Raw genomic sequence first — 112,983 nt, 5'->3', positions numbered from 1 at the left:
CGCCAAAGGCCACGGTGGGGCAGGGATGAGCGGAGCGCTGCGCCGCCTGTCCATTGCATTGATTGTGCGCCGATTTCCTTTGTTCAGGGCATGGGTTGGTGCAGTTGGCGAGATGATTTCGGCCGCGGGGGGTATGAACGATAGCTCCCGGGAGTGCGGAGAAAGCCGCGCGGCGGCTATCCTGGCATATGGTTTGCATGTTCTGGAGCATGCTTTCAGTGTTTGGGCGGGTGAGGTGCGCGGGGTTGCGCCATCCACCTGCCATCTTTCCGTTTGAAGAAAGGGTTGCCTTCATGAAGAAGAACCGTCTGCCTGTCGGAGTGTGCCTGGGTGCGCTGCTGATCCTTTTTATCCTGACGCTGACCTACATCACGTCATCGGCAGGAATGCACCGGCTGTCCGATCTTGGGGCCTTGAACGTCCAAGGCCCCGCCCCTTTGCGGCTGAAGGTCGCGGGTGCTGGAACGCTCGCTTTTTATGTCTTTTCGGCCTTGTCTCTCTTTTGGTCCGCCTTCCTTGTATGCCGCGTGTGGGCGTCTGGAAAAAGGTATTCCGATCTTCTGCGGGAACGGGATGAACTGCAGCGGATCAAGAACGGACTCGAGGCCGAACTGCTGAGCGGGGTGGAAAAGGGCCTCTCCAGTCACGGTAAACTGGAGGGCCTTTTGCCTATCTGTTCAGTGTGCAAGCGCATCCGCGACGAGAAGGGCGAATGGAACCGGGTGGAATCCTATATCGCGGACCGCGCACCGGTGCAATTCACCCACAGCATCTGTCTCGAGTGCGCAAGGAAGCTTTACCCGGAATGTTACCGGGAGGTGTAAACAGGGGGGGTGTAAATCTTCCCCCCGGTTGAAGAACACCCAGGGGGATTCCGTTGCCAGGGTTTTTTGAGTCGAAGCCAAGAGGGCTCTCGATGTTTTAAAGGCTCAGGAGTCCGCTCCGACGGCCTTCCGGCAGGAACAGGTTGCCATGCCGGCTTGAACTCTTTCCCGATCCTGTGGGGGAGGCAGCAAGATCCGGGGGGCTCTCTGCTGTCAAGTGTGTTCAAGCAGGCCGGCAGCCTTCTTCCTGGGTGCCGGGATCTTCGTGATCCCGGCACCCATTTTTCGTTATCACCTGTCCTCCATTCATTTTTGACCTCGGTCCTTTCGTTTTCTTCCCGATCCTTTCCGTTTCCACCGCATCCCCAGACCGCGTGAATGCAAAACAAAGCCTCTCAGAAACCTTGCTGTAGAAGTCCTTGCTTCGGGGCAGCCAAGTGTGCCAACCTGTAGCTTGTTTCCATCCGGAAATGGTCTTTTTGACCAATCTCGGCGTCAATCTGCACGTTTGCTTGTGCGGCGACCTGCAGGTCGCCTCCGCACAAACGCTTGATTTCCTTGATATTGGCCAAACCGGGACCCGCCGCGAAGCGGTGGGACTGAGCGGCGAAGCGGTGAAGAAAAATCCTCATTTCCGGATTGGAAACTGGGTTGTACCGGGAAATCATTTCCGGATGGAAACTAGCATGCCCGGCGGCTGGCGGCCTCGGGTTTTCAGGGCTCTGTCGATCTCCGGTTCCCGAAGGGGCCTGGACTCCCCTGGGATGTCTACAGCGCTGAGGCCCGGGTGCGCCGGCGCGTCGGCTGTTTCGAGGGTTCATGCGGCGGAGTGTGCAGGGTGGAAAATGTGTCTCGACCGGTGAGAGGAGGACATGGGTGGCATGAGAATCAGGGGTGGAGCGGGACGGGTTTTACGAGGGGTGCGGAGTGCTGTGCGGGTGGGCATGGGTGTGCTGTGCGTTCTGGTGATCGCCGGTCCGGCACGCGCCCAGGAGGGGCCGGCGTCGGAGCCGGGTGGGATATGGCCTGACATGGCTGCGCTCGTAAGGGTCGGCGGGCCGCTCTCCTTTTGCGGGGAGCCGGTGCCTCTCGACAATCGGGAGGTGCGGGAGCGGCTCGAGAAAGAACTGCTCCTGACGATCTGGGATCGGCCGCAGGTCATGCTCTGGTTGAAGCGGTCGACACGCTATTTCCCCGCTATCGAGCAGATGCTGAAGGATGCGGGTCTGCCCGAAGACATCAAGTATGTTGCGATTGCCGAGAGTGCCCTGCGCCCGCATGTCGGGTCACCCAAGGGGGCGGTCGGTTTCTGGCAGTTCATGCCGGCTACGGGGCGCCGGATGGGGCTCGAGATCGACTCGCATGTGGATGAGCGCCGGAGCCTGCGCGCCTCCACCGATGCGGCGATCCGCTACCTGACGGCGCTCTACGGGCAGTTTCAATCCTGGACCATGGCCGCGGCGGCCTATAACATGGGCGAAGCCGGCCTTCAGACGGAGGTCCTGGAGCAGGAAACCGACGATTATTATTCTCTTTACCTGCCGCTCGAAACCCAGCGTTTCCTGTTCCGCATCCTGTCGGCCAAGATGATCTTCTCCGATCCCCTGAAGTACGGGTTCCGCCTGCAGCCGGAGGATCACTATCCCCCGGTGTCGTCGGACCGGGTGCAGGTGACCTGCACACAGGCCGTTCCGATCCGGATCGTGGCCCAGGCCGCGGAGGCGTCCTTCAAGATGATCAAAGATCTCAACCCGGAATGCAGGGGCTATTATCTGACACCCGGCGTGCACGAAATCGCGGTTCCCGAAGGGGCCGCGAAGGATTTCCAGCGCCGTTTAGACGAGCGCCTCGCCGCCTGGACCAAGGGGCGCGCCGAACAGAGCTACATCGTCAGGAGCGGCGACAATCTCTCGATCATCGCCGAACGGTTCAACGTGCCCTTGAAGGCGCTGCTCATCTGGAACCACCTCGACATGAATCACCCGATCCAGCCCGGGCAGCGCCTGGTGATCTATCAGCCAGGCCGGCAGGACTCGAATGACGCCTCCGAAAGCGAGAAGGACTGAGGCCATCGAAGGGGGGAGACAGAAACGACCCTTGACTCTCAACGTTTTTTGTGTCTCCTAATCCCGCTGCAGTTCCTCCAGGCCGGCGAAAAAATCGAGCGATTCGGGGTTCCTGAGTGCGTCTTTGTTGAGGACGGGCTGGCCCTGGATGGTCTTTTTGACCGCCAGTTCCACCTTCTTCATGTTGAGGGTGTACGGGATGTCGGGGACCGCGAGGATCTTGGCCGGCACATGGCGCGGGGAGGCGTTGGTGCGGATGGTGCTCCGCAGGCGCGTCTTCAGGTCTTCATCCAGGGTGCAGCCGGGCGCCGTCTTCACGAAGAGGATCACCCGCACGTCGTTCTTCCAGTCCTGCCCCACCACGAGGCTGTCCTCCACCTCTTTGAACTGCTCGACCTGCCGGTAGATCTCGGCCGTGCCGATGCGCACGCCGCCCGGGTTCAGGGTGGCGTCCGAGCGTCCATAGATGACGACCCCGCCGCGATCGTTGATCTCGATGAAGTCTCCATGGCGCCAGACGTTCGGGTAGACGTCGAAGTAGGCCGCATGATACTTGGAGCCGTCCGGGTCGTCCCAGAAGTGGATCGGCATGGACGGCCAGGGGGCGGTGCAGACGAGTTCGCCCTTTTGGTTGATGACGCTCCGGCCGTTGTCATCGAAGGCCTCCACCTTCATGGCGAGGCCGCGGCACTGGAGTTCTCCGGCGTAGACCGGCCCCATCGGGTTCCCGAGGGCGAAGCAGCCGTTCAGGTCGGTGCCCCCGGCGATGGAGGCGAGTTGGAGGTCCTGCTCGATGTCGCGGTAGACGAACTCGAAGCCCTCGACCGGCAGCGGAGAGCCGGTGGAAAGGAGGGCCCGGAGGGGGCCGAGGTCGAAGGCGCGCCCGGGCTTGACCCCGGCGTTTTCGAGGGCTGCGAGGTACCCGGCGCTGGTCCCGAAGACGGTGATCTTCTCGTCCTGGGCAAGCTCCCACAAGGCGTCCGCGGCAGGGTGGAACGGGTTGCCGTCGAAGAGCACCAGCGTGGCCCCCAGGGCGAGCGAACTCGTCAGCCAGTTCCACATCATCCAGCCGCAGGTGGTGAAATAAAAGATGGTGTCCTCGCGCTTCAGGTCCGTGTGGAGCATCAGTTCCTTCAGGTGGTGCACCAGGATGCCGCCGGCGCTCTGCACCATGCACTTGGGGAGCCCGGTGGTCCCCGAGGAGTACATGATGTAGAGCGGGTGATCGAACGGCAGCTGGGCGAACTCCATCTCCGGGGGCGGGGAGGCGCCCTTGAAATCGTCGTAGAGGACGGCCCTGGGGACGGCGCCGATGTCCGGTCGGTCCTGCGTGTAGGGGACTACCACGACCTGTTTGGTCGAGGGGAGGTCTTTGAGGATCTCCGCCACGCGGCCGAGCGAATCGAAGGCCTTCCCCTTGAAGGGGTAGCCGTCGGCGGTGAACAGTACGGTGGGCTTGATCTGGCCGAAGCGGTCGAGGACGCCCTTGATCCCGAAGTCGGGGGAGCAGGAGGACCAGACGGCGCCGAGGCTGACGGCCGCCAACATGGCGGCGGTCGTCTGGGGCATATTGGGCATGAACCCCACCACCCGGTCGCCGGGCGCGACGCCCACCCGCTTCAGCGCGGCGGCGAGGGAGGCGGCCTCTTCGTAAAGCTTCCGGTAGGTCCAGCGGATGGTCTCGCGGCCTTCGCTCTTGAAGATCAGTGCCGTGTGGTCGTCCCGGTAGCGCAGCAGGTTTTCGGCGAAGTTCAGACGGGCTCCTGAAAACCATCGGGCCCCGGGCATTCTGTACCGATCGTCGATCACCTCCTGGTAAGGCTCGGAGGCGATCACGCCGCTGAATTTCCAGAAGGCGGCCCAAAAATCGGGGATGTTCTGAATGGACCACTCGTACAGGCCGGAGTAATCGTCGAAGTTCTTCCCGAAGCGGCGGTTGACGTGCTGCATGAAACGGTACATATTGCTGGACTGGATGCGCTGCTCAGACGGTTCCCACAGAAGCTTCGCCATGATATGATCCTTTCTGCTCAAATGGTTGAAGGATAGAGACAAACGCGGCATCGCCGCAGTGCGATCACCATCTGGGAAAGAAACCTTGCAGACCTCGAACCAAACACGCCCCAGGCTTTTTGTCGGGAATCACCTCGAGGCGCTCGTGGAGCAGCTCGGCGCTGTCCTCGAGGCCCCGCTGTCATCGCCCATGGCCGCGGAGACGATCATCGTCCAGAGCCAGGGCATGGCGCACTGGCTGTCCATGCAGCTTGCCCGGCGGCTCGGGGTCTGCGCCAACGTGCGCTTCCCGTTCCCGAACGCCTTCGTGGAGGAGCTTTTCCGGAAGGTGATGCCCGGAGTCCCGGAAACCTCGCCCTTCGAGCCGGGTGTCATGACCTGGAGGATTATGAAGGTTTTGGGCGGATTCGTCAACGCCCCCGGTGTGGATTCGCTGAAGGATTACCTCGGACGCGGGGACGATCCGCTCAAGGCGCTGCAGCTGGCGGACCGGATTGCGGACACCTTCGATCAGTATCTGCTCTTCCGCCCGGAGAGGATGCTTGCGTGGCAGGCGGGAGAGGACGCGCACTGGCAGGCGGAGCTCTGGCGCCGGATCAGTGCGGATGCGCCGGCCGCGCATCGGGCCGCCCTCGCAAAGCGGTTTTTCGAGCTTATCGAGAAGCTCCCCGGGCCTCCGCCGGGCTTCCCCGAGCGCGTCGCGGTCTTCGGGATTTCGGCTCTGCCCCCCTTCCACCTGCATGTCCTGAGGGCGGCCGCGCGCTGGACCGAACTGAACGTCTTCCTCCTCAACCCGTGCCGCGAGTACTGGGGGGATGTCGTGAGCGAGCGCGAGGCCGGGCGGCTTTCGCGGCGCTCGAACCGGCCGGTGGAAGACCTTCACTTGGAAGGCGGCAACAGCCTCCTCGCGTCCATGGGCACCCTCGGACGGGACTTTCTGGACCTCCTCCAGGAGGAGGACATGGAAGAAACGCCCTGCTTCGAGCCGGAAGACCCATCGACGCTTCTCGGCATGGTTCAGGGCGATATCCTCGCCCTCCAGGAGGGATCCGGAAAGCGGGATGGCGCAGGCAAGCCCGTCAAGCGGCTGGTCGCCGCAGAGGATGATTCCATCCGGATCCATGTCTGCCATGGACCGCTCCGCGAGATGGAGGTGCTCTACGATCTCCTGCTGGATCTCTTCGAGCGCGACCCGGGGCTCGAACCATCCGACGTCCTCGTCATGGCGCCGGATATCGAGTCCTACGCTCCTTACATCCGTGCCGTCTTCGGGCAGCCGGGCGAGGGGGCGTCGCCGAAGATCCCCTTCAGCATCGCGGATCAGGGCCTTCGGCGGGAGGGAAGGCTGGTGGAGCCCTTCCTCGCGATCCTGGCGCTTGCGGGCGGGCGATTCCTGGCCAGCGAGGTCCTGGAGGTCATCGAGTGCCCCGCGGTCCTGGCGGCCTTCGATCTCGAAGAAGGCGACCTCGGTCCGATCCGCCGCTGGGTCCGGGAGAGCGGCATCCGCTGGGGGATCGACGGGGAGAACCGCCGCGAAAAGGGGTTGCCGCCCTTCCCGGAAAACACCTGGCAATCCGGGCTGGACAGGCTCCTCCTGGGATACGCCATGCCGGGGCACGGCGAGTTCCTCTTCGAGGGGATTCTCCCCTACGATGAACTGGAGGGGGCCGAGGCGGCGGTCCTCGGCAGCCTGGCCGAGTTTGTCGACCGCCTTTTCCGGCACGTGAGGGAACTCGTCCGCCCCCGCTCGCTCGAAGACTGGTCGCGGGACCTCGGGCTGCTCCTGGACGGCCTCTTCAGTCCGGGCCCGGACGACGAGGCGGAGATGCTCGTTATCCGGGGGGCGCTCCAGCGCTTCTTGGCGGAGGCGGAGTGTGCCGGTTACGGGGATGCGGTCGATGTCCGCACCATCCGCTGGGTTCTGGCGCGCAGCTTCGGCCGGCAGGGCTTCGGCTACGGGTTCATGAACGGCGGGGTGACCTTCTGCGCCATGCTCCCGATGCGGAGCGTTCCCTTCAAGGTGATCTGCATGGCGGGCCTGAACCACGACGCCTTTCCCAGGTCGGTGCGTCCGCCCGGCTTCGACCTCATGGCCGCCCGGCCGTGGCGCGGGGATCGCTCCCGCCGCAACGACGACCGCTACCTTTTCCTCGAAACCCTGCTCTCCGCCCGGCGGAACCTGATCCTGACCTACGTGGGGCGGAGCGCGCAGGACAACAGCGCCATCCCGCCGTCGGTGCTGGTCATGGAACTGCTGGACTACCTGGAGACGCATTTCGAAGCGTCGCCGGCCGAACCGCCCTGTAACCCCAAGGCGGCCTCACCCGCGAGGACGGAAAGGGCGGGGCCTGCCGGCATGACTGAAACCTGTCTCACGGTCCACCATCTGCAGGCCTTTCACCCCGAGTATTTCACGGGCGGCGGCAGGCTTTTCAGCTACGGAGCGGTTCAGGCCGCGGCCGCCCGGATGCTTCAGGGCGGGCGTCGCCCGCCTGGCACCTTCATCGCCGAACCGCTCCCCGAGGAGGCCGGCGAGCAGGCACGGGAGCTGACCATCGAGGACCTGAAATCCTTCGTCGTGAATCCGGCCCGGTTCCTCCTGCGGAGCAGGCTCCAGTTGGTGTTGGATGAGGCGGAGGGCCGACTGGAGGACCGGGAGCTTTTCGAACTGGCAGGGCTCGAGCGCTACAATCTGCGGGTGGAGCTGCTTTCGGCCCGTGAGGCCGGCAGGGATGCCGGACGCGTCTATGCGGCTGCCCGCGCGGCCGGCCGGCTGCCGCACGGGCCGATGGGAAGGGCCTTCTTCGACGCGGTCGACATGGAGGTGGATGCCTTCCGGGAAAAGACGGCCCCCTATCTGGCCGGCGGCCCTTCCTCCCCATTGGAAGTGGATCTTTTACTCGAGGGCCTCAGGCTCACGGGGCGGCTTACAGCCGTTTACCCTGGGGGGCTCGTTCATTACCGGCCCGCCCGCCTGAAGGTCCGCGACCGTCTCCGTCTGTGGATCGAGCACTTGGCGGCGTTCAGCCTCGGTGAAGCCGGCCTGCCGGGGCGGAGCGTCCTGGCCGCGCTCGAAAAGAACGGCCGGGCCCTGGCATGGGCCGGCCGGGTCTACACCCCACCCAAGGATGCGGCGGGTCTGCTGACGAGGCTTCTGGCCTGGCACCGGCGCGGTCTGGAGCGCCCTCTGCCGTTTTTCCCGGAATCGTCCATGGCCTTTGCCGAGGGGGTCTTCAAAAAGGGCGAGCGGCGTGAGGCGGCCCTCAAACGCGCCCGGCGGCAGTGGGAGGAGGACGCCTTTTCGAAGGGGGAGTGCACCGACCCCTATTTTGACCTGTGCTTCGGCGGAGGCGACCCCCTGGACGAGGCGTTTCAGGATCTGGCCCTGGACCTCTGCGGGCCGCTCCTCGAGCATGAGGAGAAGCTTTCATGAGCGCTGCACCCCTGTTCGATCTTGCGCACAGCCCCCTCGACGGCGTCAACCTGATCGAGGCGAGCGCCGGCACGGGGAAGACCTACGCGATCACGGGGCTCTTTCTCCGCCTGCTGCTCGAAAAGGGGCTCCCGGTGAGCGATATCCTGGTCGTGACCTTTACCGAGGCGGCCACGGCCGAGCTCAAAGATCGCATCCGGCGGCGGCTCCGCGAGGCCGAGGCGTGGCTTGCCGGGGAGGGGGGAGACGACCCGTTCCTCGAGGCGCTCTTTGCAGACGCCGCTCGCCCCGAGGATCTGCGCCGGCGCCTGCGCCTTGCGGTGACAGGCTTCGACGAGGCGGCGATCTTTACGATCCACGGGTTCTGCCAGCGGATGCTGTATGAAAAGGCCTTCGAAAGCGGCGTCCTTTTCGACACGGAATTGAGGCCCGACCTGACGACCCTCAATCGCGAGGGGGTCGAGGATTTCTGGCGGCGCCATTTCTATGTGGCCCACCCCTTCTTCGTGCAGTACCTCATGGAGGAGGGAGTGGAGGTAAAGACCTTCCTGGAACTGCTTCAAAAGCGCATGGTGCACCCCGGCCTCCGCATTCTTCCCGACGCCCCGGAGGCGGAGGCCCGCTTCGCGGAGGCGCTGGGGCGCGCCGAAGCGTTGACGGCGCAGCTCCGGGATTTCTGGCGGCGGGCCGAAGGGGATATCCGCGAGATCCTCCAGACGGGCGACTGCCTGAAGCGCAACCCGTACAAACCGGAGAAGATCCCCGACTGGTGCGCGGCGTTCGGCCGAAGCCTGGCCAAAGGCGTGAACGGCTTGCTGCGCTCGGAGGAGCTCCGGCGCTTTAGCGCCGAGACCATCCGGTCGGCCCTCAAAAAGGGGAAGACCGCGCCCGATCACCCCTTCTTCGATCTGTGCGCGGAGGCGGAGACGGCACGCCTAGAGCTGAAGGAGGCCTGCGAACAGATGCTGCTCGGCTTCAAGCGGCGCCTGTTCGACGAGGTCCCGCAGACGCTCGCGGTGTTCAAACGGGAGCTGAACATCCAGTCGTTCGACGATCTTCTCCTCAGGGTCTACCACGCACTCCATTCGAGTGCCGGCCCGGCGCTTGCCGCTGGTGTGCGGGCCCGGTTCAAGGCTGCCCTGATCGACGAGTTCCAGGACACCGACCCGATCCAGTACGGGATCTTCGACACCGTCTTCGGGGGAGGGAACGCCGTCCTCTTCCTCATCGGGGACCCGAAGCAGGCCATTTACGGCTTCCGGGGTGCGGATGTCTTTGCCTACATGCAGGCCGCCAGGGAGGCCGGCAGGCGCTACACCCTCGGCGAGAACTGGCGGAGCGAGCCCGATCTCGTCAGGGCCGTGAACACCTTCTTCGAGGCCTCCCCGGAGCCCTTTCTCTTTGAGGAGATTGCGTTTCAGCCGGTCGCCCCGGCGGCGGCGAAGGTGCACGAAGGCCTCAGGCTGGAGGCCCCGGAAGGGGAGCGGGCGCCTTTTCAGCTCTGGTTCATGGAGCCTCCCGGCGGCGAGTTGCAGTGGCCCAAGGGGGAGGGGAGGGAGGCCGTCCAGGAGGCGGTGACGGCCGGGATCGTCCGGCTCCTGCGGCTTGGACGGGAAGGCCGGGCCGCGATCGGCAGCCGGTCGCTGCAGGAAAAGGACATCGCCGTGCTGGTGCGCCGCAATATCGAGGCGAGGCGGCTGCAGGAGCGGCTCCGCGAGGCCGGGGTCCAGAGCGTACTCTACAGCACCGGCAACCTCTTCGACGCCCCGGAGGCCCTCGAGATGGAGCGGATCCTCGCCGCCTGCCTCGAGCCTGAAAACGAACGGCTGCTGAAGGCGGCCCTCGTCACCCGGGCGCTGGGAGTGCGCGGCGACGAACTCTATGCCCGCCGCGAGGACGAGGTCTGGTGGGAGTCCGTGCTCGGGCGCTTCCGGACCTTGCACGAGATCTGGCGTCGCCGCGGTCTTATGACCATGTTCCGGCATCTCCTTTTGGAGGGCCGGGGGCTGGAGCGGCTTGCGGCGTTGCCGGACGGCGAGCGGCGTTGCACCAACTTTCTGCACCTGGCCGAGGTGCTGCAGAGAGCGGCCGCCGAAAGGCGGCGCAGCATGGAGGGGACCCTCAAGTGGCTCCGCGATCAGCGCGACTCCTCGACCCCCCGGCTGGACGAGCACCAGCTGCGCCTCGAAAGCGACCGGGATGCGGTCACCCTGATTACGGTGCACCGCGCAAAGGGGCTCGAATGGCCTGTGGTCTTCTGCCCGTTCCTGTGGGACGGCACCCGTGCCCCGAAGGAGAAGGAGCCGATCCTCTTTCATGACCCGGGGCGCGGCGGGGGCCTGACCCTGGACCTCGGCAGCGATGCCTGGAAGGAGAACCGCCTGCTGGCCGAACGGGAGGATCTCGCCGAGGGATGCCGGCTGCTCTACGTGGCGCTCACGCGCGCGCGGAACCGCTGCACCTTTGTCTGGGGGCGGTTCAAAGACGGGGACAGATCGGCGCCGGCCTACATTCTGCACAACACGGGCCTGCCCGGTGAGGACCGAAAGGACGGGAAGGCGGAGGCGGACCCGCCGCCCGAAGACGGCGAGGTCGACACCTTCCGGGAGACGCTCGAGGCGCTCACGGTCAGGGCCGGCGGCGCGATCCATCTGGATGACCATCCACCCGTGCAGGCGGGCGAGGTGCCGCCGCCGGCCGGGGCCGCCCGCGCGGAGCCTGCCGCACGCCCGGTCAACAGACGGGTGGAGCGCGCGTGGGCGCTCACGAGCTTTTCCTCCCTCACGGCGATGTTCGATGAAGGGGAAGAGGGTGCTCGCGACGTCGATTCGTCCGCGGAGGACGGGCCCGATGATATTCCTGCAGGGCCCGAAGAGGCGGCCCCGCCCGAGGGCGGCTTCGCCTTCCCGCGGGGGGCGAGGGCCGGCACCTGTCTGCACGCCGTGATGGAGCACCTGGATTTTTCGCCGGCGGCGCGGGATACGCTCGGTCCGCTCGTCCGGGAACAGCTCGCCCTCCATGGCTTCGAACCCGCGTGGGAGGAGCCGGTTGCGGCGATGATCCGGCGTGTCCTCGAGGTCCCGCTGGAAGACGGGGAAGCGCCCTTTACCCTTTCCGAGGTCGGGCAGGCGGAGCGGCTGAACGAACTGGGCTTCTATTTTCCGCTCAAACCGGTGAGCCCCCAGCTCCTCCGCGCCATCTTCGCCCGCCACGCGACGCGGGCGCCTTCGAGCCTCTTTCCCGAGTTCATCGGCCGCCTGACCTTCGCCCCGGTGCAGGGCTTCATGCGCGGGTTCATCGACCTGGTTTTCCATCGCGCGGGCCGGTACTACCTCGTCGACTGGAAATCCAACTTTTTGGGCGCGCGGGTGGAGGATTACGCTCCCGATCGGCTCCTGCGGGAGATGGAGTCGTCCTTTTACATCCTTCAATACCACCTCTACGCGGTGGCGCTGAACCGCTACCTCGCCCTGCGTCTGCCCGGCTACCGCTACGAGGCCCATTTCGGCGGGGTCTATTACGTCTTCATGCGCGGCGTGGATCCTTCGCGCGGCGGCCGCTACGGGGTCTTTCGGGACAAACTGTCTTCCGAACTGATCGAAGACCTGACCGTGAACCTGTTGGCAGGTGAACCATGACCGCGCGAGAAAACCCTTTCTCGATTTCGGACCGGATCGACGACCGCGGCCTGAGCCGCCTCGACCGCCACTTCGCTCGGTTGATGGAGCGGCTGGCGGGTGCGCCCAACCCCGTACTCGCTGCGGCCGCGGCGCTGGCAAGCCGCGCCACGCGCGAAGGGCATGTCTGCCTGGACCTGCGGCGGCTGCGGGCGGCGGGGTCGGACTCCTTCTCCGAAGCGGCACAGACCCCCGGCTTCGGTGCCCTGGCGGAGTTGGGGGAGCGGCCGGAGCGTCTGCTCGCCGCTGCGGTTGTCGGGCGGGCGGGCGACCGGCGCCCCATGATCCTGGACGAGGCCGGCCGGCTTTACCTGTACCGCTACTGGGCCTATGAGAACGATCTCGTTCAGTGGATCCGCAGACGCTCGGAGCGGCTGATAGAGCCCATCGATACGGGTGCGGTTCGCATGAGCCTGAAGCGGCTTTTCCCGGGTGAGGGCTGCGCCCCCGACTGGCAGCAGGCCGCTGCCCTGACCGCCCTCCTGAAGCCGTTCTGCATCATCTCCGGGGGGCCCGGGACCGGGAAGACCACGACCGTCGCCCGCATCCTGGCCCTCCTCCTCGAACTCGGGCCCAAGGAGGGGCTGCGGATCCGCCTGGCTGCTCCGACGGGGAAGGCCGCCGCGCGTCTCCAGGAATCGATCGGTGCGGTCTGCGCCGGGCTCGCGCTCGACCCTGCCGTCCGGGAGCGGATCCCTCGGGAGGTCTCCACGGTGCACCGCCTCTTGGGAAGCGTCGCCGGCTCACCCTTCTTCAGGCACAACGCGGCCAACCCCCTTGCCGTGGACGTGGTGGTGGTCGACGAGGCCTCCATGCTCGACCTGGCGCTCATGAGCAAGCTGGCGGCGGCCCTGCCCGAAGAGGCCCGTTTGATCCTGTTGGGAGACAAGGACCAGCTCGCCTCGGTGGAGGCCGGTGCGGTCCTCGGCGATCTGTGCGATCGGGGCCGCGGGAAGGCGTTTTCGCCCGCCTTCGGGGCGCTGTTCGAAAAGACGCTGGACTTTCCACCGGCCGCGGGTGAAAATAACGGGCCGCTTTGCGATTGCATCATCGAACTCCAGAAGAACTACCGCTTCGAGGAGCGCAGCGGGATCGGGGCCGTAAGTACGGCGGTGAAGGAGGGTGCGGGTGGACGGGCCCTGGCCTGCTTCAACCGTTCTCCGGAGCTTGTCCGGCGGCCGGCGCCCCCTGCCGCCCGGCTGATGGAGGCCTTGAAAGAGGCGGTGCTGAGCGGCTACCGGCCCTGCCTCGAAGACCTCTCCGCGGACGGCCTCTTCGAGCGCTTCGACCGATTCCGCATCCTGAGCCCGGTGCGCGAAGGCCCCTATGGGGTCATCCATCTGAACCGGCTCGTTCGCTCGATATTGGCCCGCGCCGGTTGGGCGGCGCCCGGCGGGGCCTGGTATCCGGGGCGGCCGGTGATGGTGACCCTCAACGACTACCGGCTGAGACTGTTCAACGGTGACGTGGGGATCACGCTTCCGGACGGGGAGGCGGAAGGCGGACTGCGCGTCGTCTTCCCGGGGCCGCAGGGTGTGCTCAGGCGCTTTCACCCGCTGCGCCTTCCGGCGCACGAGACCGTTTACGCCATGACGGTCCACAAGGCCCAGGGCTCCGAATTCGACGAGGTGCTGTTCGTCCTGCCCGACCGGGACAATCCCCTGATGACGCGTGAGCTCATCTACACCGCCCTCACCCGGGCGAGGCGCAGGGTAACGGTCCTTGGGGACGAGGCATTGTTTGCGGCCGCCGTCGGCCGCCGTATCGAGCGCTCGAGCGGGCTCAGGGACGCCCTCTGGCGTGAAGGGTCTGCCGGTGCCGGGTCTGAGCGTCGATGAATCGGACCCTCTCCCCTGTGTCATTCCCCGAAATTTTGCGGACTGCTGTGCGGGTGTTTCCTCTCGGCCTTGGGAATGTGGAATTTGCGGTGGCGTGTCGGCCGCGCGGCGGGGGATGGCAGGGGCCGCTGAGCACGAGGGCAGTGACCGAAGACAGGTGAAACGGCGGCGCGGACCCGAGACAGCTACGCTGCAAGGCAGGGTGGCGGCCCTTGTTTCCGGGCTGCTCCGTTATAGGGAGTAGCAAAGGGCAAACCATTCTTTTTGGGAGGAGAAACAGGATGAACGTTCCGCAATACGTGACGGTTGACGAGGTCCAGAAGGTCTGCAGGGAATTGAAGTTGAGCGACTGGACGGCGAAGAAGGTGCCGGAGGTGACCCTGGAAGAGGCGAAAGTGATCCTCGGCGAGGTCAATGTGGAAAAGATGCCGATCGAACTCGGGGAGTTCCGGGATGGGTTGCAGGTGGAGTTGGAGCACGGCATGCAGTTCGTCGATGCGAACGTCACCAACAATCACCCCGTGCTGACCGGTTTGATCGTCCTCGCACACCTGAAGGAGTCGCTCGACTATTACAAGCTGCTCGAGGTGGCCGAACTGGAGGGCGACCTGGTGAAGGCCGTGGCGTCCGGCAATCTCGAAAAGGTCCAGAAGTACTACAGGAAGCTTGCCGAGGCCCGCATCGCCCTCAGCGAAGCGGAACTCAAGCGCCTGGGCTGAGATCCGCCCAAGACGCCCGTACACGAACCGCCGCGGGGTTGAGGGGCCTGGCGATCTGCCTCGATCCGCTGGGGTTCTCAGCCCGCCGCGGGACGGGGGATCATCCACCGCCGCTTCGAACTCGAGGACGGTGGGGTTCTGCGCCAGCGGGGGCCGGGTCTTCCATGCCTGTCAAGTCCTGCCGACAGAGCCGCGGTTCAGCGCCCGGGCCAGACAGGGTTTTGACACCCGGTTTGAAGCACAGCCTGCGAGGCCGGGCTTTGTCGGCAATGCCTGTTCCTCAGGGCTCCGGGGCGCTTTCGCCGGCGCTGCGCAGCCGGATGGCGCTTACGGGGCAGGCCGCGGCGCAGAGCGGCTCCGCCCCGCATGCAAATGAGTCTCTCTCCTTTTCCCCGAAAAAGCTGATGACGGTCTCGAACCCCCGCCTGGCGAAGGTCAGAAGCGGCTGGCCGAGCCTCTGCCTGCAGGCATCCAGGCATTTTCCGCAGAGGATGCACCGGTTGGGGTAGTAGTCGAGCAAGGGGTGCTCGCGGATGACCGGCGGGGTGCTGAGGATCTTGTCGAGCCGCTTGGATTTGAGACCTACCTCGAGAACGCGGGCGATGTCCTGAAGCGGGCAGTGCTTGTTGGAGGGGCAGTGGCCGCAGTCCACGTCATGGACCGAAAGCAGGAACTGAAGCCCCGCGCGCTGCAGGCGCCTGACGCGTTCGGTGTCGGTCCGGACGCGCATGCCCTCCTGCACCCTTTCGGTGCAGGAGGTTACCGGGCGGTCCACGCCTTCGATTTCCACAAAGCACATCCGACACGATGCGCGGGGGCGGCTCCGCCCCGGAATATGGCAGAGGTTCGGGATGAAGATCCCGTTTTCGAGGCAGGCATCGAGAAGGTTGGCGTCTTCCTCGGCCTGGATCTCCCGATCGTCTACAGTGAAAGTCACCATGGTTGCAGCCTGCTCCATTCTTCTCGGCGACCGCATGAAAAGGTGCGGTGCGCTCCCTTTCGGAAGCGTGCCGGATTGGTTTTCGAACCCGCTGAAATCACGCCATGCATGGTTTCCCGCACTTCAGAGCGGCGCGGCGGCAGCAGACGGTCGATGAGGATCCACCAGGGGACGCTGCCGGGCCTATATCCCGGGGATGAGCGGCCATGGATCGCCCTTTGATCCGGCCAATACACGGATGCGGCCGGTTCGCTGGGCTGGCCGAATGCCCGGGAACAAGGTGGGCAGAGCCTCGACTCCGCCCGTGCATCAACCCTCCGCCGCCTTCGGCGGCCGCTCGATGATGGGGGCCTTTTCGGGCGGCGACACCTTGCAGACGGCGCTGTATTCGGGCGGGCAGGCCGCCATGCATTCGCCGCATTTGACGCAAAGGCTCTGATCGATCCCTTTCTTGCGGCTGAGCGTCGTGAAGATCGCCTCCACGGGGCAGCACCCCACACAGGCATCGCAACCGCGCGCGCATTTGTCCAGGTCGATGTAGAACGCGGTCAGGGCGCGGCAGACCATGGCCGGACAGCGCTTTTCATAGACGTGTGCCTCGTATTCCTCCCTGAAATAGCGGAGGGAAGTGAGGACCGGGTTCGGGGCTGTCCGGCCGAGGGCGCAAAGCGATCCGGACTGGATATCGCGGCTGAACTCCTCGAGGAGTTCCAGATCCCTTTCACGGGCTTCCCCCTTGGTGATCCGCTCCAGGATGTCCAGCAGGTGTCGGGTTCCGATCCGGCAGAAGGTGCACTTGCCGCAGGATTCCTTCTGGGTGAAGTCCAGGAAGTAGCGGGCGACGTCGACCATGCAGGTGTCTTCGTCCATGACCACCATGCCGCCCGAGCCCATCATGGCCCCGGCCTTCGAAAGCGAATCGAAGTCGATGGGCGTGTCCAGAAACTCAGCCGGGAGGCAGCCGCCCGAAGGGCCGCCGATCTGCACGGCCTTGAAGCGCTTCTTCTTCGGAATGCCCCCGCAGACCTCGAAGATGAGCGAGCGGAGCGTGACCCCCATCGGGATCTCGACGAGCCCCGGGTGGGTGACGTCCCCCACGACGGAGAAGATGGCCGTTCCGGGGCTTTTTTCGGTGCCGATGGTGCGGTACCACTCCGCGCCGCCCTGCAGGACCCGCGGAATGGAGGCGAGGGTCTTCACGTTGTTGATGACGGTCGGCAGGCCCCAGAGGCCCTTTTCGACCGGGTAGGGTGGACGGTGCTGCGGCATCCCGCGCTTTCCCTCGATCGATTGGATCAGGGCGGTCTCCTCGCCGCAGACGAAGGCCCCCGATCCCTGAAAGACCGAGACCTCGAGATCGAAACCCGAGCCCAGGATGTCCTTCCCGAGGAGGCGCCATGCGATCGCCTGCTCGATCGCCCCCGTGACCGTCTTGACCGCGAGCGGGTATTCGGCCCGCACGTAGACGACGGCCTCCTTCGCCCCCACCGCATAGGCGCACAGGGCGAGGCCTTCGAGCACCTGATGGGGATTGCTCTCGAGGATGGTCCGGTCCATATAGGCGCCGGGGTCCCCCTCGTCGGCGTTGCAGATGACCGTCTTGCCGGGGCCTTCGGCCGAGGCCGCCAACCCCCATTTCTGCCCCGTGGGAAAGCCGGCGCCCCCGCGGCCCCGCAGACCGGAGGCGCTCACCGCGGCGACGACCTCCTGCGGCGCCTCCTGCAGCGCTCCGGCAAGCGCCGCATACCCGCCGCGGGCGATGTAGGCCTCGATGCGCTCCGGGTCGATGTCGCCGCAAAGATCCAGCACTACGCGCTTCTCGCGGTTGAAACGCGGGAAGTCGCTGACCGCCGGGATCATGTCGTTTGCTTCCATGGCCCCGAGCATGTATTCGAAAAGCGGGTCCCCATCCTCCAGAAAGGATTTCACCAGCATCCGGGCCTTGCCGGGCGTGACCTGGTGGTAGAGGATCGGGGGAAACCCCGGGTTGTGCACGATGACGACCGGTTCGGCATAGCAGTGGCCGATGCAGCCGACGGTCCTGATTCGGGCCTCGATGCCCCTTTCCTGAAGGGCCTCCTCGAACCCTTTTCGGGTTTCGAGCGCGCCGGCGGCCAACCCGCAGGTCGCCATGCCGATCACGATCTCGGGGAGGGCGGTTTCGACCTCCGCCGCGATCTGCGCCTCGGCTTTTTCCCGAATGGCCTTGAAAAGCGAATCAATCCGTTCCCTGTTGCTCACCCGATGCGTCCTTTCGTCGTTCTCGTTCTTCCTTTTCTTTGGCCAGCTGGAATCCCAGAACCAGCCCCTCCACCTTGCTCGGGGCCACGTGGCCGTAGACGGTCTCGTTGACGAGCGCGACGGGGGCGAGTGCACAGCATCCGACGCAGGCGACCCTCTCGATGCTGAACTCCCGGTCAGGCGTGGTTTCGCCGTCCTCGATGCCGAGTTTACGCTCGAAGTTTTCGAGAATGATGTCCCCGCCCTTTACGTGGCATGCGGTTCCCAGACAAACCCTGATCTGGTTGCGGCCGGGCGGGGTGAATCGGAACTGGTTGTAGAAGGTCGCCACCCCGTAGACTTCGCAGGGCGAAAGCTCCAGATGTGCGGCTACGAGGTGGATGGCGTCCTGCGAGAGATATTTGTGGCGCTGCTGGATGGTTTGAAGAAGTGGAATGAGATGCCGGCGTTCTCGGGGATAACCTGCGAGGAAGGAGGTGATGTCCTCGATCATCGCCTTTTCCTCGGCCTCGATAGTGTCTGCCATGGATCAGCCTCATGTGTGCGCCGAAGGGCGTCTGGGATTGCGTCGATCCTCTGCCGTATCTTGTGGACGTTGCAGGGCGGACAACCGGTCGAGAGATGCCCGTCGAAATGATGATGGTTCCTGGAGCGTTTCCGGATCGGGAACGGCAAAGCCGTTTCGCCGGGCTCTGCAGCTTCATCCCGCGGGGCGGGGACAACCGCGGACGGCAGGAACGGGCCGAGGGGGGTCTGGGAAAAGCAGGCATTTCGCCGTATAGACATGCCTGCCGTGCTGTGTGGCTGGCATGCGCAAGACCCGTTTCCAAACACAACCTCATTTATAGCATGACCGGATGAAATGTGAAGGGAAAAGGCGGTTGGTATCGCCGAATCACTCGGGTTTGCCGGCTGTTTTTATTTTTTCCGGGTGATAGCGCTTTTCAGGATCTTGTGCTATAAAGCGGGTCAAATACGTCGCCGCCGGACGGATGCGAGGGCGCGGCGGCGATGAGGGAGGATTTCCTGAGGCCTGTTCCTTCCGGCGGGAGGGGTCATCACGGCGGGCCTTTGCGCCTGCGCGGTTTTGCAGCAGGAGGTTTTTGCGGGCTTGGATCCATACGGCAACAAAGGAACGCCCCCCCGGGGCGCATCGAGCATGCAGGAGGGCTTCGAGCCTCTGCTGCTCGCAGGGATCACTCTTGCGGCGTTGGTCGTTTCGGGAATGGATCCCTATGACCGGGCCACCTGGGTGCTCGAAGTTCTCCCGGTCTTTCTCGGTGGGGCGATCCTGATCGCCACCTATCGTTCGTTCAGATTGAGTTCGTTTCTCTACCGGTTGTTGACGCTGCATGCCCTGATCCTGATCCTTGGCGCTCACTACACCTATGCGCGCGTTCCATTGGGGTTCTGGGTCCAGGACCTGTTCGACATGAGCCGCAATCATTACGATCGGCTGGGGCATCTTGCGCAGGGCTTCATCCCGGCGATCCTGGCGCGGGAAGTCCTGCTTCGCCTCTCGCCGCTGAAACCCGGAAAATGGCTGTTTTTCCTGGTGACGTGTGTCTGCCTCGCCTTCAGCGCCTTTTACGAGCTTCTGGAGTGGTGGACCGCAGCAGCCATCGGCCAGGCGGCCGATGCCTTTCTGGGGACGCAGGGAGATGTATGGGACACCCAGTGGGATATGTTCCTGGCCTTGCTGGGTGCGCTGGCGGCCTTGGCGGGGCTTTCGCGCAGCCACGACCGCGCCCTCCGGAAGACGACGGGGGTCTTGCCCGGGGTGGTTGGAGCGCCAGGCGGCTCTGTCGGCGCCGCGAGGCGGTCGGGCCGGCGGAGCCTGAAGTGAATATTTCTTAGAGGGTATCCATCCGGAAATGATTTCCCGGTACAACCCAGTTTCCAATCCGGAAATGAGGATTTTTCTTCACACCCTTCGGGTGCTCAGTCCCACCGCTCCGCGGCGGGTCCCGGTTTGGCCAATATCAAGGAAATCAAGCGTTTGCGCGGAGGCGGCCTGGTGGTCGCCGCACAAGCAAACGTGCAGATTGACGCCGAGATTGGCCAAAAAGACCATTTCCGGATGGAAACCAGATGGCGGGCCGGAGAACCGGGTCGTGCTGCGTGATGATCAAGGGATGTGAAGACGGTGGCTGAGAAGGTGGAAGCCAGGATCGGGATGGTCAACTTCATCAATACGGCGCCCATCTACGATGTCTGGCAGCGGACCGTGAACCGGCCCGAATGGCAGATCACGGATGCGGCGCCGGCGACGCTCAACCGTCTGCTGAGCCGGGGGCAATTGGACATCGCCTTCGTCTCCTCCCATGAGTATGCCGTGCGTCCGGAGCTTTACCGGGTTCTGCCCGGACTCTCCATCAGTTCGACGGGCCCCGTCGGAAGCGTGTTTCTCTTTGCGGATGTCCTGCCCGAGGAGCTGGACGGCCGGCTGGTGTACCTGAGTTCCAAATCACAGACCTCGGCGGCGCTTGTCAAATTGATCCTGGAAGAGTTTTATGGGGTTCGCCCGCGCTACCGGACCGGTGACATCCTGGATCTCAGGGGCGAGCGGGAGCCCGTTGCAGGCGTCATGGCGATCGGCGACGAGGCCCTGCAGTTGTCGCAGACCGGCGAGCCTGGGGTGCGGATCGATCTGGGTGAGGAATGGCATCGGAGGACCGGTCTGCCTTTCGTTTTCGCCCTGTGGGTTGCCCGCGCGTCCTTCTGTGAGGCAAATCCGGAGTGTGTGTCGGAGATCCGCTCGGAGCTGCTTCGTTGTGCGAGCCGAGGCAGGGCGGAACTGCAGGACATCAGCAGGCGGGTCGCCCCGCGCATCCCCATGTCTTCGGGGGCCTGCCGGCGGTACCTGGAGAAGATCGAATACGATCTCGGAGAGGCGAAGCGCCGGGCCTTGGATCTGTTCTTCCATTACCTGACTGCACGCGGCGAGGGGCGGCCCGAAGCCCTTCCCGTGAGATATTTCGAGTCCGATTGACCGCGTTGCCACGTTGACCGAAGCAGCCGTACGTTCGAGGACGATCGAGGAGGGAAGAAAAGGTCGTGACACTCACCAAATCCGATTTGACAGGCAGATTGGCGGAGAAGGGATTCGCCAGGAAAAAGGCGGCCGTTCTCGTGGAACGTGTCCTCGAGATCCTCAAGTCCACCCTGGCGAAAGGCGAGGACGTCCTGATCTCCGGTTTCGGCAAGTTCGATGTGAGAGACAAGGGCCCGCGCAAAGGGCGCAATCCCGCGACCGGAAACGGGATCGAACTGGAGGCCCGGCGGGTCGTGGTCTTCAGGCCTTCGCCCCGCCTGAGGGAAAAGGTCAACGGCGACGGGAAAGGGGCGGGAGGACGGCAGGCCCCGGATCGAATCGTCCCACAGGTCGTCTATGTCTGCGATGTCTGCGGCGAGCGGCACTGCATCTGCCGCAAGGAGCGCTAGCCACGGCGGGTGAAGGCGGCATGCCCGCACGGCGGGAGATCGATCGCGGCGGGCGTCTGCCCGGAGCCGGACAGGCCCTCGAAACCCGGTTTTTCGGGAATCCGATCATTTTCATTCGACGCGGAGGTGGATAGCATGGCGGAAAGCCCGGCTTCGATCAAGCCCCTTAAGGCTGAGGTCCTTTCGGTCAAGGGACATTGCAGCGCAGGACACAGACAGGGGGACCGTTTCTCGATCGGCTGCTATGACAGCGGCGGCCTGTGTGGTTTCTTTTACCACGATATCTTTCCGACCTTGAGTGTCCTGCAGTTCGGGGGCCGTTATCCCTGGGCATCGGGTGAAGAGATGGTCGTGGAGTGCCCCGACAGGGAGAATGCCGTGACCCTGAAGATCCTGCGAGGATGACGGCACGCTCTTCGGTCGACGGCTTTCCGGTGAAGCGGCGGCGCGGCTGCACCGGCCGGTTTCGTGCGGTGCTCCAGGGGTTCTCGGATGCTGCGCCTCGCCCTTTTGCAGATCGAGAGCTGCCCACGGCATCGGTCGGAAACGGATGGGTACGACCGGGATAGTGAGCGGGAGGCGCCCGCGTCTCCGGGATCGGTCCCTGCTGAAGGGGAGATCGGGCCACGCGGTTTGATAGGGTATCTGGGTTTTTCGTTGAATGACTGTACGGATTGAAAGGAGCGACAAGATGAGGGGATTCAGATTTGCGGTGGCGTTGTCGTGCATGATTCTGTTGGGTGCTTGCGCGCAGTTCAACCAGGGTGCCGCGCCTGTCCTTGGGCCGTCATCCCATCTGGACCGGATCGCTGCACGGGGGGAATTGGTGGTGGGGATGTCCGGGGGCCAGCCGCCGCTGAACTTCATTAGCAAGGGCGGCGAATTGATGGGTCTCGAGGTGGACCTCGCGAAACAGATGGCCGATGCCATGGGTGTCAATCTGCGTCTGCAGAGCATGGCGTTTGCGGACCTGCTCCCGGCGCTCGAGTCCGGCAGGATCGACCTGGTGCTCTCCGGGATGACCATCACACCCGCCCGCAACATGAAGAGCATGTTCGTCGGGCCCTATTTTCTCTCCGGCAAGGCGATTCTCACGCGGGAGCAGACCCTGGCCGATATCAGGAACCCGTCGGAGATGAATCGTCCCGAGCTGAAGCTTACCGCCTTGAGAGGTTCTACGAGCCAGGCGCTTGTCGAGAGCGAGATTCCCGAAGCGAAGCTCACCCTCGCCCAGGACTACGACGAGGCGGTTCAACTCCTCATCAAGGGCGAGGTCGACGCCTTCATCGCCGATTATCCGATCTGCATCATCTCGGTCTTTCGCTACCAGGACGAGGGGCTCATCTCGCTGATTGCACCGATGACCTTCGAACCCCTGGGGATTGGTCTCCCGGCCGGCGATCCGCTTTATGCGAACTGGGTGGAAAATTTTCTGATGCTGCTCGATGGGAGCGGAGAACTGGAGGAACTGACGAATCGCTGGTTCGGAGAGTCTTCCTGGCTGCAGGACCTTCCCTGACGGGATATAGGGATGCATCGGCCGCACAAGCGAACGTGCAGATTGACGCCGAGAAAAAAGACCATCCCCGGATGGAAAGCGGGTCGTTCCGGGTCGTCCTTTCCGGATGACCGTTCCCTTGGATCGGGGTTGCGGGGAATCCGGGCGGCAGATGCCTGAATGACCTGAAAAGCAGGTGTTTCAATGGGGGGCCGGCGCACCGCCGATCCCCCTCGTTTTGTCTATCGCCCTCCTACTACATAGTTTCCATCCGGAAATGATTTCCCGGTACAACCCAGTTTCCAATCCGGAAATGAGGATTTTTCTTCACCGCTTCGCCGCTCAGTCCCACCGCTGCGCGGCGGGTCCCGGTTTGGCCAATATCAAGGAAATCAAGCGTTTGTGCGGAGGCGACCTCTAGGTCGCCGCACAAGCAAACGTGCAGATTGACGCCGAGATTGGCCAAAAAGACCATTTCCGGATGGAAACTACATATGTTTGCATCTTTGCCTCCGCCCGGTGTGAAGTTCCTGCCTCCACCGTTCTCACGCCCCTTACTGTCATCGCTTTTTTTTACACCCTGAAAAAATGTTCGACAGAACGATCCCGCTGTCCGGGTCGAGGCGGTGCATCCGGGACGGAGAGCGGCGTCCGGATTGCCTCCGCTGAACCGCTGGGCAGGGGGTTTCCACCTGCTTTCCCTGGCACGCTAATTGAATCCATCGGGTAGGGCCTTCGATGTCATGGTTGCACGGCCTGAAGACCCTTGTATCCAAAGCGGTGCGCTTTCTGGAAAAAATGCCCCGCCGGCCGGATCTGTCGCTCTCATGCGCAGCCCGTTTCTCCGAGGGTTCGCGGGTGAAAGGAGCAGCAGGCCGGTGGCCCCTTACGCCCTAGTTTCCATCCGGAAATGGTTTTTTTTGCCAATCTCGGCGTCAATCTGCACGTTTGCTTGTGCGGCGACCTAGAGGTCGCCTCCGCACAAACGCTTGATTTCCTTGATATTGGCAAAAAATCCTCATTTCCGGATTGGAAACGGGGTTGCACTTGGAAATCATTTCCGGATGGATAGGCCATAAGGGGTTTCGGAGGAGGTGCGGTATTTTTCTTCAGGCGGGAGAACCCGTGCGCCGGTTGTTTCAATGCCGATACAGGAGGGATGCGGAGAATATCACCATCGAAAAAACGGGAATACACGGATCGTACGGAACTTTTCGCAGTCTCTAGTCCTTGTTGGGTCGTTTCCGGGGTCGTGCCGCGGGCGGTTTTCGGCTCCTCCGCGTTGGAGGGCGGAAGCCCCTGCGGACAAGAGGAGGAATCTATGACGGAAGAGAAAAAGAAGCCTTCGGGCTACGATAAATTCATCAACTGGAAGCTGTTCAGTCTACCTTTGGGGCTGCTCCTGATCATGCTGATCATTCCGACCCCGAAGAGCATGCTGGACGTGGGTGTGGAGTACGCGTTCGGGCCCAAATATGTGGAGGGCCTCTTTGCAAAGGAGCTCTTCAACCAGAATCCGGCGGAACTCGAGCAGTGGCAGATCCAGATGGTCCGGATGATGGAGGCGAATCTGCAGAAGTCCTCCTTCAGCCAGAAATCCTTTCTGAGCCGGACGGAAAAGTGGTGCAGGGAAAACGGGATTCCCACCACGAAAAGGCATTTTGACGAGGTCGTGCAGTTCGCCTCCCAGATGAGCCCGGAGGCCTTTCGGGCCCTCATGGACCGCGGCTACAAGCTAAGGACGGAGGAGTTGACCTTCGACCGGCTCGATGAAAAGGACCGGGCGAAGGCCCTGAAGGCCGGTTTTCACGTGAAGGCCGCAGTGGGGATTGTCCTGTTCGTGGTCCTGTGCTTCGTGACCGAGGCCATGCCGCTGCCCATGGTGTCGCTTTCGATCGGGCTGATCGCCCTCATGACGGGCATCGTGAGCCGCAAGAACGTCGCCTCGCTCTACTGGTCGGACGCGACCTGGTTCATCATGGGGAGCCTCATGTTCGCGGCCGCGTTCGTCAAGACCGGTGTGGACAAACGGATCGCCATGATGATGTTCGGCAAGCTCAAGAACCCGGATATCAAGTGGGTGACGCTCATCATCGTAGTCATCATCGCGCCGCTCACCATGTTCATGTCCGACCACGCCCTGGCCGCGATGTTTCTCCCGATCGGCATCATGCTCTACACGACCTCGACGGCCGCAACCGGGAAGGACGATCCGGAGCTTGCCAAGATGCTGATGATCACGATCGCCATGGCCTGCAATCTCGGAGGCTCCCTCGCTCCCTCGGGCGCCGCGCGAAACATCATCATGATGAACTACGCCGAAGACATGTTCGGCCTTTCGATCGGCTTCGGGCAGTGGTGCGTCTACTGCGTTCCGTTCCTGATCTTCCTTATCCCCATCTGCTGGGTGGTGCTGAACTGGCGGTTCAAGCCCGCCGTGAGGAACCTGGGGGCGGCCTTCGCCATCGTCAAGGAGGAGACGGCGAGGGCGGGCGGCGGTAAATGGACGCGGCAGCAGATCACCGCCCTCCTGATCTTCCTCGTCATGCTCTTTTGCTGGATCACCGAAAAGAACCTCCTGCTCCAGTGGACGGGCATCGACTTCGGAATCGGCGTCCTTGCCGTCATGGGCGCAATAGCCTATATCCTGTCAGGGGTGGTAAACTGGCGTGACTTTCAGACCAAGGTCGACTGGGGGGTCGTCTGGCTCTATGCCGGCGCCATCATCTTCGGGCGGGTCCTCGTGGAGACCGGAGGCGCCTACTGGATCGCCCGCACGCTGCTACAGGTGACCGAACCCCTTGGGGTCACCCACGGGATCGGTCTGCTTTTGACCGGGAATGTCATCACCGCGCTGATCACCCAGATCATGGCCGACGGTCCGGCATGCGCCGCAGTCGGGCCCGTGACCCTGGCCATGGCCGGCATCGTGCACCCGGGCTCCGCTATGATCCCCTTCATGGCGATGGGGACCGCCATCGCCTCGTCCTTCGCCTACTGCCTGGTGATCGGGACGCCGCCGAACGCGATCGTATACGCCAGCGGCTACCTGGAGGCCAAGGATTTCCTGAGGGTCGGCATGATCCTGTGGGTTACCAACATGGTCGGTCTGGCCCTGATGGGGATTACCTACTGGTCCTGGATGGGGTGGCCGGGGTTGAAACCGTTCTGAGAAGGAGGCGTAACCGATGAATCGCGTAATTAAAGTCCTGATGGTGGACGACGAGGAGCAGTTCCGCGCCACCACGAAAAAACTGCTTGCCCGCAAGGGCTTCGAAACGATCCTGGCCGGCTCCGGTGAGGAGGCGATCGAACAGCTGCGGCAGAACCCGGACGTGGTCGTCCTGGATATCAAGATGCCCGGCATGGACGGCCATGCCGCACTGAAGGAGATCAGGAGGCACGCCCCCGACCTGCCGGTCATCATGCTGACCGGGCACGGGGCCCTCCCCTCTGCCAAGGAGGCCCGGAGGGAGGGTGCGTTCGATTACCTGACCAAGCCCTGCGACATCGACATCCTGGCGGCCAAGATATCCGACGCCGTCCGGTCTATCGAGAAAGGCGGCCCGCCGGCGGAGAGGACCATGAAAGACGTCATGGTGCCTTTCGAGGCCTACACGACGGTGACGATGGAACAGACCGTCGGCGAGGCCATGGACGCCCTCCGGCGCAGCTATGGCGCGAGCGTGTCCACCAGCCGGATCCTGGAGACGGGGCACCGCTCCATTCTGGTCCTGGACCGCGGGGGCGAGGTGCAGGGGGTCCTCACGATCAAGGATCTCCTGGAGGCGATCATGCCGGTCTACCTGAGCGCGCCGAAGCCTTCGACGGCGGATAGCATCCAGTACTCGCCCATGTTCTGGAAGGGGATGTTCACGTTTGAGGTAAAGAAGCTCGTCAAAAAGCGGGTCCACGAGGTGATGTCGCACAGGCCCTCGACCATCGACGCGGAGGCGAACCTGATGGAGGCGGCCTACGCCATGGTGGGCACGGGCGAGCGGCGCCTCCTGGTGATGGAGGGAAAGAAGGCGGTGGGCGTCGTTCGGGAACAGGACCTGTTCTTCGAAATGGAGCGGATTCAAGGCGCCTGAAAGAGGGTCGGGAGGGCTGCGCCCCGTCCGCGGGGTGCTGCCAGGGGAAAGGCCCTGCCGGCACAGGCAACGGTGTCAGACGGGCCTTTTTTCTTGCGCTCCGCCCCGTGGCAGGGGTGAAGCCCACCAGACCGACCAGGCCCCCGAGTAGGTGATTTCCTGCCAGCGGCGCTCCTCTTCGCCGGCCTCGCTTTCCAGGCACAACTCGGCCTTGATCCAGAGAAGCCTGGCGCCTTCGGGCCGCGCGAGGAGGGTGGCGATCCGCTGCGGAAACTCCGTTCCTTCGAGTGACTGACCGGACCCGACTCGGGTCCGCGCTTTATGGATTTGAACGCCCCGGTCGTAGTCGATCCCGAATGCCCCCAGAAAGGTGCCGACGTCCTCGTCGTCGATGAGGTAGGTCTCGCCGTGCAGATCGAACTCCCTCCAGCCGAGGCGCGGGTCGGAGCCGTCGCGTTGCAGGACGATGCCTGCATCGTGCAGTTCGATCAGGTCGGCTTCTCTGTAGCTCTGCGTGTTCAAGAAGGTCCCTCCCCGATAGGATTTGAGCCGTCGCAGTGGCTGGGGCGAATCATATAACGGATTCCGCCCCGGCTGCAAAATAAATCGCTGTCTCGGACCGGAGGCCGGAAAGAATGCAGCGCCGCTGTAGGTGATTTGCTTTGCTTTGCGGTGCAGGTAGGGGTAGACTGAATTTGATATTCGGAAGGGGTTCGACCCTGGGCGAGCGCGTCAGCGGCTGGCAATGCCCAGTTAGTTTCCATCCGGAAATGGTCTTTTTTGCCAATCTCGGCGTCAATCTGCACGTTTGCTTGTGCGGCGACCTACAGGTCGCCTCCGCGCAAACGCTTGATTTCCTTGATATTGACAAAAAATCCTCATTTCCGGATTGGAAACTGGGTTGTACCGGGAAATCATTTCCGGATGAAAACCAGTTAGTTTCCATCCGGAAATGGTCTTTTTTGCCAATCTCGGCGTCAATCTGCATGTTTGCTTGTGCGGCGACCTACAGGTCGCCTCCGCGCAACCGCTTGATTTCCTTGATATTGGCCAAAAATCCTCATTTCCGGATTGGAAACTGGGTAGTGCCGGGAAATCCTTTCCGGATGGACACCAGTTAGGTGGGGCGGGCGGGTGTGCCGGCTTCGAATCGGTCTTGGCGGCTGCCGACTGGACCCCTTAGCGGGACCGTTGTAGGATGCCGCGGACAATGGGGAGTTCCGCGCATAGCGACGGCGACCGCTCCTCGGTCGTTTGATGTGGTGAAGGCTTTGTGAAATTTTGATCAAGACCCGCGTGCCCCAGGTACGCCGCAAGGAGCGAGCGGAATGGATGGCACCGATGCCGGTCTGGAGACCGAAAGGCTCCTCTCCGTTTGTTGAAAGGAGTTCCGCGGTATGAATATCCTGCTCGTCTACCCCCGCTTTCCGGACACCTTCTGGTCCCTGCGTTACGCCCTGCGTTTCATCCGCAGGGACGCATCGCACCCGCCGCTCGGGCTGCTCACCATCGCAGCCCTCCTTCCCGGGGAGTTCGACAAGCGCCTCGTGGACATGAACGTCGAGACGTTGACCGAGGGAGACCTCGCCTGGGCCGACATGGTCCTCATCAGCGCCATGGTCGTCCAGCGGGAGAGCGTGAAAAACGTGATCGCGCGCTGCAGAGAGAAGGGGTTGCCGGTGGTTGCGGGCGGACCGCTCTTCACGGCCGAGGTCGAGGAGTTCAGCGCCGTCGACCATCTGGTGTTGGACGAGGCTGAACTCACGCTGCCGGTTTTCCTGGCGGATCTGAAGGCCGGGCGCCCGAAAAGGGTCTACCGGGCCGACGGCTTCTGCGACATCGGGCAAAGCCCGACGCCGGCCTGGAGCCTCCTCAAGATGAAGAAATACGCCTCCATGAGCGTCCAGTTTTCGCGCGGCTGCCCCTTCAACTGCGATTTTTGCAACGTGACGGTCCTCTTCGGCCACAAGCCGCGCATGAAGCGGCCCGAACAGGTGATCGCCGAGTTGGACAGCCTTTATGCGCTCGGCTGGCGCAGCAGCGTCTTCTTTGTGGACGACAACTTCATCGGAAACAAGCAGTACCTGAAGACGCGCCTGTTGCCGGCCTTGATCGCCTGGCGGAAAGGCAAGAAGGGCTTCGTCTTCTATACCGAGGCGTCCATCAATCTGGCCGACGACCCGGAACTCATGCGGTTGATGGTCCAGGCGGGTTTCGACTCCGTTTTTATCGGGATCGAGTCACCTGACGAGGCCTGCCTGGCAGAGTGCCGCAAGAAGCAGAACACGAACCGGGATCTCCTTCAGAGCGTCAAGATCATCCAGCGGGCGGGGCTTCAGGTGACGGGCGGTTTCATCGTGGGCTTCGACAACGACACCCGTTCGACCTTTCAGCGCCAGATCGAATTCATTCAGAAAAGCGGCATCGTGACCGCCATGGTGGGCATCCTGAACGCGCCTCCGGGCACGCGGCTCTTTGCGCGGCTGCAGGGGGAGAACCGTCTGATCTCGAAGATCACGGGGGACAACGTCGACGGCACCACCAACATCATCCCCAAAATGGGGATCGAAAGCCTGCTCGAGGGGTATCGCACCCTGATGGGGCATATCTATTCCCCCAAGCACTACTATCGGCGCGTGAAGGTTTTCCTCAAGGAATTCGGTGTGCCCCGGGTGAAGGCGCCGTTGACCCTCCAGAGCTTCCTCGCCTTTTTCAGGTCCTGCTTTTTGCTCGGGGTGCGGGGTCAGGAGCGGTTCCAGTACTGGAAACTGCTTGTCTGGACGCTTTTGCGCAAGCCGCGGGTGGTGTCGCTGGCCGTGACGCTAGCCATCTACGGGCATCACTACCGCCGGATATGTGAGATGTACATTCTGCCGAAGCGCAAAGCCCTCCCTGCCGGGAAGGCATGACAGGACTCCTGGGGCGTTTTTCAGAGCCGCGCCATTTACCAGGGGAGAAGGGTGTCTACTGCCGACCGGGCGTTTCCTCGGCGGCATCGGCGCTCTTCTTGAGTTCATCGAGAAATTCTTTGAGAAAGGTGTCTTTTTCCCGCCAATCGGGTCCGAAATGCTTGTTGAAGGATTCGCCGAGGCGGCTGAAAAGCCTCTTCCAGACCGGTTTTCCTCCGCCCAGGACCACGTCTTCGAGATAGCTGCCGATCTCCGAAATCTTTTCCTTCGGAAGAAAAGAGAGCGCACCGAGCTTGATGGCGGTCTTGAGGGCGTCGGGCGTAAGGGCGTGCGCCGTGAGCATCACGGTGGGAAATCCCCTCGAGACGGTGTGGCGCAGGAGTTCGAAGCCGTTGACCCCCATGATGTCCAGTATGACGATGTCGTAGGTGTAGCTGAGGAGATACTGCAGGGCGGTGTCATAGTCGCCGGCCTTGTGAACGAGGCACATATCCAGTTCCTCTTCGATCGTTTCCAGGATATCCGGCTCGTCGTCCACCACCAGAACAACTTTATCCTTGAGGGGGCTTGCGGCTTTCATGACGGTCTCAGGCTCCTTTCGATCGGGTTGGCCAAATATCCTCCTTTCCGGATGGAAGCCGGCTCGCGCTGGATATAGCCTTCCCGGATGAATACTCAATAGTGGCTTGTATCTCCCGCAGCGGCGCAGTGGATTTCGGGGGATGCGGCACCTGCCGGTGATTTTAGCCTCCCTCTCTATAGCAGAGTTCCTTCCGCCAGTCAAAATCAATCACCGGGGCTCACCCGCAGGGGAATGGCAAAAGGCAAGGGGGCTTTGGAAAAGGTTTCCTGCGCCCTCATCCGGCGTGCCGGGCGCCATGCGCCGATCGGGGGTCGAAGGGCTTTGCCGCTGCGGCCGTTCAGGGTGGCGATTTTCGTGGAGTGTGCGCGCATCGTGCTACCCACGCCTTGATGTAATGTGCTAGACTGGGTTATTCAGAAGTGTTTTTCAATCATGGACAAGTTTTCAATCCGGAAATGAGGTTTTTTCTTCACCGGCTTTGCCTGCTCGGTCCGACCCCTTCGGGGCGGGTCCCGGAGCGCCTTTGCCGCCAAAGATCCGGCAAGGGCTGTCCAACCCCGGGAGGATGGGTTCGGGTTGAGAAAAGGCCCACTCCGGACGGAAACTGTGCCCCATCCTGAAATCGTTGTTTTTTTCTGATCGGAAAGGAGGATGATTTACATGACAGTCAAGATTGTCGGTGTCTGTTGCAGCCCGCGAAAGGGTAAGACCACCCGCTATGCGCTGGATGTCTGTCTGAAGGCGGCCGAAGAGGCCTTCCCGGATGTCAAAGGTGCGGTCATCGAACTGGCCGGGATGGATGTCCGCGGATGTATCGCCTGCGGGACGTGTATGAAGAAGCTCGAATGCAGCCAGAAGGATGATTTCCCGTCGCTTATCCCGATCTTGTCCGATCCCGACCTGGGTGGCCTTATCGTGGCCACCCCGATCTACCTCGGTATGATGACCAGCCAGTGCAAGGCATTTCTCGATCGGACGGTCATGTTCAGACGCAACGGCTTCAGATTCCGCAATGTCGCAGGCGGCGCGCTGACAGTCGGCGGCTTCCGCAATGGCGGGCAGGAGGCGGCGATCCAGGCGGTTCACGCCGCGATGCTCGTGCACGATATGGTCATTGTGGGTGACGGGAGCCCGGGGGCCCATCTCGGCGGGACCCTTTGGAGCAACCATCAGGGAGGGATCGAGGCCGACGACCTCGGGCTGACCACCGCACGGAGTCTGGGTGCGCGGGTGGCGGAAGTGGCGCTGAAGCTGCACGGGAAATGATGCGGCCGGGCGCGGGCGCTGCAAGAGGTGCCGGCGCCCCCAAAAGGCGTGAAAGATGATCGGCGATCAACGATCCGGCATGATTCTCGCCGGCGACATCGGTGGCACCAAGACCATCCTGGGTCTTTTCAGGAGGGGCGGGGCGAGGCCTGCGCTTCAGGTGTCGGAGACCTGGCCGAGCAGCGCCGCGGACGGTGTCCCGGCGCACGTAGAGCGTTTCCTCGATCGGCATCCCGCTGCGGTCGAAGGGGCCGTTTTCGCCATCGCCGGGCCGGTGATCGACGGGGTCTGCAAAACCACCCATCTTCCCTGGCTGGTCTCCGAGAAGGAGCTTCAGGCGCGTTTCGGCTGGCGCGTCCGCCTCGTAAATGACTTGGCCGCGGCGGGGTATGTCGTGCCGCTCCTCGAAGCCGGGGAGGTGCATGCCTTGAACGACGCCAAGCCGCGTTCCGGCGACACCATCGCCCTGATCGCACCGGGAACGGGCCTCGGGAATGCCGTTCTGTCTTTTCTGGACGGCCGGTATCGGCCCGTCGCCTCCGAAGGTGGACATGTGGACTTCGCGCCCGTCAACGAGGAGCAGATCGAGGTGTGGCGCTGTCTGGCGCGGCGATTCGGGCATGTGAGCGTCGAACGCGCCGCCTCGGGGCTCGGTCTGGTGAACCTGTTCGCATGCCTGAAAGAGATCGGCGGGTACTTCGTTCCCGATTGGCTTGCGGCCGATATGGCTCGGATAGACCCGGCGGGGGCGATCACGCAGGCCGCTCTGGAAAGACGTGAGCCGCTGTGCGTCAAGGTTCTCGAGACCTTCTGCTCCATCTTGGGGGCGGCGGCGGGGAACCTTGCCCTGACGGTGCTTGCGACCGGCGGCGTGTATCTGGCGGGCGGCATCCCGCCGAAGATCCTCCCGGCCCTCTCCGATGGCCGCTTCATGAAATCCTTCGTCGACAAGGGCCGTTTCAGCGGCCTGCTGCAGGGCATCGCCGTGAGGGTTATCCTCAACCAGGCGACGGGCCTTATGGGGGCCGCCCAGGCCGCCTTCGAAATGGGGTCGGAGGGCCCTTTGCGGACAGGCTGATGCCTGCCGCCCTTCTCGATGGAGCCGGAAAAACCGCGTGTAACTGCCGGGGCGATATGAGCCTTTACACCCCGATCCACCGGCGGAAAGGACGCTGCCATGCAAGAGCGAAAAGCGAACAGGCTGGCCCGGGAGAAAAGCCCCTATCTCCTTCAACATGCCTACAACCCGGTGGACTGGTACCCGTGGTCGGAGGAGGCCTTCGCCAAAGCCTCGGCGGAGGACAAACCCGTCTTTCTCTCGATCGGGTATTCCACGTGCCACTGGTGCCACGTGATGGAGAAGGAGTCGTTCGAGGACGAGGCGGTCGCGCGGTTGATGAACGAGGCCTTCGTCTCCATCAAGGTCGACCGGGAGGAGCGCCCGGACCTGGATCACGTCTATATGGCGGTCTGCAATATGATGACCGGAAGCGGCGGGTGGCCGCTCACGATCGTGATGACCCCGGAGAAGGCCCCGTTTTTTGCGGCGACCTATATCCCGAAAGAAAACCGCTTCGGGCGGGTCGGGATGCTCGAACTGATCCCGCGCATCCGTGAGGCCTGGCAAACGCGCCGGGGGGAGGTCGTGCGCTCCGTCGAAAAGATTGCTGCCGCCCTGAAGGGGGTCGATGCGGATACCGCCGGGGGCGACCTCGGGCTCGCCGTGATCGAAAATGGCTGCCGGGAGATTGCGCAGCGCTTCGACGCGGTTCACGGGGGCTTCGGCCCCGCGCCCAAGTTCCCGACCCCGCACCAACTCCTCTTCCTCCTGCGGTGCTGGAAGCGCTCCGGGGACGCCAAGGTCCTCGGGATGGTCGAGAAGACGCTTGCGGCGATGCGCTTCGGCGGAATCTTCGATCAGATCGGATACGGCTTCCACCGCTATAGCACCGATGCCGAGTGGCTCGTTCCGCATTTCGAGAAGATGCTCTACGATCAGGCCCTGCTGGCGCTTGCCTGTCTCGAGGCCTGTCAGACGTCCGGCAAGGCGCTCTACGCGGAGACCGCGAGGGAGATCTTCGCCTACGTCCTCCGCGACATGCGCTCTCCGGAGGGGGCCTTCTACTCGGCCGAGGACGCCGACAGCGAAGGCGTCGAGGGGAAATTCTATGTCTGGAGCGCTGAGGAAATGCGGCGTGTCCTCGGGGACGAGGATGCGGGCCTCGCCATGGAATGGTTCGACGTGAGGCCGGAGGGGAACTTTTTGGAGGAGAGCACCGGCCGGAAGACCGGCGGAAACATCCTGCATCTTCGTGAATCCCTCGAAGCGATGGCCAAGCGGAAAGGCGCTTCCCAACAGGTGCTTGCGGAGCGCCTGGCGCGCATCCGGGAGCGGCTTTTTGCCGCGCGGGAGGAACGGGTCCGGCCGCACAGGGACGACAAGGTCCTGACGGACTGGAACGGCCTGATGATCGCGGCCCTCGCGCGCGGCGCGAAGGTCCTGGACGATCCGCAGTACGCCTCGGCGGCGGCTGCCGCCGGCCGTTTCATCCTCGGCAAAATGAGAGGACCCGACGGCGTCCTGCTTCACCGCTACCGCGAGGGGGAGGGCGGGATCGGCGCGTTTGTGGATGACTACGCCTTCCTCGTCTGGGGGCTCATCGAATGCTATGAGGCCACCTTCGAGGAGGAATGGCTGCGCTCCGCCCTTGTCCTGAATGACAGGATGCTGCAAGGGTTCTGGGATCGGGATCGGGGTGGGCTGTTTTTTACGCCTGAAGAGGGCGAGACCCTGATCGTCCGTAAGAAGGAGATCTACGACGGGGCGGTCCCGTCGGGGAACGCTGTGGCGATGCTGAACCTCCTGCGCCTGAGCCATTTCACGGGGCGGAGCGGCCTCGCCGATCGCGCCGCCGAGCTTGCGCGCGCCTTTTCCTCCCGCATCGGCGATATGCCCTCGGCCTACGCCTTCTTTCTGACGGCCGCGGATTTCGCAGCCGGGCCGGTATCCGAGGTGGTGTTGGTGGGGAGGCGGGAGAGCGCCGACCTGACGGGTCTCCGCCGGGCGCTGGCAGGTCGGTTCCACCCGAATCTGGTGGCGCTTTTTCGTCCGGGAGATGAGCCCTCGGCCGAGATCGATGACCTGACCGGCTACACGTCCGGCTACCGGATGCGCGATGGAAAGGCGACGGCCTATGTCTGCCGCGGACAGGCCTGCAAAGCGCCGACGACGGACGCCCGCGGGATGCTTTCCATGCTGGAGTGAAAAGAAAGGCAGCGCTTTTGAAGACAGCCGCAGCCGGAGAATCAGGAACCCACGGGCTTGGCCGGGCGGCCGGGGTGATCAGCGCGTTTACGTTTCTCAGCCGGATCCTCGGGCTGATCCGCGACATGGTTGTGGCCCGTTTCTTCGGCGCCGGCATGGCGGCCGATGCCTTCTTCGTGGCCTTCCGCATCCCGAATTTTCTGCGCAGCCTCTTTGCGGAGGGGTCCCTGACCATCGCGTTCATCCCGGTTTTCACCGAGTACCTGGCCCAGAAAGGGAAGCCGGCCGCGTTCGAGCTCGCCCGGACCGTCCTGACCCTCCTCTCGATCATCCTGGTTATCTTGAGTGTGGCAGGAATTCTCCTCGCACCCTGGATCGTCCGCCTGCAGGCCTTCGGCTTCGGGGGCGGCACGGAGAAATACGCCCTGACGGTGCTGCTGACCCGCATCACCTTCCCCTACATCCTGCTGATCAGTCTGGTCGCCCTGTTCATGGGCGTCCTCAACTCCCTCCGGCGCTTCGCCGCCCCGGCCGCCGCCCCGATCTTTCTGAACGTGGGCATCATCGCGGGGGCCTACTGGATCTCGCCGAGGCTGAGCGAGCCGATCATCGGGGTGGCCATCGGCGTGCTGCTCGGCGGGTGTATGCAGGTCGCACTCCAGATCCTGCCAGCCCTGCGGGCGGGGATGAGCCTCAAGCCGCGCTGGCAGTTCGCCCACACGGGGGTGAAGCGGATCGGCCTCCTGATGCTGCCCGCCATCTTCGGATCGGCCGTCTATCAGTTCAACCAGATCATGGGCACCCTGATCGCGTCATTCCTGCCCGAAGGGAGCATCTCCTGGCTTTACTACGCCGACCGGCTGGTGCAGTTCCCGCTTGGGGTCTTCGCGATCGCCATCAGCACCGCCTCCCTCCCGACGCTCTCAGGTTATGCCGCCAACCGGGATTTCGAGCGCTTTGGAAGGACCCTCGAATACGGGATACGGCTGGTGTTCTTCATCACGCTTCCGTCGATGATCGGTCTGATCCTCCTGCGCGAGCCGCTGGTGGAGCTGTTTTTCGAGCGGGGCGCCTTCGACAGTGTGTCGAGCGCCATGACCGCCCTCGCCCTTTTCTATTACTGCCTCGGGTTGTGGGCCTTTTCGGGGGTTCGCATCCTGGTCTCGGCTTTTTATGCCCTGCAGGACACACGGACGCCGGTCAAGATCGCCGTTGTGGCGCTCGTCACGAACCTGAGTCTGAGCCTGGCCCTGATGAGCCCCTTGAAGCACGGCGGCCTGGCCCTGGCGCTCACCCTGGCCTCCACGGTGCAGTTTTCCTGCCTCCTGATCCTGCTCAAAAGGAGGGTGGCGGTGCTGGCCTTGAGGCCGGTCGGCCGCTCTATCCTGAAGTCCTTTTCCGCCGCCGTCCTGATGGGGGCGGCGATCCTGCTCTACGAGCACTGGACCCTGCCGATGAGCTTGTGGGGCGCCGGCTTCTGGCCGCTCCTGACGCGCATCGCCGCGGCGATCGTCCTGGCGGCGGTTGTTTATTTCGGGGCGGCCATGGTGCTGCGCTGCGCCGAACTCGATGCCGTCCGCGGCCTGCTCCGCCGGCGCTAGGGAACTGTGTCTTCGCATCCGCCCCGTAGCGATCGATTCGGATGGTGCGTCTATGACTGGGCGAATTCCGCCTTCGCCACGACAGTCCTGGCTGCCGTCCTGCCGGTCTATTTCGCGGAATGGGTCGTGCCGCCGGAGGGCGCCGCCCTCACCTGGTTCGGGCTGGATACGGTCTTGAGCGCCACGAGCCTGTGGGGATACGCCAACGGGCTCGTCTCGATCTTGGTGATCCTGACCGCCCCGGTCCTGGGGGGGATCGCCGATTTCAGCTCCCGGAAGAAGCTCTTCCTCATGACCGGCGCCTACGCCGGCGCCCTCGCCACCCTGGGCCTCGGCTTCTGCGGCGCGGGGGACGTGCAGGGGACCCTTCTCCTTTTCTGCATCGGGCAGTACGCCTTCGTGAGCGCGAATGTCTTCTACGACGCGTTTCTCCCGTTTCTCGCAACGGGCAGGGACATGGACCGGCTCTCCGGGCAGGGGTATGCCCTGGGATACCTCGGAGGCGGGCTGCTGCTCCTGTTGAACGTTCTTTTCATCCATTTTCATCAGGCCTTCGGGGTGGATCAGGAGGTGGCGGTGCGCCTGTCGCTTGCCTCGGCCGGGGTCTGGTGGGGCGGCTTCAGCACCGTGACCCTTTTCATGCTGCGGGAGCGTTCCGCGTCCGTTTCGGTGCGAACGGGGTTGAGCTTTTCGGTGCGAAAAGGTTTTTCTTCGCTCCGCGAGACCGTTCTGCACATTGTCAGGCGGCGGAACCTGCTGCTCTTTCTGGTCGCCTACATGATCTACAACGACGGCGTGCAGACGATCATCAAGATGGCGGCTATCTTCGGCAAGGAAGAACTGGGGCTCTCGAGTTCCACGCTTCTCGGGACGTTTCTGATGGTGCAGTTCGTCGGGATCGCAGGCGCGCTCGGCATGTCCCGGGCGGCCGAGACGCTCGGGGTCAGGCGGACGATCCTGCTTGCCCTGGCGGTCTGGCTGGGGCTGACGCTCTTTGCCTTCAGGATGCGGACCCCGGGGGAATACTGGATCATGGGGTTGGTGGTGGGGCTGATTCTCGGGGGGACGCAGGCCCTGTCCCGTTCGTTTTATGCGCGGCTCGTCACCCGCGAACGTGCCGCCCAGCTCTTCGGGTTCTTCTCGGTCTTCTCCAAGTTTTCCGCCGTCTGGGGGCCTATCCTGTTTGCCCTGATCCGGCAGTTGACCGGGACGGCCCGGCTTTCGATCCTCTCCGTCTCGGTCTTTTTCCTGGTGGGCGGGGCGATCCTCTGCTTTGTGAAGGAGCGGTGAGGGGGCGTAACCCCCGCCCTATTTGACCCGCCGCAGCCGCTTTCGTTTGAGGGCGCTCGTGAGGATCCGAAGGATCGGGCCTTCGAGACTCTCCCAGGCGGCCTCCGACTTCTTGATGATGCGGATCTCCTTCGGTTTGACGCGGATCTCCGTGATGCCCGGCAGGCTCATCAACTCCTGGACGATCTGCTTTCCGATCGCCCCGAGGGAGGGAAGCGACTTTATTTTGTCGGGGCCGTAAGGGGCTCGGAAGGACTCGACGAGCGGGTTTGAAACCGTGTCCCGCGTCAGGTAGGATCGGATCTCTGCATTCGGATGCCGATAGACCGCAATCTCGGGTTCGCTATCGGTGTTTTTCCCGTCGCTCATCGTCTGTCCTCCTCGCTGGGGTTGCCGGTGTTGCCGTCCGGAAAGGGTTTGCGGCCGATCGTCTGGGATGAAGGCCCGCATCTCCACTTGCGCAGCCCGGCCGATTGCGTCTGCGGCCTCAGCGGAAATGGGCCTGAGATGCGCGGGCGGATCGGATCTATGCCACCCCGACCGCTGCCGCCCGCAGGGACCCCCACCGCAGCCGGGCGGGACCGGCCCGTGGGGCGCGCGATGGCCGCTTTCCAGACGTTGCGCAGCGTCGCGGTTCCTGAAAGGAGGTCGTCTCCCGCCACGGGGATTGTTTTCTGAATGGCGCGGATGCTCGACACGCCATCCGGGCGGTGCATCCGGAGCCGGGGATCGTTTCCGGATTGGAAACTGAGTTCGACCGCGAAATCATTTCCGGATGGATACTTAGGATAGAAGTGTAGCGCGTCGCCCCGGAATTTACAATCATCTGCATGCGGACCCCTCAGGCCGGCGCCGCGGCTGGGTCCGGGAGATGGAACCGGCTTCCCTGTACGGAACGGTTTCCCCCTATGGAACCGGTTTTCCGGTGATGCGATCGCCGGACGGTCCTTTTCGCGGGCAGGCCAAGAATGGGCTTGCTTTTCCCCGCATCTTACGCATATGAAGATCGATGAGGGCAGGATCGCTCGTTCGGGGGCGGCCGCGCGCGGATTGTGGAGATGCGGGATGGCCGGCAACCCATAGACTTCACGCAAGCCGTTTCGGGGCGGCTGAACCGGAGGCGCGCGGTCGGTGCCTGGCGCTGCACTTGCCTGCGGCGGCGGTTTCTCGGGCCCGCAGGGGCAACGGCCTTTGCGCCCCGGGCGGGTGGTTTCGGCAGGCCTTGGAGACATGACGTCAATTTCATTTTATCGAGGAGGATGAACGGTGGAGATCAAGACAGTGGGAGTGATCGGCTCGGGTCAGATGGGTTCCGGGATAGCGCAGGTTGCCGCTGCAGCCGGCTACGCGGTGATCATGAACGATGTAGAGGATGCCTTCGTGGAGCGTGGTTTTGCGACCATCGAAAAGAGCCTCGATCGGCTCGTCAAGAAGGAGAAGATGACCCCCGAGGATCTGAAGACGATCCTCGGCCGCATCGAGGGCTCGACGGCGCTCGATGATATGAGCCGGGCGGACTTCGTGGTGGAGGCGGCCGTGGAAAACGAGGAGCTGAAGGCCAAAATCTTCAAGCAGTTGGACGCGGTCTGCCGCGAGGGGGTCATCCTCGCCTCCAACACCTCTTCGATCTCGATCACCCGGATCGCGTCGACCACTGCCCGGCCGGACAAGGTGATCGGGATGCACTTCATGAACCCGGTTCCGATGATGAAGCTCGTCGAGATCATCAACGGCCTGGCCACGTCGAAGGAGACGTTCGAGACGATCCGTGATCTGGCGGTGGCGATGGGCAAAACGCCGGTGCCGGCGAACGATTTCCCCGGATTCATCAGCAACCGCGTCCTGATCCCCATGATCAACGAGGCGGTGTATGCGCTGTTCGAAGGGGTGGGGACGGCCGAAGACATCGATCAGGTGATGAAGCTCGGGATGAACCATCCGATGGGGCCGTTGGCCTTGGCGGATCTGATCGGCCTCGATACCTGTCTGGCCATCATGGAGGTCCTGCAGCGCGGGCTCGGAGACGACAAATATCGGCCCTGTCCGCTCTTGAAGAAGTATGTCGCCGCCGGGTGGCTGGGTCGAAAGTCCGGGCGGGGTTTTTACGTTTACTGAGCGGGGCGGACCGGACACGCAACCTCATGGGATCTGTGGAGAAAAGGGGGTGCCGACTGCACACGGCGCCCCCGCCTTCAGGATTCATAACCTTTGCAAAACCGAATTCTTTGCTTTATAGTGAGGTGCATCGGGTGAGGAGATCCAAGGTCCAATTCAGATAAGGAGACTTGCACATGGCAAAAATCCTGATCGTCGATGACGAAGAACATATCCGCTACCTTTATTCCGAGGAATTGACCGAGGCCGGGTATGAAGTCATCACCGCTGACAGCGGGTACAAGCTCCTGGAAAGGATAGAGTCCGAGAAGCCCGACCTGGTGGTCTTGGATATCAAGATGGTGGACTACAACGGGCTCGATCTGCTCCAGGATATCCGCAACAAATTCTACAATCTGCCTGTCGTTCTGTGCACCGCATACGATACGTTCAAGGAAGACATGAAGTCCATTGCGGCTGATTTTTATGTCATCAAGTCATTCGATTTGACGGAACTCAGAAACAAGATCGCCATGGCGCTCGAATCGAGGCAGAACAATACAGGCAATTGACGGGCCGGGATCAGGGATGTTCGTTGTTCTCCCGCGGGTTTATGGATGCCCGCCCCATGGGACACGGATTATTTGTGGTATTTCGTGCCGTGAATGATGGTGAACGCCCGATAGATCTGCTCGAGGAGAAAGATCCGGCACATCTCGTGCGTCAGGGTCATCCTGGAAAGGGAGAGGCTCTCATGGGCCGCATCCCGGACGGCTGACGAAAGCCCGAGCGGACCCCCGGTGACGAACGTGAGGTGGTTGTTCTGCATATAGAGCGCTTCGAGGCGGGAGGCGAATTCCCGTGAGCTGTACATCCGGCCTGTCCGATCGAGTGCGGTCAGGTGGGTCGGGGAGGGGAGCCTTTTGATGATGGACTCCCCCTCCAGACGGATGATCTCTTCATCGGGGCGGGACTTGGAGGCCTTCTCCGGTTTGACGACAACCCAATCGGTCTGGGTGTAAGGTTTGAGCCGCGCCAGGTAGAACGTTTCGGCATCGCGCAGAAAGGGAGACCTGGTGCGATCCACTACGACGAAGCTCATCCTCGGCACGATTCCTCTCCTTTCGCGGGCCCTGCCGACGCTGCGCCGCTTGCGCGCAGGCCCCGATCGAGCATCCTGATGTTTTCGTATGTACCTCCGGATGGAATCCGACAAGCGACCGGAGCCTATCACAAGCGTTTCGAAATGTGCAACGGCCGAATGACCGACGCAGACGTTTTCGAGCCGGCCCCTGCATCGGCCGGCCTCCACGAAAGGAAGAGGATGTTCAGCCAGGATCTGTTGGAACGGTATGCCGATGTGCTTATCTGGGGGTTGAAAACCGCGCGGCGGGAGCCTTACGCCAAAGGCGATCTGGTCCTGCTCCGCTTCGATCTGTGCGCGACCCCGCTGGCGGAGGTCTTGCAGGGAAAGCTGTTGGATTCAGGGTACAACCCGGTTCTCCGGCCGGGGGGTACCCCGCTGATGGAGCATCAGTTCTATGAAAAGGCGAATCAGGCGCAGTTGACCTTCGTTCCCCCCGGCGAGGAAGAATTGTTCAACGCCCTCAATGGAAATATCTTTCTGCACGCGCCGGCCTCCCTGACCCACCTGAGTGACATCGATCCGAAGAAGATCGGCAAGGCGGCGGTTGCGCGGAAACCTCTGCGGGAGATCCTCGACGAGCGCGAGGCCGAAGGGCTGTTCGGGTGGACCCTGTGCACGGTCCCGACCGAGGAACTGGCGCGCCAGGCGAGGCTTTCGATCGAGGAGTACAGCGACCAGGTGGTGCGGGCCTGCTACCTGGATCGGCCGGATCCAGTCAAGGCCTGGCGGGAGATCCACCGCGAGGCCCAGGCCGTCAAAGACTGGCTGAACGGCCTGGAGGTCGAAACGCTCTACATCGAATCGGACCATATCGACCTGGTCGTCAAGCCCGGGAAAATGCGCAAATGGATCGGGATCTCGGGGCACAACATCCCGAGCTTCGAGGTGTTCCTCTCGCCGGACTGGCGGGGCACCAGAGGGATCTACTACGCGGATCAACCTTCGTTTCGAAGCGGCAACTACGTCGAAGGCGTGCGCCTGACCTTCGAGAGGGGCGTTGCAAAGACGATGGAGGCGGAAAAGGGCGGTGAATTCCTGCGCAAACAGCTGACCATGGATAAAGGGGCCTCCCGCGTGGGGGAGTTCTCGCTGACGGACCGCCGTTTTTCACGAATAGACCGCTTCATGGCCAACACCCTCTACGATGAGAACTTTGGGGGCGAGCACGGCAACTGCCACTTGGCGGTGGGGGCCTCCTACGCCGACACCTTCGCGGGCGACCCGCACACCCTGACGAAGGACCTCAAGCGCAAACTCGGCTTCAACGACTCGGCGCTCCATTGGGACCTCGTCAACACCGAGCGCAAACGGGTCAGCGCCGTGCTCGCTTCGGGGCGTCGCGCCGTTATCTATGAGGACGGGCAGTTCCAGCACTAGGTGGTTTCCATCCGGAAATGGTCTTTTTGGCCAATCTCGGCGTCAATCTGCACGTTTGCTTGTGCGGCGACCACCGGGTCGCCTCCGCGCAACCGTTCGATTTCCTTGATATTGGCCAAAAATCCTCATTTCCGGATTGGAAACCTGATGATACCGGGAAGTCATTTCCGGATGGATACCACGGGGCTTCCGTGGTGATTTTTCGATTGATGTCGACCCAGGCTTGCCCTTTGCTGGGCGGCGTAGCCATGCGATAAGATCGAGCATCTGCATGAAAGGAGCGGCGGCTGAGCGGAAGTGCCGCGGCAGCCTGGCGGCCCCGATCTCCGGAATCGATGCTTCAGAATACCTTCCTGCATATTCAGGGGATAGGCCCGAAGACGGAAAGACTCCTTTGGCGCCGCGGCATCCAGTGCTGGGACGATTTTTTCCGCCGGACCGAACCTGCCTTCTCGGATGCGAGGGACCGATTTATCGAAGGCGAACTCAGACGTTCGGTCGAACATCTGGGGGATATCCGTTTCTTCGAGAAGCGTTTGCCGCCCGGTGAGTTCTGGCGGCTCTTCGGCGAGTTCAGGGACCGGGCGGCCTACCTCGATATCGAGACGAGCGGGGGGCTGAACGGGATGGACGAGATCACCGTCATCGGCCTCTACGACGGCCGGGAGGTTTTCTCGTTCGTGAACGGCCGCGATCTCGACCGCTTCGAGGAGCGGGTGAGCGCCTACGACCTGCTGGTCACCTTCAACGGCAGCCTGTTCGACCTGCCCTTCATCCGGCGGGCCTTCCCGCACATCTCCCTTCCACCGGGCCACATCGACCTGCGCTTCGTGCTCAAACGACTCGGCTACAGCGGCGGCTTGAAGGCGATCGAAAAGGCGCTCGGGGTTGGCCGGGATGCAGGCATCGACGGTTTGAACGGTTATGACGCCGTGCGGCTGTGGCAGGCGCACCAGGAAGGCCGACCGGGGGCGCTCGACCGGCTGCTCGCTTACAACCGGGCCGACATTGTCAACCTGGAGCCGCTGATGCTCATGGCTTACAACCGTTTGCGGTTGGAAAAGACGGCGGCTCGGAGACCTGCCTCTGCGGCGTCCCCTCTCTGAGAGTCTTATGACGCCTTCGTCCACTCCCTCGAAAGGGCCCCGAGGAGTTCCATAGCCCTCCGGGCCTCCGGCTCGGACATGCTCCCCATCCCGCAGGCGGGTGTCATGAGGGATCGCTGCGCCAGAAGGCCGCGGTCGATCCCTTTTTCCTCCAGATAGGCGAGCCCCTTTTGCAGGCGGGATGCCAGCGAATCGAACGTCGCTTCCATGACCGCGGGGGACGTAGGGACGATCCCCCAGGCGACCGCCCCCCCTGCCAGCAGGAATTTCCGGATCTGATCGGGGTAGAGGAGGAAGTAGTCGAGGTGCTCGAAGGCATCGAAATTGACGATGTCGGGGGCTGCCTCCAGGATCATGGACCAGTCCGTGTTGCCGCAGCAGTGGATCCCGATCAGCGTCTCGGTGTGCGTCCGCAGGTAGTCGATCACGGTGTGCAGCAGTTCGATGACGGTCTCCCGCTGGATGGGGGAAAAGGCCGAGCCGAAGCCGGACAGGTACGGTTCGTCCAGGAAGAGGACCGGCCGACGGCCCGAGGCGGCCAGTCTGCCTACCTGCCAGCGCGCCTTGATGGCCAGGGCGTGGGTCAGGGCCTCGAGCAGTTCAGGGTTGTGGAGGACGGAGGTGCCGTTTGTGTCACGGATACCGGCGGCGAAGGTGACGGGGCCGACCGTCTGGCCTTTGAAGAAGGCGCCTGCCTCGGCGGGACGGCCCGCCAGGACCTCCTCCATCCGGTAAAGCCCGGGGGCATACTCCCGGCTGACGGCGAAGGCCTCCACGTCATGGGACATGAACCGGTCGTAGAAGGCGACCAGTGCATCGGCCCGGGGGGTGTCCGAGGCGATGGTCAGGGAGCGCTTCTCCAGGTCGGCCGAGAGGAGCGGCATGCCCTCGCTGAACTGGATCGACATGTCCTCGACGGGGCTTCTCCGCGGAAACTGAGGCCAGAAAGGCATCCGGGGGGCCTCCTGTAGGATCCCGTTGCAGGTCGCGGGGATGTCCGTAAAGGGAACGCTGCCGATTCCCGTGGCGGCGAAGTGGAAATCAGGTCTGTGCTTCTGCATAGGCTCTTTTCCGGATGCGCTCGAGCCATCCCTCGAGGACGGCGATGCGCTTTCGTTTGTGGTGTTCATGCCGTTTCCACTGTTCCAGTTTCGGCTCCAGTTCCTCCAGGCGCCGCCGGGAGGCGAAGTCGCCGGGGTTGGCCGCGAGGCAGGCGGTGTACATTCGCACGGCCGTCTCGATGTCGCCCTGGTTCAGATAGATCTCAGCCAGGGTGGGGCTCGCCAGGGGTTCTGCATCTCCCTCTTGCCCGGCAGGGCCGTCTTTGTCCATCGGCGCCCGGGGGCTCGAGGTGAGGGACCGCAGCGCGGCGGCGAGGTCTTCTTCCTCTGCAAGAGGCTGTCCGGCGGCCTTCTCGACGGCGCTTTGCATGGCGGAGGCCTCCGGGGCGAGGGCGAGATAGGCCTCGAGCGCCTTCTGAGCGTCCCGGCTTTTCCCCTGTCGCCTGCAAATATCCGCTTTTAGTTTGAAGACACGGCTCAGGGAGCGCAAGGAGCCTTCGATCCGTTCCAGCTCCCGCTCGGCGAGCGTCTTGAATCCGGCCTCGAGCAGCCTTTCTGCCGCGAACAGCCTGAGGGCGATGCTCTCCGGGTGGCGGCGCGATGCCTCGAGGGCCTCCTGGAGGGATTCCTTCACGCGGCCGGCGGTGTGCAGCCTCTCCAGAATCCGGAGTGCGGCTGCTTCCGAAGGTTCCTGGCGAAGGAGGGTGAGGAGGAAGTCGAGATCGTCAGACATGGTCCAAAGGCGCCTTTCAAGAGGGACGGGGACCTGGATGCGGGCTGCAGACCGGCTGTCCGGGGCGCTCCGCGGCACACGTGGATGGGGTGTTTCAATCCGCCTTTTCTTTTTTCTCGAACCGGTATATGATTTCGTTGTCCCTTACGAGGTTCATCTCTTTTCGGGCGATCGCTTCCAGATAAGCCGTATCGGTCTCGAGGCGGTTGATCTCATCCATTAACGCATGGTTTTCCTGGTTCAGCCGGTGGTTGATCTCCCGCTGCGCGTCGCGGTCCTGCCTGGCCTGATACAGCCGCAGAAACCCCTCGCTGCCCAATCCCAACCATAGAAGGATGGAGGCAATGATCGCGAGGCCCAGCAGGGGAATCTTGAAAAATCCTGGAAGCTTCAAGGATACAGCCTCGATCGGCGCCTATTCGGGTTCGTGCCGGCCTGCCGGGTTGGCTAGGCGCGAGCAGATCCCCGGCAGCGGTGGAAAAAATCATTTCTGAATGCTGATTTCATAGCATATCCCGGCTCGGAGTACAAACGCTAAAAGCAGCCATACAATGAAACGGACGGCGGAAAGGGGGCTCTTTTTGCGGCGGGGGAGGTGCTTCCCTCCGGGGCGCTGCGGCGCAGCCGCTCATGCGTCCGTCGTTTTGAGGAATGAGGCGATATGGGGTCAGATGAGTTGAAAACCACTTTGCAGGGAGAACCACGACCTGTGGAGAGGGCCGGGAGCGGCCCCCTCGAAAGGAATGGGACGGGGCTTCTGCCGCTGCATGCCCTTTCCGGGTCGGAGCTGATCAACCGCATCCTGGCGATGGACAGCCCCGAGGCCTATGTTCAGGGGCTTTCCTGCGAGGACCTTTACTGGCTGGTCAAGAAGGTGGGAGCGGACGATGCCGGCCCGCTGCTGCAATTGGCATCCGAGGATCAATGGCAGTATATCCTGGATCTCGAGGTGTGGCAGAAGGACGGCCTCGACCTGGAGGCGGAGGATCGATGGCTCGAACGGCTGCGGCAGGCCGATCTCGGGCGCCTGACCCGCTGGATGGTTTCGGAGGAGGGCGAGGCAATGGCCTACCTCTATTTCTTCAGGCGCCTCGAGGTGCTGGTCAAGCCCTCCGATGATGATCTGGACTTGCCGGACGGGTTTTTCACCCTGGATGGGGTTTTTTATCTGCGCGCACCCCACGAGGAAGCGCGGGAGACGGTCACGGCGGTCCTGCACAGCCTTGCGGCGAACGACTTCCAGAGGTTTCAGGCATTGCTCGCGACCTTGGGCGGCGTGATCCCGGCCGAATGCGAGGAGGAGATGTACAGGCTCCGGAACGTCCGCCTGGCCGAGCACGGGTTTCTGCCCTACGACGAGGCCCTGGCGATCTATGCCCCTCTGGACCCGCGTTTTCTGGCGAAGGGGGACGAAAAGCAGCCTGCTGCCTTGACGCTCCCGGACTGGGTCAGGGGGGAGGAGGCCCTTCCCCTCGCACCGCTTCATCACGGCGGGGTGAAGGGGCCGCTTGCCGAAGTGGTCTCGCGGGCCGATGACCCCGTTTTTCTCGAACGGATGCAGTTGGAGTTCGCCGGCCTCTGTAACCAGATCGTGGTAGCCGACAGGATGGCGCGCTTCGAGCTGGAGGATCTCCTGCGCGTCAGTCGCAAAGGCGCAGGCTATATCAATATCGCCCTCGATCGCGCGGCCGCGGGGGACCTGGATCGGGCACGATCTCTGGTCGAGCGGAACAGCCTTGCGGCCCTTTTCCGGACCGGCTTCGGCGAGGTGCTGAGCCTCCGCTGGGAGGCGGAGCGCTGGGTCAAAGAAAGCTGGTTCGCGGCGCAGGAGCTTCCACCCGGCTTCTGGGGGGAGGCGTGGGGCGGGGCCCTTTCCGGCGCGCTCGAATCGAAGCCGCGTTTTTATGCGGGGGTCGGAGAAAAGGATCCCGTCCGGGATTTTCAGAGCCTCGAGGAAGTCGAATCCACCCGGCGGACACTGGCGGTTCTGAGGGTCCTCGACGGCCTGCTGGCAAGAATCTCGGCGCGGCATGCAGTGGAGCGAAGTCTGCTCGGGAATGAGCCGGGAACCTTTCGGTCGATCCTGTTCAATCCATTCGCCTATGCATGTCTGGGGCTCGAACCCTCTCTGAATCCGCTTTCCCTCGATCAGGCGCGGGCATGGCTCGAACAGCTCGGCGGCGGCCGACGCGGAGGCTCCACCCCGATGGCCGCCTTCCAGGCGCATTTCGTGGATGCCATGGCAGGTTATGCCGCCGGATTCAGCGACGGGGATCTGCAGATCCTCCAGGCGGCGCTGCGGGGGCTGTGGCGTGAATTCGAGGAGGAATACGGGCAGCTTTCCCCGGAGGCGCTCTCTCCCCGCTATGCCCGCTTTATTTGGATCGATCCCGGGCCCGAAGCTCCCCCTCGGTAAAACAGGCCGAGCAGGCATCGCCCCAGCAGACCAATGTCTGGTTGTCCTGGAAGACCTTTGCGTGCTGATAGCCCTCTTTCTGAAGGGATTTTAAGGTGGTGACCGGTATGGAGAGCTTGTCCAGGGTGACCTGCTCGCCGTCCTTTTTGCCTGTCAGGAGTTCCGCAATCTTCATCGATCTGTCTCCTTCGATCCTCTGCTTTCGTTTTGAGTTTCCACCCATCTTTACGTAGGCTGTTTATGATGTTTTCCGGACCGATGGCCTCTCGGGGCGATGCTGGTCCGGCGGCTGCTCAGGTTCTGATTTCCTGCGTCATGAAGATCATGTATGAAACGGCGAAGCAGATCAGGGTGATCGCGATCAGGACCGTAACGTGAGGGTAGACCACGAGGAGGCTCTGCCCGAGCGGGAGCGGATTTTGAAAACGGGACAGCGACAGCTGTTCCATGTAACCCAGGAGGACCATCTTGCGGGTCGTTTTGCGCATCGGGTCGACGATGGTTCCGGAGGCGTCCGTGTAAAGGACCATCGGGGAGGTCAGAGAGAAGATCTCTTTGATCCGGGCATGCCGCATGGTTGCCTCTACGTCCTGACCTTGCTGACCCTCGAGCGGTTCGGCGACGCCCGCGGCCACGTCCGCCCCGAGGGAAATGAAGAAGGAGAGGAAGATCCAGAGCGCCACCGATGCCATGGCAGAGGTGGCGATGCCTTTGAAGAGGATCGAAAACAGGATGGCGAGGCCCAGCCAGAAGGCGATGTAGCAAAGGCTCAGGAGCAGGAATACGGCCAGCCGGAGGATTTCTTCGAGCCCCGGGACGATGCCGAGCAGGGTGATCCCGAAGCCCGAGATGATCAGGACGATGCTGAGGAGCATGATGCCGATCACGGTGACGGCCGCCAGAAACTTGCCGTTGATCACGGCGTCGCGGTAGATTGGCTGGCTCAGAAGCTTGATGAGGGTCCCGTGGGCCCGCTCGCGGTTGATGGCGTCGAAGCCCAGCACAAGCCCGATGAGCGGCCCGAAAAAGGCCACGAACTGGAGCATCGAAAAGAGCGCTCCGGGCGTGCTGAAAAGCATCAGAAAGACGAACCCGGGCCGGGCGAGGCCCTCCAGATTTTCCCGGAGCGCGACCCCGGCCATGTAGCTGGTGATGAAGCTGACCATCGCGATCAGGGCGAAAAGGATCACGAAACGGTAGCTGCTGAAATGGTCGCCCAGTTCCTTGCGGTAAACCGCCCAAAGCCCCTGCATACCTCATCCCTCCTGAAAGTACTCGAGGTAGATCTCTTCAAGGGAATACCGGCTGCCGCCCAGGCCGAAGGTCTGCTCGGCCAGGGTGTCGATGGGGCCTTCGGCCACCATGCCGCCTTCGATCATGATCCCGACGCGGTGCGAGATCCTCTGCACCTGTTGGAGGTTATGGGAGGACAGGAGCACGGTCATGTTTCTGTCACGGTTCAGGGATTCGATCAGCCCGATCAGACGGGCCGCCCCGTCGGGGTCGAGGCCGAGGGTCGGTTCATCCAGAAGGAGCACCTTCGGCTCCTTCAAGAGGACTTCCGCGATGCCGAGGCGCTGGCGCATCCCGCGCGAGAAAAACCCGACCTTCTTTCGGGCGGCGTCGGCCAGACCCACCTGCTCCAGCAGCCCGGGGATCGTCCGAGTGGCATCGGCATGGGGTTTTCCGTTGAGGGCGGCGATGTAGGCGAGGCTTTGGACCGCGTCCAGATCCCCGTAGAACCCCACGTTTTCAGGGAGATAGCCCACCACCTGCTTGACGTCGCGGGCCTCCCGGACCGGATCGAACCCGCAGACCTCGACCGTTCCGGTCGTCGGCACGGTCAGGCCGAGCAGCATCAGGAGGGTCGTCGTCTTTCCGGCGCCGTTCGGTCCGAGGAAGCCGAATATCTCGCCCTCGTACACCTCGAGGTTCAGGGAGCGGACCGCTTCATGCCCACCGTAGCGCTTGGTGAGGTCTTGGGTCCGGATGATCGGATGCCCGCCCATCTCAGCGCCTTCCCAAACGGATGAAAAGGAAAACCAGGCCTGCCAGGACCAGGACGATCAGTCCGATTCCGACCCACCCCCAGACCACGGATGCCTTGACACTCACCCGCAGTTCGAGGTTTTTGGAGATCCTGCCCGCCTCGCTGCTCAAGGCGAGGGAGTAGTCGCCTACCAGGGCCTCGGCCGCGGGCGTGATGGTGATCTCCACCTGCACGAGTTCGTCAGGGGCGAGCATTTCGATCTGTTCCGGCTTGAATTCGACGGTCCAGTTCTCCGGTTTGAAGGAAAGAAAATGGATGTCCTGCAGCGGGGCCGATCCGCTGTTGCGGACATAGAACGAAACGTTGGCGGGTTTTCCCTTGACGGCGCTCAGTGACAGCAGGTCGTTGGTGGTGTTCATTTCGAGCCCGTACGTGCCGCTCAGGATCACCGTCAGATCCATTTCGGCCTGGGCCTCCGGTGCCTTCACCGTGACCTGGATCGGGTACTCCCCCGGTGCGGCCTGCGGCGAAGGCTTGACCTCCACAGCCACGCTCTGGCTCTGGCCTGCCTTGAGGCGCAGGCTCGAGATGAATTTGTCTTCGTAGGCCGGCTTGAAATTGACCTCCCAGTTTTCAGGTGTCCGGGCGGTCAGACTGAAAACGGCGTCGGCTTCCAGGCGGTTTTCCACCTCCACGGAGAATTCGAATTTGCCGTCGGTGGGGCCTCTCAGGACAGGATAGGCGGTTTGAAGTCCGGCCCCTTCAGCCTTCCGCTCCTTCTTTTCCTCTTCGACGGTTACATGAAGGTCGGCGGTCGAGCGAAGGGCGGCATCGGCGGTCCGCCCTTCGATGCTAAAGGCGTATCCTCCCGGAGCGACCGTTTCATCCTGCTCCAGCCTGAGGGTGACGGTTTTGGACGAATCGCTCTTGACGAAGACCCCGCTGACCCCGAAGCTGTAGCTCTTGAGGCGCGCCGTCCAACCCTGCGGCGGGGTGCGGATGGTCAGTTCGACGGTTTCATCCGTTCGCCCGCTGTTGGTGACGATCAGGTCCAGGGTCAGGTCCTCCCCCTGCGGGAGGATGATCCCGGGGTACTCCACCGCCACCGATATCCTCCGCTCAGGAAGGTCTTTCTTCTCCTCGGCGGGAACGGGTTTCGCCGCGAAGCAGAGCAGGGAGAACAGCATTCCTGCCAGGGCCCAACCGATACGTCGGTTCCGTCTTCCGTTCATGCACCCAGACCTCCTTTACTCGGTTTCCGATTTGGCGTGTTTTTCGAGGGTCTCCAGAGGATAACCCGCCTTGCGGTAATCGTCGATTGCCCGCATCTTGAGGGTGCCGTCCCCGACCTTCGCCGCGTGGGTGTCAGCCAACTCCGCCGCATGGCTCCAGAGCCCCTGCTGTTCGTACTCTTTGACGCGCGACTCGACCCTGTCCCGGCCTTCGTCCGCCTCGGCGATGGCCGCCCGGCACCGCGAGACCAGTTTTCGGACCGGGGCCCCGCATTCGGGGCAGTGCTCGAGCGCGGGGTCCTTCAGGGACTGCAGGACCTCGAAGGCAGTGCGGCAGCGCGCGCAGGCGCGCCCGGCGTCACAGGCTTCGTATTCATAGATGGGCATTTACGATCCCCTGATCTGTGCATGGGCTGTCCCAGTCTCCGTCCGGAGAGGGTTTTGTTCCCAATCTCAGCGTCAATCTGCACGTTTGCTTGTGCGGCGACCTGCAGGTCGCCTTCGCACAAACGCTTGATTTCCTTGATATTGGCCAAAAATCCTCATTTCCGGATTGGAAACTGAGTTCGACTGCGAAATCATTTCCGGATGGATACTAGATACGAGCAGAAAACCCTCATTCCCGGATTGGAGCTTTCCCCCTGCGTGCTCATCGTCTGCATCTCCATCATAAATGTATAAAAATTCGACGTTTGTAAAGCCCTTCGGAAAGGCTTCCCGGATCATTTGCCGGTAAAAACAGGGGTGCGCTTCTCTGCAAAGGCGGCGATGCCCTCGGCGATGTCACGGCGTTTGAGCGAGGCATGAAACAGGGCCTGCAAGGCGCGCTCCTCGGCGCCCCCGAGGGCGGTGCTCCCCGCAATGGTCCGGAGGACCCGCTTGGTTCCCTGAAGGGAAAACGGGGCGTTCCTGGCGATCCGGCGCGCGAGGTCATAGGTGAACGACTCGAACTCCCCGTCGGGGAGCACGTGATGCACGAGCCCCATCTGCAAACAGGCCCGGCTTTCGAAAATATCCGCGGTCAGAAAGAGCTCGAGCGTCCGGGCAAGGCCAAGGACCGCCAGAAAGCGGCGGTAGCCCGGGTAGGGGTAAACGAGGCCGAGCTTGGCCGGGGGCATCCCCATGCGCGCCCGCGCCGCAGCGACCCGGATGTCGCAGGCGATGGCGAGTTCGCACCCGCCGCCGAAGGCATCGCCGTTCAGCATGGCGATGACCGGGCGGGGGAACCGTTCGATGGCTTGAAGGGTCTTCTCGAGGGGCAGGGTCTCACCCGCATCGGTCTGCGTGAGGTCCTGCTCGACATGCCCCAGGGCCTGGATGTCGTAACCGGACGAAAAGGCCCGGTCGCCGGCCCCGCGCAGTACCACGACCCGGGCGGCCGGATCGGAGGCAAGCGCTGAAAGGGTCCGCTCGATGGCCTGCAGGCATTCGAGCGTCAGGAAATTGCGCTTCGAGGGCAGGTCGATGCACAGGGTGACGACGGCTTCTTCCCGCTCGACCAACAGGATGGGCGCATCCGGCATCGGAACTCCTTTTTCAGGCCTCTTCCTTTTCGCCATGGAAGGGGATGATCAGTTCGTAGACTCCGCTGTCCAGGACGGCCTTCAGCGGGAACGGGGATTTCTCGAAGACCTTGATCATGGCCTTGTTGGAGGCGAGGACATCGGCCTTGAATCCTTCGATCCCCCGGTTCCTGGCGATGTTGATGAGCATCTGGAAGAGGTGGGTGGCGATCCCCTTGCCCTGAAACGCCTCGTCCACGACGAAGGCTACATCCGCGTACGGCCGGTCGGGCAGGCGGACGTAGCGGGCCTCGGCAATGATGGTCCCCTCGCCCGGTTCGCCGATGAGCCCGACGATGGACATGGTCTTGCGGTAGTCGACGTTGACGTATTCCTGCATCTTCGCGTGGGGCATGGTCTTGATCGGGGAAAAATAGCGGTAGTAAACGGCGTCGTCGGAAAACCGGTAGAAGAGGCGCCGCATCTGTTCGACGTCCGACGGGCGGATCGCGCGGAACCGGAGCACCAGGTTCCCGTCGAAGGTGTGGGTCGTGGCGAGTTCCTCCGGATAAAGCCTGCCGGACTCCGAAAGGTAGGTCTGGTCCGGGTACAGGATATGGTCCTTTTTGGCGAGACGGACCAACTCGGCCCGGTCGTCCGGGTGGGCGATGTCGATCAGGGCGAGGGCGCGCTCACGGATGGTCCGGCCCGCCAGCGGGGCGGTTCCGTATTCGGTGACGACGATGTCCAGGGACTCGCGCGCCGAGAACTGGTTCGGGTAGTCCCTGACCGAAGCGATGATGTTGGACTCGCCGAGGAGGTTGCGGCTCGGCAGGGCCAGAATGGTCTTCCCGCCGTTCGAAAGCCAGGCCCCCGAGAAGAATTCCTGGGCCTCGCCGGGCTGGGTGCCAACGTTGCCTTTGCCGCTGTGAAGGGCGATTCCGCCCGTGAAGTCGACCTTCCGCCCGGGCAGCGTCACGACAAAGCGGTCGATGCTGCCGATCCGCTTGGGGTCCGCCACCACGTCGACGCCTTGAAACTCGACGAGCGGATTGCCGTCGAGCCAGCGCATCAGTTCGGCCGTTCCCAGGGCATGGGCCGCGACCGATTTGCCCTTGAAGATGCTTTTGCGGCGGTTGGTCACCGCGCCGCTCTTGACGAGATCCATGAGCGCGTCGGTGAAGAAGGGGGAGTGGATGCCGAGGTTCGACTTCCGGGTCAGGTGGCGGGCGAGGGCCTCATAGAGGGGGCCGATGGAAAACGGCAGACAGCTCCCGTCCTGGATCAGCGAGGCCACGTTGGCGCCGAGTTTGTCGTAGACCTCCGTGACGGGCCAGCGGGGGAAGTAGAAGGGGGGCGTCGTCGCCTCCACCAGGAAATCGAAATCGTCGACGTGGACAAAGGTATCCCCGAAGGTGCGGGGGACCTGCGCGTTGATCTCGCCCACCACCAGGGATGCCTTTTCCATGGCCTGGCGGGCGACGTCCACGGCGACGCCCAGGCTGGCATAGCCGGCTTCATCCGGAGGCGTGATCTGGACGAAGGCCGCGTCGATGCCGATGGTGCCGGATTCGATCAGGGACGGAACCCGCGAAAAACGGCAGGGGATGAGGTCCACACGCCCTGCCTTGATGGCCTCGCTTGCAACCCACCCGGCGAAAAAGGTCTTCAGCCTGAATTTGTTGGCATATTTGTCGCCAATGGAAATCGCGTCGCCGAGGCTCACGAGTTGGATCAGCTCGAGATCCTGGAGGTTGTTGGCCTCGGAGGCCATCAGGGTCTTGACCAGGGTCCGCGGTTCGGCGACGGCCGTGCCGAGGAAGATGCTCATTCCCGGCCGGATCTTACTCAAAACCTTTTCGGGACTGACGATCTTGCTTTTCCAGCTTTTGTTCTTGAAGCCCGTCATAGGGTCTCCTCGAAAAGGCCGCCCCCGGATAGGTGGCGGCCGTGGTTGAAAAGGAGCGGACAGAGCCGGACGCAGGCCGGCTCATGGTGCACCGGGAGCGATGGAGCATGGCTTTATGATCCGCTTCGATGAGACATAGAAAATAACAGAACGGCGCGCCTTAGTCCAGTATCCTTCCGGAAATGACGATCCGGCAGGACCCCGTTTCCAGCCCTGGAATGAGGATTTTTCTTCACCCGCTTCGCGCGCTCAGTCCCACCGCTTCGCGGCGGGTCCCGGTTTCTTCACACGCTTCGCGCGCTCAGTCCCACCGCTTCGCGGCGGGTCCCGGTTTCTTCCATGTCAGGGGAATCGAGCGGTTGCGCAGAGGCGACCTGCAGTTCGCCGCACAAGCGATTCGGGCAGGGTGAGGCCGAGAGACGTCAGGAAGACCCTTTCCGGATGAAAGCTAGTCCACCCAAATGTGAAAGGATTTATGGGTGCGGGTGACCTCCTCGGCCAGCACCTCCGCCCGCGTTGTCCTGTCCACCAACTCAAAGGTCTGTGCTGCGGGTTCGCAGAGGACCCGCAGCACCTTCTCGACGCATCGGGAAAGGGCACGCGGATCGTAGCCGCCTTCGAGGACGAAGAGGGTTTTGGCCCCGCCCGGAACCGATCCGAGGTGCAGGATAAGGCGTGTCAGGTCGGCGAAGACGGCTTCGGTCAGATGGGAGCGTCCGATGGGATCGTCGCGGTGGGCGTCGAATCCGGCGTCCACCAGGATCAGCTGCGGCCGGTAGCGCTCCACGATGGGGGGCAGCAAAGTCTGGTAGAGGGCCAGCATATCCTCGTCTTCGAAGTCACGCGGCAGGGGCACGTTGACGGTATAGCCGAGCCCGTCGGCTGCGCCTGCCTCATCGAAGTCGCCCGAGTAGGGGTAGAGCAGTTTGTCGTGGGACGAAAAATAGAAGACCCCCGGATCGTTGTAGAAGAATTCGTGGATGCCGTTTCCGTGGTGGATGTCCCAATCCACGACCAGGATCCTTTCGAGGCCCATCAGACGCTGGGCGTAGCGCGCGGCGATCGCGAGGTTGTTGAAGATGCAGAAGCCGCCGGCCCGGCCTGGGAGGGCATGGTGTCCGGGAGGACGGATCAGGGCGAAGCAGGTGCGGCAGAGACCGGACCATACGGCCTTGAGCGCCTCGATGCAGCCGCCCGCCGCCAGCCAGGCGGCGAGGTAGGTCTTGGCGCTCGCCGGTGTGTCGGGTGCGAGGCTCGTGAACTGGTGCTCGGCGGTCTTGAGAACCTTCTTGATGTAGGCCGGAGTGTGGACGAGTTCCAGGTCGTCCATGGCGGCGGGCTGCGGTGTGATCGCCAGGAGGTTTTCAGGAAACTCCCGGTCGATCATTTCGTAGATCGCCCTCAGGCGGCTCGGGTGCTCCGGATGGGTGTGCCCAGGCAGATGATCGAGATAACGGGGGTCGCGGATGATTCCGATAACGGGTTGCATCGTCTTCCTTTTCGGAGAGGGCGTCCAAGGCTTCATGGAGCGGCCCCGGCGGGTGGCCGGGGCTCCCCGTCGAAGAGTCGAAAACGCCCTGCGCGGCGCTTCGCCGGCTTGCTGCGTTATGGAGGGCGGACCCTTCGGGATTTCTGCTTCTTGTCATTCGGATGGAAAACCGGGTTGTGCCGGATCATCGTTTCCGAAAGGATGTCGCTTGGTGTCCATCCGGAGAGGATTCCGCGGTAGGACCCAGTTTCCAATCCGGAAAGGAGGATTTTGGGCCAATATCAAGGCGATCGAGCGTTTGCGCGGAGGCGACCTGCAGGCCGCCGCACAAGCGAACGTGCAGATCGACGCCGAGATTGGCCCAAAAGACCATTTCCGGATGGAAACTACTTCGGCAGCCCGACGCGCTCCTTAATCAGCGTCTCGATGACGCTCGGATCGGCGATCGTGGAGGTATCGCCGAGTTCGCCCACGCGGCCCGCCGCGATCTTCTGGAGGATGCGGCGCATGATCTTACCGCTCCGGGTCTTGGGGAGGGCGTCCGCCCATTGCAGGGCGTCGATGGTGGCGATGGGGCCGATCTCCTTGCGCACCATCTGGATGAGTTCCTTCTTCAACTCGTCGGACTTCGGGACCCCCGTGTTGAGGGTGACGAAGGCGTAGATGCCCTGGCCTTTGACCGGATGGGGCATTCCGACCACCGCGGCTTCGGCCACCAGATCATGCAGGACGAGGGCCGATTCCACCTCGGCGGTGCCAAGGCGGTGGCCCGAGACGTTGATGACGTCGTCGATGCGGCCGATGATCCAGAAATACCCGTCCTGATCTTTCTTGGCGCCGTCGCCCGTAAAATACATCCCGGGGACCTGGCTGAAATACGTCTGGCGGAAGCGCTCATGGTCGCCGTAGACCGTCCGCGCCATGCCGGGCCAGGGCTTGCGGATGCAGAGCACGCCTTCCTGGTCGGGGAAGCGGGTTTCCTGGCCGGTTTCGTCGAGGATCACCGGATCGACCCCGAAGAAGGGGAAGGAGCAGGACCCCGGTTTGATGGGGGCCACACCCGGCAGGGGGGTGAGCATGTGCCCGCCCGTCTCCGTCTGCCACCAGGTGTCCATGATCGGGCACCAGTCGCGGCCGACATAATGATAGTACCAGCGCCAGGCCTCGGGGTTGATGGGTTCGCCCACCGAGCCGAGCAGTTTGAGCGAGGAGATGTCGTGTTTCTGGACCGGCTCGGGGCCTTCCTTGGCGAGCGAGCGGATCAGGGTCGGGGCGGTGTAGAACTTGGCGACGCGGTATTTCTCGACGATGGCCCAACACCGGTCGAAGCCGGGGTAGTTGGGAACCCCTTCGAACAGGACGCTGGTCAAACCGTCGGTCAGCGGTCCGTAAACGCCGTAGGAGTGCCCGGTCACCCAGCCGATGTCGGCGGTGCACCAGAAGACCTCGTCGTCCTTGAGGTCGAAGACGAGTCGGGTGGTGACGGCTGCGTAAAGGAGGTAGCCGCCGGTGGTGTGGACGACGCCTTTCGGTTTGCCGGTGCTGCCGCTGGTGTAAAGGATGAAGAGCGGGTCCTCGGCATCCATCGGCTCGGGCGCCACGAAATCGGGCAGACCCGGGTCCGCGAGCGCCTCGTGTGCCCAGACCTCGCGCTTCGGGTCAAGCTCGGGCTTCAGACCGGCGCGCTCGAAGACGATCACCGTCTCGACCCCGGGGCAGTTCTTGAGGGCGTTGTCGACGTTGATTTTGAGCGGCACGGGTTTGCCGGCGCGGAATCCGCCGTCCACCGTGACGACGAGCTTCGCGCCGCAGTCACGGATGCGGTTGGCCAGCGCCTCGGCGCTGAACCCCCCGAAGACGACGCTGTGGACGGCGCCGATGCGGGCGCAGGCGAGCATGGTGACGGGCAGATCCACGATCATCGGCATGTAGATGATGACGCGGTCCCCTTTCTTGACCCCCTTTTGCTTCAAAAGGGCCGCCATCTTGTTGACGCGCACATACAGATCCCCGTAGGTCACCGTCTGGGTCTCCTCGGGGTTGTCCCCCTCCCAGTGATAGGCGACCTTGTCTTTGAGGGTCTTCTGGTGGCGGTCAAGACAGTTGACCGACGCGTTGAGGATTCCGCCGCCGAACCAGGCGATATCGGCCTGATTGAAATCGTAGCGCAGCACGAAGTCCCACTCCTTGTCCCACGAGAGGTAGGTCCTGGCCTGTTCGGCCCAAAAACCGTCGGGGTCCTCGATCGAGCGGCGGTAAAGCTCCCGGTACTGCTCGATGGAGTTGATGAAGGCGACCTTCCGATAGTCTTCGAGGTGGGCGTCATACCATCTTGGTGCATCCGTCATAGTCCGTCTCCTTTCACGATGTTGGAACCGGAAATGCGTCCGCGGCTGTCCTGGCCGGAGAGGTGTCCGCCGGTTCACTCTGGTTTTGCAGCCTGCCTGGGGGGCGGGCCGCCCCCGTGCCGCCAGGCCTCCAGGCTGCCCCCATGCATGTCGAGATCGTTATTCTTCCGTCTGATTATCCGGTCCGCTGCGGGCGGACGGTTCGATGTCCTGGAATTGTCCTCGCAGGTCGGTCGATCCTCGGCGCCCCTCAGGGGTTGCCGCCGCAGGGCGCCGGGGAGGGGACATCGTCGAAAAAGGTCTTCAGGGTGACACCGTCGGCATCCTGCGATATGTTGACCGGGTAGGGCAGTTTCTCGAACAGGCGGATCATGGCGCGGTTGCCGGCGGATGTGTAGGCTACGAAGCCCTGAATGCCATGCTGCCGCGCGGTATCCAGAAGCTTGTGCTGGATGATGGACGAAATTCCTTTGCCCTGCCAGTCCTTGGCGACGCTGTAGGCCACCTCGGCCGGTCCGCCGCCGGGACCCGAGAAATAGCCTCCGACGCCGATGACCCGCTCGAAGCCCGGTTCGCCGGTGACGGCAAGGATGGCCATATCGTTTACATAGTCCACCATGAAGACGTCTGCGACGTCCTCGCGGAGGAAACTGGTCTTTTCGTGCAGAAAACGGCGGACCACGTCCTGCTGGTCCATGGCGTAGAAATGCTCCTGGACGAGCCTTTCGTCGGTGGGGCGGGCGGGCCTGAAAAAGACCCTGCACCCGCCGATAGTGCGGGCCTCCTCGATGTCGAGCGGATAGATGCAGCGCATGGTGTCGGCCAGGGTCCGTTCCTGGCCGAGGAAGCCCCTTTCCTTGGCCTCGTGGAAGAGTTCGTCCCGGAAGTCGGGATGGGCGATGCTGATCAGGGCCAGCGCGCGCTCCTGAAGGCTCCTCCCGAAAAGGTTCACGACCCCGTACTCGGTGACGACGTACTGAACGTCACCGCGCGGGACGACGACGGCGACGTTTTCCATGACGGGAACGATCCGGCTGCTCTTTCCGTCGAGGGTCGTCGAAGGGATCATGATGATGCTCTTTCCCTGGGGAGCCTGGCTGGCCCCCCGGACGAAATCCATGAAGCCGTTGACGCCGGTGAAGTGGTTGAAGGGCATGGCGTCGGCCGCCACCTGGCCGGTGAGATCGATGGCCATCCCCACGTTGAGGGAGGTCATCCGGTTGTGGCGGGCGATGATCATCGGGTCGTTCACGTAGTCCGACGGGTGGAACTCGATGCCGGGGTTGTCGTGCAGGAACTCGTAGAGGTTGGTCGAACCGATGGCGCCGCTCGCCACGAGCTTCCCTTCGTTGAAGCCCTTCATGTGGTTGTTGACTACCCCGCTCGAGAAAAGGTGCATGATGCCGTCCGTCAGAAACTGGGTGTGGACCCCCAGGTCGTTCTTGTCCGCAAGGCCGAGCAGCAGCGCCTGGGGGGTTGTCCCCAGGCTGATCTGAAGGGTCGCGCCGTCTTCGATGAGCTTCGCGGCGTGCTGGGCGATCCAGCGGGCCGTCGCGAAGTCGGGTGCCTGCCCGATCGTGATCAGGGGTTCGTCGTGCTCCACGACGATGTCGACCTCGTTCACATGGATGAAGCTTCGCCCGAGCACCCGCGGCATCTGGGGGTTGACCTGGGCGATCACCAGGTCCGCGGATTGGGCGGCGGACATCGTGACGTCGACGCTCACCCCGAGGCTCATCCAGCCGAAATCGTCGGGTTCCGATACCTGGATCAGGGCGACGTCGAGCTTGAGCTGCCGGCTCTTGAAGAGTCTCGGGACGGCGGAGAGGTTGATCGGGGTGATGAAGCGCTTGTTTTCGGAAAGGGCCCTGGGTTTGGCCGACCCGAGATAGAAAGAGCGGACGTTGAAATTGTGGCAGGCGGTCTGATCGGCGATCAGGGTCAGCGGGGTGGTCTCCAGGCTGAGGACCCGCACGATCTCGAGATCGGTAAAGGAGGCCGACTGTGCGGCCAGTTCCCGCACCAGCGCCTGGGGCTCCCCGCAGGAGGTCCCGATGAACACCCGCTGTCCGCGCTTGATCGCGCGGATGGCCTGCGCAGGTGTCCGGCGCTTCGTGACATACTGGTCAGGCCAGTAAGGTGTCCTCGTCTTTTTGGAATGGGCCATATAGTCTGCCACCGCGTCGAATCAATCCTGCATACGGGAGGGGTCGCCGGTCGGCAGGCCCAGTTCGCGCGCCCGCAGGACGCGCCGCAGGAGTTTCCCTGCGCTTGTCTTAGGGAGATTATCAACAAATTCGACTTCCCGCAAGGGGGTGTCGGGAGAAAGATTGGCCTTGACGAAGGCCTTGATTTCCTGGTTCATACGGCCGCTCGGGGAAACGCCCGCCTGGAGCTTCACGAAGGCCTTCAGATGCGGCTGGTTCGGCTGGATGGTCTTTGCAATGACCGCGGATTCAGCCACGGCCGGGTGCTGGAAAAGGATGTGCTCGATCTCGAAGGGGCCGATGACCTTCTCGCCGATCTTGATCAGGTCGTCCATCCGGCCCTGATGGTAATAGTAGCCCTCCTCGTCCATGATGACCATGTCTCCGGTGGAGAACCACCCCTCGAAAGGAAAGTAGGCGAGGAAGCGCTCCCGGTCCTCCCAGATCGCCGTCATGAGGGTGGGCCACGGCGTTTTGAGCGCCAGTTCCCCCATGGAGAGAAACGGGAGCGGTTCGCCCTTTTCGTCGAGCACGGCGGCCTCGATGCCCGGGACGGGCCTGCCCATGGACCCGGGCTTGACGTCCATGGAGGGGAAATTCGCGAAGCAGATCATCCCGGTCTCGCTCATCCACCACGTATCGTGCGGGGAATGGTGGAGATGGTTCCAGACCCAGTAGAAATGCTCGGGGGCAAGGGCCTCTCCGACGGTCAGGATATGCCGCAGGTTGGAGAGGTCATAGCGGGTCGGGAGGTCTTCCCCGGCCTCCATCAGTTTTTTGATCGTCATGGGCGTGGTATACCAGACGCAGACCTTGTGCCGCTCGAGGGTCCGGTAACAGTTCGACGCGGAGAAGGGGTCCCCGAGGACTACGCTCGTCGCCCCGCAGAGCCAGGGCGCGAAGGTGCTGTAAACGGTCGCCATGACCCAGGCCGGGTGGCCGTCCGTCCAGAGCGCGGTCCCGGGCGAGAGGTCCAGCACGTAGCGGCCGGTCATGAGATGGCCCGCCAGGTCGCGGTGGGCGTGTACGACCCCTTTCGGGGGGCCCGTCGAACCGGAAGTGTAGATGAGATAGAGCGGGCTCTCTTCGGCCAGGAGGACCGGAGGCAGGATCGGGGCGTTGTGCGGCAGCCTCTGCGGGACCAGGGTCTCGCGGTTGAAGACCCGCGGCAGCGGTCCCTCTGTGAAGAGGACGTGTTCGATGGGGCCCAGGGCCTCCGGCGGGAGGGATTCGACGGTTTCCGGATGGGCGAGGAGCGCACGGGGCGAGGCGTTCCGGATGCGCTGGTCCAGTTCGTCGAAGCCGAGCGTCGGATAGAGCGGGCAGAAGATGAGCCCCACGCGGGCGCAGCCGAGCATCGCGAAATAGATCTCGGGGCAGGGCGGAAGGAAGATGAAGAGCCGGTCCCCGGCCTTCAGCCCCAGATCGAGCAGCATGGCGCCCCACTGGGAGGAGATCGTCTGGAGTTGCGCGTAGGTCCAGCTGCGTGCCTCCCCTGCACGGTCGAAGAGGAGCGCCGGTCTTTGGGCATGCTCCGGATCCTCCGCCCAGCGGTCGATGGCATGCGTGACGATGTTGAGCGGATCGCCGGGGGACCGGTGCAGTTCCCGGTGGATGTCACCCCAGGTGAAGGTCCGGTAAAAATCGGCATACGCGCCCAGCTGGGCATTCGGGTTTTCGGCCTTGATGCGAGCCTTGATCATGAAGTTACCCTGCAGTGACCGCCGTCATGCGGCGATGTTGAGAAGAGGCCGTCGAGGCCTGAAGAAGGCGCGCCTGGAAGGGCTTCCTCCTGTCCATTGGATCGAGCGCCGGGGCGGAAAGCCGCTGACTGAAAGGCACCGGTCATGCGCCTTCGATTTCGATCCGCATCAGCCTTTCACAGTCGAAGGCGTCACAGAATCGGAACCCGATATTGCGATAGAGCCTTACTGCATGGAAATTGACGGTTTCCACAGTCAGCCAGACACACCCGATGCCCCGGCTCCGGGCCAGATCGAGCGTATGCCGGGTCAGGATGGTCCCGATCCCCTGACTGCGGAAATCCTGATGCACGAAGATCAGGAATTCGGCGTCGCCTTTTGCCGGATCGATCAGGATCGCGGCGTGGCCGATCAGCCGGTTGTCGCGGTGGGCGCAGAGGTTGACCCCGTTTTCGAGGAGAAAGACGACCCATGACCGGCATGCGGCCGGGTTGAGCGGGGGGAGCCCCTGCGAGGCGGGTTTGGGATCGAAGCAGGCGTACATGTCGAGCAGCTCCGGGAGCGCGGAGGCATCCGCCACGCAGAGTTCCACGGGCATCCCGTGCTTGTCGAGACTGGTCACCCTGTTTTCCACCCGATGTGCTCCGTTGCGGCTGGAGCCGCTTCCATCCGCCGACCCGATTCAGTCCCACCCTTCAAAGGCGCCGCGGATTCTCCGGCCTTTTCTCGTCCAGCCGGACCGATGGATTTACGGTGGATCGATCGATGCTGCAAACCGCACGATTTCAGCAGCGTGATCGATCTCGGTGCTGTCGGCCGTATAGGAGCCGAATCCGTTGAAGGTCTTCACGGTGCTTTCGGCCAGGATGGACCCGTCCGCCGGATTGACGAGGACCACCCGGGAAAAGAGCGCGGTGTAGGAGTAGCTGGCGGCGATGCCGCTTCGAGCCGACATGCCCTGGTAAATCGCCCGGGTTTCGACGTCGAGGCGCAGTCTTTTCTCCGCTTGCCCCTTGATCGGCCAGAGACCTGCCGTCATGAGCCGCTTTTCCAGTTCGAAACGCAGCCGGGAAGGAATCGATGGGGGTGTCTCGAGGGCGTCACCGGCCTGGACCTTGCCCAGTTCGACCCGGTAGCCTTTCTCCCGAAGCGGCGATCGATCGGGCGACTGCCCGGCGCTCTGAATCCCTGTGCAGGCTGCGGCGAGGCTGACGATCATGGCCGCGAGGAGGGTCATCGATCCGGGTTTCTGCATGTTGAATCTCCTTCGTGGGGCGAGCGGGGTCCGCGCAGTCACACCGCCTCGCGGTCGATTCCCGTTTGCCCGGGATCAGGGAAACCTGGCGTTCGCGCGGCGGTTGCCCGCAGGCCGCTGCACGAGCAAACGTCCGGATGGGCGCCGAGATTGGCCGGAAAGGCCCTTTCCGGATGGAAATCGAATCATTCCCGAACCAAGCCGGCTGCGCTTCCGAGAAGGCATTTCAGGAGCGTTGCCGCCACAAAAAGAGCATACTCAGTATCGCTTGAAAATTCAACAGGGAAGGCGCACGATCGTGACAGAAATCTGCAGGGCGGCGCCCGGCATGGGAGGCATCGGACAATGGGATCTTCTCAGGAAGGTTGGTATCCGCGTGGTATGCCCCGGTTGGAGGGCAAGGGGCCGCTGCTGCTGGTTTACCCCCCGGTGGCCAAGGTAAGCGAGCCGCCGGCCGGGATCGCACGGCTTGCCGGAGCGCTCGCCCGCCGCGGGATCGGGTGCGTTGTCCTCGATGCCAACTTCGAAGGGCTACTGAGCCTGATCCGGACACCGCTCGGGGCAGGCGGCCGGTGGACGGAGAGGGCCGTCCGCGGAGTGGAGCGCAATCTGGGGATGCTTTCCTCGTGGGATGGGTATGTGAATGTCGATCGCTACAAACGGGCCGTCGCGGATCTGAACCGGGTGGCCGGGGCGGCTGCGGCCCCGTCCGGGGTGCGCGTAACCCTGGCCGACTATGAAGACCCGGCCCGCTCGCCGGTGCGCAGCGCCGACCTGCTCGCGGCCGCCGAGGCCCCGGAGAAGAACCCGTTTTTCGGCTGGTTCAGCGGGCGCCTGGAAGCGATGCTGCTGGCCCACGCCCCGTCGATAGTCGGTTTTTCCCTCAATTATCTGAGCCAGGCCCTCACCGCCTTCGCCATGGCGGGTCACCTCAAGAAGCTCGACGGGAGGCTTCGTGTGGTCTTCGGGGGTGGACTCGTGACCTCCTGGCTGCGCCGGCCCGGTTTCCGGAATCCTTTCGGGGGCCTCATCAGCGACCTGGTTGCGGGGCCCGGTGAGGGGTTTCTGCTCGAATGCTTCGGGATCGACAATCCAGGCGCGGGCAGCCGCCCCCACCTCGCGGAGTTCTCCGGCTGCACCTACCTTGCCCCGGGGCTCATCCTGCCCTACAGCGCCTCGAGCGGCTGTTATTGGGGGCGCTGTTCCTTCTGCCCGGAGCGGGCGGAAGGCAATCCCTACAGGCCTGCCCCGCATTCGAGCGTGCTGGAGGATCTCACGGTTCTCGCACGCGCCCATCGACCTGTGCTGATCCATCTGCTCGACAACGCCCTCAGCCCGGCGCTCCTCGAGCGTCTGGCCGCGGGCGGCGGCCCCTGCGTGCCGTGGTACGGTTTTGCCCGCGCCTCGGAACTCCTGGCTGATCAGGATTTGTGTCGGGCGCTCAGAAGGTCGGGCTGTGTGATGCTCAAACTGGGGCTCGAATCCGGGGACCAGGGCGTCCTCGATGCGATGGGGAAGGGGGTGGGCGTCGAGACCGCGGCGCGCGTCCTCACGAGCCTCAGAAGGGCGGGGATCGCAACCTATGTCTACCTCCTCTTCGGCACACCCGGCGAGGACCAGGCGGCGGCGCGCAGGACGCTCGAATTCACGGTGCGGCACCGGGAGGCGATCGGCTTCCTGAACCTGGCGGTCTTCAACCTGCCGATCCACAGCCCCGATGCCGGCACGCTCGCCACGGACCCCTTTTACGCGGGGGACCTTTCGCTGTATACCGGCTTCATTCATCCGCAGGGCTGGGACCGCCCGATCGTCAGGCGGTTCCTGGACCGGGAGTTTCGTCGCCACCCGGCGGTGGCGGCCATCCTGCGCCGTGACCCGCCGCTCTTCACCTCCAACCACGCCCCGCTCTTCTCCATGGCCCGCGCCGCCAAGGGGCGGCCGCCCGAAGGCAGGCGCTGAAGCCTTGGGGCTGCCCCGACCGGAGCGGGGTTCGATGGTGATTGCGCCCGGGTCGAGCGTATGCAGCAGGTTCGACAGCGGCGGGTTCGGCCCCGTGCTCGAAGGGCGCCTGCCGGGGCCCGATCGAGGGACGCCTATTCCGGCACGTTGCGGCGCAGTTCCTCCAGCCAGACCTCCGCCTCCGAGTCGCTCGGGGCCCGCCAGTCGCTCCGGGGGGAGAGGGATCCGCCGGAACCCACCTTGGGCCCGTTCGGGATAGCGCTGCGTTTGAACTGGCTGATCTTGAAGAACCGGTAGAGAAAGACCTCGAGCCACTTCCGGATCGCAGCCAGGTCGTAGGCGTGTCGATTTTCCAGCGGGATGAAGGGGGGCCAGGGGCCTTTTTCCGAATCCTTCCACGCGTGGTGGCAGAGAAAGGCCACCTTGCTCGGGCGGAACCCGAAACGCGTGGTGTAGTAAAGGTTGAAGTCCTGCAGTTCGTAGGGGCCGATCCGGGCCTCGGTCTTCTGAGCCGGCTGTTCGGATCGACCGCTGCTGTCGGGGACGAGTTCGGGGGAGATCTCGGTTTCGAGGATCCCCTGGAGCACGGCATGGGTGGCATCGTCGAACTGCCGGGTGTGGATGACCCAGCGGATCAGATGCTGGATCAGGGTCTTCGGCACGGAGACGTTGACATTGTAGTGCGACATCTGATCTCCGACGCCGTAGGTCGTCCACCCCAGCGCCAGTTCGCTGATGTCCCCGGTCCCGAGAACGATGGCGTTGCGGAAGTTCGCCAGGCGGAAGAGGTGGGAGGTGCGCTCTCCGGCCTGTACGTTTTCGAAGGTCACGTCGTAAACGGACTCCCCGCGGGCATAGGGATGGTCGATGTCCTTGAACATCTGTATGCAGGAGGGCCGGATATCGATCTCCTTTGCCGTGATTGCGAGGGCGGACATGAGGCGGTGGGCGTTTTCGAGGGTCCTGGTGCTCGTGGCGAACCCCGGCATGGTGTAGCCGAGGATGTTGGCGCGTGGCAGCCCGAGGCGGTCCATGGTCTTGGCCGCCACGATGAGGGCCTGGGTGGAGTCGAGGCCGCCGGAGATGCCGATCACCACCCGCTCGAGACCGGCTGCTGTCAACCGCTTCATGAGGCTGTGAACCTGGATGTTGTAGACCTCGAAACACCGATCGTTCAGGACGTGGGGTTCGCTCGGGACGTAGGGGAAGCGCAGGACCTCGCGCATGAGCGCGTTCTCCCCTTCGGGGACGGCAAAAGTGAAGGGCACGCGGCGAAAGGTGCGCAGCTTTTCCCGGTGGTCTCCAACGGCATCGCTGAAACTGGTCGTTCGCATGCGTTCCTGGAGCAGGCGTTCGAGGTCGATGTCGGCCAGGATCATCTGCTCCTCCTGGGCGAAGCGCTCCGACTCGGCGAGCAGATCGCTGTTCTCGTAGATCAGGGCGTAGCCGTCCCATGCGACGTCCGTGGTGGATTCACCCGGGCCGGCGGCTGAATAGAGATAGGCCGCGATGCATTTGGAGGACTGGGAGGCGCAGAGAAGACGGCGGTGATCGGCCTTGCCGACGGTGATGTTGCTGGCCGAAAGATTGGCAAGAATGGTGGCCCCGGCCATGGCCGCATAGGTGCTTGGGGGGATGGGGGCCCAGGCGTCCTCGCAGATCTCGACATGCAGGTTGAAGCCCTCTGGATTGGAGGCCTCGAAGATCAGGTCGCTGCCGAAAGGAACGTTCTGTCCGGCAAACAGCACCTCACGGGCGACGGCCTGGCGTGCGGAGGTGAACTGCCTCTTTTCATAGTATTCCCGATAGTTTGGAAGGAAACTCTTGGGCACGATGCCGAGCACTTCCCCCTGGTACAAAACGACGGCGCAGTTGAAGAGGCGGCCTTCGAAGCGGAGGGGGGCCCCGACGAGCAGCACCGGCTTCAGGGGGCGGCTCGCCTCGACCAGGTGTTCGAGGGCGGAGCGCGAAGCGTCCAGCAGGGCGTCCTGATGAAAGAGGTCCTCGTTGGAGTAGGCGGAAAGACCCATTTCCGGGAAAAGGGCGAGGGCCGCTCCGGCATCCGACGCCCGCCGCGCGAGGCTGAGGGTCCGTTCGAGGTTGTAGACGGGGTCCGCCACCCGGACATAGGGCACACAGACGGCCGCTCGAATGAAGCCATGGGTGTACGGTGAGAAGAAAGGGTGCGTCATGGGGCTCCTGACTGCGGTTGGGGAAAGGGTTGCCTCTGAATCGACCGGGGTGCGGGCCCGCTCGATCCTGGAGGGAATTCGTGCTGCGGCCCGGGGGGTGTCGCTTCCGGGTCCGGTCGGGCATGCCTGAGGGCATGCGCGACCCAAGCTTTTCCTATAGCCTGCAAGGGCGTTAGAATCAAGTCAAATGACGAGGATATCACAGGTTTATTTTGCTTTTAACGTCGGCGATTTTTTATGTATGATAAAAAATTTGGTGGGGTCGGTCTACCGAAGGGGAATCCGGTGCTGACGGCGGGCGGATTTGCCGGCGGCCGCGATGGCTTCGGAACAGGGACGAGTCGAGCGGGGCGAAGCGTCTGACGGCCTTTGGGACCAGGTTTGGTTTGGCCGCCTGGAAGGCGGGTTGTTCAGCCTGGGATGAAGAGATCGCTGGAGGAAGCGGAGATGCCCCCGCACACGCGGCCGAGCGGGTTTCATGCTCGAAAACGGTATGCTGTGAGTGGAGGCGCCTCCGCACACGCGACCGTATGAAAAATCCGATGGATGGATGACGGGCCGGGCGTGTCCGCCGGCCTCCGGGTCAGAAATTTGCGTTAGTTTCCATCCGGAAATGATTTCCCGGTACAACCCAGCTTCCAATCCGGAAATGAGGATTTTTCTTCACCGCTTCGCCGCTCAGTCCCACCGCTGCGCGGCGGGTCCCGGTTTGGCCAATATCAAGGAAATCAAGCGTTTGCGCGGAGGCGACCTGCAGGTCGCCGCACAAGCAAACGTGCAGATTGAAGCCGAGATTGGCCAAAAAGACCATTTCCGGATGGAAACTACGTTAAGTGTGAGACAGGATGATGATTGAGCCCGAGCGCCACCCAAAAGGCACGATCGGCAGGGATGGGTCGTCGAGTGCGGTGCAGCAGGTCCTCAAGGCCTTCGACGACCTGGAGAAGGAAGGCAGGTCCTTGGCCTCCGCGTTCCAGGGGCTTCGAACGGGTTACGCCGCTCTGGCGGAGCAGGAGCGAACGCGCCTTTTCATGCAGATGCTCGAGCGGGTCGAGGTCTCGAAGGCCTCCGTTGCGCCTTCCCTCGAGGCCCTTGTGCAGTGCGACGAGGGCGATCCGCAATGGCCCGGTTTTTTAGCCGATCTGCGCCGGCGTGTGCTGTCTCCGCGTTTGAAGCGTTTCCGAAAGCTCGCCCATATTCCGGGGGGGCTCAAATTCATCCTGGATTTCAGGGGAGATCTGCTGGGGGCGCAGCGCGAGGGAGGCGTCGAACTCGGGGCGTTGGACGCCGATATCGTGTTTCTCCTCGAGATGTGGTTTCAGGAGGGGTTTCTGTACCTGGAAGAGATCACCCTCGATTCCTCCTACCGGCAGATCGAATTGATCAAGAACAACGATATGGTGCACCCGATGACGCGCATCGAGGAGATGGGGCGGCGCCTCGGAAAGGACCGGCGCTGCTTCGCTCTCTACCACCGTCTGCTGCCCTTCGAACCGGTGATTTTCATCGAGGTGGCCCTCACCTCGGGGCTTGCCCGCAGCATGGAGGAGGTGCTTACCCCGGCGGGGGAAGGATCGAGGATCGATACGGCGATCTTCTACTCCATCAACAACACGCAGAACGGTCTGGCGGGGCTTGGTCTCGGGAGGATGTTGATCGGCAAGGTCGTGGAGTACCTGCGCGGGGAGAATGAACAGGTTCGGACGTTCGCCACGTTGAGCCCCATCCCGGGGTTCTGGAAACGGTACCTGCACCCTGTCCTGGAGGGCCGGAAGGCGGATGTCCGATGGGGATGCCGCGAAATCGCCGGCCTTTTTTCCAGGAAGGGGGCGGCGGCGGTCAGGGCGCGTTCGGACGGCGGGGTGGAGGGGCATGAGGCCTTCTGCAAGTCCCTGGCCGGTATCCTCGACGACGAGCGGTGGGTCGGGGACGAGGAACTGGGGCGGAGTCTCGAAGGGCCGTTGAAGCGGATAGCCTATTCCTACCTGACGGAGGAAAAGACGGGGCGCGGGAAACCGCTGAACCCCGTGGCCGCCTTTCATCTGGGAAACGGTGCGACCGTGGCCCTGCGCCACGTCCATTTCCTGGCCAACACGACGCCGAGGGGGCTGCAGGAGTCCTGCGGACTCATGGTCAACTACGTCTACGATTCAGATTGGCTTGGGCAGATTCGTAGGACATTTCAATGGTTTGAGCTGATGGAGGTGCGGGGGATTTTCCGGCGGCGCTGACGATGGCTCACCTCCATTTTACCTTGACACGCTTCCGTGCCTCTATTATAGTTACTTTATAGCTAAATAGTAGCGATACACGATGACGATAATGTAGAAGGGAGATATAGCAGCGATAGAAAATGACGATAGATATTGGCAGGAACAGACGCCTGCAATACGCAGATTCCAGCGATAAATCGACCCCGCAAGGGGCCCCTGATTTCACCCCATATCTTTAAATGCCGGCAGCGTCCCGTCCGTCCGGGCGGCGGAAGACCCGCGAGGGGCTTCGTGCAGCCTTCGGCCGAGGGAGGCGGCCTGTCCGCAGAGGAGGCTTGTTTTCTATGGATATCGCCAAGGTCATACCGGAGATTCAGGAGATTGTGGGCGCCGACAACGTTTTTCACGATCGGGTGGAATGCCTCAGCTATTCACGGGATATGTCGGTCCACCAGGGTGCCCCCGATGCGGTGGTTTTCGCGAAAACGACCGAACAGATCGCGGCCATCATGAAGATCGCGCACCGCGAGAAGATCCCGGTCACCGCGCGGGGGACCGGAACCAGCGTCACCGGGGCGGTGCTGCCGGTCAAGGGCGGGCTGTTGCTGGATCTCCATCAGATGAACAACATCCTCGAGATCAACAAGGCGGATTTCTATGCGCGGCTCGAACCGGGCGTCGTCTGCGTGCAGCTCAACAACCGGCTTGCCAAAGACAACCTCATGTTTCCCCCGAACCCGGGGAGCGAGGTGGTCGCCACCATCGGCGGGATGGTTTCGACCAACGCCAGCGGGCACCGCGCCGTCAAATACGGGACCACGCGGGATTACGTCAAAGGTCTGAAGGTGGTCCTGGCGGACGGGTCCGTCATCGAGACGGGCACGCGGGCGCCCAAGACCTCGCTCGGCTATGACCTGACGCATCTGTTTACGGCGGCGGAAGGGACCCTCGGGATCATCACCGAGGTCATCGTCAAGCTGGAGCCCAAACCCGAGTATGCGGCGCTGGCCCTGGCCATCTTCGGCGATTTGAACGCCGCGGGCGACGCCGTGACCGAGGTGACCACCTCCGGCATCAAACTGGCGGGGTGCGAGATCCTCGACAAGAACAGCATCAAGGTTGTGGAAAAGGCGCTCGGTCGCGACGCGAGCAAGATCGAGGCGATCCTCATCATGGAGGCGGACGGGGTCAAGGAAGTGGTGGTCCGCGACATGGAGAAGATCGGCGAGATCTGCCGGAAGTGGGGGGTCCAGGAATTCGAGTGGACCGACGACCCCCACAAGCGGGAGGAGATGATGCGGGCCCGCGGCGGGCTGGTGCCGACCCTCTCGCGCCTGAGGCCCGGCAACCGGCTCGTGCCGATCGCAGAGGACCTGGGCGTCCCCTCGAGCAAGATCCCCGAGACCATCCGTCGCGCCCAGGAGATCGCCAAGAAGTACAACGTCCTGATCGCTACCTTCGGACACGTCGGCGACGGGAACGTCCACACGACTTTCGTCTCCGACGTGCGCAGCCGCGATGACTGGAACCGTCTGAAACCGGCCGTCGAGGAGTTGGTCGCGACCGCCCTGGAGATGAAGGGGACCCTGAGCGCCGAGCACGGGAGCGGCTTGACCCGTGCGCCCCATATGGAGATGCAGCTGGGTCGTTCCTTGGATCTGATGCGAAAGATCAAGCAGGCGCTCGACCCGGACAACATCCTCAACCCGGGCAAGATGGGCCTCGACGACCTGGAGCGGAAGTCCGACATCTACGACTACTTCGCCTTCCAGCCGCTGGTGGAGCACCCCGAGGGTCTGAATTCGCTCGGAAAGACCTTGGACGACGAGGTCCTGGCCTGCATCCATTGCGGCTTCTGCCGCCTGGGATGTCCGACCTTCAGCGTGACCCACCGCGAGTCCCGGAACGCGCGCGGCCGCAATGCGCTGGCTTTCTACTTCATGAACGGCAGCATCGAGCCCTCGAAGGAGTTGGCCGAGGCCTTTTACTCCTGCACCACCTGCCAGGCGTGCACCTATTTCTGCCCCGCCCGGATCCGTGTGGACGAGATCGTCGAGGGTGTGCGCAGCAAGCTCTACGATGCCGGGTTCGTCCCGGAGTCGGTCTTGGCCATTCGGGACAACATTCTGAAGACCGGCAATGTCTATGCGAGCGCCCAGGCCGATCGGATCGAGATCTACCCGCCGGCCCTGAAGGAAAAGGCAAATAAAGGTGAACTGAAGGCGAAGGCCGAGACCCTGCTCTTCATGGGGTGTGTGCCGAGCTATCTCGATATGAAGATGGTCCCGAGTCTGCTCAAGCCGCTGGATGAGGCGGATGTGGATTACACGGTTCTCGCTACGGATGAGAACTGCTGCGGGTTCCCGCTCTTTCTGATGGGGTCGAAAGACTTCGAGACGCACGCCCTCCAGTTGATGGAGCGGATCGAGGCCACGGGAGCCAAGGAACTCGTCACGCCGTGCGCCGGGTGCTTCAAGACCTTCAAGAAGCTTTATCCGAAGCTGCACGACATGGGCATCGAGGTGCATCACTCGGTGACCTACTTCGACAAGCTGATTCAGGAAGGGCGCTTGAAGTTCAAGGGGGATCTCGGCAAGAAGGTCACCTATCACGACCCGTGTGATCTTGGGCGCGCCCTGCAGATTTTCGAAGAGCCGCGCCGCATCCTGCAGGCGATTCCGGGGCTCGAATTCGTCGAGATGGCGCGCAATCGGCTGCAGGCCCGCTGCTGCGGGGGCGGCGGCGGTGTCCAGGCGTTCGACCCCGAGATGTCCGTGGCGATGGCGGCCGAACGGGTCCGGGATGCCCTTGCGGTCGGGGCCGAGATCATCGTCTCGGGATGCGCAGCCTGCAAGGACAACCTGAGGAAGGGTGCCAAGGCCATCCCCAAGGGGGAGCGCGGCAAGATCAAGATCATGGACATTACGGAGATCGTCGCCGACGCCATGGCGTCTGGAGAAGGGGTGCATTGACGTGGGAGAAAAACCCTTGAGAAAAGAGATCGCCGCCGGCAAGATCCTCAAAAAGATCATGGCCGACCACTTTTATGAACTGGACGCGGCCGCCAGGAAACGCAGTCCGAAGATCGCCTGGTGCACCAGCGTCGGGCCGGCCGAGCTGCTGCGGGGAATGGGGTTTCTGGTGTACTTTCCCGAAAACCACGGCGCCATGCTGGGGGCCACGCGGATGGCGGCCGAGCTGATTCCCTACGCAAACGCCGTCGGCTATTCGCCCGATATCTGTTCCTATTTGACCTCGGACATCGGGTCCTACCTCCGGAAACAGACGCCGCTCACCAAGGCCTATGGGATCGAATCGGTGCCGCTGCCCGATGTCCTGGTCTTCAACACCAACCAGTGCCGGGATGTGCAGGACTGGTTTGCGTGGTATTCCCGGGAATTGAACGTGCCGCTGGTCGGGCTGTACACGCATCGCGACATCGGTCCCATCCACGACTATGAGCTGGAGGATATCGCCCAGCAGATCCGGGACCTGATCCCGCCGCTCGAAGAGATTGCCGGGACCCGCTTCGACATGGACCGCTTCAAGGAGGCGCTCGGCCTTTCGAGGAGGACATCGGAGCTGTGGCGCGCCTGCCTCGAATCGGCTGCCGCCATTCCTTCGCCGTGGACCTTTTTCGATGCCACGATCCACATGGGTCCTGCCGTGGTGGCGCGCGGTACGCAGGCTGGGGTGGATTACTACGAATTGCTCCTGGCGGAACTGCAGGAGCGCGTGGCGGACAAAACGGCTGCCGTCGACGGTGAGCGCCATCGAATCTATTGGGAGGGGATGCCGATCTGGGGCAAACTGAGGCCGCTCTCGGATCAGTTCGCCTCTCTGAAGACCTGCGTGGTGGCCTCGACCTACTGCAACAGCTGGATATTCGATCAACTGGATCCGGACGACCCCTTCATGAGTATGGCGCGCGCGTATACAGAGCTTTTCATTGTCCGCGACGAGCCATACAAGGAGGCCTACATCCGGGAAGCGCACGAGCGGTTTCGATTCGACGGTATCCTTTTCCATGACGCCAAGACCTGCCCCAACAACTCCAACAACCGCTACGGCATGCCCGAAAGGCTCATGCGGAACCTGGGGATCCCCGTTCTGACGATCAATGGCGATCTGAACGATCTGCGCTGCTACAGCGAAGAACAGACGAAGACCAACATCGAGGCTTTTATCGAGCAACTGGAAGAGGATTGAGCGTTGGAGGGAATCTTTGCGGGTGTGGATGTCGGGGCCTCCCGCACCAAAGTGGCCCTGCTGGATGAAGATCGGCAACTGGTTGGATGGGCGGTTCTGAAGTCGGGTACGGACTTTTCGCGCACGGCCGAGGCAGGCTTGTTGGCGGCGTTGGAGGAGGCCGGACGCGGGCGGTCCGATATCCAGGGATGTGTTTCGACTGGATACGGCCGGAAAAACGTTACGTTTCACGATGGCACCAAGACCGAGATCAGTTGTCATGCGAAAGGTTGTTTTCATTATTTTCCGATGGCCATCACGATCATCGATATCGGTGGTCAGGACAACAAGGTCATCAAGCTGGATGACCACGGAAGACGGATTACCTTCAAGATGAACCGCAAGTGCGCCGCGGGCACGGGGGCCTTTCTGGAGGAGATGTCCGCCAGGCTCGATATCCCGTTGGAAGAAATGAACGCGCTTGCGGAGGCATCCACGGACATGGTCGAACTGGGCAGCTACTGCACCGTGTTTTCGGCCACGGAAGTGCTGGAGAAGATCCGGCAGGGAAAGAAGGTCCCGGACATCGTGAAGGGGCTTTTTTTTTCGGTCCTGAAGCGGGTGCTCGAGATGGATTCGTTGACCGAACGGGTCGTCATGACCGGGGGGGTCGTCGCGCACAATCCTTATTTGGTAAGGATGCTCGAGGAGATGGTGGATCGGGAGATCCTGGTGCCGCCGTTTCCCCAATTGACCGGTGCGGTGGGGGCGGGCCTGTTCGCGATGGAAGCCCCCGTTAGTTTTCGCTGAAAAGCGGCTCCTGGAAGCCGGTATCACCCTGTAAAGACGTCCCCGCCGGTGCGGGGGCTTTTCGGGCAGCGTCCGGACAATCGTTCGATTCTCCTGGTCTTACCCGGCCGGGGCTCAACCTGCACGCCGGCGGGCAGGACCCGTTCCAGGCGGGCGGGTCGAGCCGTTTCGGGTGCCAGGCAGTTCTTTCTTTGGGAGCGCAGCATCGCCGGTGCCGGCGGGCGCGGTATTTTGCGCCCGGTATCGAGACAGCGGGCCGGCAGGGAACGAATGCTGCAGTCGTCTGCAGGACACGGCTGAATGCCGTGTAAAGAGGTAGTTTCCATCCGGAAATGGTCTTTTTGCCAATCTCGGCGTCAAGCTGCGCATTTGCTTGTGCGGCGACCACCAGGCCGCCTCCGCGCAAATGCTTGATTTCCTTGATATTGGCAAACCGGGACCCGCCGCGAAGCGGTGGGACTGCACACGCGAAGCGTGTGAAGAAAAAATCCTCATTTCCGGATTGGAAACTGGGTTGTACCGGGAAATCATTTCCGGATGGAGATGAGGTAGCGCTTTCTGCTGGAAGCGAAATGAAACCATAGGGGGAGGTTTGTACAATGACGAGAAGCAAGTGGATGCACATGGGCACCATCTTAAAGATGAACGCCTACAGCTATCCCGACAAACTGGGATGGCAGGATCGCAATAAGGAATTCACCTTCAAGGCTTGGAACGATCGCGCCTGCCGGTTCGCCAATGGTCTGGTCAAGCTCGGCGTGGGCCACAAGGACGCCTTTTCCGTGATCGCCTATAACAGAGGGGAGTGGATGGATATTTACGCCGGCTGCGCGAAGGGCGGGCAGGTGGTGGTTCCCGTCATGTTCAGGCTGGCCGGTCCGGAAATCGAGTTCATCGTCAATCACTCGGAAAGTAAGGCGTTCATCGTGGAAGCCCCCTTCGTGGATCTGATCGACAGCATCCGCGACAAGCTTTCAGTCCCCAAAGGGGCGTTCATCTACCTGGGCGACGGACCTGCCCCCGAAGGCTACATCGCCTTCGAGGATTGGCTGGCAGCCTCCTCATCGGAAGAGCCCGACTGGGTGGTGGATGCCGACGATATCTGGACGATCATGTACACCTCGGGAACGACAGGCCGCCCCAAGGGCGTCATGAAGACCCACGAGAGTTTCATGGCCATGTATTATCTGGACATCGTCAACATGGGCGTCCGGCCCACCGACAAGGTGATGCTGGTGATGCCGATGTGCCACGTCAACTCGATCTATTATTCGTTCCCATACACGCTCCTGACGGCGCCTGTGTTCGTCAACAACATGGTGAGCTTCGATCCCGAGGATCTCCTGCGGACGATCGACAAGTACAAAATCACCTTTACCTCCCTGGTGCCTACCCACTACATCATGATGTTGGCGCTGCCCGACGAGGTCAAGAACAGCATCGACGTCTCTTCCATCAGACAGCTGCTGATCTCGTCCGCACCCGCCCGGAAAGACCTGAAGGCCGCGATCATGGACTACTTCAAGAACGCCGAATTGTGGGAGGCTTACGGCAGCACCGAAGGCGGGCTGGTGACGCTCCTGAGGCCGGAGGACCAATTCAAGAAGCTTGGTTCGATCGGCAAGGAGATCTTCGGGACGGATCGCATCCGGATCCTGGACGAAGACCGCAACGAGGTGCCGGACGGCGAGGTGGGCGAACTCTTTTACCGTACCCCGATGCTTTTCAAGCAGTATCTGAAGGAACCCGAAAAGACCAAAGACGCCTTTTTCGAGGGGTGGTCGTCGGCCGGCGACATGGTCCGGCGTGATGAAGACGGCTACTACGCCCTGGTCGACCGCAAGGCCAACATGATCATCACCGGCGGTGAGAACGTCTATCCGTCCGAGGTCGAAAATGTGGTCGGTTCGCACGATGCGGTGAAGGATGTGGCCATCATCGGGATCCCGGACGAGAAATGGGGGGAAACCATCAAGGCTGTAGTCGTGCTGCACGCGGGTTACGAGCCGTCGCCGGATTTGGCCAGGGAGATTATGGAATTCTGCAAGGGCAAACTGGCGGGTTTCAAGCGGCCGAAGAGCGTGGATTTCCTTACGGACGACCAGATGCCTCGAACCCCGACAGGAAAGATTCTGCACCGGGTCTTGCGCGAAAAATACGGAAAATGGAGCGATGCCTGATCGAAGACCTTACGGTCGGATCATGTTCGGCATGGTCGGGGTTGCTGCAGTTATTGGAACCGTTTCTTACGGCATCGCATCGATCGAGATGCGTCAAAAAACTCAATCGGGAGGGTTGTTATCATGTTGACAAAAGCGTTTATTCCTTTCAAAGGCTATTACTCGACTCCGTTCTGCCGCTGGCAGGGCAGCATGGCCAACGAGAATGCCATCTCGCTGGCCGCCAATACCGCCAAGCGATGGCTGGCGCAGAAGAACTGGGATCCGAAGATGTACGAATACCTGGTTTTCGGGAACACCATCGGACAGCACCATCAGTTTTACGCGAGTCCTTGGGCCGCAGCCCTCATGGGGTCGGTCGCAACGGCCGGGGTGATCATCAGTCAGGCCTGCACCACGTCCATGACCTGTATCTTTACGGCTGCCATGGGCGTCGAGGCCGGATGGTACGCAACGGCCTGCGCCCTCATGACGGACCGTTGTTCGAACGGGCCGCACACCATCTGGCCCAATCCGATGGGGCCGGGCGGGGAAGTCATTTCCGAGAACTGGATGATGGACAACTTCAACAGCGACCCGAACGTCGGCCTCAAGATGGTCGAGACCGCGGAAAACGTGGCCAAGGAGGGTGGATTCACCAAAGAGCAGTGCGACGAACTGACGCTCAGACGCTATGAACAGTACGCCGAGTCGCTCGCCAATGACCGCGAGTTTCAGAAGCGTTACATGTTTCCGGCAGAGGTGATCATTTCCAAGAAGAAGACCCTCCTGATCGGAGAAGACGAGGGCATTACGCCCACGACCAAAGAGGGCCTCGCCAAACTGAAACCCGTCATCCCGGGCGGCGTCCACAGCTTCGGCGCCCAGACGCACCCCGCCGACGGCAACTGCATGATGACGGTCACCACCGAGGCCAAAGCCAAGGAGTTGAGCGCCGATCCCGCGGTCACCATCCAGGTGGTCTCTGGCGGCTATTCCCGGGAGCGCGCCGGCTATATGGCGGCCGCGCCGGTCCCGGCCGCCCGCCTGGCGCTCGAAAAGGCCGGACTCAAGGTCGAGGACATGAAGGTTATCAAGACCCATAACCCCTTTATCGTAAACGACCTTTACATGAGTCGCGAGATGGGTCTCGACCCCTTCAAATTCAACAACTACGGCAGCTCGCTCGTTTATGGGCATCCGCAGGGACCGACCGCGGGCCGCATCATCATCGAGGGTATCGAAGAGACGGTGAAGCTCGGCGGCGGCTACTTCCTCTGGGCCGGCTGCGCAGCGGGCGACACGGGCGGTTCTCTGATCCTCAAGATCTCGTAAACTGCCCTTTGGTTGACCTGCAGTCTTGAATTTGTTATGAAAGATCGTCCTGTTCAAAAAGGGGCGATCTTTTTTTTCGCTTTTCGATCTAAAGCGTCCGTCTTTGCAACCCGATGGTCCTGGCGGCCTTTGGGGCCGCGTCACTTGATGCGGTTCTTGAAGGCACGGGAGCGTGTCAGTACCTCGAATCCAGGTCCGGATCGGTACAAATGAGGGGAAATAGCTTGTTTTTCAAGGGAAACCCGTATCTCAAGGTCGGCGCGCCATGATGAAGCTGGTCATCTTTCAGTCCCTCGGCGGACTGGGGCTTTTCCTTTTCGGCATGAAGATCATGTCGGAAGGGCTGCAGCGCGTGGCGGGCAACAAAATGCGGCAGATACTCGGTCTCGTGTCCAATAATCGGGTGGTCGCCTGTCTGGTCGGTACGGGCGTAACCAGCGTGATCCAAAGCTCGAGCGCAACGACGGTTATGCTGGTGGGGTTCGTGGACGCGGGGCTCATGACGCTGCGACAGGCCGTCGGAGTCATTTTGGGGGCCAACATCGGTACGACGGTCACGGCCCAACTGATCGCCTTCAAGATCGAGGACTACGCGCTGCCCGCCGTGGCCTTGGGCGTCCTGCTGAAATTCTTCATCGGGCGAAAAAAGTGGCGCTATGTGGGGGATGTCCTGCTTGGATTCGGACTGGTCTTCTTTGGCTTGAGCCTCATGAAGACCGGCTTCGCCCCGCTGCGGACCAATCCGAGCTTCATCGCCTTTTTCACTAGATTCCAGTCCGATACGACTGTCGGCATCGTGCTTTGTGTCCTTGCGGGTGCGGCTCTCACCATGATTCTGCAGAGTTCGAGTGCCACGGTGGGGATTACCATGGCCTTGGCCAGTCAGGGTCTGCTCAGTTTCGAGGCCAGTGTGGCCTTTATCCTCGGGGAGAACATCGGTACGACGGTGACCGCTCAGTTGGCTGCGGTCGGGGCGAGTGCAGCCGCCCGCGAAACGGCGATGGCGCACAGCCTTTTCAATATCCTGGGCGTTTTGAACATCGTCCTGCTCTTTCCTTTTTTTGTGGAGTTGGTCAGTTGGGCCACCGCCCTCGTGTTTCATGAGGGGGGGGCGGACTTGCTGGTCAATGGAGAGTATCCCTACGTGGCCCGCTATATCGCCAATGCCCACACACTCTTCAATGTGGTCAACGCCCTGCTTTTCCTCGTGGCTCTCCCGTATCTGGTGCGGGCGGCCGTCTGGCTGACTCCGGGAAAGGCAAAAGAGGCCGCCATGGACGAGATCCACCACGTGAAATACCTCGACAACCGTTTTATCGAGACCCCTTCGGTTGCCATCGGGCAGGCGCGGGCAGAGGCTGTCCGAATGGCCGAAATCGTCGAGGTCATGTACAACGACGTCGTCAACTGCTTGAAGGATAGGCAGATGGGCGAGCTGTCCAAGTGGCGGAAGCGCGAAGACGCCGTCGACATCCTTCAGAAGGAGATCACCCAGTTCCTGGTGCGTGTGGTCCAGAGCCCGATTACCCCGGAGGAGTCGAAAGAGGTCAATTCATTGATCCGTATGGTCAACAACCTGGAGCGCATGGGGGATGCCGTCGAGAATCTGGCCGAACTCATTCAGGAGCTGATCGAGCAGGATCTGCACCTTTCCGAAGGCGGGCTGTACGATTACCAGGTGATTTCGGATGAGGCCAGGCGCTTTATTCGGCTGATCATCGACGCCATGAAGAAGGACGACAAGATGGTCATGGGAAGGGCTCAGACCCTGGAAGACAGCATCAACAACATGCGCGAGGAGATGCGCGGCAATTACCTCATGCGCCTGCAGAGCGGGATCTGTACGGTCGATCCGGGGCTGATCCTGGTGGATATGCTGACGGCCTTCGAGAAGATCGGCGACTATTGCTATAACATTGCTCAGGCCGTCGCGGGAGTCAAATAGTTTCCAGCCGGAAATGGTCTTTTTTGCCCATCTCGGCGTCAATCTGCACGTTTGCTTGTGCGGCGACCCGCAGGTCGCCTCCAGCCGGAAATGGTCTTTTTTGCCCATCTCGGCGCCAATCTGCACGTTTGCTTGTGTGGCGACCCGCAGGTCGCCTCCGCACAAACGCTGGATTGACTTGATCTGGACAAAAAATCCTCATTTCCGGCTTGGAAACTGGGTTGTGCGGGATGGTGATCTGTGGATAGAGATCTAAATTGTGTCAACGCGGAAATGGTCTTTTTTGCCCATCTCGGCGCCAATCTGCACGTTTGCTTGTGTGGCGACCCGCAGGTCGCCTCCTGCCGGAAATGGTCTTTTTTGCCCATCTCGGCGCCAATCTGCACGTTTGCTTGTGCGGCGACCCGCAGGTCGCCTCCGCACAAACGCTGGATTGACTTGATCTGGACAAAAAATCCTCATTTCCGGCTTGGAAACTGGGTTGTGCGGGATGGTGATCTGCGGATAGAGATCTAAATCGTGCCTACACTGATAAGGGTCGCCATTCTTTTCGGGCTGGACAATGGATATGGCTGGGTAATCCAACCCACGGAGGGGCTTGCGTCCTGCGGAATGTTCCTTTCCGGGCTGGGATGCCGAGAGGGCCTTGCAGTTCTTTTTGGACTGTAACGTTCATCGTGGCCGGGTGACCTGCGCGGGGGAGGAACATGGGCCGTGCCGGATGGCCCTCCGTGTAAAGGAAGACAGGGTGGCGCCGGATGGTGATTTCCGGGCTCGACGTTTGTGGTTGGATGAATCGATTCCGGATGGGAAGCAGGAGATGATGCAATCGGGACTTGAACCGAGAATGGAGTGTATTCGATGCGGGCAGTGCTGTCTGAACAGCAGCCCCACCCTCCAGAAGGAGGACGCCCGACTCGTGCTGGAGGGGCGGATCCTGTGGGATGCCCTGTACACCGTCAGGGTCGGGGAACTGGTGCACGACCCCGTGGAGGGGCGCACCGGGATCGCCGCCAAGGAGATGATCAAGCTCAGGGAGCGGGCGCAAGGCGGCGGGTGCATTTTCTATGACGCGGAAGAGCGGGCCTGCCGCATCTACGCGTCGCGCCCGAGCCAGTGCGCGGCGCTGGCCTGTTGGGATCTGAGCGCGTTCATGCGTGTCTACGAAGGGCCGAAGGCTCAGCGGACGGACGTTATCGAGGACGGCACCCTTCTTCGCTTGATGATGGAGCACGAGGAGCGCTGCAACTACGAAGAGGTGGCGCACTGGGTCTGGGCCATCGAAGAGCAGGGGGAGAAGGCGGTCGGGGAACTGCTGAATCTCCTGCGGTTCGATCATGAACTGCGGCCGCTGGCGGCAAGGCGGCTGAACCTCGATGCCGCTTCGATGGACCTCCTTTTCGGGCGGTCGCTTGCCGAGACGATCGGCATGTTCGGTCTGCAGGTCAAGCGGGACGCCGATGGTTCGTTTCTGCTGACGACGCTGCCGCGGGGCTTGAGGCTTGACGTCGTCTGATGGGTGCGCCGCGCCCGGGGCTCAGGAGACTTCGAAGCCTCGGATGCTGAGCAGCGGGACAGGACATTTCCGGAACATCTTTTCGGCCGTGGAACCGAAGAGGACGCTCGAAAGATTGCTGCGGCCCTTGGTATTCATGATGACGAGATCCACCGCTTCCGATTTCACGGCCTCGATGATCTCGAGGAAAGGCACCCCCGTCCTCAAAAGGATTCTGGGTGCGACCCCGTGGTGCCCCGTCCCGGCCAGCATCCGCTCGATGGCGGTTTTGCGCTCCGCTTTTTCCTGATCGAGATAGGTCTCCACCCGGAAGGCTTCGGTAAGCCTTGAAACCTTTTCCACCGCTTCGATGTCCCGCTGATTGATGACGTTGAGCACGGTCAAGTCTGCTTTCATCCGGGCTGCGATAAGGGCTGCATAGTCGAGGGTGGGTGCTGCGTAGCTCGAAAGATCTATGGCGACCAAAATATGTTTGATCTCTTTCATGGCATCTCTCCTTGTAATGCGTAAGTCCTCTAGGGATGGAACCACCAGGGAGCCGATCGCCGCCTGGATTCAAATCTGAAGGATTTGTTTCGGTCTGTCAAAGGATATCCTGCAGGCAGGGAGATCATCAGGGAAAACGCAGGGTATCGGTCCAGCGGAAGGGGTTTATCGGGTCCGCAGGACGTGCTTCTGCCCGCGTGGGCCGGGACCCGAGCCCCCTTGCACGAGCCGCGATCCGTGTATCCCCATATGTATCGAGGCTCTGATGGGGGCCGGTTCGAAAGGGTCGTATTTCAGTGGTTCCCAATTCCAGCGCAATCGGATATCATGAATGCCAAAATACAGAGGATACACTGGTCCGGGCCGCCGGTAGGCGAGGCTGGCCGCGCGCCGATCGGGCCGGATGCAGGAAGCATAAGGGGGGTTGAAACAGGCTTCAATGGAAGACAAGACATTCGACTTCTGGCAGGATCACTCGCTGCACTATCTCGAAATGGCCTTCCGCACCGACCGGCAGGAGCGTCCTGCGCATCCTGAGGGTTATGGGAAGAGGACCGGAGTGTGCGGGGACACCATCGAAATATTCCTCTCGTTTCTGCATGGGCGGATTCAAAGCGTGAGTTTCCATACGGACGGCTGTATGAATACCAACGCCTGCGCCAACACGGTGGCGCATCTGGCGGAGGGCAGGTCCCTCGAAGAGGCCTGGGAGATCACGCCTCAGCATGTGGTCGATTTTCTCGAGACCCTCCCGGGCGGTGATCATCACTGTGCTGAGCTGGCGGTGGGTGCCTTCTACCTGGCCCTTGCAGACGCGGAGCGGCACCGGCGCGATGCCTACCGCTGGAACAAGAAAGACTACCCTTCGAACGGGGCCTCGTAAATCAAGGAGATTCCATCGTATCGCTGCGCGCTTTTATCCGGGGCGATCGTGACAGGGTGCTTCAGGGATTCTTGGGGTGGCGGTTGACAAGGTAAGGAGATCCCCTTATGTTGCAGCTGCAGTGGGATTTTTCTATGGATGGGGGTCGAACCCCTGACCCTTTGGAGATGGTCCGTCGTATGAATGTATCGGAAGAGGATCCGGAGCCGAAATCCAGGCGCTCTACGGTCAAGATCCGCGAGATGGAGATCGACGACATCGCGCATGTGTTTCATCTCGGAGAGAGATTGTTCACCGCGGAGAGCGCGCCTAATACATATCGGACCTGGGATGAATACGAGGTGATCGAACTTTTTTACGGCGACGTGGAGTTTTGTCTTGTGGCTGTGAAGGATGAACAGATCGTCGGTTTTGTCCTGGGAACGACGATCACGAAGACCCACTCGGCATGGAAATACGGTCATCTCGTGTGGCTGGGAGTCGATCCGGCCTTTCAGCGAAAAGGCGTCGCCGAAAAACTTTTCAGGCGCTTCAAGGATGTCATGCTCAAACACGACGTGCGCATGCTCGTGGTGGACACGGATGCCGAAAACCTGCCGGCCTTGCGCCTGTTCAGGCGGCTGGGTTTCGGCAACCCCAAGCAGCACATTTACCTGACCATGAACATGGCCGGTGAACGACAGCTGATGAAGAGAAGAACGAACGGGGGAAACTGATCTCCTCCGCAAAATCCCCGGTGGCGCCCTCGATGAAAGATCTCCCCCGCATTGTCCAGCCTCAGCGCCTCAAGAAGCTCCTCGAGCGGATGGTCGATATCTACAGCCCCTCCGGCAAGGAAGAAGAAATTGTCGAATACCTGCGCGGGTATCTCAGACGCCAGGGGCTGCCGGTCACCCTCCAGCCCGTGGATGAAAACCGCCACAACCTGCTCGTCGTTCCCCACGAGACGGAGATGCGGCTCGCCCTCGTCGGGCATCTCGACACGGTCGCGGCCTACGAAATCGAGGCTTACGGCTATTCGGAGACAGACGGTATGATCGGAGGGCTGGGTACGGCGGATATGAAGGGGGGGTGTGCCGCGATGGTGGAGGCCTATGTGTCGCTCTGGCAGAGCGGCTGTGAGCGCCTTCCGGTTGCCTTGTGCCTTGTCGTCGGGGAAGAGGAGGCGGGGGACGGGGCAAGGCAGCTGGCGAAGCAGTATCATTTTCCGTGGGTGCTGATCGGCGAACCCACCGATCTCAAGCTGTGTCTGAGCCAATACGGCTACGTGGAGATGCATGTCACGACCGGTGGCCAGCGGATGCATGCCTCCTTGGCAGGCAGCGCCCCGAGCGCCGTCGAGGTGCTGCTGAACGTCCTCCTGAGACTCTCGAAAGACATCCAGACGCGGCATCCCGAGATGACCTACAACATACGCGACCTGTACAGCGCGCACGCGGGCTTTGCCGTGCCGGAGTATTCCGAGGCCTGGATCGATCTGCACATCCCCCCGTCGGCCCCTGTCGGCGAGATCGTGATGGAGCTGGAAGAGGCGGTTTCCGAGCAGAAAGAACGCTGTCCCGAGATCGCCGTGGAACTCAAGGTGATGACCATCGATGCCGGCTACGCGCTTCCCGAAAAAGGCCGTTTGATCGATGCACTCAAGGCCGTTTTCGATCGGCGCGGCCTCCACTGGGCGCCTGAGCCTTTCAGGAGCCATTCGGACGCCAACCAGCTTTGGGCCGCCGGGATGAAAACCCTGCTGCTGGGGCCAGGGCGGCTCGAATATGCCCACGCGCCCCAGGAGGCCGTATCCTTCGATCAGGTCGTCCTGGCCTCCGAGATCTACGCCGAAATGATCCTGGAGTCCTTTCCCGAGTCCGTCGGTTGAAGGTGTGCCCGGAGCCTTTGCCCGTAAACGCACCGGCAGGCGTGAGGGCAACCCTCTGCGCGAAAAAGAGATCGACCGGTTCGCCGCCTTCCCCGCAGGATGTGCTGCGGCCGGCAACCGTGCCCACCTCTTGTTTCGTCATCCAAACACGTCTACCGGCACGAATCCAGCCCGCTCGACTTCTTTTTGGCCCTCGTCGCTCAGGAGATAGATGATGAATGACTTGATTTCCCATGTCAGGCAATCCTCGGTGGTGTAAAGGAGGAGCCGGCGGAGGATGGGGTAGCGTTTTTTGCGGGCGTTCTCGATGGATGCGTCGATGCCGTCGATGGCAAGGGGCTTGATTTCCATGTTGATGAAGCCCGCGCTGATATATCCGATGGCTTGCGGGTGCGCAGCTACGTAGGCGGCGACTTCGCTGTTGGATGACAGAACGACGGGTTCGAGGGCACCGTCCGGGATGGGCGCGACGACGCGGCTCCAGATATCGTGGGTTCCCGAGGCTTCGTCGCGGTTGACGGTCTGGATGGGCAGTTCTTCCCCTCCGAGGCTGCTCCATCGATCGATCTTTCCTGAAAAGATGCCTCGAAGTTGTGTGAGTGACAGGTCCCGGATCGGGTTCCCGGGGTGAACGATGGGGACGACCATATCGTACCCGAACACGAATTCCCGATATTCGGCGGCACCTTCTCCCAACTCCGAGTCTGCCGCGGGGACGGAGGAGGCGGCCAGTTCGCAATGCCCGCCGACGAGCGCGGCGATGCCCTTGTGCGAGCCTGTGGGTACAACCTCGATGCGGACGTCGCTCTGCCGTGAGTAGGCCTGGGCGATCCGTTCGAGGATGGGTTCGGTCGTTGTGGAACCGTAGATGCGGATAACGGTCTGTTCACTGTCGGTGCAGCCGGCGAACCCGAAAAGGAACCCCGTGCAAAGGATGGCGCAGAAGAAAGGTCGGATGCCGCGCATGATTATGCTCAACCTCGAAGGTGTTTAAATGGGCGGGAAACGGCCGGTGCATCGCGTTCAGGGTCGTGCCGGCCCGCGAGCCCCTGAAAGGGTGCGCGGATCTCGGGAAGACCCCCGGTAAGCCGTGTTCTGTTTCCACAGCGATTCGAAATCCGGACTGGGGCCGGATGATGAAACACCGACAGGCATCATCCCGAAAACGGCAGCGCCGGTCAAGATCTAAAACGCCCTCGATCGGCAGAAGCGCTGTGGATGCAGCTTCTCCTGCCCGGGCGAACGGAGGGATTCTTCGAACTCTACAAGCGCCATGCCGCGCTGGAGCATCCTTTCTGGATGGACATCGAGCTGAAACCTGGCATTTGAAACCTGAACGTCGAGATTCAAAACCGGAAGCGCATGGGATCCCGATGAAAGTTGGGCATCTGCAGACTTGCTTCCGCCTGGCTACGATTGGAGGAGATCGTGGAGAATGTGCCTCTGAGTGAAATCCTGCAGCGCATCGAATGTCTTCAGTCGCTCCTGGTCCGCGAGGGGCTCGATGGGGCTCTGATTTTTCAAAATGTAGACCTTTATTATTACGCGGGAACGATCCAGTCTTCCATCCTTTTCATTCCGAGCGAGGGGAGACCGGTGCTCATGGTCCAGAAGAACCAGACCAGGGCAAGGGCCGAGACGTGTCTCGATACGGTCGTGCCTCTCGCGAAGGGCAGAGGCTCCATGGCAGAGGTCCTCGGGGATTGTGGATACGAGCTCAAAGGACGGATCGGGCTCGAACTGGACGTGATTCCAGCCGCCCTCTACATTTGGCTCAGCGGGCGTTTCGAGCGATGCCGGTGGGAGGACGTGAGCTCCCTCATCCGCCGCCAGCGGATGTGCAAGTCCGCCTATGAGGTGGAGCGGGTCCGCAGAGCGGCCCGGATCCTCGATGAAGGCTTCCGGACGCTTTGCCGAGTCATCCGGGAGGGGATGACCGAGTTGGAGGTGGATGGCCGGATGGCCCTCATTGCACGGCGGCTTGGCCATATGGGCATCCTGAGGATGCGGGGGTGGAACCAGGAGATGACCCATGCCCATGTCCTGTCGGGGGGGAGCGGGGCGATGAGTTCGTTTCTGAACAGCGCCCATGCGGGCGAAGGCACCACCCCGGCCATGGCGCAGGGGGCCGGGTTCCGCAGGCTGGGGCGAAACGAGCCGATCGGGATCGACTACGCGGTCGGGGTGGACGGTTATGTAGGCGATCAGTTCCGGACCTTCGTGATCGGCTGTTTGCCGGCGCGGCTTCAGGCCGCACACGATCTTTCGTTCGATATACACCGTCGCTTCGAGGACATGGCGGGGCCCGGAGTGAACTGCGCGGACCTCTACGCCATGGCCCTGAACGAGGCCGAACGGGCGGGCCTGGGGGCCTATTTCATGGGGCACGGTGAGGGGCGGGTCCATTTCATCGGACACGGCATCGGGCTCGAGATCGATGAATTCCCTATCGTTGCGCCCGGCTTCCGAAAGCCGCTCGAACCGGGTATGGTCCTGGCGCTCGAGCCCAAATTCGTCTTTCCGGGCGAAGGGGTGGTGGGGATCGAGGACGATTACCTGGTCACCGAAAGCGGCGTGGAGCGGATAACCCTGACGGACCAGACGGTGATGAAGGTGTGCAGCGGATGATTCCTCCGCGCTCGCGCGCATGACCTCTGGCGGCTGCCCGGAGGGATGGGAGCGCTTGTGGAGGTCTTGTTTTTAGCGGCCGATCCCGCCTCGGATGGAGTTCGAATCGGGGTATGCACAGGGTGCCGTGTGGTGATGATGACTGTTTGCCTCGGTTCCAGGGCAAATTTCTGCGGGTCCGGCCCTGGCGCGGTTTGTTCGAGGAAATGTCTTCCCTCGTGACCGGGCCGTGCCATGAAAGGCCAACAACTTTCCATTTGCATACGCTCTTCAAACGATTCGTCGGACCGATTCCCGGCCGGTGCACCGAGCGTTGCCTGTTGTTTCGAGACTTCGGCACAGGCCTTGCTGCTGGCTTCAGCGTTTCAGCAAGGGTTCTTCGGGTTGGTGATGCCGGCCCGGGGTCCGGTTGCTGTGGCACGGCCGGCAGGAAGGGATGCAACGAAAGGATGGGTCATATGGGAAAAGAGAGGAACAGGTTCTTTTGGTCGCTCGTCGCCGCTCTTGCCCTGATGGTGCTTTGCGCCGCAGGGGCAGTGGCTGCGGAGGGCGCCGGACAGATCGATATCAACCAGGCTACGGTCGAAGAAATGACCGATCTCGAAGGGGTCGGGCCGGGGTATGCCCAGAAGATTGTCGAATACCGGGAGCAGAATGGACCCTTCGATAAACCGGAAGACATCATGAAGGTGAAAGGCATCGGACAAAAGATCTGGGATGCCAACAAGGATAAGATCAAGACCAAATAACCGAAGATGAACGGCAGATCCCTTCCTGCTGTTCAGCCGCTCTTCCACGCTGCGCACGATCCGGCCTGAACCCGGGCGCGGCCCCTCAAATATTCGTTGCCGATTTTTTGCAGAAGCGCTAAAGAAAGAGGCGGATGCCGTGAGCGCTGCAGAGGTTTGCGGTCAGCCCATCTTCCCAACCTTGCGCGGGCGAAGATTATGCAGAAAGAGGCATTCCAGGACCCGATCCCGGATAATGGATGTTTTGGGTGCGGCCCGCATAACGAGCACGGACTTCGCATCGAGAGCTACTGGGATGGAGAAGAGTCCGTCTGCACCTTCCTGCCCGAACCCTTCCGTACGGCGGGTCCTCCCCAGTTCCTCAACGGCGGTATCACCGCTACGATTGTGGACTGCCACTGTGTCTGCAGCGTCATCGCACATGCCTACCGTACCGAAAGACGCCCAATCGGATCCAATCCCCACATCCGGTGTGTTACAGCATCTCTCGATGTCAGGTACCTGAGGCCTGTTCCTATCGATGGGCCCGTAAATCTGCGGGCGAAGATTATCGAGTCGGACGGCCGCAAGACCAAGGTCGCCTCCGCGCAAACGCTTGATTTCATTGATATTGGCAAACCGGGACCCGCCGCGAAGCAGTGGGACTGAGCGGCGAAGCGGTGAAGAAAAATCCTCATTTCCGGATTGGAAACTGGGTTGTACCGGGAAATCATTTCCGGATGGACACGAATTAAGGGTGAATGCAGGTTCGGCATGGCATGAACATCTTTGAAGAGGAGGAACGCGATATGGGATTATTTAAGGAATTCAAGCAGTTTGCGATGCGCGGGAACGTTTTGGACATGGCGATCGGTATCATGATGGGGGCCGCCTTCGGCAAGATTATTTCTTCGCTTGTGAGCGATGTGCTGATGCCTCCGATCGGCAAGTTGCTCGGAAACGTCAACTTTTCGAATCTCTTCATCGTTTTGGGCGAGGGAGACTTTCCCTCTGTGGAGGCCGCGAAAGAGGCCGGGGTGGCGACTGTCAATTATGGCATTTTCATCAATACCGTCATCGATTTCGTGATCGTTGCATTCGTGATCTTTCTTTTTGTGAAGGGCATCAATGCTATGAAAAAGAAGGAAGAGGCGGCGCCTGCGGCGCCTCCCGAGCCGTCCCTCGAGCAGAAACTCCTCGCCGAAATCCGGGATTTGCTCAAAAAACGAGGTTAATGGAGTGAAGCGAAGCGAAGGAGCTATTTTTTTGTCTGCAACATTTGGATATTACGTGTATTTTTTCATGTTGAAGATTTATTGCGGTTTTTGTTGACATCGGATTGAGACAGCCTTAGATTGGCACATTTAATACAGCGGGCTGGTTTCGGGCCTCTCCGGGGGTGCGGAGTGAGCCCGCTGTTTTGTAAGGGGAGACCGTGATATGGAGCCCCGCCGTGAGGCTTCCCGGCGGCCGCTTGAGCACGCGATCCTGAAAGGGGCGAGTCACACCGAGTTCGACCATGCTCCAAATCTTCAGAGCTTGGCAGGAGGTGGACCATGCTGATCAAAGACTATTACGAGGAATCTATCCATGAGAATGGCAAAGAGGTTCTTGCCTCATTCGGCATTAACCGCGTACTCCGAAGGCTCAAAATTTCAATCGAGTGGGCTCCTGCAGGGCGGCCGGCTGTTTGAGAGGACGATTCATCCTCTGGCAGCGTATCTGGGCCTGCTGCTCATACTGTCGAGTATTGCAGCCGTCGTTGCCGCCGGCCTCCATTATGCCGAAGAGATCGACCTCGCCAGGGACAAACTGCGCCAGAATCTTTGGGGCGAAGTATGTTTCTTTTCGGGTCTTTTTTTTGTGCTGATCAATGGGTCCATTCTGGTCTGGCGAATCGTGCTCTTCCGTCGGTATCGGCCGGTTGAGGCGTGTGCGGACGAGCTTCTGCCGCACTGTACGGTGATCGTTCCGGCCTATAACGAGGGCAGGCAGGTGATGGGGACGCTTCTGAGCCTCGCCCGCAGCGATTATCCAAGAGAGAAACTGCAGCTCATCGCGGTGGATGACGGCAGTGTAGACGATACATGGACCTGGATCATGCGGGCGAAAAGAGAGCTGAAGGGCCGCGTACTCTCGATCCGGCTGCCGAAAAACCAGGGGAAACGCCATGCGCTCCATGCCGGCTTCAAGCGCAGCGAAGGTGACGTCCTGGTCACGGTGGACAGCGATTCAGAGGTGGACCGCGATACCCTCCGGAAGCTGGTGAGCCCGTTCGTCGCAAACGAGCAGGTCGGCGCCGTTGCGGGCAATGTGCGCGTTCTGAACCGCCGGGAGGGTCTCCTCCCCAGGATGCTGGATGTGACGTTCCTTTACAGCTTCGATTTCATCCGGGCCGGGCAGAGTATGGTCAACACCGTAATGTGCACGCCCGGGGCCCTGTCGGCCTATAGACGCCACATCGTCGACGGCATTATGGACGAATGGGCGGCGCAGACGTTTATGGGCAGACCGGCCAACATCGGCGAGGACAGGGCCATGACCAACCTGATCCTCAAGGCGGGCTACCACGTCCACTTCCAGCAGGACGCCTATGTCTATACCCAGGTGCCCGTCCGGTACAAGAACCTGTGCAAGATGTTCCTGCGCTGGGCACGGAGCAATATCCGTGAGACGCTCGTCATGAGCCGCTTTGCCTTCAGGCGTTTCCGGAAGGGTTCCATGCTGGGGGCCCGCATCAACCTGCTGGCCGGCTGGATGGGGATGTGCCTCGGGCCGGTCTTTTGGGCCGTGACCTTCGCGCACCTGATTACCCTCCCGTCCCTTTACGGTCTTCAGATCCTCTGCGGGATCGTCGTGGGTACCAGCTTGCCGGCGGGGCTCTACTGCTGGCGTCAGCGCAGCATGGACGGTCTATGGGGTTATGTTTACGGGGTCTTCTGGTTTGTGGCCTTATCCTGGATTACGCCTTACGCCCTCTTGACCCCCCAGAAGTCCGGTTGGCTGACCCGTCAGCTCAAGCAGGCCCCGGCCCGGCCTCCGGTGACCGCCAACCGTGGTGTCATTCGCCCAGCCTGTGCAACGACCGGCCATTTCTCACCTCAGGCCGAACCCCGCCTTTGATAGCGGAGGTGCGGAAAGGACGGCGGTGCAAACCGCCGTCCCAACCTCCTGCTGGATCTTTCTCGTTGTTCGAACTCGGAAGAGGCCGTCTCACTCAGGCGGAGCCCTGCTCGATCCCTCCTCCTTTGGCAGGAAAAGTCTTTTGTGCTCGCTCCGGGAGTGTCCGCCAACAGGTGGCGGGTACATCGATGGCAGCCTGCGGAAGCCGATTCAGGACACCGCTCCGCGCAGGGCCGAGCCGGCCCTGAACCAGGCGATCTGCTTCTCGTTCAGGCTATGGTCAAGGCGGATCTCGAAGGAATCGCTGCCTTCGCGCGATATCTTGACCATGACCGGCTTCCCGGGTGCAAGCTTGTCCAGGTCCAGAATACTGAGGCGATCGAACGCTTCGATCCGGTCGTAATCGGACGGCTCGGAGAAGGTGAGGGGCAGGATGCCCTGTTTTTTGAGGTTCGCCTCATGGATGCGGGCAAAGGAGCGCGCAATGACAGCCTTCGCGCCGAGAAACCGCGGAGTCATAGCCGCATGCTCACGGCTGGATCCTTCGCCGTAATTCCAGTCACCGATGATGACGAAGCCGCCGGACTCTTCCTTGTAGGACCGGGCGAGGTCAGGGAAGGGGATCCCGCGGGCGCCGGTCAGGACGTTGGTGCCGTGCCCCGTTTCCCGAGTGAAGGCGTTGAGTGCGCCTTCCAGCAGGTTCTTCGAGATATTGCTCAAGTGCCCCCTGTAGGCCAGCCATCTTCCTCCCGGGGAGATGTGGTCTGTGGTGGTCTTCCCTGCAGTCTTGACGAGGATCGGGAGTTCGATGAAGTCCTTGCCGTCCCAGGGGTCGAAGGGCTTCAGTCGTTCCAGACGCTCCGATTCGGGGGGGATGATGACCTCGGTGCGGCGGGCGTCTTCCTTCGGGGGGCGAAACCCCTCCTTGGTGGAAACAAGGCCGTCCGGGGGGAGGGCAGGCGGCTTGGGGGGGACCAGTTTGAACGGCTCGCCTGCGCTGGAGTGCAGGGTGTCACGCTCAGGGTCGAAGCCCACGTCTCCGGCGATCGCGAGCGCCGCTGCCATGGCCGGCGATGTGAGAAAGGCCCTCGTCTCCGGGTTCGCGTCGTTTCGTCCCCGGAAATTGCGGTTGAAGGTGGTGAAGATGACGTTGGGCATCCCCTTTGGAACGTCTTTTCTTTCCCATTGGCCGATGCAGGGGCCGCAGGATGAGGCCAGGATCGTTACCCCCGCTTTCAGGAAAATTTCGAGAAGATGATCGCGCCGGATGGTCTCGAAGATCTGAATGGATCCCGGCGAAAGGAGAAAGGGGACCTTGGGCTCGAGGCCTTGGCGGGCCGCCTGCTCGAGGATGTCGGCGGCCGCATGGAGATCGGAATAAGACGAATTGGTGCAGGAGCCCAGAAGAACCGCCGAGACGGTTTGGGGCCACCCTTCCTCCTGCGCCTTGCGCCTGAAATCGGCGACATCCGTCACGCTGTCGGGGCTGAAAGGCCCCGCATGGGCGGGCCTGACGGACTGGAGGTCGATCTCCACCACTTCGGCAAACACGCTCTCAGGCTCGTCGGTGCAGCGCTTGTCTTGTGAGAGGATTTCGGACATGGCCTCGACTTTGTCGGCATCCCCGGCGCGTCCTACGCTGCGCAGGTAGGCGTCCATGCCCTCGTCGTAGACGAAAACCGAGGAGGTGGCGCCGAGTTCCGCCCCCATGTTGGTGATGGTGGCCTTCTCGGTCGCCGAAAGGGATTGTGCTCCATCACCGAAGTACTCGAAGATCTTCCCTGTGCCGCCCTTGACGGTAAAGCGCCGCAGCATCTCGAGGATCACGTCCTTGGCGGATGCCCAGCCGGTCAAGCGGCCCGTGAGATGCACCCCGACGATCAGCGGGTATGGCGTTTCCCAAGGGAGGCCGAGCATAGCCTCCGCGGCATCCGCTCCTCCGACGCCGATCGCCAGCATCCCTAGCCCTCCGGCATTGGGGGTATGCGAATCGGTCCCCAGCATCAGTCCGCCTGGAAAGGCGTAGTTCTCGAAGACCACCTGATGGATGATGCCCGACCCGGGTCCCCAGAACCCAAGACCGTAGCGCTCCGCCGCCGATGAGAGAAAATCGTAGACCTCCCGGTTGGCTTCGCAGCCTTCGGCCAGGTCGGGTTCCGCGCCGCGGGAGGCCCTCAAAAGATGGTCGCAATGGATGGTGGCGGGGACCCGGATCTTTTCGGCCTGAGACTGCATGAACTGGAGCATGGCCATCTGGGCCGTTGCATCCTGGAGCGCCACGCGATCCGGGTAGAGATCGATGGGATCTTTTCCGGGGTTGAGGCGTTTTGCGTAGGAGCCTTCTCCTTCGTGGAGGAAAAGGATCTTTTCCGCGTAGGAAAGGCCCCGCCCCAGCATGCGGCGCTTCGTGTCGAGGATGGCTTGTGCTTCGCTCGCGTCGAATCGGAAGATCATAAATCGGTACCTTGATCGATGCCCGCCAGGGAATCGAATGGATTGAAGTCAAAGAAAATTTCCAGCATCCCGGCTGCCGCCCGAGGACGTTTGCACTGTGGGGGCGGCCGGCGGACCCGGAAAGGGATCCGGAGGGTTGTGCCGATACGCGACCTCGCCGGGGCGGAATGCTTTGCCCTCAGTTGCTTCGACTCTGAAGGGTAAAGCGGAACTCCTCCTTTCTATAATAGTCGAAAATAGGGGGTTGGCAAGTCTCGAGCGCGGAGAGAGTGGAATTTTCGGCGAGCGGATGCCCGGGATGGGGCAGGAGGCCCTTAAAACTTGAAGATTCGGGCTCGTTTGGGTAAGCTGGTGTCCATCCGGAAATGATTTTCTTATAGAACCCAGTTTCCAATCCGGAAATGAGGATTTTTCTTCACCGCTTCGCCGCTCAGTCCCACCGCTGCGCGGCGGGTCCCGGTTTGGCCAATATCAAGGAAATCAAGCGTTTGCGCGGAGGCGACCTGTAGGTCGCCGCACAAGCAAACGTGCAGATTGACGCCGAGATTGGCCAAAAAGACCATTTCCGGATGGAAACAAGCTGGTGCTGCACGGCTGGATCACCGGGCTCCAACGGCTGGTCCCCGTCCGATCTGATCGGTGATGGATGGTGTGGAAATCGATGCAGGATGAAAGGCCATCGGCGGTTGTAGGTGTCGTTTCGGACACCCATGGACTGTTGCGTCCCGAGGCCGTAGAGCGCCTCGAGGGGGTCGATCTGATCGTGCATGCCGGCGATGTTGGCAATCCGGCTATCCTGGAGCACCTGCGCCGGATCGCGCCGGTCAGGGCGGTGAGGGGCAACACGGACCGCGGACCTTGGGCGGCGGACTTGCCCCGGTACGAGATCTTCGAGTTTGGCGGTCGCACGTTTTACGTGGTCCACGACATCCTCGAAATGGATCTCGACCCGCGGGCTGCGGGCGTGGCGGTGGTCATCAGCGGCCACTCTCACAGACCTTCGATTCAGATCGCGGACGGCGTTCTCTACCTCGATCCGGGCAGCATCGGGCCGCGCCGTTTCCTTCTGCCCGTGGCGATGGCAAATGTGACCATCCGCTCCGAACGGCTGGACCCCGAACTCATTTTCCTCGGAGGATGAAAAGGGGTCGGCAGAGGGGTGTGTCGTTGGGAATAGGAAGAATATTGCCATTCGGGAAAAGATGTGTTAATAGGATGCCTTAAGAGGCGATCCTGCGCCCGCTGCCGTTCGGTTGTCCTGGTCCGCGGCAGAAGCTTGTATAGCAAAGGCGATTCGACGGCATCCATTTCGGAGGTTCAACCCATGGTCAATCGGTCGGCTCACGTGCTGGTGATGGTGCTTGTGATGGGGGTGTTCACCCTGCTCTGTGCAGGCGCATCTGGGGCAGGAGTCATTGAAGGGGTTGTCGAGGAGACGGACGGAACGAAGGTCAAAATACGCTTCGATGCAGTTGAGACACCGGAGGCGGGGGACTTCGTCGATCTGGGGCAGGAGGATTCGGACGGGAAAACAGCGCTCCTCGGAACCTGGAAGGTTACGCAGGTCGCAGGCGGGTTTGTCTGGGCCGAGGCCCTGGATGCGGCCGCGGAGGCGGCACCGCAGGCGAAGGCCTTCATCTATGCGGGTTCCGCAGATGCCTGTGCCGAAAAAAGGGCCGGCGGGGCATCCGCAGCCGGCCCCGGGAGACAGGCCGGTATCTACCCGGAGAAGGCGGCTTCGGATGAGGCCGAGATCGGCCGCGAAGTCGTTGCGGCCTTCAGGGTAGCCCACGATCGCCTGAACCCGGCTCACACGCAAAAGAAAGCAGCGCCGGAGCACCCGGGCTGGCTGGGCGTCACCTTGAAGATGGTGACCCTCGATCTCGCGAAGGCATTCGGGATGCCCGGACCCGGTGGGGTGCTCGTCGCCAGCATCTTTGCCGGAGGCCCGGCCGAAAAGGCCGGATTTCAGCAGGATGATGTCATCGTGGATTTCGATGGCACCCCGATATCCAATTGCCACGTAATGCCCGACCTGCTGGCTTGCGCGACTCCGGGCAAGAAGGTAACCGTGGTCCTCTGGCGCGGAGGCAGATTGGTCTCAAAAGAGGTCGTGATGGGGGCGCAACCGTGGGCGACAACCGGCGGGGACAAAAAAGCGCGTTCGAAGACCGCCATGAAGCAGAAACCCTGAGGGGAGGGGGTTACGGAAGATCCTCCAGAAACCGGATCTCCAGCCCGAGGCCGGCGCCCCATTTCTGAAGCAGCCATCCGTTTTCGCGCGTGCGTTGCGCGCGGGCCTGCCGGTCTTCTCCGTGGTCGGCTTTGTCAGCTTCGTAGGGAAGACAGCCGAAATAGCGCCAGCCGGCGTAGCCGCCGAAAGGGGTCCCGTCTTCGGGCGGGATGCCTGCCCGGACACTGCGCGCGATCTGCCGATCGACCGGCACGATGATGTGGTAGCGCACGCCCTCCGGGTCGATGCCGATATATCCTTCGTTTCCGGTGTAATCAGCGAGCGTGGCGCGCCACAGATCGCTCAGTCTGATGCTCATCTCTTTCATGATCCACCTTCTCTGGGCCCGATGCTCCTCCAACGGGCTTTCGCCCCTCAGCCGATGCACCGCTTTGGTGCCTGGCATAAGACGATCACCCCCTGATCGGCTCAACCCTCGTCATGGTCTGCTGTCCATCCTGAAGCGGTTATCAGACAGGGGCGCGTTTCCGGAGGGAAAAGCGCCTACTTTACCATCAGCACGGGGCAGGGAGAAAGAATGCCCACCTTGTAGCTGATGGTGCCCAGGCCCTCGGGGGCCTTTTCCGGATCGATCCTGTGGGAGCCGAGGACGATCAGGTCGACATGATGCTCATTGACGAAGCGGATGATTTCGGGCACCCGCTTGCCGAACGCGATGGCGGTTTCTATGGTGGCGGCCTCCGGTCCGAGCGATTCGACGAGCTTTTGCATCTTCTTGACGGCGCGCTTGCGAAGTTTTTCGTAGAAATCACTGAATTCGCTGTAATCGGCCCCTTCGATCGTCTCGATGATGTGCAACAGGGTGACTTGGGCATTCTGCAGCTTGGCCATCTGCATCGCGATCATGGATGCGTGCAGGCTTTTTTCCGTGAAGTCGGACGGAACCAGAATGTTTCGGAACATCTCGATCAACCTCCATTGAATCGATTCTGCGGTTTTACGTAAACCTCAGGAGTTTGGCCCCGCGGATTTTACGTTCCTTCCGTTCAACCTGGGTGCGGACGGCCTCGTCGAGGGAAAACTCCCGGGCCTCCGGTTTGAGCGGGATCTTGGTCGAGAGTTGAAGAAAGGGGTCCGAGCGGGCTTTTCTGGACGAAAAGGCGCCTCAGCGGGCACGAGCCCGCAAGACCATCGTTTGGGCGAACTGTTTAGCGTCATCGATGTCGGCCTTGTCAGGATGACCGGCTGCACTCTGCGCCTCTTCAGCCCATGCCTTGTTTTCGGGTTTCTGCATCAGGGCGTCGATCAGGGCGGGTTTGACCTGACCGCGCGTTCCGAAGGTGCCCAGGATCTTGAGTTTCGAGCCAATGGTCAGGGCATGATAGAAGGCGGTGATGGCCAATTCACCCCCCCGCAGGGAGCCATGAGTGGCGAAAAAAGCGGTCTTCTTGCCTTCAGGGATCGTCTTGACGAAGGCTTCCACTTTGCCTGGGACACTGTGGGCGTGAACAGGAAAACCGCAAAAGATCAAATCGTAGTCGGCTACGTTTTTCACTTCCTGGATGGGCAGAAGATGTTTCTCCGCCTCCTCTATGCCCTCGAAAATGCCGTTGGCCAGCTTTGCCGTGTTCCCCGTATCAGACAGAAATGCAACCAGTACCTTCATTTTTCCCTCCTGTTGGAATCATACGATATGCCGGAAATATCGCGGGCCTCGTCGACGCGGCCGTCCGCTCCAGACGCTTCTGACCGGGAAGTATGCCGGGCACCGAGCGTGCGCGAACGGTTGGGCTTTGAGTGGGCATTCGGAAACGCACCTTGGGCGTGCCCTGGGTTGGAAGCGAGAAGATGGAGGCCCCTTTCTCGGTTTTTCCACCGGCTTCGCCGCTCAGTCCCACCGCTTCGCGGCGGGTCCCGGTCTGCCAATATCAAGGAAATCAAGCATTTGCGCGGAGGCGCCTTGGTGATCGCCGCACAAGCAAAGGTGCAGATCGACGCCGAGATTGGCAAAAAAGACCATTTCCGGATGGATCTATGTATATAATTTCGATGCCGATTGCAAGATCTTTGGCGCCGGGACGAGGTATCTGTGCTAAAATCCTAATCGGTGGCCGAAGGTTTTTCATGCCGTCTGCGAAGGCGACCTGCAGGCCGGTGCGTGTACAGACGGGCGGATTGACGCCGAGATCGGCCAAACAGGCCATTTACGGATGGAAACCAGGCGGTGGAGGCTCGGCGGGCGGATATTTCCCGGGGCAAAGAAAGGGAATGTTGCGGGTAAGCTCCGGGGCTTACTTGTTTCGGTGAGTCGATGCGTGGCGGGAAAAGCGCCTGTCAACAGGGAAATGGCGTCCCCGCTTAGGGAAGGAGTCGGATGTGAAGAAGGAGAAAGCGTCGAAAAAAAAACAGAGCTGGTGGCGGCGATTCCTGGCGCGGATAGCGGCGGCGCACGCAAGCTATCCGCAGGGTGGTTGCAGCACGTGAGCCCCCCGGTATACGGGTGCCGTAGGCACCTCACGGAAGGTCACCTCAGCCGGTCGAGGTCGGCGGACGTAAGAAAGCGGGCGTTGCCTCCAGCCAGCAGGTAAGCGTGGGCGGCCTCCTCCACCTCTTCGGCGATGTTGAAGGCCTCGTCGAAATCGCGGCCCACGGTCACCAGGCCGTGGTTTTGAAGCAGGACGGCCTGCCGGCCGGCGCCCCCCAGGATATCGGCGACCGCCGCCGACAGTTCGTTCGAGCCGGGCGTCAGGTAGGGGATCAGCGGAAGGGGGTGCGCGCAGAGGGTAAACCCCGGGGTAATGGGCGGTAGGGACTGTTCACCGGGTGAAAGAATGCTTGCGACCGCGATGAGTGCTGCGCCGTGGGTGTGGCAGACGGCCAGGACGTCGGGTCTTGCCCGCAGAACGGCCAAGTGCATGCCGGCCTCCCGCGTGGGCCGTAAGCCTCCGATGACGCGGCCTTCGTCGTCCGTCACCGCCACCTGCTCGGGCTGCAATGCGCGCAGGGAGTGTCCGGTCGGCGAAAGGAGTATGCAGGCGCCCTTGCGGACGGCCAGATTGCCGCCGGAGCCGCAGACGAGCCGCCGGTCGTACATCAGGCGACATTGCCTGCAAAAGGTCTTTTTCGACGCGGGAGACGGCGGTTTGGACGTCTCTTCTTTTGGGGTCACTGTGCTCCCTCCTCCAAAACGGGTGATTGGGCGGTTTCGGGCCGGTATTGCCCCATGGGTGAAGGGCGGGGCGGGCGGCGTTCCCGGAAAAATTGCGCTGTTGTTCGGGGGAGCGGCCGTCCGGACCTTAAAGCCGAGGGCATCATAAGCCCGGGCGCGCCTGCATGGCAAGGGCCTTTTCGCCTTGACGGTCCGGGGGTCCTGTGGAATAGTGCCCCGCAGGAAGATTTCCGGGGCGGGGGTGTCATCCGGTCGAGCGGCGGATCGGATCGATCGGCGGCGGGTGTGGTGTGCCATCGAATGGCAGAAAGGCTCTCGTGGGTCTGTGGGAGCGGAGAGGGAGAGACATCATCGTGAATGACGACAAGCCTTTGGATCCGGCTGCAACGACGATCGCATCCATTGAGAACAGAAAGAGGCCCGGCCAGGTGGTCGAGATCCGCTATGCGGCGGAGGAGGGGGCCTTTGTCACGGCGGGGATCGAGGCGCACTTCGCTGAAAAGGAGATCATGATCCCTTCCCGGCTGGTCCTGGAGGATTTTGAGTTGATGGGGACGATCCTATCGGCGCTCCTCGAGAAGCTCTCCGAGGCCCAGGATGCGGAAGGCGTTTTTTCCTATGCCTCGCATTTCGAGGCGATGGGGCGCTTTTATCTGCTGAAAGAAGGGGAGCGGTATGTTCATTTGTCCCTGGCCGATGAAGCCGGAGCGGAGGGGACTGCTCCGCATGGGGATTTTTCGGCATGAGGGTGGCTCAGTATTTTGAGGCGGGTGAAGTGCGCATCGGTCTGGTCGGGGAGGAACCGGTCTCCTTTTTGTCGCGTCACTTCACGCTTCAGCCGGGAGATGTGATCCTTACGGGGACACCGAGCGGTGTCGGCGCTTTCCGCAACCCTCCCGTCTATCTTCGGTCGGGGGACGAGGTCTCGGTCACCATCGAAGGCATCGGGACGCTCACCAACCGGTTCCGTACGGTCTGAGCGCCTGCGGGCCGGATGGCGAATCCTCCGAGGTGGAGGCTGCGGTGGGGCCTCTGAAAAGCGGATGAAACGCAGTGCGGGCAGGATGGAGCAGGGGAGCGCGGCGGCAAGGAGATGATGGCGATTTGAGCGAAGAAAAGGTCTTTTTCGAAAACGAAGGATTGACCCTGGAGGGGCTTATCAGCCGGCAGCCTGGGGCGTGCGGCGCGGTTATAACCCATCCGCATCCGCTTTACGGCGGGGATATGCACAACCCCGTCGTGGTGGCGCTTGCACGCGCCTACCGGCGGCTCGGCTTCACGACGCTTCGTTTCAACTTCAGGGGCGTCGGTTCGAGCCAGGGGGTGTACGGCGGGGGGGAGGCCGAACAGGCCGATCTGCGCGCAGCGCACGATCTTCTGGTGGGCGAGGGAAAGACCCGCGTGGACCTGGCAGGGTATTCCTTCGGGGCCTGGGTGATCGCCCATGCCTTGGAGCGGCTGCCGGAGGCCCGGGATGTCGTGCTGGTGTCCCCCCCGGCGGCCTTCATGGATTTCGGCGGCCTGAAAAGACTGCCGCAGCTTCGCCTTGTGATCACCGGAAAGAGCGATGAGATCGCCCCCGCGGACCTGCTGGAGCGGCTGGTCCCGCAGTGGAACCCGGAGGCCGTCCTGAAGGTGATCGCCGGTGCGGACCATTTCTATGGGGGGAAGGTCCAGGAGCTTCAGGCCGTCGTGGAGGAATGTGTGCGCGGGTGGGAAAGCGCAGGACCGGCCGCAGGAGGGGAACGGTGAGCGGGGATGACGAGAGGGTCTTCCCCGGCCTCGGTTTGATGGAAAACCGTGTGATGCATTACGCCTGGGGATCCCGGACGGCCATTCCGCGGCTGATGGGGGCTGCCGAACCCGCCGCCGAACCATGGGCTGAACTCTGGATGGGGGCGCATCTCAAGGCCCCTTCCTGTCTGGTTCGGAATGGCGAGAGGCTCCTGCTGGATCGATGGATCGCACAACACCCCGACGAGGTCCTGGGCCTGCCGGTGGGGCGCCGGTTCGGGCCCGAACTGCCGTTTCTTTTCAAGATCCTTGCGGCGGATGCACCGCTCTCCATCCAGGTCCATCCTGACCGGCGGCAGGCGTTGGAGGGATTCGAGCGGGAGAATCGAGAGGATATCCCGATTGACGGTCTGGACAGAAATTTCCGGGACCCGCACCATAAACCCGAACTGCTGGTGGCGCTGACGCCTTTCGAGGCGCTGAAGGGGTTCAGACAGCCGGTCGAGATGTGCGAACTCCTCGAGGGTGCGGCAGTCGCGTTCGACCCGGGCGGACTGGAGGGCGCGTCCAACCGCGTGGGGGAGGATGCGCTCAGGCGGATCTTTCGAAGGCTCTTCGAACTGCCGGCTGCTGCGCGTGAACGCTGCCTGCAAAAGGCGATGGCACAGGCCCGCCTGCTGGCGGGAAGCCATCCGGCATTCGCATGGGTGCTTCGTTTGGGGGAGCGTCATCCGGCCGACATGGGCGTGTTGGCGCCGCTCTTCATGAACCTCGTGCGGCTCGATCCGGGAGAGGCCCTCTTCGTTGCGCCGGGTGAACTCCACACCTATCTCGGCGGATTGGGGCTCGAGATCATGGCGAACTCCGACAACGTGCTCCGAGCCGGATTGACCCGGAAGCGGGTGGATCTTGACGGCCTTTTGGAGATCGCACGTTTTGAGGCCCGGCCGGCGGAGGTCCTTCGGCCGGTTCCTGCCCGCGCTTTCGAACGTGTTTTTGACGTCCCGGTGGAGGAGTTCGGGCTGTCGCGAATCGCGCTCGGGGAGGGGGACAGCTACGTGGCGGAGTTGAACCGCAGCGTGGAGATCCTGCTTTGCATCGAAGGCGAGGCCCTGCTCAGGGATGCCGGGACGGGCGAAGCGCTCACCCTGCGAAAAGGCTCATCCGCTGTCGTGGCGGCTGCCGTGCCTTCCTATATCATCCAGGGGCCTGCGACGCTTTACAGGGCGTATGTCCCACAGACCTGCAGGCCTTTCGAAGGATAATTCGTTTCCATCCGGAAATGGTCTCTTTGGCCAATCTCGGCGTCAATCTGCACGTTTGCTTGTGCGGCGACCTCCAGGTCGCCTCCGCGCAAATGCTTGATTTTCTTGATATTAGCCAAACAGGGACCCGCCGCGAAGCGGTGGGACTGAGCACCCGAAGGGTGTGAAGAAAAATCCTCCTTTCCGGATTGGAAACTTTGTCGTGCCGGATGGCCTTTTCCGGATGGATCATAATCCCCATGCAGCGCATCGAGGCGGGCATCGCTGGCCGGGATGGTTGTACGGCCCTTGGGTGCTTGCCTCAGGAGAGGAGGCCCACGTACCAGCGCGTGATGAGCGGACCGAAAAAGAGATAAATGACCGCCGCAAGCGAAAGGAAAGGGCCGAAGGGGATCCGGGTCCGGAACCCTTCGCCGCTCGCGAGGATGAAGGCGAGGCCCGTCAGAGCCCCTACGAGCGAGGCGATGAGGACGACCAGGGGCAGCGACCAGGCGCTCAGCCAGGCGCCGATCATGGCGAGGAGTTTGATATCCCCGCCCCCCATCCCGGTGCGGCCGGTGAGCCGTTCATAGACGAAGGCGACGAGCAGGAGGCTTCCCCCTCCGGCGATGGCCCCGACCAGGGAAGAAATAAAGCTGATGTGCCCCAGCAGCAGGGCGGCAACGAGGCCGCAGAGCACCCCCGGCAGGGACAGGACATCGGGGATGATACGGTGGTGCAGATCGATCAGGCTGATGACCTCCAGCGCCGCGCAGAAGAGAAAAAAGAGAATGTATTGTAATGTCGGCCCGAATTTGATAAAGAGGGCGAGGCTGAGAGCGGCGGTCAGGCCCTCGACGATCGGGTACTGCGGGCTGATGGGGCAGCGGCAGGAGCGGCATTTGCCGCGCAGGATCAGATAGCTCAGGATGGGTATGTTGTCGTAGACGCGAAGGCGTGCGCCGCAATGGGGGCAGGACGAGGGCGGCGTGACGATGGACTTTCCAAGCGGAAGCCGATGGATGAGCACATTCAGAAAACTTCCGATGGCCAAACCGAAAAGAACCGCAAAGACAGCGGCGACAGAGTATCCATCCATGGAGACGACTCCGGGCGATTGATGGTTGCTTGAGCGGTTTGCCTTCGCAAGCCTCCAAAGGGCTGCAGAAGGCGCCTCGCCGTCATGATAACCGTTCGACTTCGAGGATGACAACCCTCAAACCTGCGGTCTGCCGAAGGCCTCGGGTAGCCAACCCCTCCGGTTCCGGCTGCGGCAGAAAGCAGGACGGATCCCGGGACTTCATAGGGAGGATCTTTCCATGACGGGAGGAGCGGGCGCCGCGAAAAAGGCGCAGATTCTTGCGATCAACCCCGAAAATCCGCAGCAGAGGCTCATTCACCGCGTAAGCGAGATCCTCGAGGAGGGCGGGGTGATCGCGTATCCCACGGATACCTTTTATGGTATAGGCTGTGACCTTTACAACAAAAAGGGCATTCAGCTGATCTACCGCCTCAAGAACCGACCCCTCAAGAAGCCCTTTTCTTTCGTCTGCGACGGACTGACCGAGATCAGCCGCTATACGGTCGTTTCCAACTACGCCTACAAGACGATGAAGCGTCTTCTACCCGGCCCTTACACCTTCATCCTCGAAGGGACCCGGCTGGTGCCCAAGATCATGCTGACGAAGCGCAAGACGGTCGGGATTCGTGTGCCGGACAACAATATCTGCCTCGCACTCGTGCATGCCTTGGGCAAGCCCATTATCAGTACCAGCGCGGGGTATGACGACCCTCTTTCCATTCAAGAGGCCTTCGGGCATCAGTTGGACGCGATCATCGACGGCGGCGTGGTTTCACAGGGCCCATCGAGCGTCGTTTCGCTGATAGACGATATCCCGGAGGTTATCCGGGTGGGGAAGGGGGATGTCAGTCTTTTCGAATGAGGGCTGTTTCGGGGAGCCCCTGCCAGCGGTAATGGACCCGGGATGAAGCGGCTTCCAGATGGCGGGTGACGGCTTGGACCGCCGATTCGGCCAAGAGATCGAAGAGGCCGATATCGCGCCGCTTCGGGAAAACGAGTTCGGGATCGCCGGAGATGCCGGCAAGTTCCTTTGCGAGGTCGACGGCATCCTGAAAGTTGCCGAGTGCGTCCACCAGCCCCAATTCTTTAGCCTTGGCGCCCGAAAATACGCGGCCGTCCGCAATCTGCATGACCGTTTCGAGATCGATGCCCCTGCCTGCCGCCACATCGGTCACAAACTGCTCCTGGATATCCCCAATCAGATGGCCGATCACCTCGCGGTCCCGCTCCGTCAGATCCCTGTGCGGTGAGCCGATGTCCTTGAATTCGCCGGTTTTGAGTACTTCGAGTTCCACGCCGATCTTGTCCAGCAGGTTCTTGAAGCGAAAAAACTCCATGATGACGCCGATGCTGCCGGTGATGGTGCCGGGGTTCGCCACGATGCGCGTGGCGCCGGCCGCCGCGTAGTAGCCGCCGGAAGTGGCGACGCTCCCGAAGGAGGCAACGATCGGCTTGCCTTCGGCGACCCTCCTGACCTCACGGTATATCTCCTGGCTGGGTCCGACGGAGCCGCCCGGGGAGTCCACTCGCAGAATGATGGCTTTGATGGATTTGTCACGATTGAAGCCGGTGAGGTCGGTGATCAGATCACGACTGTCCATGATCGGGCCGGTCAGGGTCAGGACACCGATCTTCTGACCGAAGGCGATCCGGGGCGCAGATCCAGACAGGTGCATGACCAGCACCAGCATTCCGCCGAAAAAGACGGCCGCGAAGAGCAGGATCAGAAAAACGGGCAATAGCGAACGTTTTTTCGAAGACATGGAGGCCTGTCGTCAAAAAGCGCCGTCGGCAGCCGGCCGGTGCTCCGATGAAGCGAACGGCTGCCGACGGCGCAGATCTTCCTTGGATGCAGGGGTGCGCAGTCGATCCGAATCTGAACTACCGATCGTCTGAACTGTCGGTGCCGGGGTCTTCCTCTTCGGGGCCGCTTTCGTCGAACTCTCCGTCGTCGTCCTCAGTGGCTGCGTTCTGACGCTGAAGGTTCATCATCTCTTCCTTGAGCAGTTCACCCAGGTTGGAAGTCGCCTCCGTGCGGTTGTTGAGGTAGCTCGTATAATTGTCTTTTTCCGAGCCTTCCTCCAGCTTGCGGATCGAGAGCCCGATCTTTTTCTGCTCGGGGGAGACGTTCAGCACCTTCGCCTGGATCACGTCATCGACCTGGAAGCGCGAGAGCGGGTTGCCCCGTTTGTCCTTGGCGATCTCCGAGACGTGGACGAGCCCTTCGATCCCCTCCTCGAGTTCGACGAACAGACCGAAATCGGTGACGTTCGTGACCGTCCCCGTTACGCGGGTGCCGGGCTTGTAGCGGATGGGGATCTCGTCCCACGGGTCTCGGGCGAGCTGTTTGATTCCGAGGGAGAAACGCTCGTTTTCCTTGTCGATGTTCAGGACCACGGCCTGCACCTCCTGACCCTTCTTGTAGATCTCGGAGGGATGTTTGATCCGTTTGGTCCAGGAGATGTCCGATATGTGGACGAGGCCGTCGATGCCCTCGTCGATGCCGATGAAGATGCCGAAATCGGTGATGTTCTTGATGCGTCCTTCGATCGTGGTTCCGACCGGATATTTTTCCTCGATGACATCCCACGGGTTGGGTTCGACCTGCTTCAGGCCGAGGGAGATCCGTTTCTTGTCGATATCGAGGTTCAGCACCAGGGCCTCCACCTCGTCGCCGATGTTCAGGATCTGAGAAGGATGCCTGATCTTGCGGGTCCAGGACATCTCGGAGACGTGGATGAGCCCCTCGACGCCCTGCTCGACCTCCACAAAGGCGCCGTAGTCGGTCAGGCTGACCACCTTGCCTTTGATCTTGGTGCCGGGCGGGTAGAGCACGGAGGCGTTTGTCCATGGATCCGGCGTAAGCTGCTTGATGCCGAGGGAGACACGCTCTTTTTCAGGATCGAAGCTGAGGACCTTGACACGGATCGTGTCAGCCACCTGGTGCATTTCCGAAGGGTGTCCGACTCGTCCCCAGGACATGTCGGTGATGTGAACGAGGCCATCGATCCCGCCGAGGTCGATGAACAGGCCGTAATCGGTAATGTTCTTCACCGTGCCTTCGAGGATGGCCCCTTCTTCGAGGAGTGCCAGGGTCTTCTCACGCTGAGAGGCCCGATCGGCTTCGAGGATCGCCCTTCTGGAGAGGACGATGTTGCCGCGGCGCTTGTTGTATTTGACGATCTTGAACTCATGCTCGGTGCCGACGAGGGAATCCATGTCGCGCACCGGCCGGAGGTCCACCTGCGAGCCCGGGAGGAAGGCCTGAAGGCCGATGTCCACGGAGAGTCCGCCTTTGACGCGGGAGAGGATCTTTCCCTTGATGGTCCCGTTGCCTTCGTAGATGTCCTTGATCTCGTCCCAGATCTTGATCTTGGCGGCCTTTTCCTTGGAAAGGATGATGGTCCCGTCCTCGTTTTCACGCCTTTCCAGGAGGACGTCGACCTTGTCGCCCACCTTTGCGGTCATAGTGCCGTCCGGCTCGATGAACTCCTGGATCCGGATTTGACCTTCGGACTTGTAACCGATATCGACCAGAACGTATTCTTTGTCGATCTGGACGATTTCGCCCTTGACCACTTCGCCTTCCTGTATGCTCTTGAGGCTTTCCTCGTAGAGCTCCATGAAGTTGTCGGTATCCTGCAGATCGTCCATCGAACCCAGGTCGTCATCCGCGGCCGAAGCCTGCGTCATACCTTCTTCCCGGTCCTCGAGGGATGTTTCCGTGGTTTGGGTTTCGTACGTGTCGTTATTGGTTAAGCCGGTTGTTGATTTTTCCATCAAAGTTGTTACCCCCCTGCATCATTTTGGCCCTGATTGCTGGCTTAAATATGTATTAATAACAAAGCCGGGAAATAATATCAACCGTCTATTTCATCAAGTCTATCGTTATTCAATAATTTTTAAGAATTTTCAGCAGAGTTTGCAGCACCTCTTCGACCCGCATGCGGTCGGTGTCGATGAACGTCGCATCCGGGGCGGGCCGGAGCGGAGCGACGGGACGGGTTTCATCCTGCCGGTCCCGCTGCTGAAGCTCTGCCAGTACGGTCTCGAAAGCGGCATCTTCTCCCCGGCTCAGCCGCTCCTGCCAGCGTCTGCGTGCGCGCGTTTCCGGGGATGCCGTCAGAAAAAATTTGTGGTGCGCTTCGGGAAAGACCACCGTCCCCATGTCCCGGCCTTCGGCAACCAGATCGCTCACAGCGGCGAGTCCACGCTGCAGAGAGACCATGGCCTTTCTGACGCCTGGAACGGCGGAGAGATTCGAGGAAAGCAAGTCCATTTCCGGGGTGCGGATGTCCGTCGAGATGTCTTCTCCCTCGAGGAGGAGGCGGGGAGGGTCGGTGTCGTTTTCAAAACGCAGATCGAGGCTGCGGCAGAAGGCTTCGAGGCGGGGTTCTTCGGGGAGGAAGTCGCCGAAACGGCGCCGCACGGCGAGGGCCGCGGCCCGGTACATGGCCCCCGTATCCAGATAGAGGATGCCGAGTTCACGGGCCAACCCCCGGCTTATGGTGCTCTTGCCCGAGCCTGCGGGCCCGTCTATGGCGACGATCTTTCTCAGTGCGCTAACGCCTTTCGCCTTCGAGCACCTTTTTCAGGGCCTCGAGGAACCGTTCGTTTTCCTGGGGAAGTCCGACGTTGATGCGGATGAACTCCGGCAGGCCGTAGCTGTCCATGGCGCGTATGATCACGCCTTCGCGCAACATCCTCTCGAAGACCTGTTTGCCGGGGATGGGGACCCGGATCAGGAAATAGTTGGTTTGGGTCGGCAGGGCTTCGAGGCCCATTTCACGGAGCCCCGCGTAAAGAAAAGCGAGTCCGGTACGGGTGGTCTCGAGCGTGCGGGCGACGAAATCGCGGTCGTCCAATGCGGCCGTCGCGGCGGCCTGCGCCAGGGCATTGGCGTTGAATGGCTGACGGACGCGGTTCATGTAATCGATCAGCTCCGAATCCGCAAACCCATACCCGATCCGAAGACCTGCCAGGCCATAAAGCTTCGAGAAGGTCCTCAGCACCACCAGACGGGGGCAGACGGCGAGGAGGTCTTCTCCGCGGGCCACTTGCGGGTCGGTCGTGAACTCGATATAGGCCTCGTCGAGGACGACCACGATGTCGCGGGGAATCCCCTCCAGAAACCGGAGCATTTCGTCTTTGAAAAGGATCGTCCCGGTCGGGTTGTTGGGGTTGTTGATGAAGAGGATCTTGGTCCGGGGTGTAATCGCGGCATGCACATCGTCGAGGTCGATCCTGAAATCCCTGAGCGGGACCGATATCATTTGTCCGCGGGCGCCGTTCACCATCTTTTCGTAGACCAGGAAGGTCGGAAAGGCCTGAACGACCTCATCTCCGGCCGCGAGAAAGGTCCTGATGATCAGTTCGATGATCTCATTGGAGCCGTTGCCGAGGATGATCTGTTCCATCGGCAGGCCGAGGATTTCCCCGAGCCTGCGCTTCAGGTAGTAGCCGCTTCCGTCCGGATAGCGATGGAGGCTCGGGATCTTTTCGACGATCGCCTTGACGGCCATAGGGGAGGGACCCAGCGGGTTTTCGTTGGAAGCGAGCTTGATCGAGCCGAAGATGCCGAACTCCCGTTCGAGTTCTTCGATGGGTTTTCCGGGGGGGTATGGCACCAGGTTTTCGACGCCTTTATGGGTCAGCGGTTTCATGAACGATCCTTCTTTCCCCGGGCAGGGCGCCCGATTCGGACCCCTGTGGGTCTCCTGGAGAGGCGTATGCCCGGCCTTGGATTCGCCGGGGTGACCGGCGGCGGTTTGTCCGTTCCCATGCTGCCGGCGGCAAGGGCCCGCAAAATAGGGGCGGTTTCCATCGGGAAATGACGATTGGAAACCTGCCCGCGCCTGACGGTCGTTTCCGGACAGGAAACGAGGGCAGCGATCGGGAGGATGCTTTAAGGGTGTTGCACTCAGAGCCTTTATAATGCAACGCGGCCGAAATGTAAATCGGATCCATCCCTGCCGGAATGAGGCGCCACATTTTCGGGGCGGAAGGGGTCGATTTCGGATGAAGGTGAAAAAGGAATCCATTTTCTGGCTTGACTTCAGGGGGCTGATCCATTAGGTTTACCCAATCTACTCGGTAACCGCTTTTAATCGTTCCCTTATTTTCCCCAGAGGAGTGCCATGAACAAATCGCAGCTGATCGAGGCTCTTGCCAAAGAAGAGAATCTGCCGCTCAAGAAGGCCGAAGAGGTGGTCAATACGATTTTCGCCGAAATGGAGACGGCCCTCGTCAGAGGGGAACGGGTGGAGATTCGTGGTCTTGGCAGTTTCAAGGTGAAGAACTACGACGGCTACAAGGGAAGAAACCCGAAGACGGGGGATGTTATCGAGGTGTCTCCGAAGAAGCTGCCCTTTTTCAAGGTGGGTAAAGAGCTCAAGGAGCGCGTGGATCTCTTTTGATGAATCGGTGTACCAGAATGATATATGGGCCCTTGGTCGTGCTAGGCGGGGAGTTAGCGGTGCCCTGTAACCCGAAATCCGCTCATGCGGGGTTGAAAATCTCCACTGAGGGGGCGCGCGAATCTGCCCCAGGGCGTCTTGGAGACGAGGTGGACCTCACGTAACAGACGCTTATGAACCCCGTCAGGTCCGGAAGGAAGCAGCGGTAAGTAAGATAGTCTGTGTCGTGTTGGAATCTACCTCCTATCTCCTCGATCCCGAGGCGGTTCGACACGTTTTCGAATGGAGATGCACGGCCAAGGACTCCAATCCCCTTTCCACATGATCCCCGACAGCCCACTATTTCTGCGATACCCCGGCCTCGCGCGGGAGTCCGGATTGGCGCATGCCGTGTTCACGCGGCGCGGGGGAGAGAGCCCGCCGCCGTTCGACAGCCTGAACGTCAGCGAAAGCGTGGGGGATGTGAGCGGGTGTGTCAGGCGGAACCTGGAGACGATCCGCGATTACCTGGACGCCGAGCGGCTCTTCTGGATGAATCAGTGCCACGGGGATACGGTGGTCGTGATCCGCTCGGCGCAAACCCCTTTCGCGGATGCCGTTCCGGACGCGGATGCCCTGGTGACCGACGCCCCCGGTCTGGCCCTCATGGTCAAGCAGGCGGACTGCCAGGGGGTGATCCTCTTCGACCCGGAAAGGCGCGTGGCGGCGGTTGTGCACAGCGGATGGCGCGGGAGTGTGCGCAACATCCTCGGGCGCACGGTGTCGGTGATGGAGAGCGTGTTCGGCTGCGTCCCGCGGGATGTCCACGCCGGCATCGGGCCATCGCTCGGCCCCTGCTGCGCGGAATTCAAATCGTTTCGGGAGATCTTTCCCCGGGGCTTCGGCGCCTTCAGGGTGCGGGAGGCCCATTTCGATCTGTGGGCCCTCAGCGTCCACCAACTCTTAGCCGCCGGGCTGCGGCGGGACCGTATCGAGACCGCCGGGATCTGCACCCGCTGCCGGAAAGACCTTTTTTTCTCTTACAGGGGTGAGGGCGCCACGGGCCGTTTCGCCACCGTGGCCATGCTGAAGCGCCGGCGCCTGTAAGGGTGTCGACCGCACTGACATATCCCCCCACCGGCCTCGCGCAGTCGAACACCACGTGGCGGGGTACCCCTCTCTCTGCCCGATCTTCACCGTCTCACCGTCTAAAACCACCCCTCGACAGTGCCAGGCCCGCCAGGAAGAGGCATTCACCGATCCCAATGGCGGTCAGGTCCATCGGATCCAGCGAAATAGCATGGGAATCGATGGGATCTGCTTCACATCGGCAAAAATTCCCCCTAAGCCCCCGCACGCCGGGTCCGACGGCGCTCGAACCACTGACGGCCGCTCTCTACGACAGAGCAGAGCACAGGGACGAGCACCAATGTCAGGAGGGTTGCGACGGCCAGACCGAAGATGACGGCCACCGCCATCGGGCCCCACCACTGGCTCGATTCCCCGCCAATATCGAAGGAAAGCCGTCTGAAATCGACGCTGACCCCAGTCGCCATGGGAAGGAGCCCGAGGATGGTGGTGACGGCCGTCAGCATCACGGGGCGGAACCGAACCATGCCCGCTCGCACGAGGGCCTCCTTGAACGGCAGACCACGCTCCTTCAGTTGGTTGTAGTAGTCGATCAGCACGATGGCGTTGTTGACGACCACACCTGCCAGACTGATCACGCCGATCCCCGTCATGATAATGCCGAAGGGGGTCCCCGTGATCAGGAGACCCAGGAAGACCCCGATCAGTGAGAGGAGGACCGAGGTCAGGATGATGCAGGGGGTGAAGAAGGAATTGAACTGGGTCATCAGGATCAGGAAGATAAGAAAGAGAGTGGCTGTAAAGGCCTTCGACAGAAAGGCCGATGCCTTTTCCTGCTCCTGCTGCTCTCCCGTGAAGCGGTAGGCGTAGCCGCGGGGCCATTGGAAGCCTTCGCCGATGCGGGCCTCGATGTCGCGGATGATGTCGTTCGCAAGGCGCCCCGAGACATCCCCTGAGATGGTGACGACGCGCTTCTGATCGAGGCGCATGATGGCGCCGAGGCCGCTTGCGAGGCTGATCTCCGCAACGCTGGTCAGCGGGATCGGTTCGCCCCGGGGGCCCGAGACCGTCAGGCGCTCCAGGTTCTCGACGCTGTGTCGATCCCGCTCGGGGAGTCTGGCGAGGATGTCGTACTCGTCTTTGCCGTCGCGGAAGACCCCGACCTTGACGCCGTTGACCGCGGCCTTGATCGTGTAGGCGATGTAGTAGGTGTCGAGCCCGAGCAGGGCCGCCTTTTCTTTGTCGACGCGGATGCGGATCTCCGGTTTCCCTTTGACGAAATTGTCCTTCAGGTCCACGAGGCCGGGGATGTCGCTGATCGTCTTTCGGATGCGGGCGGCGAGTTCACCGAGCACGTGGATGTCGTCGCCGCTGACCTCGAGATTGATGGGAGGCCCGGTGGGCGGGCCCTCCTCCTCTTTTTCCACCTGCACCTCCGCCCCGATGATCCGCTCGAGCAGGCGGCTGCGCACCTCCTTGACGATCTCGGAGGATGGGCGCGTCCGATCGTGAAATTCCCTGAAATCGAGGGCGATCCGGCTCAAGTGCGTCCCGGTGCCGCCCTGCGAAAAGGGATCCCCTCCGACCAGCCCGATGTCCGAGATCACGTACCGGATGTCCTCGTATTCGGAAACGACCGCTTCCACCTCCATGACGAGCTGGTCGGAGGCATCCAGGCTCGTACCCTCCGGTGCCTTGATGTTGACATAGGCCCGACGGGGCTCTGTTTCGGGGAAAAATTCGAAGCCTTTGCCGAAGAGGCCGAAGGCAAGGGCCGAGCCGATGAGAAGCATAAAAGAAAGGAGAATCAGCAGAAACCGATGTTCGAGGCTTTCTGTCAGCAGACGGGCATACAGGCGCTTGACGAGCGGTTCACGGCCAGGCTGCGCCATTTCGGTGGAAAGGGCCTTGGCGGTCTGAAACCGGGCCGAGAGCACGGGGTTGATCACCAGGGCGACGAAAAGAGACGCCGACAGCGCTATGATCAGGGTTTCGGGCAGGAACTTCATGAACTCCCCCATGATCCCGGGCCAGAAGAGCATGGGGAAGAAGGCCCCGAGGGTCGTCAGGGTGGAGGTGATCACCGGCCAGGCGACCTGATCGGTGCCAAGGGCGGCCGCCTCTTCGCGCGGCGCCCCCTGCTGCATGTGGCGATAAATGTTTTCGACGATGACGATGCCGTTGTCCACCAGCATGCCGAGGGCGAGGATCAGGGAGAAGAGGACCACCATGTTGAGGGTCACGTCGAAGACGGCCAGGAGTGCGAAGGTGATAAGCATCGAGTAGGGGATGGCCAGTGCCACGAAAAAGGCGGAACGTCC

General features: G+C 62.0%; 107 protein-coding genes and 1 other RNA gene (1 of these 108 only partly in view). 62 read left to right on the top strand and 46 right to left on the bottom strand.

Annotated elements, in window-relative coordinates:
* The first annotated feature begins 293 nt into the window (after positions 1–293).
* From ACZ500_RS07855 to ACZ500_RS07845, 3 genes are all read left to right on the top strand, one after another.
* The gene (locus ACZ500_RS07855; RefSeq protein WP_464231954.1) at positions 294–824 is read left to right on the top strand and encodes a hypothetical protein; all 531 of its coding nucleotides are present in this window, start codon (positions 294–296) and stop codon (positions 822–824) included.
* A 470-nt stretch (positions 825–1,294) separates the two neighbouring features.
* Positions 1,295–1,687, top strand: coding sequence for a hypothetical protein (locus ACZ500_RS07850; protein ID WP_464231953.1), 393 nt, complete (start codon positions 1,295–1,297; stop codon positions 1,685–1,687).
* A gap of 18 nt (positions 1,688–1,705) precedes the next feature.
* The gene (locus ACZ500_RS07845) at positions 1,706–2,890 is read left to right on the top strand and encodes a lytic transglycosylase domain-containing protein (RefSeq protein ID WP_464231952.1); all 1,185 of its coding nucleotides are present in this window, start codon (positions 1,706–1,708) and stop codon (positions 2,888–2,890) included.
* A 57-nt stretch (positions 2,891–2,947) separates the two neighbouring features.
* Here ACZ500_RS07845 and ACZ500_RS07840 read toward each other — a convergent pair whose 3' ends face one another.
* Entirely contained in the window at positions 2,948–4,903 is a 1,956-nt protein-coding gene (locus ACZ500_RS07840; protein ID WP_464231951.1) for an acetoacetate--CoA ligase, read from the bottom strand.
* 85 nt (positions 4,904–4,988) lie between these two features.
* Here ACZ500_RS07840 and recC point away from each other — a divergent pair, with 85 nt between their 5' ends.
* The 4 genes from recC (at position 4,989) to ACZ500_RS07820 (ending at position 14,570) form a co-directional block, all read left to right on the top strand.
* The gene (recC, locus tag ACZ500_RS07835; RefSeq protein ID WP_464231950.1) at positions 4,989–8,336 is read left to right on the top strand and encodes an exodeoxyribonuclease V subunit gamma; all 3,348 of its coding nucleotides are present in this window, start codon (positions 4,989–4,991) and stop codon (positions 8,334–8,336) included.
* The gene (gene recB, locus ACZ500_RS07830; RefSeq protein ID WP_464231949.1) at positions 8,333–11,974 is read left to right on the top strand and encodes an exodeoxyribonuclease V subunit beta; all 3,642 of its coding nucleotides are present in this window, start codon (positions 8,333–8,335) and stop codon (positions 11,972–11,974) included. Before recC ends, recB begins: the two co-directional genes overlap by 4 nt.
* A complete protein-coding gene (gene recD, locus ACZ500_RS07825; RefSeq protein WP_464231948.1) occupies positions 11,971–13,851 on the top strand; it encodes an exodeoxyribonuclease V subunit alpha in 1,881 nt (626 codons plus the stop codon). Before recB ends, recD begins: the two co-directional genes overlap by 4 nt.
* 281 nt (positions 13,852–14,132) lie before the next feature.
* The gene (locus ACZ500_RS07820) at positions 14,133–14,570 is read left to right on the top strand and encodes a DUF5661 family protein (protein ID WP_464231947.1); all 438 of its coding nucleotides are present in this window, start codon (positions 14,133–14,135) and stop codon (positions 14,568–14,570) included.
* Between the two features lie 280 nt (positions 14,571–14,850).
* Here ACZ500_RS07820 and ACZ500_RS07815 read toward each other — a convergent pair whose 3' ends face one another.
* The 3 genes from ACZ500_RS07815 to nuoE all read right to left on the bottom strand — a co-directional run bounded on the left by ACZ500_RS07815 (position 14,851) and on the right by nuoE (position 18,277).
* Complete coding sequence (locus ACZ500_RS07815; RefSeq protein WP_464231946.1) at positions 14,851–15,528, bottom strand: 2Fe-2S iron-sulfur cluster-binding protein; 678 nt, start codon at positions 15,526–15,528, stop codon at positions 14,851–14,853.
* Between the two features lie 291 nt (positions 15,529–15,819).
* The gene (locus ACZ500_RS07810; protein ID WP_464231945.1) at positions 15,820–17,751 is read right to left on the bottom strand and encodes an NADH-ubiquinone oxidoreductase-F iron-sulfur binding region domain-containing protein; all 1,932 of its coding nucleotides are present in this window, start codon (positions 17,749–17,751) and stop codon (positions 15,820–15,822) included.
* A complete protein-coding gene (nuoE, locus tag ACZ500_RS07805; protein WP_464231944.1) occupies positions 17,729–18,277 on the bottom strand; it encodes an NADH-quinone oxidoreductase subunit NuoE in 549 nt (182 codons plus the stop codon). The genes ACZ500_RS07810 and nuoE overlap by 23 nt, the downstream gene beginning before the upstream one ends.
* A 585-nt stretch (positions 18,278–18,862) precedes the next feature.
* On the opposite strand from nuoE, the gene ACZ500_RS07800 reads away from it, so the two are divergent.
* Positions 18,863–19,597 carry a DUF2238 domain-containing protein gene (locus ACZ500_RS07800; RefSeq protein ID WP_464231943.1) on the top strand — a complete coding sequence of 245 codons (735 nt, stop codon included), beginning with the start codon at positions 18,863–18,865 and terminating at the stop codon, positions 19,595–19,597.
* 78 nt (positions 19,598–19,675) lie between these two features.
* On the opposite strand, the gene ACZ500_RS07795 is transcribed toward ACZ500_RS07800, so the two are convergent.
* Positions 19,676–19,825 (bottom strand): hypothetical protein, encoded by a 150-nt coding sequence (locus tag ACZ500_RS07795; RefSeq protein ID WP_464231942.1) that lies wholly within the window; start codon positions 19,823–19,825, stop codon positions 19,676–19,678.
* A gap of 72 nt (positions 19,826–19,897) precedes the next feature.
* Here ACZ500_RS07795 and ACZ500_RS07790 point away from each other — a divergent pair, with 72 nt between their 5' ends.
* The 4 genes from ACZ500_RS07790 (at position 19,898) to ACZ500_RS07775 (ending at position 22,714) form a co-directional block, all read left to right on the top strand.
* A complete protein-coding gene (locus ACZ500_RS07790) occupies positions 19,898–20,743 on the top strand; it encodes a menaquinone biosynthetic enzyme MqnA/MqnD family protein (protein ID WP_464231941.1) in 846 nt (281 codons plus the stop codon).
* A gap of 65 nt (positions 20,744–20,808) precedes the next feature.
* Positions 20,809–21,195 carry an integration host factor subunit alpha gene (locus tag ACZ500_RS07785; RefSeq protein ID WP_464231940.1) on the top strand — a complete coding sequence of 129 codons (387 nt, stop codon included), beginning with the start codon at positions 20,809–20,811 and terminating at the stop codon, positions 21,193–21,195.
* A 135-nt stretch (positions 21,196–21,330) separates the two neighbouring features.
* Positions 21,331–21,600: a TIGR04076 family protein gene (locus ACZ500_RS07780; RefSeq protein ID WP_464231939.1), complete on the top strand. Its 270-nt coding sequence runs from the start codon at positions 21,331–21,333 to the stop codon at positions 21,598–21,600.
* 286 nt (positions 21,601–21,886) lie between these two features.
* Positions 21,887–22,714: a transporter substrate-binding domain-containing protein gene (locus ACZ500_RS07775; RefSeq protein ID WP_464231938.1), complete on the top strand. Its 828-nt coding sequence runs from the start codon at positions 21,887–21,889 to the stop codon at positions 22,712–22,714.
* A 235-nt stretch (positions 22,715–22,949) separates the two neighbouring features.
* Here the strand turns inward: ACZ500_RS07775 and ACZ500_RS07770 are convergent, their stop codons facing one another.
* Positions 22,950–23,168, bottom strand: a complete 219-nt coding sequence (locus ACZ500_RS07770; protein ID WP_464231937.1) for a hypothetical protein — start codon at positions 23,166–23,168, stop codon at positions 22,950–22,952.
* Positions 23,169–23,603: 435 nt separating this feature from the next.
* On the opposite strand from ACZ500_RS07770, the gene ACZ500_RS07765 reads away from it, so the two are divergent.
* The 3 genes from ACZ500_RS07765 to ACZ500_RS07755 all read left to right on the top strand — a co-directional run bounded on the left by ACZ500_RS07765 (position 23,604) and on the right by ACZ500_RS07755 (position 26,784).
* Complete coding sequence (locus ACZ500_RS07765; RefSeq protein ID WP_464231936.1) at positions 23,604–23,765, top strand: hypothetical protein; 162 nt, start codon at positions 23,604–23,606, stop codon at positions 23,763–23,765.
* Between the two features lie 249 nt (positions 23,766–24,014).
* Complete coding sequence (locus ACZ500_RS07760) at positions 24,015–25,865, top strand: SLC13 family permease (protein ID WP_464231935.1); 1,851 nt, start codon at positions 24,015–24,017, stop codon at positions 25,863–25,865.
* Positions 25,866–25,881: 16 nt separating this feature from the next.
* The gene (locus ACZ500_RS07755; RefSeq protein WP_464231934.1) at positions 25,882–26,784 is read left to right on the top strand and encodes a response regulator; all 903 of its coding nucleotides are present in this window, start codon (positions 25,882–25,884) and stop codon (positions 26,782–26,784) included.
* 75 nt (positions 26,785–26,859) lie between these two features.
* On the opposite strand, the gene ACZ500_RS07750 is transcribed toward ACZ500_RS07755, so the two are convergent.
* Entirely contained in the window at positions 26,860–27,306 is a 447-nt protein-coding gene (locus tag ACZ500_RS07750; protein ID WP_464231933.1) for a hypothetical protein, read from the bottom strand.
* Between the two features lie 248 nt (positions 27,307–27,554).
* Here ACZ500_RS07750 and ACZ500_RS07745 point away from each other — a divergent pair, with 248 nt between their 5' ends.
* Positions 27,555–27,905, top strand: a complete 351-nt coding sequence (locus ACZ500_RS07745; protein ID WP_464231932.1) for a hypothetical protein — start codon at positions 27,555–27,557, stop codon at positions 27,903–27,905.
* Between the two features lie 276 nt (positions 27,906–28,181).
* The gene (locus ACZ500_RS07740) at positions 28,182–29,693 is read left to right on the top strand and encodes a B12-binding domain-containing radical SAM protein (protein ID WP_464231931.1); all 1,512 of its coding nucleotides are present in this window, start codon (positions 28,182–28,184) and stop codon (positions 29,691–29,693) included.
* Positions 29,694–29,748: 55 nt separating this feature from the next.
* On the opposite strand, the gene ACZ500_RS07735 is transcribed toward ACZ500_RS07740, so the two are convergent.
* Positions 29,749–30,273 (bottom strand): response regulator transcription factor, encoded by a 525-nt coding sequence (locus tag ACZ500_RS07735; RefSeq protein ID WP_464231930.1) that lies wholly within the window; start codon positions 30,271–30,273, stop codon positions 29,749–29,751.
* A 234-nt stretch (positions 30,274–30,507) separates the two neighbouring features.
* Here ACZ500_RS07735 and ACZ500_RS07730 point away from each other — a divergent pair, with 234 nt between their 5' ends.
* From ACZ500_RS07730 to ACZ500_RS07705, 6 genes are all read left to right on the top strand, one after another.
* Positions 30,508–30,666, top strand: a complete 159-nt coding sequence (locus ACZ500_RS07730) for a hypothetical protein (RefSeq protein WP_464231929.1) — start codon at positions 30,508–30,510, stop codon at positions 30,664–30,666.
* Positions 30,667–30,936: 270 nt separating this feature from the next.
* Positions 30,937–31,542 (top strand): flavodoxin family protein, encoded by a 606-nt coding sequence (locus tag ACZ500_RS07725; RefSeq protein ID WP_464231928.1) that lies wholly within the window; start codon positions 30,937–30,939, stop codon positions 31,540–31,542.
* 55 nt (positions 31,543–31,597) lie between these two features.
* Positions 31,598–32,620 carry a glucokinase gene (gene glk, locus ACZ500_RS07720; RefSeq protein ID WP_464231927.1) on the top strand — a complete coding sequence of 341 codons (1,023 nt, stop codon included), beginning with the start codon at positions 31,598–31,600 and terminating at the stop codon, positions 32,618–32,620.
* 99 nt (positions 32,621–32,719) lie between these two features.
* On the top strand, positions 32,720–34,807 hold the full coding sequence (locus ACZ500_RS07715) for a thioredoxin domain-containing protein (protein WP_464231926.1): 2,088 nt from the start codon (positions 32,720–32,722) through the stop codon (positions 34,805–34,807).
* Entirely contained in the window at positions 34,804–36,408 is a 1,605-nt protein-coding gene (murJ, locus tag ACZ500_RS07710; protein ID WP_464231925.1) for a murein biosynthesis integral membrane protein MurJ, read from the top strand. Before ACZ500_RS07715 ends, murJ begins: the two co-directional genes overlap by 4 nt.
* Positions 36,409–36,414: 6 nt before the next feature.
* Complete coding sequence (locus ACZ500_RS07705; RefSeq protein ID WP_464231924.1) at positions 36,415–37,698, top strand: MFS transporter; 1,284 nt, start codon at positions 36,415–36,417, stop codon at positions 37,696–37,698.
* Positions 37,699–37,716: 18 nt separating this feature from the next.
* Here the strand turns inward: ACZ500_RS07705 and ACZ500_RS07700 are convergent, their stop codons facing one another.
* Both ACZ500_RS07700 and ACZ500_RS07695 read right to left on the bottom strand, forming a co-directional pair.
* Positions 37,717–38,067, bottom strand: coding sequence for a hypothetical protein (locus ACZ500_RS07700; RefSeq protein ID WP_464231923.1), 351 nt, complete (start codon positions 38,065–38,067; stop codon positions 37,717–37,719).
* Complete coding sequence (locus ACZ500_RS07695; RefSeq protein ID WP_464231922.1) at positions 38,064–38,414, bottom strand: hypothetical protein; 351 nt, start codon at positions 38,412–38,414, stop codon at positions 38,064–38,066. The genes ACZ500_RS07700 and ACZ500_RS07695 overlap by 4 nt, the downstream gene beginning before the upstream one ends.
* A gap of 550 nt (positions 38,415–38,964) precedes the next feature.
* Between ACZ500_RS07695 and ACZ500_RS07690 the strand changes: the two genes are divergently transcribed.
* Positions 38,965–39,813, top strand: coding sequence for a 3-hydroxybutyryl-CoA dehydrogenase (locus ACZ500_RS07690; protein WP_464231921.1), 849 nt, complete (start codon positions 38,965–38,967; stop codon positions 39,811–39,813).
* Between the two features lie 176 nt (positions 39,814–39,989).
* The gene (locus ACZ500_RS07685) at positions 39,990–40,364 is read left to right on the top strand and encodes a response regulator (RefSeq protein ID WP_464231920.1); all 375 of its coding nucleotides are present in this window, start codon (positions 39,990–39,992) and stop codon (positions 40,362–40,364) included.
* A gap of 68 nt (positions 40,365–40,432) precedes the next feature.
* Here the strand turns inward: ACZ500_RS07685 and ACZ500_RS07680 are convergent, their stop codons facing one another.
* Positions 40,433–40,894, bottom strand: a complete 462-nt coding sequence (locus ACZ500_RS07680; RefSeq protein WP_464233017.1) for a 23S rRNA (pseudouridine(1915)-N(3))-methyltransferase RlmH — start codon at positions 40,892–40,894, stop codon at positions 40,433–40,435.
* A 222-nt stretch (positions 40,895–41,116) separates the two neighbouring features.
* Between ACZ500_RS07680 and ACZ500_RS07675 the strand changes: the two genes are divergently transcribed.
* The 3 genes from ACZ500_RS07675 to ACZ500_RS07665 all read left to right on the top strand — a co-directional run bounded on the left by ACZ500_RS07675 (position 41,117) and on the right by ACZ500_RS07665 (position 43,422).
* A complete protein-coding gene (locus ACZ500_RS07675) occupies positions 41,117–42,316 on the top strand; it encodes an aminopeptidase (protein WP_464233016.1) in 1,200 nt (399 codons plus the stop codon).
* Between the two features lie 17 nt (positions 42,317–42,333).
* Positions 42,334–42,573 (top strand): hypothetical protein, encoded by a 240-nt coding sequence (locus tag ACZ500_RS07670; RefSeq protein ID WP_464231919.1) that lies wholly within the window; start codon positions 42,334–42,336, stop codon positions 42,571–42,573.
* A 78-nt stretch (positions 42,574–42,651) separates the two neighbouring features.
* Positions 42,652–43,422: a ribonuclease H-like domain-containing protein gene (locus ACZ500_RS07665; RefSeq protein ID WP_464231918.1), complete on the top strand. Its 771-nt coding sequence runs from the start codon at positions 42,652–42,654 to the stop codon at positions 43,420–43,422.
* Between the two features lie 5 nt (positions 43,423–43,427).
* Here the strand turns inward: ACZ500_RS07665 and ACZ500_RS07660 are convergent, their stop codons facing one another.
* The 3 genes from ACZ500_RS07660 to ACZ500_RS07650 are packed head-to-tail and all read right to left on the bottom strand — an operon-like array spanning position 43,428 to position 45,610.
* Positions 43,428–44,483 carry a uroporphyrinogen decarboxylase/cobalamine-independent methonine synthase family protein gene (locus ACZ500_RS07660; RefSeq protein WP_464231917.1) on the bottom strand — a complete coding sequence of 352 codons (1,056 nt, stop codon included), beginning with the start codon at positions 44,481–44,483 and terminating at the stop codon, positions 43,428–43,430.
* Positions 44,464–45,294, bottom strand: a complete 831-nt coding sequence (locus ACZ500_RS07655) for a tetratricopeptide repeat protein (RefSeq protein ID WP_464231916.1) — start codon at positions 45,292–45,294, stop codon at positions 44,464–44,466. The genes ACZ500_RS07660 and ACZ500_RS07655 overlap by 20 nt, the downstream gene beginning before the upstream one ends.
* A gap of 16 nt (positions 45,295–45,310) precedes the next feature.
* A complete protein-coding gene (locus ACZ500_RS07650; protein ID WP_464231915.1) occupies positions 45,311–45,610 on the bottom strand; it encodes an FtsB family cell division protein in 300 nt (99 codons plus the stop codon).
* A 315-nt stretch (positions 45,611–45,925) separates the two neighbouring features.
* On the opposite strand from ACZ500_RS07650, the gene ACZ500_RS07645 reads away from it, so the two are divergent.
* Positions 45,926–47,632 carry a DUF6178 family protein gene (locus tag ACZ500_RS07645; RefSeq protein ID WP_464231914.1) on the top strand — a complete coding sequence of 569 codons (1,707 nt, stop codon included), beginning with the start codon at positions 45,926–45,928 and terminating at the stop codon, positions 47,630–47,632.
* Here ACZ500_RS07645 and ACZ500_RS07640 read toward each other — a convergent pair.
* The 5 genes from ACZ500_RS07640 to ACZ500_RS07620 all read right to left on the bottom strand — a co-directional run bounded on the left by ACZ500_RS07640 (position 47,592) and on the right by ACZ500_RS07620 (position 51,241).
* On the bottom strand, positions 47,592–47,807 hold the full coding sequence (locus ACZ500_RS07640) for a hypothetical protein (RefSeq protein ID WP_464231913.1): 216 nt from the start codon (positions 47,805–47,807) through the stop codon (positions 47,592–47,594). The genes ACZ500_RS07645 and ACZ500_RS07640 overlap by 41 nt on opposite strands.
* A 118-nt stretch (positions 47,808–47,925) precedes the next feature.
* On the bottom strand, positions 47,926–48,885 hold the full coding sequence (locus ACZ500_RS07635) for an ABC transporter permease (protein ID WP_464231912.1): 960 nt from the start codon (positions 48,883–48,885) through the stop codon (positions 47,926–47,928).
* 3 nt (positions 48,886–48,888) lie between these two features.
* On the bottom strand, positions 48,889–49,641 hold the full coding sequence (locus tag ACZ500_RS07630; protein WP_464231911.1) for an ABC transporter ATP-binding protein: 753 nt from the start codon (positions 49,639–49,641) through the stop codon (positions 48,889–48,891).
* 1 nt (position 49,642) lies between these two features.
* Positions 49,643–50,854, bottom strand: a complete 1,212-nt coding sequence (locus ACZ500_RS07625; RefSeq protein ID WP_464231910.1) for a COG1470 family protein — start codon at positions 50,852–50,854, stop codon at positions 49,643–49,645.
* 15 nt (positions 50,855–50,869) lie between these two features.
* Positions 50,870–51,241, bottom strand: a complete 372-nt coding sequence (locus ACZ500_RS07620; RefSeq protein WP_464231909.1) for an FmdB family zinc ribbon protein — start codon at positions 51,239–51,241, stop codon at positions 50,870–50,872.
* A gap of 17 nt (positions 51,242–51,258) precedes the next feature.
* On the opposite strand from ACZ500_RS07620, the gene ACZ500_RS07615 reads away from it, so the two are divergent.
* Positions 51,259–51,453, top strand: coding sequence for a hypothetical protein (locus ACZ500_RS07615; protein WP_464231908.1), 195 nt, complete (start codon positions 51,259–51,261; stop codon positions 51,451–51,453).
* A gap of 123 nt (positions 51,454–51,576) precedes the next feature.
* On the opposite strand, the gene ACZ500_RS07610 is transcribed toward ACZ500_RS07615, so the two are convergent.
* Entirely contained in the window at positions 51,577–52,413 is an 837-nt protein-coding gene (locus ACZ500_RS07610) for an enoyl-CoA hydratase/isomerase family protein (RefSeq protein WP_464231907.1), read from the bottom strand.
* The gene (locus ACZ500_RS07605; protein ID WP_464231906.1) at positions 52,391–54,265 is read right to left on the bottom strand and encodes a GNAT family N-acetyltransferase; all 1,875 of its coding nucleotides are present in this window, start codon (positions 54,263–54,265) and stop codon (positions 52,391–52,393) included. Before ACZ500_RS07605 ends, ACZ500_RS07610 begins: the two co-directional genes overlap by 23 nt.
* 182 nt (positions 54,266–54,447) lie before the next feature.
* Here ACZ500_RS07605 and ACZ500_RS07600 point away from each other — a divergent pair, with 182 nt between their 5' ends.
* Positions 54,448–54,675, top strand: a complete 228-nt coding sequence (locus tag ACZ500_RS07600) for a hypothetical protein (RefSeq protein ID WP_464231905.1) — start codon at positions 54,448–54,450, stop codon at positions 54,673–54,675.
* A 38-nt stretch (positions 54,676–54,713) separates the two neighbouring features.
* On the opposite strand, the gene ACZ500_RS07595 is transcribed toward ACZ500_RS07600, so the two are convergent.
* From ACZ500_RS07595 to ACZ500_RS07565, 7 genes are all read right to left on the bottom strand, one after another.
* A complete protein-coding gene (locus ACZ500_RS07595; RefSeq protein ID WP_464231904.1) occupies positions 54,714–55,754 on the bottom strand; it encodes a histone deacetylase family protein in 1,041 nt (346 codons plus the stop codon).
* Between the two features lie 184 nt (positions 55,755–55,938).
* Positions 55,939–56,127 (bottom strand): hypothetical protein, encoded by a 189-nt coding sequence (locus ACZ500_RS07590; protein WP_464231903.1) that lies wholly within the window; start codon positions 56,125–56,127, stop codon positions 55,939–55,941.
* Positions 56,128–56,140: 13 nt separating this feature from the next.
* On the bottom strand, positions 56,141–58,102 hold the full coding sequence (gene acs / locus ACZ500_RS07585; RefSeq protein ID WP_464231902.1) for an acetate--CoA ligase: 1,962 nt from the start codon (positions 58,100–58,102) through the stop codon (positions 56,141–56,143).
* A 250-nt stretch (positions 58,103–58,352) separates the two neighbouring features.
* Positions 58,353–60,269: a GNAT family N-acetyltransferase gene (locus ACZ500_RS07580; RefSeq protein WP_464231901.1), complete on the bottom strand. Its 1,917-nt coding sequence runs from the start codon at positions 60,267–60,269 to the stop codon at positions 58,353–58,355.
* 21 nt (positions 60,270–60,290) lie between these two features.
* On the bottom strand, positions 60,291–62,012 hold the full coding sequence (locus ACZ500_RS07575) for an AMP-binding protein (RefSeq protein ID WP_464231900.1): 1,722 nt from the start codon (positions 62,010–62,012) through the stop codon (positions 60,291–60,293).
* 142 nt (positions 62,013–62,154) lie between these two features.
* The gene (locus tag ACZ500_RS07570) at positions 62,155–62,646 is read right to left on the bottom strand and encodes a GNAT family N-acetyltransferase (protein ID WP_464231899.1); all 492 of its coding nucleotides are present in this window, start codon (positions 62,644–62,646) and stop codon (positions 62,155–62,157) included.
* A 114-nt stretch (positions 62,647–62,760) separates the two neighbouring features.
* Positions 62,761–63,267 (bottom strand): hypothetical protein, encoded by a 507-nt coding sequence (locus ACZ500_RS07565; protein WP_464231898.1) that lies wholly within the window; start codon positions 63,265–63,267, stop codon positions 62,761–62,763.
* Between the two features lie 408 nt (positions 63,268–63,675).
* Here ACZ500_RS07565 and ACZ500_RS07560 point away from each other — a divergent pair, with 408 nt between their 5' ends.
* A complete protein-coding gene (locus tag ACZ500_RS07560; protein ID WP_464233015.1) occupies positions 63,676–65,226 on the top strand; it encodes a B12-binding domain-containing radical SAM protein in 1,551 nt (516 codons plus the stop codon).
* A 134-nt stretch (positions 65,227–65,360) separates the two neighbouring features.
* Here ACZ500_RS07560 and ACZ500_RS07555 read toward each other — a convergent pair whose 3' ends face one another.
* Entirely contained in the window at positions 65,361–67,418 is a 2,058-nt protein-coding gene (locus ACZ500_RS07555; protein WP_464231897.1) for an NAD(+) synthase, read from the bottom strand.
* Between the two features lie 583 nt (positions 67,419–68,001).
* The gene (locus tag ACZ500_RS07550) at positions 68,002–68,229 is read right to left on the bottom strand and encodes a hypothetical protein (RefSeq protein WP_464231896.1); all 228 of its coding nucleotides are present in this window, start codon (positions 68,227–68,229) and stop codon (positions 68,002–68,004) included.
* Positions 68,230–68,263: 34 nt separating this feature from the next.
* On the opposite strand from ACZ500_RS07550, the gene ACZ500_RS07545 reads away from it, so the two are divergent.
* The 11 genes from ACZ500_RS07545 to ACZ500_RS07495 all read left to right on the top strand — a co-directional run bounded on the left by ACZ500_RS07545 (position 68,264) and on the right by ACZ500_RS07495 (position 81,584).
* Positions 68,264–69,649 carry a malonyl-CoA decarboxylase domain-containing protein gene (locus tag ACZ500_RS07545; protein WP_464231895.1) on the top strand — a complete coding sequence of 462 codons (1,386 nt, stop codon included), beginning with the start codon at positions 68,264–68,266 and terminating at the stop codon, positions 69,647–69,649.
* Positions 69,650–69,975: 326 nt separating this feature from the next.
* The gene (locus ACZ500_RS07540) at positions 69,976–72,603 is read left to right on the top strand and encodes an FAD-binding and (Fe-S)-binding domain-containing protein (RefSeq protein WP_464231894.1); all 2,628 of its coding nucleotides are present in this window, start codon (positions 69,976–69,978) and stop codon (positions 72,601–72,603) included.
* A gap of 58 nt (positions 72,604–72,661) precedes the next feature.
* Positions 72,662–73,840: a 2-hydroxyacyl-CoA dehydratase subunit D gene (locus ACZ500_RS07535; RefSeq protein ID WP_464233014.1), complete on the top strand. Its 1,179-nt coding sequence runs from the start codon at positions 72,662–72,664 to the stop codon at positions 73,838–73,840.
* A 3-nt stretch (positions 73,841–73,843) separates the two neighbouring features.
* Positions 73,844–74,629: an acyl-CoA dehydratase activase gene (locus ACZ500_RS07530; protein ID WP_464231893.1), complete on the top strand. Its 786-nt coding sequence runs from the start codon at positions 73,844–73,846 to the stop codon at positions 74,627–74,629.
* Positions 74,630–74,961: 332 nt separating this feature from the next.
* A complete protein-coding gene (locus tag ACZ500_RS07525; protein ID WP_464231892.1) occupies positions 74,962–75,213 on the top strand; it encodes a hypothetical protein in 252 nt (83 codons plus the stop codon).
* A gap of 15 nt (positions 75,214–75,228) precedes the next feature.
* Positions 75,229–76,809 carry a class I adenylate-forming enzyme family protein gene (locus ACZ500_RS07520; protein WP_464231891.1) on the top strand — a complete coding sequence of 527 codons (1,581 nt, stop codon included), beginning with the start codon at positions 75,229–75,231 and terminating at the stop codon, positions 76,807–76,809.
* A 123-nt stretch (positions 76,810–76,932) separates the two neighbouring features.
* Positions 76,933–78,123, top strand: a complete 1,191-nt coding sequence (locus ACZ500_RS07515) for a thiolase family protein (protein ID WP_464231890.1) — start codon at positions 76,933–76,935, stop codon at positions 78,121–78,123.
* 265 nt (positions 78,124–78,388) lie between these two features.
* Positions 78,389–80,068 (top strand): Na/Pi cotransporter family protein, encoded by a 1,680-nt coding sequence (locus tag ACZ500_RS07510; RefSeq protein WP_464231889.1) that lies wholly within the window; start codon positions 78,389–78,391, stop codon positions 80,066–80,068.
* A gap of 13 nt (positions 80,069–80,081) precedes the next feature.
* Entirely contained in the window at positions 80,082–80,324 is a 243-nt protein-coding gene (locus ACZ500_RS07505) for a hypothetical protein (protein WP_464231888.1), read from the top strand.
* 17 nt (positions 80,325–80,341) lie between these two features.
* Positions 80,342–80,584: a hypothetical protein gene (locus ACZ500_RS07500; RefSeq protein WP_464231887.1), complete on the top strand. Its 243-nt coding sequence runs from the start codon at positions 80,342–80,344 to the stop codon at positions 80,582–80,584.
* A gap of 331 nt (positions 80,585–80,915) precedes the next feature.
* The gene (locus ACZ500_RS07495) at positions 80,916–81,584 is read left to right on the top strand and encodes a YkgJ family cysteine cluster protein (RefSeq protein ID WP_464231886.1); all 669 of its coding nucleotides are present in this window, start codon (positions 80,916–80,918) and stop codon (positions 81,582–81,584) included.
* 21 nt (positions 81,585–81,605) lie between these two features.
* On the opposite strand, the gene ACZ500_RS07490 is transcribed toward ACZ500_RS07495, so the two are convergent.
* Positions 81,606–82,070, bottom strand: a complete 465-nt coding sequence (locus ACZ500_RS07490) for a universal stress protein (protein ID WP_464231885.1) — start codon at positions 82,068–82,070, stop codon at positions 81,606–81,608.
* A gap of 424 nt (positions 82,071–82,494) precedes the next feature.
* Here ACZ500_RS07490 and ACZ500_RS07485 point away from each other — a divergent pair, with 424 nt between their 5' ends.
* From ACZ500_RS07485 to ACZ500_RS07475, 3 genes are all read left to right on the top strand, one after another.
* Complete coding sequence (locus tag ACZ500_RS07485) at positions 82,495–82,953, top strand: iron-sulfur cluster assembly scaffold protein (protein ID WP_464231884.1); 459 nt, start codon at positions 82,495–82,497, stop codon at positions 82,951–82,953.
* Positions 82,954–83,060: 107 nt separating this feature from the next.
* A complete protein-coding gene (locus ACZ500_RS07480; protein WP_464231883.1) occupies positions 83,061–83,669 on the top strand; it encodes an N-acetyltransferase family protein in 609 nt (202 codons plus the stop codon).
* A 32-nt stretch (positions 83,670–83,701) separates the two neighbouring features.
* A complete protein-coding gene (locus tag ACZ500_RS07475; protein ID WP_464231882.1) occupies positions 83,702–84,823 on the top strand; it encodes a M20 family metallopeptidase in 1,122 nt (373 codons plus the stop codon).
* A 138-nt stretch (positions 84,824–84,961) separates the two neighbouring features.
* Here the strand turns inward: ACZ500_RS07475 and ACZ500_RS07470 are convergent, their stop codons facing one another.
* Both ACZ500_RS07470 and ACZ500_RS07465 read right to left on the bottom strand, forming a co-directional pair.
* Positions 84,962–85,801 (bottom strand): phosphate ABC transporter substrate-binding protein, encoded by an 840-nt coding sequence (locus ACZ500_RS07470; protein WP_464231881.1) that lies wholly within the window; start codon positions 85,799–85,801, stop codon positions 84,962–84,964.
* Between the two features lie 207 nt (positions 85,802–86,008).
* Positions 86,009–86,173 (bottom strand): hypothetical protein, encoded by a 165-nt coding sequence (locus ACZ500_RS07465; protein WP_464231880.1) that lies wholly within the window; start codon positions 86,171–86,173, stop codon positions 86,009–86,011.
* 66 nt (positions 86,174–86,239) lie between these two features.
* Between ACZ500_RS07465 and ACZ500_RS07460 the strand changes: the two genes are divergently transcribed.
* The 5 genes from ACZ500_RS07460 to ACZ500_RS07440 all read left to right on the top strand — a co-directional run bounded on the left by ACZ500_RS07460 (position 86,240) and on the right by ACZ500_RS07440 (position 91,302).
* Positions 86,240–87,451, top strand: a complete 1,212-nt coding sequence (locus tag ACZ500_RS07460) for a M24 family metallopeptidase (protein ID WP_464231879.1) — start codon at positions 86,240–86,242, stop codon at positions 87,449–87,451.
* A 458-nt stretch (positions 87,452–87,909) separates the two neighbouring features.
* Entirely contained in the window at positions 87,910–88,200 is a 291-nt protein-coding gene (locus ACZ500_RS07455; protein WP_464231878.1) for a ComEA family DNA-binding protein, read from the top strand.
* A 198-nt stretch (positions 88,201–88,398) separates the two neighbouring features.
* Entirely contained in the window at positions 88,399–88,848 is a 450-nt protein-coding gene (locus tag ACZ500_RS07450) for a PaaI family thioesterase (protein ID WP_464231877.1), read from the top strand.
* Positions 88,849–88,988: 140 nt separating this feature from the next.
* Positions 88,989–89,414, top strand: a complete 426-nt coding sequence (mscL, locus tag ACZ500_RS07445) for a large-conductance mechanosensitive channel protein MscL (RefSeq protein WP_464231876.1) — start codon at positions 88,989–88,991, stop codon at positions 89,412–89,414.
* Between the two features lie 361 nt (positions 89,415–89,775).
* Positions 89,776–91,302, top strand: a complete 1,527-nt coding sequence (locus ACZ500_RS07440) for a glycosyltransferase family 2 protein (RefSeq protein WP_464231875.1) — start codon at positions 89,776–89,778, stop codon at positions 91,300–91,302.
* Positions 91,303–91,512: 210 nt separating this feature from the next.
* Here ACZ500_RS07440 and ACZ500_RS07435 read toward each other — a convergent pair whose 3' ends face one another.
* Both ACZ500_RS07435 and ACZ500_RS07430 read right to left on the bottom strand, forming a co-directional pair.
* Positions 91,513–93,756 carry an aconitate hydratase gene (locus ACZ500_RS07435; RefSeq protein WP_464231874.1) on the bottom strand — a complete coding sequence of 748 codons (2,244 nt, stop codon included), beginning with the start codon at positions 93,754–93,756 and terminating at the stop codon, positions 91,513–91,515.
* 374 nt (positions 93,757–94,130) lie between these two features.
* Positions 94,131–94,319 carry a hypothetical protein gene (locus ACZ500_RS07430; protein ID WP_464231873.1) on the bottom strand — a complete coding sequence of 63 codons (189 nt, stop codon included), beginning with the start codon at positions 94,317–94,319 and terminating at the stop codon, positions 94,131–94,133.
* An 83-nt stretch (positions 94,320–94,402) separates the two neighbouring features.
* On the opposite strand from ACZ500_RS07430, the gene ACZ500_RS07425 reads away from it, so the two are divergent.
* Both ACZ500_RS07425 and ACZ500_RS07420 read left to right on the top strand, forming a co-directional pair.
* Positions 94,403–94,897, top strand: a complete 495-nt coding sequence (locus tag ACZ500_RS07425) for a metallophosphoesterase family protein (protein ID WP_464231872.1) — start codon at positions 94,403–94,405, stop codon at positions 94,895–94,897.
* A 183-nt stretch (positions 94,898–95,080) separates the two neighbouring features.
* Positions 95,081–95,950, top strand: coding sequence for a S1C family serine protease (locus ACZ500_RS07420; RefSeq protein WP_464231871.1), 870 nt, complete (start codon positions 95,081–95,083; stop codon positions 95,948–95,950).
* 10 nt (positions 95,951–95,960) lie between these two features.
* Here the strand turns inward: ACZ500_RS07420 and ACZ500_RS07415 are convergent, their stop codons facing one another.
* The 5 genes from ACZ500_RS07415 to ACZ500_RS07395 form a co-directional block, all read right to left on the bottom strand.
* Positions 95,961–96,395 carry a hypothetical protein gene (locus ACZ500_RS07415; RefSeq protein ID WP_464231870.1) on the bottom strand — a complete coding sequence of 145 codons (435 nt, stop codon included), beginning with the start codon at positions 96,393–96,395 and terminating at the stop codon, positions 95,961–95,963.
* A 98-nt stretch (positions 96,396–96,493) separates the two neighbouring features.
* Positions 96,494–96,913, bottom strand: a complete 420-nt coding sequence (locus tag ACZ500_RS07410; RefSeq protein WP_464231869.1) for a universal stress protein — start codon at positions 96,911–96,913, stop codon at positions 96,494–96,496.
* A gap of 202 nt (positions 96,914–97,115) precedes the next feature.
* Positions 97,116–97,616: a flavodoxin family protein gene (locus ACZ500_RS07405; protein WP_464231868.1), complete on the bottom strand. Its 501-nt coding sequence runs from the start codon at positions 97,614–97,616 to the stop codon at positions 97,116–97,118.
* A gap of 222 nt (positions 97,617–97,838) precedes the next feature.
* The gene (locus ACZ500_RS07400; protein ID WP_464231867.1) at positions 97,839–97,970 is read right to left on the bottom strand and encodes a hypothetical protein; all 132 of its coding nucleotides are present in this window, start codon (positions 97,968–97,970) and stop codon (positions 97,839–97,841) included.
* A gap of 504 nt (positions 97,971–98,474) precedes the next feature.
* Positions 98,475–99,119 carry a class II aldolase/adducin family protein gene (locus tag ACZ500_RS07395; protein WP_464231866.1) on the bottom strand — a complete coding sequence of 215 codons (645 nt, stop codon included), beginning with the start codon at positions 99,117–99,119 and terminating at the stop codon, positions 98,475–98,477.
* 353 nt (positions 99,120–99,472) lie between these two features.
* Between ACZ500_RS07395 and ACZ500_RS07390 the strand changes: the two genes are divergently transcribed.
* From ACZ500_RS07390 to ACZ500_RS07370, 5 genes are all read left to right on the top strand, one after another.
* A complete protein-coding gene (locus ACZ500_RS07390; RefSeq protein ID WP_464231865.1) occupies positions 99,473–99,865 on the top strand; it encodes a hypothetical protein in 393 nt (130 codons plus the stop codon).
* Positions 99,862–100,098 carry a fumarylacetoacetate hydrolase family protein gene (locus tag ACZ500_RS07385; RefSeq protein WP_464231864.1) on the top strand — a complete coding sequence of 79 codons (237 nt, stop codon included), beginning with the start codon at positions 99,862–99,864 and terminating at the stop codon, positions 100,096–100,098. The genes ACZ500_RS07390 and ACZ500_RS07385 overlap by 4 nt, the downstream gene beginning before the upstream one ends.
* A 125-nt stretch (positions 100,099–100,223) precedes the next feature.
* Positions 100,224–100,871, top strand: a complete 648-nt coding sequence (locus tag ACZ500_RS07380; protein WP_464231863.1) for an alpha/beta hydrolase — start codon at positions 100,224–100,226, stop codon at positions 100,869–100,871.
* Complete coding sequence (gene manA, locus ACZ500_RS07375; protein ID WP_464231862.1) at positions 100,868–102,118, top strand: mannose-6-phosphate isomerase, class I; 1,251 nt, start codon at positions 100,868–100,870, stop codon at positions 102,116–102,118. Before ACZ500_RS07380 ends, manA begins: the two co-directional genes overlap by 4 nt.
* A gap of 17 nt (positions 102,119–102,135) precedes the next feature.
* Entirely contained in the window at positions 102,136–102,285 is a 150-nt protein-coding gene (locus tag ACZ500_RS07370; protein ID WP_464231861.1) for a hypothetical protein, read from the top strand.
* A gap of 134 nt (positions 102,286–102,419) precedes the next feature.
* Here ACZ500_RS07370 and ACZ500_RS07365 read toward each other — a convergent pair whose 3' ends face one another.
* Entirely contained in the window at positions 102,420–103,196 is a 777-nt protein-coding gene (locus ACZ500_RS07365) for a prepilin peptidase (RefSeq protein ID WP_464231860.1), read from the bottom strand.
* Between the two features lie 220 nt (positions 103,197–103,416).
* Between ACZ500_RS07365 and ACZ500_RS07360 the strand changes: the two genes are divergently transcribed.
* Positions 103,417–104,040 (top strand): L-threonylcarbamoyladenylate synthase, encoded by a 624-nt coding sequence (locus ACZ500_RS07360; RefSeq protein ID WP_464231859.1) that lies wholly within the window; start codon positions 103,417–103,419, stop codon positions 104,038–104,040.
* Here ACZ500_RS07360 and sppA read toward each other — a convergent pair.
* The 4 genes from sppA to hisC all read right to left on the bottom strand — a co-directional run bounded on the left by sppA (position 104,024) and on the right by hisC (position 108,841).
* Complete coding sequence (sppA, locus tag ACZ500_RS07355) at positions 104,024–104,917, bottom strand: signal peptide peptidase SppA (RefSeq protein ID WP_464231858.1); 894 nt, start codon at positions 104,915–104,917, stop codon at positions 104,024–104,026. The two genes, ACZ500_RS07360 and sppA, sit on opposite strands and share 17 nt — an antisense overlap.
* A 142-nt stretch (positions 104,918–105,059) precedes the next feature.
* Entirely contained in the window at positions 105,060–106,958 is a 1,899-nt protein-coding gene (locus tag ACZ500_RS07350; RefSeq protein WP_464231857.1) for a 30S ribosomal protein S1, read from the bottom strand.
* 112 nt (positions 106,959–107,070) lie between these two features.
* Entirely contained in the window at positions 107,071–107,673 is a 603-nt protein-coding gene (cmk, locus tag ACZ500_RS07345) for a (d)CMP kinase (RefSeq protein WP_464231856.1), read from the bottom strand.
* Positions 107,674–107,740: 67 nt separating this feature from the next.
* On the bottom strand, positions 107,741–108,841 hold the full coding sequence (hisC, locus tag ACZ500_RS07340; RefSeq protein ID WP_464231855.1) for a histidinol-phosphate transaminase: 1,101 nt from the start codon (positions 108,839–108,841) through the stop codon (positions 107,741–107,743).
* A gap of 474 nt (positions 108,842–109,315) precedes the next feature.
* On the opposite strand from hisC, the gene ACZ500_RS07335 reads away from it, so the two are divergent.
* The 3 genes from ACZ500_RS07335 to pgeF all read left to right on the top strand — a co-directional run bounded on the left by ACZ500_RS07335 (position 109,316) and on the right by pgeF (position 110,680).
* On the top strand, positions 109,316–109,594 hold the full coding sequence (locus tag ACZ500_RS07335) for an HU family DNA-binding protein (protein WP_464231854.1): 279 nt from the start codon (positions 109,316–109,318) through the stop codon (positions 109,592–109,594).
* Positions 109,595–109,630: 36 nt separating this feature from the next.
* Positions 109,631–109,890: signal recognition particle sRNA large type (gene ffs / locus ACZ500_RS07330), an RNA gene on the top strand.
* Positions 109,891–109,915: 25 nt separating this feature from the next.
* On the top strand, positions 109,916–110,680 hold the full coding sequence (pgeF, locus tag ACZ500_RS07325; RefSeq protein WP_464231853.1) for a peptidoglycan editing factor PgeF: 765 nt from the start codon (positions 109,916–109,918) through the stop codon (positions 110,678–110,680).
* Between the two features lie 236 nt (positions 110,681–110,916).
* Here the strand turns inward: pgeF and ACZ500_RS07320 are convergent, their stop codons facing one another.
* Positions 110,917–112,983, bottom strand: partial view of an efflux RND transporter permease subunit gene (locus tag ACZ500_RS07320; RefSeq protein ID WP_464231852.1) — the 3' portion only. Its footprint extends 1,056 nt past the window's final position; only the last 2,067 of its 3,123 coding nucleotides appear in the window; its start codon lies off the right edge, out of view; its stop codon occupies positions 110,917–110,919.

This window comes from Desulfatiglans parachlorophenolica, assembly GCF_055394735.1.
The sequence above is the reverse complement of the archived record's forward strand: the minus strand, read 5'-3'. Positions and strand labels throughout refer to the sequence as shown.

Coding starts and splice junctions, on each gene's coding strand:
- ACZ500_RS07855 (WP_464231954.1), top strand. CDS start 294: ATGAAGAAGAACCGTCTGCCTGTCGGAGTGTGCCTGGGTGCGCTGCTG.
- ACZ500_RS07850 (WP_464231953.1), top strand. CDS start 1,295: ATGGTCTTTTTGACCAATCTCGGCGTCAATCTGCACGTTTGCTTGTGC.
- ACZ500_RS07845 (WP_464231952.1), top strand. CDS start 1,706: ATGAGAATCAGGGGTGGAGCGGGACGGGTTTTACGAGGGGTGCGGAGT.
- ACZ500_RS07840 (WP_464231951.1), bottom strand. CDS start 4,903: ATGGCGAAGCTTCTGTGGGAACCGTCTGAGCAGCGCATCCAGTCCAGC.
- recB (WP_464231949.1), top strand. CDS start 8,333: ATGAGCGCTGCACCCCTGTTCGATCTTGCGCACAGCCCCCTCGACGGC.
- recD (WP_464231948.1), top strand. CDS start 11,971: ATGACCGCGCGAGAAAACCCTTTCTCGATTTCGGACCGGATCGACGAC.
- ACZ500_RS07820 (WP_464231947.1), top strand. CDS start 14,133: ATGAACGTTCCGCAATACGTGACGGTTGACGAGGTCCAGAAGGTCTGC.
- ACZ500_RS07815 (WP_464231946.1), bottom strand. CDS start 15,528: ATGGAGCAGGCTGCAACCATGGTGACTTTCACTGTAGACGATCGGGAG.
- nuoE (WP_464231944.1), bottom strand. CDS start 18,277: ATGGCAGACACTATCGAGGCCGAGGAAAAGGCGATGATCGAGGACATC.
- ACZ500_RS07795 (WP_464231942.1), bottom strand. CDS start 19,825: ATGGTCTTTTTGGCCAATCTCGGCGTCAATCTGCACGTTTGCTTGTGC.
- ACZ500_RS07780 (WP_464231939.1), top strand. CDS start 21,331: ATGGCGGAAAGCCCGGCTTCGATCAAGCCCCTTAAGGCTGAGGTCCTT.
- ACZ500_RS07775 (WP_464231938.1), top strand. CDS start 21,887: ATGAGGGGATTCAGATTTGCGGTGGCGTTGTCGTGCATGATTCTGTTG.
- ACZ500_RS07770 (WP_464231937.1), bottom strand. CDS start 23,168: ATGGTCTTTTTGGCCAATCTCGGCGTCAATCTGCACGTTTGCTTGTGC.
- ACZ500_RS07765 (WP_464231936.1), top strand. CDS start 23,604: ATGGTTTTTTTTGCCAATCTCGGCGTCAATCTGCACGTTTGCTTGTGC.
- ACZ500_RS07760 (WP_464231935.1), top strand. CDS start 24,015: ATGACGGAAGAGAAAAAGAAGCCTTCGGGCTACGATAAATTCATCAAC.
- ACZ500_RS07755 (WP_464231934.1), top strand. CDS start 25,882: ATGAATCGCGTAATTAAAGTCCTGATGGTGGACGACGAGGAGCAGTTC.
- ACZ500_RS07745 (WP_464231932.1), top strand. CDS start 27,555: ATGGTCTTTTTTGCCAATCTCGGCGTCAATCTGCACGTTTGCTTGTGC.
- ACZ500_RS07740 (WP_464231931.1), top strand. CDS start 28,182: ATGAATATCCTGCTCGTCTACCCCCGCTTTCCGGACACCTTCTGGTCC.
- ACZ500_RS07735 (WP_464231930.1), bottom strand. CDS start 30,273: ATGAAAGCCGCAAGCCCCCTCAAGGATAAAGTTGTTCTGGTGGTGGAC.
- ACZ500_RS07730 (WP_464231929.1), top strand. CDS start 30,508: ATGGCAAAAGGCAAGGGGGCTTTGGAAAAGGTTTCCTGCGCCCTCATC.
- ACZ500_RS07725 (WP_464231928.1), top strand. CDS start 30,937: ATGACAGTCAAGATTGTCGGTGTCTGTTGCAGCCCGCGAAAGGGTAAG.
- glk (WP_464231927.1), top strand. CDS start 31,598: ATGATCGGCGATCAACGATCCGGCATGATTCTCGCCGGCGACATCGGT.
- ACZ500_RS07715 (WP_464231926.1), top strand. CDS start 32,720: ATGCAAGAGCGAAAAGCGAACAGGCTGGCCCGGGAGAAAAGCCCCTAT.
- ACZ500_RS07700 (WP_464231923.1), bottom strand. CDS start 38,067: ATGAGCGACGGGAAAAACACCGATAGCGAACCCGAGATTGCGGTCTAT.
- ACZ500_RS07695 (WP_464231922.1), bottom strand. CDS start 38,414: ATGCACCGCCCGGATGGCGTGTCGAGCATCCGCGCCATTCAGAAAACA.
- ACZ500_RS07685 (WP_464231920.1), top strand. CDS start 39,990: ATGGCAAAAATCCTGATCGTCGATGACGAAGAACATATCCGCTACCTT.
- ACZ500_RS07680 (WP_464233017.1), bottom strand. CDS start 40,894: ATGAGCTTCGTCGTAGTGGATCGCACCAGGTCTCCCTTTCTGCGCGAT.
- ACZ500_RS07675 (WP_464233016.1), top strand. CDS start 41,117: ATGTTCAGCCAGGATCTGTTGGAACGGTATGCCGATGTGCTTATCTGG.
- ACZ500_RS07670 (WP_464231919.1), top strand. CDS start 42,334: ATGGTCTTTTTGGCCAATCTCGGCGTCAATCTGCACGTTTGCTTGTGC.
- ACZ500_RS07665 (WP_464231918.1), top strand. CDS start 42,652: ATGCTTCAGAATACCTTCCTGCATATTCAGGGGATAGGCCCGAAGACG.
- ACZ500_RS07660 (WP_464231917.1), bottom strand. CDS start 44,483: ATGCAGAAGCACAGACCTGATTTCCACTTCGCCGCCACGGGAATCGGC.
- ACZ500_RS07640 (WP_464231913.1), bottom strand. CDS start 47,807: ATGAAGATTGCGGAACTCCTGACAGGCAAAAAGGACGGCGAGCAGGTC.
- ACZ500_RS07635 (WP_464231912.1), bottom strand. CDS start 48,885: ATGCAGGGGCTTTGGGCGGTTTACCGCAAGGAACTGGGCGACCATTTC.
- ACZ500_RS07630 (WP_464231911.1), bottom strand. CDS start 49,641: ATGGGCGGGCATCCGATCATCCGGACCCAAGACCTCACCAAGCGCTAC.
- ACZ500_RS07625 (WP_464231910.1), bottom strand. CDS start 50,854: ATGAACGGAAGACGGAACCGACGTATCGGTTGGGCCCTGGCAGGAATG.
- ACZ500_RS07620 (WP_464231909.1), bottom strand. CDS start 51,241: ATGCCCATCTATGAATACGAAGCCTGTGACGCCGGGCGCGCCTGCGCG.
- ACZ500_RS07610 (WP_464231907.1), bottom strand. CDS start 52,413: ATGGCGAAAAGGAAGAGGCCTGAAAAAGGAGTTCCGATGCCGGATGCG.
- ACZ500_RS07605 (WP_464231906.1), bottom strand. CDS start 54,265: ATGACGGGCTTCAAGAACAAAAGCTGGAAAAGCAAGATCGTCAGTCCC.
- ACZ500_RS07600 (WP_464231905.1), top strand. CDS start 54,448: ATGACGATCCGGCAGGACCCCGTTTCCAGCCCTGGAATGAGGATTTTT.
- ACZ500_RS07595 (WP_464231904.1), bottom strand. CDS start 55,754: ATGCAACCCGTTATCGGAATCATCCGCGACCCCCGTTATCTCGATCAT.
- ACZ500_RS07590 (WP_464231903.1), bottom strand. CDS start 56,127: ATGGTCTTTTGGGCCAATCTCGGCGTCGATCTGCACGTTCGCTTGTGC.
- acs (WP_464231902.1), bottom strand. CDS start 58,102: ATGACGGATGCACCAAGATGGTATGACGCCCACCTCGAAGACTATCGG.
- ACZ500_RS07580 (WP_464231901.1), bottom strand. CDS start 60,269: ATGGCCCATTCCAAAAAGACGAGGACACCTTACTGGCCTGACCAGTAT.
- ACZ500_RS07575 (WP_464231900.1), bottom strand. CDS start 62,012: ATGATCAAGGCTCGCATCAAGGCCGAAAACCCGAATGCCCAGCTGGGC.
- ACZ500_RS07565 (WP_464231898.1), bottom strand. CDS start 63,267: ATGCAGAAACCCGGATCGATGACCCTCCTCGCGGCCATGATCGTCAGC.
- ACZ500_RS07555 (WP_464231897.1), bottom strand. CDS start 67,418: ATGACGCACCCTTTCTTCTCACCGTACACCCATGGCTTCATTCGAGCG.
- ACZ500_RS07550 (WP_464231896.1), bottom strand. CDS start 68,229: ATGGTCTTTTTGGCCAATCTCGGCTTCAATCTGCACGTTTGCTTGTGC.
- ACZ500_RS07545 (WP_464231895.1), top strand. CDS start 68,264: ATGATGATTGAGCCCGAGCGCCACCCAAAAGGCACGATCGGCAGGGAT.
- ACZ500_RS07540 (WP_464231894.1), top strand. CDS start 69,976: ATGGATATCGCCAAGGTCATACCGGAGATTCAGGAGATTGTGGGCGCC.
- ACZ500_RS07535 (WP_464233014.1), top strand. CDS start 72,662: ATGGCCGACCACTTTTATGAACTGGACGCGGCCGCCAGGAAACGCAGT.
- ACZ500_RS07525 (WP_464231892.1), top strand. CDS start 74,962: ATGGTCTTTTTGCCAATCTCGGCGTCAAGCTGCGCATTTGCTTGTGCG.
- ACZ500_RS07520 (WP_464231891.1), top strand. CDS start 75,229: ATGACGAGAAGCAAGTGGATGCACATGGGCACCATCTTAAAGATGAAC.
- ACZ500_RS07515 (WP_464231890.1), top strand. CDS start 76,933: ATGTTGACAAAAGCGTTTATTCCTTTCAAAGGCTATTACTCGACTCCG.
- ACZ500_RS07510 (WP_464231889.1), top strand. CDS start 78,389: ATGATGAAGCTGGTCATCTTTCAGTCCCTCGGCGGACTGGGGCTTTTC.
- ACZ500_RS07505 (WP_464231888.1), top strand. CDS start 80,082: ATGGTCTTTTTTGCCCATCTCGGCGTCAATCTGCACGTTTGCTTGTGC.
- ACZ500_RS07500 (WP_464231887.1), top strand. CDS start 80,342: ATGGTCTTTTTTGCCCATCTCGGCGCCAATCTGCACGTTTGCTTGTGT.
- ACZ500_RS07495 (WP_464231886.1), top strand. CDS start 80,916: ATGGAGTGTATTCGATGCGGGCAGTGCTGTCTGAACAGCAGCCCCACC.
- ACZ500_RS07490 (WP_464231885.1), bottom strand. CDS start 82,070: ATGAAAGAGATCAAACATATTTTGGTCGCCATAGATCTTTCGAGCTAC.
- ACZ500_RS07480 (WP_464231883.1), top strand. CDS start 83,061: ATGTTGCAGCTGCAGTGGGATTTTTCTATGGATGGGGGTCGAACCCCT.
- ACZ500_RS07475 (WP_464231882.1), top strand. CDS start 83,702: ATGAAAGATCTCCCCCGCATTGTCCAGCCTCAGCGCCTCAAGAAGCTC.
- ACZ500_RS07455 (WP_464231878.1), top strand. CDS start 87,910: ATGGGAAAAGAGAGGAACAGGTTCTTTTGGTCGCTCGTCGCCGCTCTT.
- ACZ500_RS07450 (WP_464231877.1), top strand. CDS start 88,399: ATGCAGAAAGAGGCATTCCAGGACCCGATCCCGGATAATGGATGTTTT.
- mscL (WP_464231876.1), top strand. CDS start 88,989: ATGGGATTATTTAAGGAATTCAAGCAGTTTGCGATGCGCGGGAACGTT.
- ACZ500_RS07440 (WP_464231875.1), top strand. CDS start 89,776: ATGGCAAAGAGGTTCTTGCCTCATTCGGCATTAACCGCGTACTCCGAA.
- ACZ500_RS07435 (WP_464231874.1), bottom strand. CDS start 93,756: ATGATCTTCCGATTCGACGCGAGCGAAGCACAAGCCATCCTCGACACG.
- ACZ500_RS07430 (WP_464231873.1), bottom strand. CDS start 94,319: ATGGTCTTTTTGGCCAATCTCGGCGTCAATCTGCACGTTTGCTTGTGC.
- ACZ500_RS07425 (WP_464231872.1), top strand. CDS start 94,403: ATGGTGTGGAAATCGATGCAGGATGAAAGGCCATCGGCGGTTGTAGGT.
- ACZ500_RS07420 (WP_464231871.1), top strand. CDS start 95,081: ATGGTCAATCGGTCGGCTCACGTGCTGGTGATGGTGCTTGTGATGGGG.
- ACZ500_RS07415 (WP_464231870.1), bottom strand. CDS start 96,395: ATGCCAGGCACCAAAGCGGTGCATCGGCTGAGGGGCGAAAGCCCGTTG.
- ACZ500_RS07410 (WP_464231869.1), bottom strand. CDS start 96,913: ATGTTCCGAAACATTCTGGTTCCGTCCGACTTCACGGAAAAAAGCCTG.
- ACZ500_RS07405 (WP_464231868.1), bottom strand. CDS start 97,616: ATGAAGGTACTGGTTGCATTTCTGTCTGATACGGGGAACACGGCAAAG.
- ACZ500_RS07400 (WP_464231867.1), bottom strand. CDS start 97,970: ATGGTCTTTTTTGCCAATCTCGGCGTCGATCTGCACCTTTGCTTGTGC.
- ACZ500_RS07385 (WP_464231864.1), top strand. CDS start 99,862: ATGAGGGTGGCTCAGTATTTTGAGGCGGGTGAAGTGCGCATCGGTCTG.
- ACZ500_RS07370 (WP_464231861.1), top strand. CDS start 102,136: ATGGTCTCTTTGGCCAATCTCGGCGTCAATCTGCACGTTTGCTTGTGC.
- ACZ500_RS07365 (WP_464231860.1), bottom strand. CDS start 103,196: ATGGATGGATACTCTGTCGCCGCTGTCTTTGCGGTTCTTTTCGGTTTG.
- ACZ500_RS07360 (WP_464231859.1), top strand. CDS start 103,417: ATGACGGGAGGAGCGGGCGCCGCGAAAAAGGCGCAGATTCTTGCGATC.
- ACZ500_RS07350 (WP_464231857.1), bottom strand. CDS start 106,958: ATGGAAAAATCAACAACCGGCTTAACCAATAACGACACGTACGAAACC.
- hisC (WP_464231855.1), bottom strand. CDS start 108,841: ATGAAACCGCTGACCCATAAAGGCGTCGAAAACCTGGTGCCATACCCC.
- ACZ500_RS07335 (WP_464231854.1), top strand. CDS start 109,316: ATGAACAAATCGCAGCTGATCGAGGCTCTTGCCAAAGAAGAGAATCTG.
- pgeF (WP_464231853.1), top strand. CDS start 109,916: ATGATCCCCGACAGCCCACTATTTCTGCGATACCCCGGCCTCGCGCGG.